This is a genomic window from Rathayibacter sp. KR2-224 (assembly GCF_049446075.1).
Taxonomy (GTDB): Bacteria; Actinomycetota; Actinomycetes; order Actinomycetales; family Microbacteriaceae; genus Humibacter.
Window position 1 is genome coordinate 1,080,392 of the sequence record NZ_JBMSEB010000001.1, and the last position, 115,343, is coordinate 1,195,734.

The following is a 115,343-nucleotide window of genomic DNA, read 5'->3' on the forward strand; positions in this document are numbered from 1 at the left end:
CTTGAACCCGATGGGCATGGAGAGACCGCTCGCGAGCTGGCGGTGGATCTGGCTCTCGGTGGTGCGGGCGCCGATGGCTCCCCAGCTGACGGCATCCGCGATGTACTGCGGACTCGTCGGCTCGAGGAACTCGCAGCCGACCGGCAGGCCAAGCTCGAGGATGTCGACGAGCAGCCGACGGGCCATGCGAAGCCCCTCCGCGACGCGGTGCGTGCCGTCGAGGTACGGGTCGTTGATGAGTCCTTTCCAGCCGCCGGTCGAACGCGGCTTCTCGAAGTAGACCCGCATCACGACGAGCAGGTCGTCGCGGTGCTCATGCGCGACGACGGCGAGCCGGCGCGCGTAGTCGAGAGCGGCATCCGGGTCGTGAACCGAGCACGGTCCGACCACGACGAGCAGCCGAGGGTCGTCACCGCGCAGCACTGCCTCGATCTCGCCCCTGCTTCGCGCCACCAACTCTGCAGCCGCCTGCCCCAGCGGCAGCTCGGCCCGGATCTCGGCGGGCGTCGGCAAGGCCTCGAGGCCCGCGACTCGGGTGTTGGACGTGTTCGGCGTGGACGACGTGCTAGGTGCCGAGGTCGGTGCCGATGCCGTACTCGGAGTGGATGCGGTGTTCATGGTGGTCCTCTCGCTTTCGGCGAGAGGCCTTGGCGCATCCAGTGCCAACCCGCCGGTTAATGACGAAAGGCAGGATCGCAATGATCCTGCCCGTTGGCTCTGGAGAAGGTGCTGGTCAGCGCTTGACGACCGTCGGCTCCTCCAGAGCCAACGCGAAATACGCATACCAGCGGGTTCTCATGGGTGAGACGGTATCACCCGCGTCGGCCGGATACCAATCGCGCTATCGGCTGACGCAGCACGAGGCCGAGCACAGCGACCACGAGGCAGAGGATGACCGGCGGGATGCTCTCCCCCGAGACCGTCGCCGCGCGGAAAACGGTGGCGGCGTACGCGATCATCTCGTCTGGCTGCCTCGCGAGCACGCGGGTGCCGACGGCTGCCGTGACGGCGGTGATCAGCACGGGAAGGATCCACAGCAATAGGAGGCTCACGAGGCCGGCGACGATGCGCCCGATCGTACCGATGCCGCACCATGCGATCGCCGCCCCCACCAGCAGAGCAGGCAGCCACCGCGTCGCATCGGCCGCGGCGCCGCCGACGAGGATCCCCGAGCTATGCGGTGCGATGAGCAAGGCCAGCCACTGTGCGGCCAGCGGCGCGGCGAGCACGAAGGCGATGAGCACTCCCGCCCGCGGGGCGCGGGAGATCAGAACGAGCTCGACCGCTCCGAACAGGATGCCGACGAGCGCGACAAGCGCAAGCGCAACGCTGTACAGCGCTGACTCGAGGCGAACCTGGAGCCCACCGTAGACCACCACGACAGCCTGAACCGTGGCGATCAGCTGCACGAGGAGCGCGCCCGCGACAAGCGCCCAGAGCGAAGGCTCGGTCCAGCGTCGGCGCGTTGCCCGCACGACGATGCCGGCGGCAGCAGGCCCTATCGCCAGGAGCGCAAGGATGGCGGTCACGGCGTATTGGCTCAGCGGAAGAAGGGCCACCGGCATCCGGTCCGGCATGGTGTCTGTCGTCCACAGATTCTGCAGGGGCAGGCGCATGCCGCTGACCATCCACGGCAGCAGGCCGACGACGCCAGCCGCGATGCCGACGAGAAGTCCCGCCCACCAGGGGAAGAGCCGAGGTGTCGGCGAACGGGCGTCCGGTGGTGTGGCGCCGCCCGCGTTTGAAACCTGCGTCTGCTCCTCGCTGATCCGCACCTTCCACCCCTCTCGTTCCGTCGGTCACCCTGCCAGGCATTCGTTGCCTGTGCAACGCGGCGACGTCGGCCGCTAACGTGTTCGGATGCCGCCACGTCAGACATCCGACCCGCTCGTCTCGGCCGACTACGCCGCGCTCGCCGACGCCGGATGGCCGGCTCTACAGCGTCACGCCATGGGTGGCGACGGAGATACGAGCGGATGGATCGCGCGATACTCGCACGGGGTGACGCAACGGGCGAACTCGGTGTATCCGTCCGGCCCTGTCATGCGGGCGCAGGAGACGGTCTCCGAGGTCGAGCGCTGGTACGCGGAACGTGGGCTGCCAGCGCTGTTCCAGCTGGCAGACGACGATGAGGAGCTCCTCACCATGCTCCTCGCTCGGAGGTACCAGGCGAGAAACGAGACCCTCGTCCTGGCCGCCGAGGCGAGCGCCGTCGCAGGCGCTCTGACGGCCGCGCAGGATCGCGACTCGGGGGACGGGCGCCCAGACTCCGTCTCCGCGGTGGTGCGAGAGACGCCGGACGAAGAGTGGCTCGACCTGTGGTGGTCCGTCGACGGGCGCGGCGGCGAGGCGGAGCTCGAGGTGGCCAGTCGCATCCTCACCGGTGGGCCCGCGCTGTACGCGACGGTGCGGGATGACCGCGGCACGGCATCCGTTGGACGCCTCGCGCTCGTCGAGCAGAACGGCGTGACGTGGGGCGGCCTCTACACGCTCGCCACCCGTGCGGACGTGCGCGGCCGCGGCCACGCACGTGCCGTCATCGCGTCCCTGCTCGGGCACGGGGCGGAGCGCGGCGTGACCGCGGTCTGGCTGCAGGTGCTGTCGTCTAACGTCGTCGCCACCCGCCTGTACGACCGGCTGGGGTTCAGGCCGGCGGCGACCTATCGCTACCTGATAGGACCGACCGACTGAGGCTACGCGGCGTCGGGGTTGGCGTGCGGGTCGAGCTGATTGACCGTGGCGACCACCGAGTCGTAGTCGCCTCGCACCTCCGCATATCGCAGGAACTTGACCTGCTGCACCTGGATCTCCCTGGCATCCGGCTCGTCCTCGATGAGCTGCACGACCTCGGACACGAACTCCTCGAGCGGCATGGCGAACTCGCTCGCCTCCTGCCCTGGCATGAGAGAGGTGCGCACGGCTGGCGGCACGAGTTCGATGAGCTGCACGCCGGTGTCGGCCAGCTGCAGACGAAGGGTCTCAGTCAGCTGATGGATGGCGGCCTTGGTCGCGTTGTAGCTAGGCGTGACCTTGAGCGGCACGAACGCGAGCCCGGACGACACGGTCATGATGACGGCATCCTTCCTGGTCTGCAGGTGCTCGATGAACGCGCCGATCAGACGGATCGGGCCGAGCAGGTTGGTCGTAACGGTGGCCTCGGCGCTGGCGAGGAAGCCGCCGGGCGTGTGCCAGTCCTCGGCACGCATGATTCCGGCCATGGCGATGAGCACGTTCAGGTCGGGGTGCGCTGCGAGCACCTTCTCGGCCGCAACGGCGATGCTCTGCGGGTCCGCCGTGTCGATCTCGACCGTGTCGATGCCCGCGTGCTCGGAGCGGATGCGCTCGAGCAGCTCGACTCTGCGCCCGCCGACGATGACGTTGTTGCCCCGCTCGTGGAGAGCGATGGCGAGGGCGAGGCCGATGCCGCTGGTGGCGCCTGGGATGAAGACGGTGTTTCCGGTGATCTGCATGCATTCAGTTTTTGCGCGGTGCACGACCGGCGGAAGGGATCGCTCATCGGGGGATCGCGAATCCCTGGTTGCAGAAGCGACCTGCCGTCAAGATGGAGACATGGATGCCGCAGCCCTCGCCGAGTTCCTGCGGAGCAGACGGGCGAGGCTGCAACCTCGCGACGTGGGTCTGCCCGAGGGTCAACGCCGCCGCACGCCGGGGCTACGCCGCGAGGAAGTGGCCCAGCTCGCCGCGATGTCGACGGACTACTACACGAGGCTCGAGCAGGAGCGCGGGCCGCAGCCGAGCGAACAACTGCTCGCATCCCTCGCCAGGGCCTTGCGGCTCAGCCGCGACGAACGCGACTATCTCTACCGCATGGCCGGCCACGGCATCCCCGATCAGCTCTCCTCTGCCGCGCACGTTGCACCCGCGCTGCTTCGCGTGCTGGACCGTCTCGACGATTCCCCGGCCCTCGTCATCTCGAACCTGGGCGAGACGCTGGTGCAGAACCGCATGGCGGATGCCCTGTTCGGCGACCGCACAAGCCTGGCCGGCTGGGAGCGCAGCGACGTGTACCGCTGGTTCAAGCATCCGGAGACCGAACGGATGCTCTACCCGGCAGACGACAGAGACAGGCAGAGCCGAGCACTGGTCGCCAACCTGCGCGTCGCGTACGGCGCAATGGGTGCGAAGTCGCGGGCCGGAGAGCTCGTGCGGGAGCTGCAGCGGGTGAGCCCCGAGTTCACGCGGCTGTGGGACAGGCACGAGGTTGCGACACGGTTCCAGGACCACAAGGTGCTCGTGCATCGGGAGGTCGGTCCCGTCGAGCTGGACTGCCAGGTGCTCTTCACGGAAGACCAGGGTCAAGCGCTGCTTGTGCTGACCGCGGCGCCTGGCAGCGAGGCCGAACAGAAGCTTCGCCTGCTCTCGGTTCTCGGCACTGAGGCGTTCTCGCGCAGGTAGATCGGCCACAGGCGGCGCCGACCGTTGCCGGGTTTGCGCGCGGTTAGAGTGAGCGGATGCCGGACAGCACCGATCCAGCCGCAGGGGACGGCGTCGCAGCCGAGGAGGCCGCACCCGCGACGGACGCGTCCGCCCGTGCGACCTCTGTCTGGCGCAATCGGTCGTTCTTGCGGCTGTGGATGGGCGAGACGCTCAGCCAGGCGGGTGAGCAGGTCGGAACGTTCGCCATTCCCGTGCTCGCCGTTCTGGTGCTGGATGCCACGGCGCAGGAGGTCGGTCTGCTCAGTGCTGCCGAGACGCTCGCGTTCCTCGTGATCGGTCTCCCGGTCGGCGCCTGGGTGGATCGGATGCGCAAGCGCCGCGTCATGATGACGGCCGACGTCGTGCGCGCGCTCGTGCTGGCATCCATTCCGCTTCTGTGGTGGCTCGGAGTGCTGCAGATCTGGTACCTCTACGTCGTCGGTGCCGTCGTCGGCGGCGCGACGGTGTTCTTCGATGTCACCTACCAGAGCTACGTGCCGAGGCTGGTCGAGTCACGGCATGTGACGGCCGCGAATTCCGGTCTGGAGACGAGTGCGCAGGTGGCTCGCGTAGGTGGCCCGGCGGCATCCGGTGGCCTGCTCGCGCTCATGCCCGCGCCGCTCGTCGTGCTTGCCACCTCGATCGGGTACCTGTTCTCATTCGCGTTCGTCGCCTCCATCAGGGATGCCGAACCCAAGCACGACAAGACGGAGCACTCGTCACTCGTGCGCGACATCGCGGAGGGCGTTCGGTTCGTCTTCGGCAATCCGCTGCTGCGACGGATCACGATGATGACGGCGGCGTCGAACCTGTTCGAGGGCTTCGTCACCACGCTCCTGTCGCTCTTCGTGCTACGCGAGCTCGGACTGTCGCCCGCCGTCTACGGTGCGATGGCGGCGGTCGGCGCGGTCGGAGGCATCCTCGGCGCAGTGAGTTCAGCATCGTTTTCCCGCTGGATCGGCGAGGGCCGCATCATCGTGGTCGCGGCGCTCACGATCGCAGTGGCCTCGTTCCTCGTACCTCTTGCGGCCGTGCTACGCGCCGCTGCCATTCCACTGCTCGTCGGCGGCGACTTCTTCTTCGTGTTCGCCGTGGTCGTGTACAACGTGGCGCAGCTGTCGTTCAGGCAACGCATCTGCCCTCCTCCCCTGCTCGGCCGCATGAACGCGTCGATTCGTTTCGTGGTGTGGGGCGTCATCCCGATCAGCGGTGTCGTGACCGGCCTGCTCGGCGGCTGGATCGGCGTGGTTCCGACCATGTGGCTCGGTTGCGCGCTCGGCTTGCTCGCCACCGCCATCGTGCTGTTCTCGCCGCTCACGCGCATGCGGCGGCTGCCGGAGGGAATTGCCGCCTGATCGGCCCCTCGCTCCCTTCGCCGGATCTGCCGCCGCTCGCTTGGGGCGTCACGTCGTTACCATGAATTGCATAGCTCCCAATCGCCGACACCAGGAAGGGGTACGCATGTCGGACCGGTCAGCGTGCCACCTGGCGGACCCGGCCGAGGAGGCGTTGGCGTGAGCGGGACGAACGCGACGGACGCAGGTTCGGCGGGCGCGGGCATCCGCACCATAGGCATCCTCGGCGCAGGCAAGCTCGGCACCGTTCTCGCCCGCCTGGCCGTGACCGCCGGTTTCGACGTGCTGATCGCGGGCTCCGGCGATCCGTCGAAGATCGCGCTGATCGTCGAGGTACTCGTGCCAGGGGCACGCGCTGTGACCGCAGCGGAGGCGGCGAGCGAAGCCGACGCGGTCATCCTCGCCCTGCCTCTCGGCCGTCACGAGACGCTGCCGGTCGAAGCTCTGCGCAGCAAGCTCGTGATCGATGCCATGAACTACTGGTGGGAGGTCGACGGCATCAGGGACGACCTGAACGATCCGCGCACGTCGACGAGCGAGATCGTTCAGCGCTTCCTGCCGGAGTCGCGCGTCGTCAAGGCGTTCAACCACATGGGCTACCACGACCTCGAGGAGGAGACCCGGCCGCGCGGAGCGCAAGGCCGCAAGGCCATCGCGGTCGCCGGGGATCGCGACGATGACGTCGCTGCCGTCGCATCGATCGTCGACGCGCTCGGGTTCGATACCGTCGTCGCAGGACCGCTCGCCGAGGGCATCCGCATGGAACCGAACACCGAGCTGTTCGGAGCGGATGTCGACGCCGACCAGGTGCGGCACCTGCTGTCGACCTTCCCCGAGTCCGCGCGAGGGCGAGTGGTGGCACGGGCGAGGGCGGAGCGCGCCGCCTGATCCCGACCGCAGCGGGCTGGGCGCGTCACAGTGGATGCTGCTCGCGCTGGACACAGCCGGCTCGAAGTCCCAGCCGCGTTGCCTAGGCTTGATCGCGACATGGCGCATCTTCTCGGGGCCGAGGCCCTTCATCTCGAGTACCCCACCAAGGTCGTCTTCGACTCCGTCTCGCTCGGCGTGAACGAGGGCGACCGCATCGGCATCGTCGGCCGCAACGGCGACGGCAAGTCCAGCCTGCTCGCGATGCTCTCCGGCCGCAGGCGACCGGATGCCGGAAGGGTGACCGTGCGCGGCGGCGTGAGCATCGGCGTGCTCGATCAGGGCGATGTGCTCGACGAGACCCACACGGTGTCCCAGGTCTTCGTTGGCGACACTGCCGAGCACGAGTGGGCGGGCGACGCGCGCATCCGAGACGTGATCGACGGTCTGCTTCGCGACCTGCCGTGGGATGCCCTCATCGGCTCCCTGAGCGGAGGTCAGCGCCGCCGCGTCGCGCTCGCGGCACTGCTGACCGGCGACTGGGACGTGCTGGCGCTCGACGAGCCCACCAACCACCTCGACGTCGAGGCGATCACCTGGCTCGCCGAGCACCTGAAACGTCGCTGGCCGGCCAGCGCAGGCGGCCTGCTCGTCGTCACGCACGATCGCTGGTTCCTCGACGAGGTCTGCACAGTCACGTGGGAGGTGCACGATCGCATCGTCGAGCCGTTCGACGGCGGATACGCGGCGTATATCCTGCAGCGCGTCGAACGCGATCGCATGGCCGCCGCATCCGAGGCGAAGCGGCAGAACCTGGCGCGCAAGGAGCTCGCATGGTTGCGTCGCGGTGCGCCTGCGCGCACCTCGAAGCCGAAGTTCCGCATCGACGCGGCGAACGTGCTCATCTCCGATGAGCCGCCCATCCGCGACTCCGTCTCGCTCAAGGCTCTCGCAGTGTCACGTCTCGGCAAGGAGGTCGTCGACCTGGTCGATGCCTCGATGACGTATCCGGCGGCGGACGCAGAGGCGAGCGGCAAGTCGAGCGGCGACTCGACCGCGACCGGAAGCGACGGGCACAGCGTCGAGGTGCTGCGCGACGTCGAGTGGCGCATCGCGCCCGGCGAGCGCACGGGCATCCTCGGCGTGAACGGCGCCGGCAAGTCCACACTGCTCGGCCTGATCGCCGGCACTGTCGAACCCACGAGCGGCCGCGTGAAGCGCGGCAAGACGGTCAAGGTCGCCTCGCTCAGCCAACGGATGGACGAACTCGACGAACACCTCGACGACCCCGTGCGCGTGGTGCTCGGTGGGCTGCGCACCACGTACACGGTCGGCAGCGGATCGAAGGCGCAGGAACTGACGCCGAGCCAGATGCTGGAGCGGCTGGGCTTCTCGTCTGCGCAGCTGTCCACGCCCGTCAAGGATCTCTCCGGCGGGCAGAAGCGCAGGCTGCAACTGCTGCTCATCCTGCTTGGGCAGCCGAACGTGCTCATCCTCGACGAGCCGACCAACGATCTCGACACCGACATGCTCGCGGCCATCGAGGACCTGCTCGACTCCTGGCCTGGAACGCTCATCGTGGTGTCGCACGACAGGTACTTCATCGAGCGGGTCACCGACCAGCAGTACGCCATCCTCGACCACCGGCTGCGGCACCTGCCCGGCGGCGTCGACGAGTACCTGCGGCTGCGCACCCTGCAGGAGAAGGCGGAAGCGGGCAGACGCGACGCTCCGCGCGGCTCGAGCGGGGCATCCGAGGAGCCGTCGGGGTTGCAGGGGGCGGCACTGCGGGACGCGCAGAAGGAGGTTGCCTCGATCGAGCGGCGTCTGGCGAAGCTGACCGAACGCATCGACGCCGAGCGCACGGCTCTCGCCGATCACGACCAATCGGACTACGAGGGGCTGACCGCCAAAACGGATGCGATCGCCGAGCTCGAGCACGAGGCCGAGGCACTCGAGACGCGCTGGTTCGAGCTCACGGAAGCGATCGGCTGACCGCATCCATCCCGACGGGCCGCGCGTCGGCGGCCTCGGCCTGCTCGGGCCGGCGTGCGGTGGCGGGCACGCGAGCGAGTGCCACGAAGGCCACCCCGCTGAGCGCGACCGCCACGACCATGACGATGCCGAGTGGCAAGATGCTCAAGGATCCGGCGACGCCCACCAGGGGCGCAGAGATGCCGCCGAAGCCGAAGCGCACCGCTCCGAGCAGCGACGATGCCGTACCGGCCATCCGCGGGTACTCGGCAAGTGCCAGAGCCGTCGCCGGCGGTGAGGAGATCGCCACGCCTGCGGCGAGCGCGAACAACGAGACGATCACGACCCAGAGCGGCGTGGCCACGATGCTGGAGGCGAGCAGCCCCAACGCGCCGAGACCCGCGACGAGGATGCCTGCGGCGAGCGTGCCGCGAACACTCCATCGCTCGCTGGCGCGTGCGGCGAGGAAGCCGAAGGTCATGAAGCCCGCGGAGTTGAGACCGAACGCCACGGCATATCCCTGCGGCGACAGACCGTAGATGTCTTGCAGCACGAAGGTGGCGCCGGAGAGATAGGCGAACAGGGCGGCATAGAGAAAACCCTGGTTGAGAATCGCGCCGAGGAAGACCCGGTCGGAGAACAGCGTGCGGTACGAGCGCATGGCCTCGGTGAGTCCGCCCCGGTTCCGCAGTCCCACCGGGAGGGTCTCGCCGAAGACGACCAGTGTGACGGCGAGGATCGCGACACCGATCGCCGCCAGAAGCACGAACAGCCCGCGCCAGTCGGTGACGGCGGTGAGCACGCCGCCGAGAACCGGACCGACGATGGCGGCCAGGCCGCCGATGACGGTGAGTCTGCCGTAGAACCTGAGCAGCTCGCCGCCGACATACACGTCACGACCGGCGGCCTGCGCAATCACGATGCCCACACCCCCTGCGATGCCCTGAACGAGGCGCGTCACGATCAAGAGCTCGATCGTCGGACTGATCGCGCACAGTGCAGAGGTGACGACGTATGCCGCGATGCCGATGAGCAGGATGCCGCGGCGACCGTATCGATCGGAGAGCGGCCCGGCGATCAGCTGGCCGAGCGCTAGCCCCGCGAGGCACGCGGTCACGGTGAGCTGTGCCACGGACGTCGCCGCGCCGAGATCGGCGGTGAGCGCAGGGAGCGCGGGAAGGTAGAGGTCCATCGAGATCGGACCGAACACCGTCAGCAGTAGCAGCAGGGTCGGCAGCAGACGACTCATGGCGGTGCGGAATGGTTGGCTCATGCATCAAGCGTGACGGGCGCAGGGCGGCGCGGGGAGCCTCTGGCGAAGGGTGTACCGGCAGGGCACCCGTTCGATCAGCCGCCGAGCGACATCACGCGGGCGCCGTGCACCGGCGCGGAGACCCGTAGTGCCCGCAGCTGCGCCGCGCTGAGCGCGATCTGCAGGTCGATCGCCGATTCGCGGTCCTCCGCGAGGAAGGCAACGGTCGGACCCGATCCGGAGACCAGGCCGGCCAACGCTCCGCTGCGCTCCCCCAGCTCGAGAACGTCGGCGAGCTCGTCCGAGAGATGGATGGCCGGCGCCTGCAGATCGTTCGCCAGGTTCTCGGCGAGCAGGGCCGGGTCGCCCGCGCGCAACGCCTGCAGCAACGCCGTGCTCACCGACGGATGCTCGACCACGGGCCCGAGTTCACCCGCATGCCGTTCGCGGTGGGCATCCAGCTCCCGATACACCGCGGGCGTCGACAGTTCGCCGCGCGGCAGCACCAACACCCAGTCGAACCGGCCCTGGCTCAGCACGGGGCTCAGCTCGTCGCCTCGCCCGAGCCCGATCGCCGTCCCGCCGGCGAGCGCGAACGGAACGTCGGCACCCAGCTGCGCGGCCAGTTCGTGCAGGCGGTCACGGGAGAGCCCGACGTTCCACAGCGCATCGCACGCGACGAGGGTGGCAGCGGCATCCGCTGAACCGCCGCCCATGCCGCCCGCTATCGGCACGTTCTTCTCGATCTCGATACGCACGCCGCCGCTCACGCCCGCGGCGTCGGCCACGAGCTGCGCCGCCCGCACCGCGATGTTGCGTTCATCGGTGGCCAGGCCGGAGCAGTCGATGGGTCCGCTGAAGCTGAGGGTGATGTCGTCGGCGGCCCACACCCGCACGTCTTCGTAGAGCGACACGGCCTGGTAGACCGTGGCTACCTCGTGATAGCCGTCGTCGCCTGGCGCGCCGACACCGAGATAGAGGTTGACCTTGCCGGGAGCGCGGGCGTGCACGGGCAGACCCTGGCTGGCGGACATCATGCCTACAAACCTACGGGGTGAGCGCGCTGCCCCGGGCCAGCCCGGCGAACTGCGCGGGAGTGAGCTCCTCGCCCCTTGCGGTCGGGGCGAGACCCGCCGCCTCCAGCGCGGCGGATGCCGCAGCCGAGTCCCCGTACACGCTCGCGAGTGACTGCCGCAGCATCTTGCGGCGCTGGCCGAACGCGGCGTCCACTACCTCGAACACCCTGCGGCGCAGCGCCTCGTCTCCCGGATGCTCGTGCCGCTGAAACGCCACCAGGATCGAGTCCACGTTCGGCACTGGCCAGAACACCTGCCGTGAAACCTGCCCGACCGTTCGCCACTGCCCGTACCAGGCGGCCTTGACGCTTGGGGATCCATACACCTTCGAGCCAGGATGCGCGGCCAGCCGCTGCCCCACCTCCGCCTGCACCATGACGACGCCGGACTCCAGTGTCGGGACCGTTTGCAGCAGGTGCAGCAGAACGGGCACCGAGACGTTGTACGGCAGGTTCGCCACGAGCCGCACTGGCGCGGCCGGCGGGTCTTGGATTGTCAAGGCATCCTGATGCACCACGGTGAGCCGCTCGACCGCCTCGGGAGCGAGCTGCTCGACGGTCACGGGGAGCTGTCGAGCAAGCCGGCCGTCGATTTCGACGGCGATGACGGATGCCCCTGCCTCCAGCAGCCCCAGCGTCAAGGATCCGAGCCCGGGCCCGACCTCGAGCACGACGTCGCCCTCCCCCACCTCCGCCAGTCGCACGATGCGCCGCACCGTGTTGGCGTCGATCACGAAGTTCTGCCCCAGCTTCTTCGTCGGCGTCAGCTCGAGCAGCTCGGCGAGATCGCGGATGTGTGATGGTCCCAGGAGTTGCATGTCGAGCCTTCCGCGGGTCACGCGATGATGCCGGTCGGCTCCGTGGGCGGGGCCTGTACCGGCTCCGAGTCCCACTTTCCGTAGACGAGTTCCGTGTTCGAGACGAGCTGCGCTGCCAGCACCGAGGCGTCGGTGCCGATCGCCTCGGCCATTGCGCGCACGGTGTGCGGTATGAGGTATGGCGCGTTCGGGCGGCCGCGGAACGGGGTGGGCGTGAGGTAGGGCGCGTCCGTCTCAACGAGCAGCAGCGAACGCGGCGCGGTCTGCAGTGCGTCGCGGAGGTTCTGCGCGTTCTTGAACGTGACGGTTCCCGCGAACGACATGTACCAGCCGTTGTCTGCGCAGACCTCTGCCAGATCGGGGCCGCCGGAGAAGCAGTGGAACACGACGGTATCTGGCGCGCCCACCCGCGTGAGCGTGGAGATGACGTCGCCGTGGGCGTCCCTGTCGTGGATCTGCAGGGCGAGCGAGTGCCGCTTGGCCATCTCGATGTGCGCCTCGAACGAGCGGAACTGAGCGGCACGTCCGTTCTCGTCGGTGCGGTAGAAATCGAGCCCGGTCTCACCGATCGCCCGCACCCGAGGGCGAGCGGCGAGACCGTCGATCACGGCGAGCGCGTCGTCGAGCTCGCCGGCGGCATCCAGCTCCGGCGCATCGTTCGGATGGATGGCGACGGCCGCCAGCATTCGGGGCTCCACTGCAGCGGTCTCCGCCGCCCAGATCGACGAACCGACGTCGGTGCCTACCTGCACGACGCCGCGCACACCGACGGACGACGCCCTGTCGAGGTGCTCGCGATAGTCCAGCGCGAAGCCCTCTTCGATCCGCCCCGGGCGCGATGAGGGATCGATGTGCGTGTGGTTGTCGTACACCGGCACCACGAGCGGCGTCGGCAGCGGCGGGTACGTCGGGTCGCTGGGCATGGGCGGCTCAGGCGACGGCGACCTGGTCGATTCGCGGGAAGAGCGCTGTGAGCGGCGAAACGCGGATGCCCGCAGGCAGCTGCCCCCACCGTCCAGCGTCGCGAAGCGGCTGCGCCGACAACTGGCCGAGTGCCTGCGCGGCGCCCAGCGCCTCCCACAGCTCGGCGGTCGCCTTCGGGATGACCGGCGAGAGCAGCACGGCAAGCGCGCGCAGCCCCTCGGCCGCCGTGTAGAGCACGGTCTGCAGCCGCTCCCGGCTGGTCTCGTCTTTCGCCAGCACCCACGGCTCTTGCTCCGTGATGTAGCCGTTGAGTTCGTCGACGATCGTCCACACCGCGGCGAGTGCATCGTGGATTGCGAAACGCTCGACGGCGGCGTCGGCGTTCGCCGCGGCATCCGCGACCGTCGAGCAGATGGCGAGGTCGGCATCCGTCGGCGTGCCAGAGGAGGGTACCTCGCCGTCGAAGTAGCGCTGCAGCATGGCGATGACCCGGGACGCGAGGTTGCCGAAACCGTTCGCCAGCTCGGCCTGGTATCTCGCGGAGAGGTCCTCCCAGCTGAACGAGCCGTCCTGCCCGAAGCTGATGGCGCGCATGAAGTAGTAGCGGAAGGCATCCGAACCGAACGTGTCGGTGATCTGCGAAGGGGCGATGCCCGTGAGCTTCGACTTGCTCATCTTCTCGCCGCCGACGAGCAGCCATCCGTGGCCGAACACACGGTGCGGCACCTCGAGGCCGGCGGCCATGAGCATGGCCGGCCAGATGACGGCGTGGAACCTGGCGATGTCTTTGCCGACGAGGTGGTAGGCGGGCCAGCGACGGTCGAAGAGCTCCTGGTCGCTCCCGTAACCCACCGCTGTCGTGTAGTTGAGCAGCGCGTCGAACCACACGTAGACGACGTGCGACGGATCCCACGGCACCTTGATGCCCCAGTCGAAGCTCGACCGCGAGATGGAGAGGTCCGAGAGTCCTTGCCGCACGAACTGCACGATCTCGTTGCGCACGCTCTCCGGCTGCACGAAGTCGGGACGCGACTCGTACAGGTCGAGCAGCCGCTCGGCGAACGCGCTCATGCGGAAGAAGTAGTTCTTCTCCTTGAGGATCTCGATGGGCCGCGAGTGGATCTTGCAGACCAGTTGGCCCTGGTACTCGCCCGTCAGCGGTTCGTCGAGCTCATCGCGCTGCTTGTACTCCTCGCACCCGACGCAGTAGTAGCCCTCGTACTCGCCGGCATAGATGTGGCCGTCGTCGTACAGCTTCTGCAGAAAGCGGGTGACCGCCTCCTCGTGCCGCTCGTCGGTCGTGCGGATGAAGTCGTCGTTCGCGATGTCGACGGTCTCCAGCAGTGGCTTCCACGCGGATGCCACGAGCCGGTCGGCCCATTCTCGTGGCTCGAGACCGTTGGCCGTGGCGGTGCGCAGGATCTTCTGGCCATGCTCGTCGGTGCCCGTCAGGAGCCACGTGTCGTCGCCCGCCTGCCGATGCCAGCGGGCCAGCACATCCGCCGCGACCTCCGTGTAGGCGTGCCCGATGTGCGGAACATCATTCACGTAAAAAATGGGCGTGGTGATGTAGAAGGAAGCACCGTCGGACATGCGTTCCATCCTAAATGGAGCGGATGCGCCGCCTCCGCCGCGTTACGCCTGCTCGAGAGCGGGCATCGAGAAGGCGTGGCGGGCGAATGCCAGCACGTGTCCCCAGTCTTCGGCTGTGAGGTCGTGGCCCCCGGCTCGCACGTGGTAGCCGATCCCTTCTCCGGTCGAGACGCCCAGTTCGGGTAGCGGATCCGCGACCAGCGGGCCGCTCATCCCGTGCAGTTCGAAGGCGGGTGTGGCTGCCAGCGTCGCGAGGTACTCCCCGGCCGGGTCGGCCCAGTCGTCGTCGATCGCGCTCGCAACGTAGACGTGGCGGGGCGCGATGCAGGCGAGAAGTTCGTGCTGGTCTACGGGCAGGCGCTGCTCGGCTCCGGCGAACGACGCGAACGACGGTGTGAACCAATGCGGGAACACGGTGGTGATCGTGGCCAGATCCTCACCTCCGGCATGACGGAACAACGACGCACCACCGCAGCCGGAGTCATTCGAGGCCACGACCGCGAATCGCGCGTCCTGCGCGCCCGCCCAGAGGGCCGCTTTGCCCAACCGGGAGTGGCCGAGCACGACCGCGCGCGACGCGTCGATGCCTTCGATCGTCTCGGCAGCGTCGAGCAGACGCGACAGGCCCCACGCCCATGCGCCCAACGCGCCCCACGGTGCCTCGACACACCCGGTCGAGGGAAAGAGCGCACGCACCCCGGGCACCTCGGAGTGCGGATCGTCCGGCTCGATCTGGCGGTAGTCGGCGGTCAGCACGGCGAATCCAGCCTCGGCGGCGATGTCATATGGCCAGCGGTCGGCCTGGTCGCCATCGATCGTCTCGTCGTTTCCGTCGAAGTTCAGCCCAACGACGACGGGAACCGGATGCTCCGCGCTCGCCGCCGACGGAAGGTGCAGCAGGGTGTCGATCACGAGGGCGCCAAGCGGACCTTCGACCGTGACGCTGTGTCGCAGGCGGTCGACGGGGCTCGTGTGGGCGTCGCTTTGCAGCCTCAGAGCCCCGGGCTCAGTCGAGCGGAGAGCAACGTCGGCGAGCCTCCCTCCCGAGGGAGTCCTGCCGTACATGGTCGACGCGAACAGCTCTACGCGCGACGCGGCCCAGTCGGGCCAGGCATCCGGTGCAGACGGAACGACTCGTGGGAGGTCGAGGCCTTCGGCGGAAAGACGTTGTTCGAGCGTCTTCGGGGCGGGCGGGTTCGGCACGGGCGAGATCGGCACGGCGCTACCCTAAACCCGACGCGGCCAGCAAGTGCTCGCGCAGGGCGTCCCGCACTGCGGCCATGCCCTCGTACGTCTCCTGGAACGACGTCGACAGCGGCGAGAGTCCGATGCGCAGCCCTCCTGGTTCGCGGTAGTCGGGGATGACTCCCCGCTCCCACAGCCTTGCGGTGACGTCGCGCATTGCGGGATGCTGCACCGTCACGTGCCCGCCTCGGTGAGCGGCGTCCCGCGGTGATGCCAGGGTCGCACCGAGCGGCACGAGCCATTCGTCGGTCAGCTCGATCGCGAACTGCGTGAGTGCGAGTGATTTGGCGCGCACCGCTTCGATCCCGCGGTCCTCGATCATCTCGAGGGTGTCCTGCATGGCGAGCATGCCGAGGATGGGCGGAGTCCCGCTGAGGAAACGGCGCATCCCGTCGGCCGCACGGTACTCGGGGCCCATGGTGAAGACATCCGAGGAGCCCATCCAGCCCTGGATCGGCTGGCGCAGCACGTCGTGCAGGTCGGCGCGCACGTATGCGAAGGCCGGCGAGCCGGGGCCGCCGTTCAGGTACTTGTACGTGCAGCCGACGGCGAGGTCGACCTCCCACGCGTCGAGTTCGATCGGCACTGAGCCCACGGAGTGGCAGAGATCCCACAGCACGAGCGCGCCCGCGTCGTGAGCGATGCGTGTGATGCGCTGGGCGTCGGCCAGGAACCCCGAGCGATAGGCAACGTGGCTCAGCACGACGAGCGCCGTCTGCTTCCCCACGGCTGCCGCGACCTGCTCCGCCGTCACTCCGGACGCCGTATCGGCCTCGATCCAGCGCAGCGTGAGCCCGCGTTCGGCCGCGACCCCGTCGAGCACGTATCGGTCGGTCGGGAAGTTGTCGGTGTCGAGCACGATCTCGGTGCGTCGGCCCGCGCCGCGAGGGGCGTCGACCGCTGCCCTGGCGAGCTTGTACAGCAGAACGGTCGTCGAGTCGCCGACGACGGTCTGACCGGATGCCGCACCGAGCGCGGCCCTGCCGATGCGGTCTCCGATGGCGAAGGGCAGCTCCATCCATTGCTCGTCCCAGCCGCGGATGAGCCTGCCCGCCCAGTCCTGCGTCAGGAATCGGTGGACGCGCTCCACGCTCGCTTCGGTGGGCCTGCCGAGGGAGTTTCCGTCGAAGTAGGCGACAAGGCCCTCTGAGTCGACGAACCTCGAGCGGAAGTGCGCGAGCCCGTCGCTGCGATCTGCCCTGCGCGCGTAGGCGAGGAAGGGATCGGGTGCCGTCATCGCGCTGCCCTTCCTGAGCGTCTCGTCATTCCAGCGTCTCCTCCAGGTAGTCGATGGTGGTGGCACGCGCCCTCGAAAGCCAGTGAGCCGTCTCGGAGGCGCCCTCGGGTGGCGCACCAGGCACCCAGGCGAGTCGCGGCCCCACCGTGTCGCCGTGCGAGGCGCCCGCGATGCCGGCGACGAGGGACTCCCTGTCGAGGCCCGCAGAGGCGAGCGCAGCGAGCTCGCGCGCGTTGACGCCCGACGGCAGCGGACCGTTGCCGAGGTCTGTTCCGTAGAGCACGCGAACGCCCGCCGCGGCGAGGTGCCGGACATTGTCGAGAGCCGTCTCGAACTCGGGTGTGGCTTCGCCCCAGCCGTGGATATCGAGGGTGGAGATGACGGCCGTGCCCGCTCTGGACATGCGGGCGACGAGGTCGGCGTCGAGGTGCTCGGTGAACGGCGCGTGCGTGATCACGTTGACGCCGGCATCCAGCGCTCTCGACGTCATACCCTCCCCCTCAACGTGCGCGGCAACCGGTACGCCTTCACCGCGGCTTGCCGTGACGATGGCGGCGAGCAGTTCGGGCGAGGGCACGGGTCCGGCCGCGCCGTTGAGCGTGACCTTGATCACGGATGCTCCGGCTGCCGCCTGTGCGCGCACGACGGTCTCGGCCTCCTCCGGATCGCTCAACTCGACCACTGCGGCATCGGATGCCCACTGCCTGCCGCTCGGGTAGCCGCCATTGCAAGTGAGGAAGGCGCCTGCGATATGGATGTCGGGCAGCGTCGAGCCGGGGAATGCGGCATCCCTGCGCAGTCTCCCCGTCATGGCCGGGTCTCCCCCGAGGTCGACGACGTGGGTGATGCCGCCGTCGAGCAGAGGCTCGGGGTCGATGAGTTCGAGGTGTACGTGGTGGTCGGTCAGTCGCGGGAACAGCGTGCCTGGCACGGCGAGGTCGGGATCGGCGTCGATGGGAGCCGGGTGCAGCAGGCCATCACGCAGCATGTACGAGCTTCGACCGCGGAACGACCCGGTCCATGCACCCTCGAACGCGACGATCTGGCCTTCCTCTAGCATCGGGCTCCGTCTCTCACGCCGTTGCTCCGATCTGGGTGCGCACCGCGTACAGCTCAGGGAAGAACACGATGTCGAGCGCCTTCTGCAGGAACGGGGCTCCGCTCGAACCCCCGGTGCCGGTCTTCATGCCGATCGTGCGCTGCACGGTCTTCAAGTGCCTGAACCGCCACAACTGGAAGTTCTCCTCCAGGTCGACAAGCTCTTCGCACGCTTCGTACGCCGACCAGTGCTCGTCGGCCTTCTCGTAGATCTCGCGAATGACGGGCATGAGTTCATCATGCATGCGGTATGCCTTCGTCACATCTCGCTCGAGCACCGACTCGGGCACCGCGAAGCCGGCACGTGCGAGATGGCGCAGGAACTCGTCGTAGAGCGTCGGGGCGGCCAGGATGCCCGCGAGCAGCTCGTGCGCGGCATGGTCGCTCTCGAAGACCTGCAGCATGCGGGCATCCTTGTTGCCGAGCGTGAACTCGACAGCACGGTACTGCCAGGACTGGAAGCCAGACGAGTTGCCGAGGAACCCGCGGAATTGGGCGTACTCCGTCGGCGTCAGCGTGGCGAGAACCGACCACTGGTCGGTCAGCGTGCGCTGGATGTGCTTCACGCGAGCGATGCGCTTGAGCGCAGGCTGCAGCTGATCGTCACGAAGCAGCCTGCACGCATCGGTGAGCTCGTGCAGAACGAGCTTCAGCCACAGCTCGGTGGTCTGATGCTGAACGATGAACAGCAGTTCGTCGTGGTGCTCAGGGCGGCTCACCGGATGCTGTGCGGCGAGCAGCATGTCGAGGCCCAGGTATGACGAATAGCTCATCCTGGTGCTGAAATCGGTGACGATGCCGTCTTCGTACCGGTCAGCCACTTCGTCGTGCGGAACCTTCTCGTCGTCGGTCATCACGCCTCCTCGCGTCCGCGCTCCATTGTCGTCTGCGGCGACGACAGGGTCGAATCAGCGTGCGCGCAGCAGCGTGCGCGCAGCAGCGTGCGGCGCGTGCGGCAGCGCGCGGCAGCGAGCGGCGACCCTGGCAGCATGCGGCAGCGCTCGCCGGCGCAGCGCTCGCTCGGCACCTAGAAGTGGCCCTGCCTGTTAGAAGGGTGGTGGGTCGGTGTCGTGGCCGGTGGGTGTTCGCACTCGGATGCCGCCGTCGGGTTTGGGGTCGATGCGGATCCGGGTGACGGTTTTGAGTCGGTGCAGTCGTGGTTTCAGTGGGACCAGGTTGGTCACCTCGGTGGTGCCACCGTGTTGCCATTCGATGACGTGGTCGATCTCACCCCCGCTGGTGACCCCGGTAGCCAGGTAGGGTGCGGCGTCGTCGTCGAGCCCGTACCTGATCGTCAGCCACCGTTTCTGGTCAGGGGTTGGCCGGTATCGTCTGGCATCCAGGTTCAACCCGGCCGGGGAGCCCGGATCAGCGACCACTTTGCGGAACGCGGGAGCATCCCGTAACACGCGACCCGCGGTCTGGGCTGGGATCGGCCCGTAGCCGAGGAGTTCCGCGAACCGGCCGTCAGCATCCATCAACACCACCGGCTGCACACCGTTACCGGCAGACCCGCCCGTGCCGCTCCGGCCGCTGACACCAGCGCTGCTGCCCGTGCCGCCCGTGCTACCGGCACCTGCGCTGCCGTTGGCGGTGAGGAAGTGCAGGGCGAGGTCGGCCCGCAACTGATCAAGGGTGCGCGACTCACCCTCCCTCGTGTGGAGGCGGCGTGCTGCGGCGGTGAGTGCGGCTTCGGCTTGCGCGATCTGCACGATCGGCCCGTACAGGTGCAGCCAGGCCATGGCATCCTCGGCCGGCTCCACCACCACCCGGCGGCAGCGCAGCGCTTCCTGATGCCGTTCCTGCACCGTGTCAGCACACAACCGTTCCCGCAACAACCGGCAGCGACGGGCGAACTCACCTGCCCTTACCCGTTCCGCGATCCCGGTCAGCTTCGCGTCAAACGCCTCAAACGCCGCCTGATCCGGAAGCCCGACCGAGGCTTCCACCGCAGCCCTGGCATGCTGCGGCGAGATGAGACCAGCCATGAACAGCCCGCACAGACCGGGCAAAGAGGCCGACAGCACCTCGCCCTGGAACGCCATCGAACGCACCACGTTCTCACTCACCTGCAACCGTTGCGCCAGATCGAACGCGACCGACCGTTGCGCGAAATCCACCTCATCCACCCGCGGATCCCGATCCCTCATGCCGACCGGTACATAAATGCGCGGATTCTGCCGGGCGATCCGAAACGCGTCCCGGATCGCGAACACCTGCCTGGCCGCCTGCTGATACACCACCGTCTGCGACCCCACCGCATCACCCAACACGAACCCCAACACCACCTCCGCAGACACAAGCGCAGCAGAACACGCCATCTCCGCGGCCGAAGACGGCAACTCCGGATCCTCCCACCACGGCACGTCCTCAACCTCCGCGGAAACAATCACATCGGGTTCGTACATACCTTCGAACCTACGCCCCACCACCGACACTCCGGCGCCCCTATGCACAACCCTGACCGCGAAGAAACGCAGCAGCGGAAGAACCGAGCGGAAGACGAGAGGCAACGGAGAAGTGACACGTGGAGAACCGTGGATCACGATGGGCGTAATGAGACGGAAGCGGTGCAGAACTGACGCACCCATCACCGCCAGCCGTAGAGGCGCCGCATGGCACGATCACGTTCGCACTCGAGCTGTCTCTGCAGTTCAAAGCGACGGATCCGCTCGTCGCGAGCGAGCGACGAGGCATCCGATCCGCGCAACAGCACTCTCCACGAGCGAGCGACACGCCACCAAGAGCCCGTGCTCGGCTGGCCACCGCGGACCCGGAGGGCCTCGCCGCTCATCGCAGGAGTCCTGACAAGAGATCGGAGCCCAGTCGCTGGAGGACCACGGCGTCTGCGCGGTAGCGCACGAACCGCCCGTCGCGGCGCGAAGTGACGAGGCCCGCGTCGCGGAGCAGCGCCAGATGCCGGGATACCTCTGGCGCCGACACATCCCAGCTCTGTGCAAGCTCGGCGGTCGTGCGAGTGCCCCGCACGAGGCTTCGCAGAAGACGGAGGCGCAACGGATGATCCAGAGCGGCAAGCATGTCCTGCACGCGATCCAGGGATGCCTCAGGTGAACCGACGCCGCGATGAACCGGATACTGCACGACAGGCCGGCGGCCGGGCGCGTACGCCACGAGTATGTGTGGGTCTCCCATCACCGTGGGAAGGAACGTGAGCCCCGAGGCGCCGCTTGCGCGAGCATCCTGCAACTTGTCCACCACCACGGCGTCGCCTACCAGGGTGAGCGCCATGGACATGCCGGCCAGTGTCGGTGCAGGGCCGACAACGCCGAGTACGTCGCGCCTCCCCCGCGCCTCGGCGTTGATGGCCGCACCGAGCGTCGACCACTCCTGCGCGAAGATCTCCTGGTCGAACCCGGTGACCACCTCGCGCATTCGACGGCGGGCCCCTTCCGGGTCGGCAATGACCGACTCGACGAATCCAAGCGCTTGCGGACCCCTCGCAGCCGCCCGCTCTCGGGCTTCGCTGCCTGCACGGTGGTCGGTCAGCGGTGATCCGAGGTCCGCGCGCATGCGGAGGGTTCCACAGCTGAACGTGATGAGAACGCTCTTTACCCAGTCCTCGTTCGAAAGCCGGTCTATCGCATCCAGTTCATCGGACAGGCTCGATCCGTCAGAGGCTGGCAGGAAAATGTCGGGGCGCGACACCCTCCAGAGATAGTCGCTGGCCGCGATCTGCTCCGACAGCTCGGGGCTGAGGATGTCGCGGACGCGCTCGGCCCATGCCCGTCGTTCGGGATGGTGACCGGACTCCGAATAGACGTGCAACGCCGCAACGAGCTCTGCCACGTGGGATACCGCGAAGTCGAACTCGGACTTCCCCACAGGAATCGTGATGGACATACCTCGAGCGTGAGGCTTGCATCACGCTTTGTCGCGAGGATTGACCGGAATCGTCAATCGGCGAGCCGTCGCTTCTACTCGGCCGCCACCTCGAGCACGATCGCGTGTTCAGGGTGAAGCCCGGGCATGGCGAGCCCGACGACCTCGAGCGCACGACCGCTCATGGTGACGCCGTCAGCCTTGACCCAGGCCGGAAGGGAACGGTGCGCCACACCGTGCCTGTCGACAGGAAGCCCGGGCGACACACGATAGACGCGCCCCGGGTCGAGCCCGGGGATACGCAGCCGCGACGGCGCCTCGTCGGCCGAGGTGGCCAGTGCCCCGTACACGACGAGTGCGCGAGAACGGTCCTGCGCCACCACGCCGTACGCCGTATCCGTGTCGTCCGGCCGGTCGATGCGGACTGCCCGTCCGCTGTGGATCAGGCCGCGCTGCGCCTTGTAGAACTCGATCGCGCCACCGAGCTCGGCCCGCTCCGAATCCGTGAGCCGACGCACGTCCCACTCCACACCGAAGTGGCCGAACAGGGCCGTGATCGCACGAAACGACAGTGCGTGCGTACGCCGGGTGGTGTGAGAGGTGCCCGGGCCGACGTGCGAGCCGACGAGCTCCGGCGGCAGAACGAGGCCGGTCCACCTCTGGATCGTCTGACGCTCGAGCGCGTCGTTGGTGTCGGATGCCCACACCCGGTCGGTGCGCTGCAGAATGCCCAGGTCCACGCGGGCGCCACCCGAGGAACAGCTCTCGATCTCCACGTCAGGATGCGCGGCACGAAGCGCGTCGAACATGCGATACGCGGCGAGTGTCTGCTCATGCGTCGACGACGTGCCGTCGTGTCCGAGCTCGAGCTGGTCACGGTTCTGGTCCCACTTCAGGTAGTCGATCGGGTACTCGGTGAGCAGGGCGTCGAGGCGCTCGTAGATGTAGTCCCAGGCATCCGGGTTCACGAGGTCGAGCACCTGCTGGTGCCGCCAGCGCAACGAGAGACGGTCGCCGGGCCCTGAGATCCAGTCAGGATGCGCGCGCGCCAGGTCGGAGTCCTCGTTGATCATCTCGGGCTCGACCCACAGACCGAACTGCATGCCGCGAGACTTCACGTGGTCGGTCAGGGGCGTGAGGCCCTGCGGCCACACATCGGGGTCGACGAACCAGTCGCCGAGTCCTGCGGTGTCGTCCCTGCGGCCCACGAACCAACCGTCGTCGAGCACGAACCGCTCGACGCCGAGCTCGGCCGCCGAGTCGGCCAGCTGCTTCAGCACGTTCAGGTCGTGGTTGAAGTACACCGCCTCCCACGTGTTGAGAACGACGGGCCGCGGCGACGAGGGATGCTGCGGCCTGGCTCGCATCCATTCGTGGAAGCTCGCGCTGATCCCGTCGAGCCCGTGGGCGGAGTACGAAGCGAACGCACGCGGTGCACGGTAGACCTCGCCAGGCGTGAGCACGAGCTCGCCCGAATGCAGCAGCTCGCCGACCGCGACCACCTTCTGCCCGTCACCTGAGCGCTCGACTCGACTGGTGTGATCGCCGCTCCAGCCCAGGTGCAGCGCCCAGACCTCGCCCGAGCGCCAACCGAAACCGGGAGTCCCTGCGGCGATGACCAGCGTCGAATCGTGCCCGGTGCGGCCATGCCTGCCGTCGCGAACCCACGTTCCCTGGTCGATGTGCCTGCGCTGCGGGTGCTTCTCCCTGGCCCAGCGCCCCGTGAGATCGAGCGCCTCCGTCGCCTGCGACGGCACGGGGAGCGTCGTGTCGAGGGATGCCACCCTGAACTCGCCCTCACCGGCGTTCTCGAGTTCGTTATCGATCAGCAGCAGCCCGGACGGCTCGAGCGCGAGCGTGCTTCGCACGACGACGCCTGCCGCCTCGTCGCTCAGCGTCAGCACGGCGCGCGCATCGTCCGCCTCGACGTTCTGCAGCACGAGCCGGAGTGAGTAGGACCTCGACTCGCGGTCGCCGGAGATCCCGGGGGTTCCGCGCCATCCCCTCGAACCCTGCGGAATCAGCGAAACCGGCGACGGCTCATCCGATGCCGAGTTCGGCACAGAGGGCTCGAGCGCTACGGCATCCGGCGCGTGCTCCCCCAGATCGGCTCCCCAGTGCGCCACGCGGGCGTCGCCGTCGCGCAGGTCGAGCAGGATGCTCACCCCTGCAGAACGCAGGTACAGACGGTCGATCATGATGCGGCCTCCGATCGCGTACGAGTCGATTCCTCGGTGACGACGCGCAACTCACCGGCACGCGCGGAGAGCACCTCACGCGCGTGGCGGCTCAGGCCGTCGTCACTGATCACCACAGCGGCCTCGTCGAGCTCGGCGATGGTGGACATTCCTACTGTTCCCCATTTCGTATGGTCGGCCAGCACCACCACGCGGCGTGCCGCTGCGACGAAGGCTCGATCGGTTTCCGCCTCGAGCAGGTTGGGCGTGGTGAACCCCTCGCGCTCGTCCATGCCGTGCACGCCGAGGAAGAGGAAGTCGAGGTGCAACTGCCGAAGGGCGGAGATCGCGATCGGGCCGACCAGGGCATCAGAGGGCGTCCGTTCGCCGCCGGTCAGGATGACGTGCCCCTGTCCACTTGCGGCTCGCGGGTAGAGCGCGCTCGCCACCTGCACCGAGTTCGTCACCACAGTGCACTCCAGCGGACCGTTCGCAAGCAGCGACGCGAGACGCCAGGTAGTGGTTCCCGCGCTGATGCCTATGGCGCTCCCCGGGCGCACCAGGGATGCCGCCTCCCGCGCTATCGCAAGCTTCTCCTGCTCCTCGCGCACGATCTTCGACTCGAAGCCGGGCTCGTCGGTGCTCAGTCCTCCCCCCGGCAGGGTCGCACCGCCGTGCACGCGCTCCAGCAGGCCGCTGGAGACGAGCACGTCGATGTCACGGCGCACCGTCATCTCGCTCACCTCGAACTGGGCGGCGAGCTCCGTGACTCGCACTGTGCCCCGTTCGCGGGCGCGCGTGACGATCGCGCTTTGACGCGCGGCAGCGAGCATCATGGGGCTATCCCTTGCTCGCGCCCAGGGTGAGGCCGGCCACGAACTGCCGTTGCAGCACCAGATAGATGACGAGCGTGGGGATGACGGTGATCATCGCGCCCGCCGCCAGCAGGTTGTAGTTCGAGAGGAACTGGCCCTGCAGATTGTTGATGGCGGTGGTCACCGGCAGCCGGTCGCCTGACTGGATGAAGATCAACGGCCAGAAGTAGTCGTTGTAGATGAAGATGACCTCGAGCGTGCCAAGGGCCGCGAGAGCGGGCCTGGTCAGGGGCAGGATGATGTTCCAGTACTGCCGCCAGACGCTCGCACCGTCGACCCTCGCAGCCTCGGTGAGCTCATGCGGTATGGCCTTCATGAAGTTGGACAGCACGAACGTGCAGAAACCGATCTGGAATGCCGTGTTCACCGCGATGACGCTGACGTAGGTGTTCAGCAGCGAGCCGGAGTCGCTTATGAAGTACGGCAGCGTGGTGTGCTTGAACAGCTCGAACAGTGGCGCCGCGAGCACCTGCGGAGGCAACAGGTTGCCAGCAGTGAACATGATCAGCAGGGTGACGTTGAACCGCCAACTGAAGCGCGAGACCGCGAACGCCATCATCGAGGCGAAGAACAGGATCAGCAGCACCGAGGGAACGGTGATGATGACCGAGTTGCCGAAGTAGGTCGGAAAGCCGCCCTGGTTCCACGCGTCGATGTAGTTCTGGAAGTTGAACGTGCCCCCGATCGAGAAGTAGCCGAATTTGTCGGTGTCGGCCTTGGGCCGAAGCGACGTGTACAGCGCCCACACCAGTGGGAGCAACCACATGATCACCATCACGAGGATGAAGACGAGGGTGCCCCAGTGGTGATTCTTCTTCCGGCGGGCGGATGCCGGCGCGTGCGGCGGGATACGGACCGACGTGGTCGTGGCGGTCATTCTTTCTCCCTCCGGAAGGTGCGGGCCAGGTAGAACACGATGGGCACGAGCGAGATGACCAGGAGAACGACGGCGAGCGCCGATCCGACCCCGATCACCTGCCCTTCACCTACCAGGTTCTGGATGACGAGCACGCTGAGCAGCTCGAGGCCGTTCGTGCCCTTGTTGATGACGTAGACGATGTCGAACGCACGAAGCGACTCGATGATCGTGATGACGACGATGATGATGTTGGTGGGCTTCATCGCCGGGAAGACGACGCGGAAGAACGCCTGCCAGCCGTTGGCGCCGTCGAGCGAAGCCGCTTCGCGCAGACCGGGGTCGACGCTCTTCAGCCCGGCCAGATACAGGATCATGACGTAGCCGGCATGTCGCCAGGTGGCGGCCACCATGGCCGCCCAGAGGTTGACGCTCGGATTACCCAGCCAGTCCACCGCATGCGGTGTGCCTGCCGTGCCGAGCAGGAAGTTCAGCAGGCCGTTGTCTTGCGAGTAGAACAGCTGCCAGATGATGCCGATCAGCGCGAGCGAGAGCATCACTGGAACGAAGAAGATGCTCTGGTAGACGCGGCTGCCGCGGATGGCCTGGTCGAGCAGCACCGCGAGCAGCAGACCCAGCGGCGTTCCAATGACGCCGAGGAAGAGCAGCCAGATTATGTTGTGCAGCACCGCAGGCCAGAACGGCGTGTAGTCCTGGAAGATGTACTGGTAATTGCTCAGTCCGGCCCACTTCATGTCGCTGAAGTCGAGGCCGTTCCATCGAACTAACGACAAGCCGACGGAGAACAGGGTGGGCAACCAGACGAGGACAAGCTGGATCAGGGTGGGGATGCCCACCATGATCGACAGCGTGACCAGGTCTCGGCGCGTGAACTGACGCAGGCGACCTCGCTTCCGGGCGGGGGCCTTACCCCGCCCGGAAGCGACGGTCTTCTGCGTGTCTGCAGACGTGACCGCCATGACGAACGCTTCGCTTTCGGCTATTCAGCCGCGTACAGCGTCTTCGCCTGCGACTCGATGTTGCTCAGGTCGATGCTGCCGTTCTTGATGAACGTCTGCATCGCAGGCTCGAGAACATTGGATGCCATCGCGGGCAACGCGTCGCGGTCGAAGAACTGGCTGATGAACTTCGCGTCGGCGATGATGCCGCCCAGCTTCTTGGTGAAGGCGCTGTACCCGGAGGTGTCGGCATCCTTCGCGGTCATGATGTTGGACTTGTCCACCGAGTAGTAGGCCTCCTGGCCGGCGCCCGTGCCCATGTACTGCAGCATGTCGCGCGCGGCCTGGTTCTGGCCGCCCTTCTTGGAGAGCATGAGCCCGTCGATGGGTGCCTCGACGGCATCCTGTCCCTCGACCGCGATCGACGGGAACGGGAAGAAGTCGATGTCGGCGAGCACCGTCGGGTCGGTGAACTGCTGCGTGATGAACGAGCCGAGCAGCATCATGCCCGACTTGTTCTGCGCGAGCTTCTGCGCGGCATCCTGCCAGGTCAGGCCGAGCGCGTCGGGGTCCTGGTAGGGCAGCAGGATCTTCCAGTTGTCGAAGACGTCCTGCACCTTCTTCTGGTTCCAGGACTCCTTGTGCGCGCAGAGGTCGACGTGGAACTGGTAGCCGTTGGTGCGCATGTTGATGTAGTCGAACGTGCCGCAGGCGGGCCATGCGTCTTTGTCGGCGAACTGGATCGGGATGATGCCGTCGGCCTGCATCTGCTTGCACAGCGTCTCGAGCTGGTCGAAGGTCGTCGGAACCTGGTAGCCCTTCGACTGCCAGAACGACTTGCGGTAGAAGAAGCCCCATGGGTAGTTGTAGTTCGGCACGAAGTACTGCTTGCCGTCCTCGCCCGTCGACGCCTTCTTCAGTGCGGAGGAGAAGTTGCTGCCGATCTTGTCCCAGACGTCGGTGACGTCGGCGACGAGGCCCTTCTTCGCGTAGTACTGCATGCGGTAACCGGCGAACCACGTGAATGCGTCGTCGGGGCTGCCCTGCAGGTAGTTGTTGATCTTGTTCTGGAATCCGTTGTGGTCGACCGTGTTGACGGTGACCTTGTCGCCGGACTTCTTCTCGAAGGCGCTGACGAACGAGGCGTAAGCCTTCTTCGGGACCGGGTCGGAGGCGTTGGATCCGAACGAGAGCGTCTTTCCACCGCCCGAGGAGCCCCCTCCGGACGTGGTGCCTGTACAGGCTGCCAGCAGCGGAACCGCGCCCAGTCCGAGCGCTCCGACTCCGGCGCCCTTCAGCAGGGTGCGGCGGGCGATCCCATGATCCCCGTTGAGCTCTTGCATGTTGACTCCTTTGTAACGTGCAGGGGGTGTGCAAAACCGCACAATCCCGATCATATTCGCCCATCGGGCTTGCGCAAGTAACGAATGAGCCACAGGAACGTCGAGAACGGCACCGCGTCAGGACTGGGAAAGCGCCTACCACCATGGCCTCCTTGGCACTCAGTGCGATCCGGGCCGTGCGCGAGCCCACGAAATCGCATAAATTCGCACATGGCCGGTCCGCCCGATCGGCGCAGCCTCGACCGAAGGAGCTCCGATGTCCGCGTCACTCGAGGGATCCGCGGCCGCGCTGTGGCGGCATCCGCAGGTCACATCCGTCGGCCGGGAGCAGACGCACGCCGTGCCGCGCACGGCGGGTTTCGATGGTGCGCAGCTCGCCGACGTTCTCGACCTGGACGGCACGTGGGCGTTTCAGCTTCTGCCCAGCCCCGAGGCGCAGCCGGGTGACGAGTGGCGCGACATCGTCGTGCCTGGCACCTGGACCATGCAGGACAGCGGTGACCTGCCGCAGTACCTGAACATCCGGATGCCCTTCCCCGACTCTCCCCCGCGGGCGCCCGAGCACAACCCGACGGGTGTGTACCGTCGCACGTTCACGCTGCCAGACGACTGGGCCGACCGCCGCGTCGTACTCAGCGTGGGAGCGGCAGAGAGCGTGCTGCTCGTTCGCGTGAACGGCGTGCAGGCGGGGGCGAGCAAGGGCAGCCGGTTGGCGGCCGAGTTCGACGTCAGCGACCTGGTGGTGTCAGGAGAGAACGATGTCGAACTGACCGTCGTGAAGTGGTCGGACGCAAGCTACATCGAAGACCAGGACCAGTGGTGGCTGGGCGGCATCACCCGCGGCGTTCGGCTCTACGCGACGCCCCGCGTGTTCCTGCGCGACGTGCGCGTCGTCGCGGACTTCGATGCGGCATCCGGTGACGGACGGCTCGACCTGGATGCCGAGGTGGGCGCGCCGGACGACGTGACGCCGAACGGGCTGAGCGTTCGGACCCGTCTCGGCATGGAATCCGTACCGGCGCCCGTCTCGGCGCCCGTGTCGACCCGACTCGTCGTCGACCCGGAGGACGGCCACACGCAGGAACTGCTCTCGCAGGTTCCGCTCGACGAGAACGTGTTCTCACTGCACGCCAAGAACGCGGCACGTGTGCCCCTGCCCGAGCCGGTGCGCACGCTCGCTGCGACGGCCACGGCCCTCAACTTTCCCGCACCGGACGGGCACGCCGGTCTCTCGATCGTCGTTCCCGGTGTCTCGCCCTGGACGGCCGAGACGCCCGCGCTGTATCCGCTGACCGTCGAGCTGGTGGATGCCGACGGTGCCGTCCTCGACACCGCGGAGCTTCGCGTGGGCTTCCGCCGAGTCGAGATCTCCGGGCGGGATCTGCTTGTGAACGGCCAGCGCATCATGCTGCAGGGCGTCAACAGGCACGAGTTCGATCCGCACACCGGGCGAACGGTCACGCGGGAGCAGATCGCGACGGAGCTGCGCAGCCTCAAGCGGTGGGGCTTCAATGCGATCCGAACCTCGCACTATCCGAACGATCCCGCGTTCTACGACCTCACCGACGAATACGGCTTCTATGTGATCGACGAGGCCGACGTCGAGGCCCACGACTGGGCGTGGTCGCTGTGCGACGACCCGAGGTATCTCGGCCAGTTCGTCGACCGGGTGTCGCGCATGGTGCTGCGCGACAAGAACCACGCGAGCATCATCATCTGGTCGCTCGGCAACGAGAGCGGGTCAGGGGTCAACCAGGATGCCGCGGCCGGCTGGGTGCGCGGCTACGACGCGACGAGGCCCGTGCACTACGAGGGCGCGATCGCAAAGGACTGGTACGGCGGGCACTCGCAGACCGACATCGTGTGTCCCATGTACCCGCCCATCGACGCGATCGTCGGGTATGCGACGAGCGAGCGCGCCGACCGGCCGCTCATCATGTGCGAGTACAGCCACGCGATGGGCAACTCGAACGGCTCGTTCGACGACTACTGGAACGCGATCCGCACGACCCCCGGGCTGCAGGGCGGGTTCATCTGGGAGTTGAAGGACCACGGCCTCGACCCGGACGGAGACGGCCACTACCGCTATGGCGGCGACTTCGGCGACGAGCCGAACGACGGCAACTTCTGCATCGACGGGCTGCTGTTCCCCGACGGCTCACCGCACCCGGTGATGTACGAGGTGCGCAGGGTGTTCTCACCTGTCGAGGTGGTCTCGGATGCCGACGCCGCGCTCGCGGGATCGTTTCGTCTGTTGAACCGGCAGACGTTCGCGTCGTTCGATGGCCTGGTCGTCGAGGCAGCGGTGGCACGCGTGGACGGCGTGACGGAAGCCGTGCGGCTGGATGCCTCCGCAGAGGTGGGCGAGACCGCGGAGGTCTCGTTGCCCGAGGCGCTGGTGAGCGGGCTGACGAAGACCGGCGCGCTCGCGCTGCGCATCACCGTGCGTACCGCGGCCGACACGCTGTGGGCCGCGGCGGGCACCGAGCTCGCTGTGCTGGAGGTGCGTACCGGAGCGGACACGGATCCGGTCCTCGCGTCTGCGTCGGTGTCGGCTCGATCGATCGAAGCGGACGGCGACACTCCCTCGGTCGACGTCGTCGAACTCGACGACGCCGGGGTTGTGCGGCATCCGCTGCTCGCCGGCGGTCCCGTGCTGCAGTTCTGGCGCGCGCTCACCGACAACGACAAGGCGATCCCGCTCGGCCAGCGGCTGGAGGCCACGGGGCTCCGGGACGCCGAGCGCAGTGTCGAGGCCGTTGAGCGCGATGGCGACGCGACGGTCATCACGTCGCGCTACACCACCCCGACCGGGCACGTGGTCGAGCACATCCAGCGGGTGCGGGCATCCGGTGGCGCGCTGGAGTTCCACGAAAGGGTCGTCGTGCCCGAATCGCTGCCCGATGTTCCCCGCGTGGGTGTCGAGTTCGCGCTCGCGCCCGGCTTCGAGCACGTGACCTGGCTCGGCGACGGACCGCACGAGACCTATCCGGACCGGAGGTCGTCGGGGCTGCTGGGCAGGTGGGAGTCAACGGTCGACGATCTGCAGACGCCGTACGTGCGGCCGCAGGAGAACGGCGGGCGCACCGGGGTGACGGCCGCTTCGCTCGGCGACGGCACGCGCGAGGTGCTGCTGCGGTTCTCCGAGCCCGTGCTGTTCTCGGCGTCGCATCAGAGCGTTCGCGACCTGGAGACCACGGGGCACTCATGGGAGCTTCCGCGACGCGACGAGACCATCGTGCGGGCCGACATCGCCCACCGCGGTCTCGGCAGCGCCTCCGTCGGACCGGATGCCCTGCCCGAGTTCATCGTGCGGCCCGGCGTTTACGAGTGGAGCTGGTCGCTGACATCGGCGTAGGTCACGTCGCTCCACGACGGCGCCGAGAGTGAACCATCACCGGTAACGGCGGTGCACGCTCTCGTTCGCCGTGCCCGTCGGCTCACTTTCATCTGAAGAGGTGTCGGCGATCCACGGACCGGTTCCCTCGGACGCGTCGATCACGCCTTCTTCCAGCCACGTGAAGTCGCCGTTCATCACCCGGGCGGTCAGCTTGCGGTCCACGTCGTCGGTGTTGTCCCACAGCTCGCGGAACAACACGTCGATGCGGTGCCTCGCCTGACCGCAGAACGCGCCGGCGAGTTGGTATGCCGACCGGCCGCGCTGCGGGTCCCCGGACTTGATCATCTCCGCGCGCGTGCACGATGCTGCCATCGCGAACAACTCGGCACCGATGTCGACGACGCGGCCGAGGAACGCCTCCTTGTGTTCGAGCGCGGCCTGCCACCTGCCCATTCCATAGAACGTGGAGCGGGCGAGCTTGCGAGATGAGCGTTCGATGTAGCGCAGATGGGCCGCGAGCGGTCCGAACTCTCCGTAGGCGCCCGGTTCGTTGCCCTTGCCCGCGACGAGCGACGGCAACCACTTCGCATAGAAGCCGCTCGCCTTCGCTGCAGCCATCGCTTTGGCGCGCAGATCGGCATCCGGCGACGCGAGGTCGCCCGCTGCCTTGAGGTGCGCATCCACGGCTTCACGCGCGATCACCAGGTGCATGATCTCCGTGGATCCCTCGAAGATGCGGTTGATGCGCAGATCACGAGTCAGCTGCTCGGCGGCCACGGCGCGCTCGCCTCGGGCCCGCAAGGAGTCGGCGGTCTCGTAGCCGCGACCTCCGCGGATCTGCACGAGCTCGTCGGCGACGAGATAGCCCATCTCGCTCGACCAGAGCTTGGCAAGCGCCGCCTCGATGCGCACATCCTTCATGCCCGAGTCCGCGAGCTCGGCCGACAGCTCGAAAACCGCCTCGAGCGCGAACGCGGTGGCGGCGATGAAGGCGATCTTCTTGCCGACGGCCTCGTGCTGCGCAACCGGACGACCCCACTGCACGCGTGCGGCCGACCATTCGCGAGAGATCTTCAGCGACCACTTTCCGGCGCCGGCGCACAGTGCGGGAATGGAGAGGCGACCGGTGTTCAGCGTGGTCAGCGCGATCTTGAGCCCTTGGCCCTCGCGGCCTAGCCGGTTCTCGGCCGGCACCCGCACGCGGTGGAAGCGGGTGACGCCGTTCTCGATGCCCTTCAAGCCCATGAAAACGTTGCGGTGCTCGACCGTGATGCCCGGTGAGTCCGCCTCCACGACGAACGCCGTGATGCCCCCAGGCTGGCCATCGTGCTCGGGCACGCGTGCCATGACGACGAGGAGTTCGGCGATGACGCCGTTGGTCGTCCAGAGCTTCACACCGTCGAGGAGGTATGCCGTGCCGTCGTCGGTCGGCGTCGCGGTCGCGGTCATTCTCGCCGGATCGGAACCGACGTCCGGCTCGGTCAGCAGGAACGCGGAGATGGCGCCCGCGGCGCAGCGTGGCAGGTACGCCTTCTTCTGCGCTTCCGACCCGAAGAGCTTCACCGGCTCGGGAACACCGATGGACTGGTGTGCAGACACGAGCGCGCCGATGCTCGGATGCACCGATCCGATCAGCATCAGCGCGCGCCCGTAGTACAGCAGGCTCAGCCCGAGGCCGCCGTAGCCTTGCGGGATCTTCATGCCGAAGACGCCCAGCTCAGACAGAGCGGCTATGTACTCGTCGGGGATGCGTGCCTCACGTTCGATCCGCGCGCCGTCGAACGTCTCGCACACCGCCCTCAGCCGGGACAGGAACTCCTCACCGCGGGCGATGTCGTCGGCATCGCCGCGTGGATGCGGATGGATCAACGACAGGTCGAAGTCGCCCAGATAGATGCCCTTGGCGAAACTCGGCCGCGCCCACTCGGTCTCGCGTGCCGCCTCAGCCGTCTCGCGCGCTGCGCGTTCATCGACCTCGGTTCCGTTGTGCGGTTCCGCGTCCGTGCGCATTTCGGACCCGCCTGCGGCACCCGCGTCCGGCCGCGTCTCGGCGCCTGTCGTCGATTGTGCCTCTGTACTCATGTGCCGCCTCCCCCTCGAAGCCCCGCACTGGTCCGCACTCCCATGCTAGGCACGACACCCCAGGGGGACGAGACTGATTGAAACCGGTGCCGGCGTTGCGACGGGAACATCACGTATCCCGCGCCTGTCGTACCGCCGGCCGACGTCTGAGGACAGCAGACGTCGCCCGGAACAGCCGAAATCCTGCTGTTGTCGGCGTGAAGAGCGAATACCTGCTGTTTTCGCCGCGGCACGGACGGCCAGCGCGGATGGAGGGGCGATGAGGCCGCGGGCCGCTTAGCCTCTGGCGCGGAGCGCAGCCTCGTAGAGAGCCCGCTTCGAGAGTCCGGTCGCGGCCGCCACGGATGCCGAGGCATCCTTCAAGCTCTCGCCCGTGCCGGTGAGCAGGAGCACCTCTTGAACGCCGGTGCCCAGGTCGACGGTGCGCGCGATTGCGCCCGCGACCACCACCACGATCTCGCCCCGCACGCCATCGGCCGCCCACGCGGCCAGCTCCTGAACCGTGCCGCGCCGCACCTCCTCGTGAAGCTTCGTCAGCTCACGGCACACGACCGCGCGTCTGGATGCCCCGAACGCGTGCACCATGGCGGCGAGCGAGTCGGCGAGACGGTTTGGCGACTCGAAGAACACCATGGTGCGCAGCTCGTCGGCGAGTGCTCCGAGCAGGGATGCGCGCTCCCCCGCCTTGCGGGGCAGGAACCCCTCGAACGTGAACCGGTCGGTGGGCAGGCCGGAGACGGCAAGCGCGGTGAGCACGGCGCTGGGCCCAGGGATGACCGTGACAGGCACGTCGGCGGCAGCGGCTGCCACGACAAGGTGGAAGCCGGGATCGGAGACCGTCGGCATGCCGGCATCCGAGAGCACAAGCACGTCGGTGTCGCGCGCTTGCAGAACAAGGTCGCTCGACCGGTCGCGCTCGTTGTAGTCGTGCAGCGCCACGAGCTTCGGCCGGTTGGCGACCCCCAGCCCGTGCAGCAGACGCTGCGCGACTCGCGTGTCTTCGGCGGCGACCACCTGCACGCGTTCGAGCGTCTCCACGAGCCGACGCGAGGCGTCGCCGAGGTTGCCGATGGGCGTCGCCGCGAGGATGATCACGTGTCCAGTCATAGCATTGCGCCCTAGCATTGCCGTCGTGACTGCCGCGCCTTCGACAACCGCCGAGCGCTGGGCGGTGGCCGAACCGACAGGCTCGCGACTGGACCGTTGGTTCGCGCGAACGGTGGACACGCCGGCCAAGCTGCGGCTCTACTCCTGGGGCCTTCCCGCCCTCGTCACGCTCATCGCCACCGTGGCACGCCTGTGGTCGCTCGGCGATCCGCACGCCCTGGTGTTCGACGAGACCTTCTACGTGAAGGACGCCTGGACCCTCATGCACAAGGGCTGGGAGGCCGCCTGGCCCGCGAACATCGACCCGAAGTTCGCCGATGGCGACGTGAACGCCTACACGAGCGATCCGGAGTTCGTGGCGCATCCGCCGTTCGGCAAATGGATGATCGCAGCAGGCCTCGCGATCTTCGGTGCCCAGAACACGGTCGGCTGGCGCATCTCGACCGCGGTCGTCGGAATCCTCGCCGTGGTCGTGCTCATGCTCATCGCCAAGCGCATGTTCCGCTCGACGCTGATCGCGTCGCTCGCGGGTCTCATCATGGCGATCGACGGCAACGCGATCGTGATGAGCCGGGTGGCCATCCTCGACAACTCCGTGATGTTCCTCGCGTTGCTGGCCTTCGGATGCCTGCTCCTCGACCGGTCGTGGCACGAGAGACGGTTGGCCGCCCGGGTGGCGCGGAACACGGCGGAGGGGCGCGACCCGGGGTGGGGTCCGTGGTTGTGGTGGCGTCCGTGGCTTCTCGTGGCGGGCATCCTGTTGGGTCTGGATGCCGGCGTGAAGTGGTCGGGCTTCTACTTTCTCGCCTTCTTCGCCGTGTACGTCGTTGTGGTCGACGTTCTGGCCAGACGCCGGTCGGGAGTGCGGTACTGGTCGGAGTCGGGCATCGTCAAGGGCGGCGTCGTCTCGTTCGTGCTCATGGTGCCGATTGCGGTCGCGACCTACGTCGCCACCTGGTCGGGTTGGCTGCTCAACCCGGGCGGCTATTACCGCAACTGGGTGCAGACCACCGCGGACGCCAAGTGGACCGGCCTGCTGTCATGGGTTCCGAACTGGGCGCAGAACCTCTGGCATTACCAGGCGGAGATGTACGGCTACTCGATCAACCTGCACACGCCGCATCCGTATCAGTCGAACCCGTTGACCTGGCTCCTCATGCTGCGGCCCACCAGCATGTACTACGTCGGCACCAAGTACGGGGTCGACGGATGCACCTCCCCCGGCGGATGCTCCTCGGCCATCACAGAGCTCGGCAACCCGATCATCTGGTGGGCGGGCGCCGTGGCCGTCGTCTACCTCGCATACCGGCTCATCCGGTTCCGCGACTGGCGGCACGGGCTGATCCTCACCGGGCTCGCGGCCGGATACCTGCCCTGGATGCTCTACGCGGGCCGCACCATCTTCACCTTCTACTCGATCGCCTTCGCGCCATATGTCTACCTGGCGCTCGCCGCCGCGTTCGCCATGATCGTCGGCAGAGCGAAGGATCCCTCGTACCACCGGGTGCGCGGCCTCAGCCTGCTCGCCGTCTTCGTCTTCGTGATCGTCGTGGTCTCGGCGTTCTTCTACCCGCTCTGGTCGGGCATGCAGATTCCGTTCTGGTACTGGCAGGTGCACATGTGGCTACCCAACGTCGTGACCGGGATCGGCACCATCGGGTGGATCTAGCGTTCTGGTGAACCCGCCGATCGGCGGGTGCACGGTGACAGACTCGGAGCAGGTGGCGGGTACCCGAGTGCCGCAACGGTGGTCAGGCTTGATGCATCAGCCGCACCACGCTGCTACCCGAAACGATGGAGTTTCCGCCATGCCTGCACAAACGCTTCCCCGCCCGCCGTTCGATCCGGAGCTGGAGGCCGCGCTCACGACGATCGCCGCGCAGATTCCGCCCACCGTGACAAGCGAGATGCTCACGGCCATGAAGCAGGGGTCGACGGTTGAATGGGGGCTGTCGATCGACGAGGTCCTGGCCAGCAACGGCCTGAGCCAGCGAGATGTCGTGATCCCGGGGTTCCGCGGCGACGAGATCACCGTATCGATCATCGAACCAGAGGGCAGAACCGGCGTCGGCCCTGGCATCTTCCACATCCACGGCGGCGGGATGGTGATCGGCACCCGCTTCCTCGGGGTCACCGACTACGTCGACGCCATCCTCCGGCACAACGCCGTCTTGGTGACCGTCGAATACCGGCTGGCTCCCGAGTTCCCCGATCCGTATCCCGTGGAGGACTGCTACGCCGGGCTGGTGTGGACGGCGGAACACGCATCCGAACTGGGTATCGATCCGGCGAGCCTCCTCATCGCGGGGGCCAGCGCGGGAGGAGGCCTGACGGCCGGCACCGCGCTTCTCGCCAGAGATCGCGGTGGCCCCGTTCTTCTCGGGCAGATCCTGCAATGCCCGATGCTGGACGACCGCGACCGCACCGTGTCCACCAGGCAGATCGACGGAGTGGGTGTGTGGGACCGCACCTCGAACATCACCGGGTGGACCGCCCTTCTCGGCGAGCGCAGGAGCACGGACGACGTCTCGATCTACGCCGCGCCGTCGCGCGCCATCGATCTTTCCGGGCTTCCGACGACCTACATCGAATGCGGGAGCGCCGAGGTGTTCCGCGACGAGGACGTCGAGTACGCGAACCTGCTCTGGCAGGCGGGAGTGCAGGCAGAGTTGCACGTCTGGGCCGGGGGCTTCCACGGCTTCGAGATGGTGGAGCACGCCGCAGTGAGCCGTGCCCAACGAGCGGCGCGCGAAAGCTGGATCGACAGGACTCTGCGCAGCTGAACTCGGGTGGGAGCCGACCTCCTTGGCGGCTGGCAGGCTCCCTCCCGGCCCGCTCGGTTATGGTCGACTACACGCGAGCAGTGGAGCCGGGTATGAAAGAACTCGTCGGACGGATCACAGCGCTCGATCCCGAAGCCAGCGAGACACTCAAGGTGGTCTCATACTTCGACACGCTGATCGCGAAGGATGTCGGGAGGGAGAGCCTCCTGCGTGGCGCGGCGGCCATGGCCGGGGCGCCCGTCGGATACCGGGATCGCGCACGCACGACCCGCATCGCCCCGACCGGACAGCCGCTCGCCGGGCCGCAGACCTCGCTGGGCCAGGCGTCATGGCCGACGACGGCGGTGACATCGGATGCCGTCGTCTGGATCGAGCGCGAGGGCGCGCCGCACGCAAACGACGCCATGGTGCTCGAACGCGTCTCGATCGCGCTCGCCATTACGGCCGCGAGGCGGGCAAGGGATTCGACCGGCTCCGTCGAACTCGCATTGAGCGAGCATGCAACCGACGAGGAACGTGGCCTTGCACTCACCCGCCTCCATCTGGATTCGAAGCCCCGGCTACGGGCCGTCGCGCTCCTGCCTGACGGTCCGGCGCCGCATGGGGCCCCGTCCGCGACCGTCTTCACGTCCCGCGGCCTGGCGCGTGCCGCCGTCATTCCCGAGGGTGCAGCACCCGTCGTCTCCGGACCAATGGGCATTGGAACCACCGTCGAAAGGCACGCCCTGCCAGAGTCGTGGAGCGCTGCCCTGATCGCACTCCGGCTCACCGACGAGGCGAACCAGGTGGTCGACGCAGACGCGCTCGGCGGGCTCCTCATCCTTGCCGAGGGCGCGGACAGGCAGACGTCACTGCACCCGGACGCGATCGTGCTGAGCGGCCTCGATCAGAGCTCGCTGACGTTGCTGGATGCCATCGCCGGCAGCGACAGCATCAGGTCGGCAGCAGTGCGCCTCGGCAGGCATCACTCCACCGTGCAGGAACGGGCATCCGCTCTCGCCGGCGTGCTCGGCTACGACCCGCGAACGCGAGAGGGCCGCATCCGCTACGACATCGCCCGAATCCTTCTGAAGCTGAGCCGTCCCGGTCTCTGAGACGATCCACGTCATCGTCGATTCATCGGCGCAAGCCGTATCCGGATGTCACCCGCGGGTGGTAATCCGGAGGATATGAGCGAACAACCGAACTCCTCCCACGAACTCCCGGGCAGCGACCGCGCACCCCTGAACGCGGCCGGCACGAGCGGCCCGATCCCCGATGACGAGCAGATCGAAGCGACGCTCATACTGCGACGCAGGCAGCCGGTCCCCGATGAGGTGCTGCTCAACCCGATCCCGCGCAACGAGTTCGTGGAGCGGTACGGTGCAGACCCTGCGGACATCGACGCCGTCGTGGCCGAAGCGAAGGCCGCAGGCGCCGAGGTGACGGGTGTCGACGCCGGTGAGCGGCGCGTGCGCATCAGGGCGAAGGCCAGCGTCGTACGGGAGCTGTTCGGCACGACCCTGGAGATCTCGACGCACGAGCCACGCGAGGGCGAGACGGTGAGATTCCGCCAGCGCACGGGTCCGCTCACGCTCCCGGAGCCCATGCACGACCGCGTCGTTGCCGTGCTGGGCCTCGACGACCGGCCCCAGGCCACGGCGCATTTCGTCTCCGTACCCGCAACCGCGGCGGCCGTCAGCTACTCCCCCGACGAACTGGGCACGGTCTACCGGTTTCCGGAGGGCACGGACGGCTCCGGCCGAACCGTTGCGATCGTCGAACTCGGCGGCGGCTTCGACCAGGCCGACCTCGACGCGTACTTCTCCGAACTCGGGCTGCCGACGCCGAAGGTGACAGCCGTCGGAGTCGACGGGGCGTCCAATCAGCCGGGCGGCGACCCGAACGGCGCGGACGGCGAGGTGCTGCTCGACATCGAAGTGATCGGCGCGCTGGCACCGAAGGCGAACATCCTGGTGTACTTCGCACCCAACACCGACGCCGGCTTCGTGGATGCCGTGACGCGCGCCGCGCACGCGGAGCCCACGCCCGATGCCATCAGCATCAGCTGGGGCGAGAGCGAAGACGCGTGGACCACCCAGGCCCGTTCGGCGTTCGACGACGCACTCGTCGACGCCGCGGCTCTCGGTGTCACCGTGACCGCCGCCGCAGGCGACGACGGCAGCGCCGACCGCGTGAACGACGGCAAGGCTCACGTCGATTTCCCGGCGTCGAGTCCGCACATCCTGGCCTGCGGGGGAACCAGCCTCAATGCCGATCCGACGACCGGCAAGGTGACGTCGGAAGTCGTGTGGAACGACGGGGCTGGCAGGGGCGCGACAGGGGGCGGCGTCAGCGACGCGTTCGGCGAGCCGTCCTGGCAGGCGAACGTGGGCGTGCCGAAGTCGTCGAGCGGCCGCACAGGGCGCGGCGTGCCAGACGTCGCAGGCAACGCGGACCCTCAGACCGGCTACAAGGTGCGCGTCGACGGCACAGACACGGTCATCGGCGGCACGAGCGCCGTCGCACCGCTCTGGGCCGCGCTCACCACCAGGCTCGTTCAGGCGAAGGGCGCTCGCCTCGGCCTCCTTCCGCTCCGGATCTACCAGCAGGCGACGTCGGGGTCGACGGCACCCGGGTTCCGCGACGTCGTCACAGGCAACAACGGCGCATACTCGGCACGGCCCGGCTGGGACGCCTGCACGGGCCTCGGCGTACCCGACGGCGCGGCGCTGCTCAAGGCGCTCGAGGCATCCTGAGCACTCGTTGACGCCGTGTTACGACGCCGGCCGATGACCGGATGCGCCGCTCGGCTACGGTAGCCGGGTGGCAGACCGCGAATTCGGCTTTCGCACGCGTGCGATCCATGCCGGCAACATCCCCGATCAGGTGACCGGAGCGCGTGCGCTCCCCATCTACCAGTCAAGTGCCTTCGTGTTCGACGACACGGCGGATGCCGCCGCGCGCTTTGCACTGCAGAAGTACGGCAACATCTACTCCAGGTTGGCGAACCCCACGGTCGCCAGCTTCGAGGAGCGCGTGGCCAGCCTGGAGGGCGGGCTCGGTGCGGTTGCGACCGCGTCGGGGCTCTCGGCCCAGTACGTGACGTTCGCGTCGCTCGCCGGCGCGGGCGACCACATCGTCGCCTCCGCGAACCTGTACGGCGGCTCGATCACGCAGCTGGACGTGACGCTGCGGCGATTCGGCGTGGAGACCACGTTCGTTCAGAGCTCCGACCCCGCAGACTACGCGGCGGCCATCACGGACAAGACGAAGCTGGTGTTCGCCGAGACGATCGCAAACCCTTCTGGCGAGATCGCCGACATCCAGGGGCTCGCGGACGTCGCCCACGCCGCGGGTCTGCCGCTCATCATCGACTCCACGATCGCCACGCCCTACCTCAACCGCCCGATCGAGTGGGGTGCCGATGTGGTCGTGCACTCGGCGACCAAGTTTCTCGGCGGCCACGGCACCACTCTCGGCGGTGTCGTCGTCGAGTCCGGCCGATTCGAGTGGCACAGCGAGAAGTTCCCGCTGTTCGGCCAGCCCGTTCCGTCATACGGCGGCCTGCAGTGGTCGGGGAACTTCGGCGAGTACGCCTTCCTCACCAGGCTGCGCGCCGAGCAGCTGCGCGACATCGGCCCGGTGCTCGCACCGCACTCGGCCTTCCTGCTGGCGCAGGGCGTGGAAACCCTCCCGTTCCGCATGCAGGCGCACGTCGACAACGCCCGGAAGGTGGCGGAGTGGCTCGAGGCCGACCCGCGCATCGAGGCCGTGCGCTGGGCGGGTCTTGCGTCGCATCCGCACCACGAACGGGCACTCAAGTACCTGCCGAAGGGGCCCAGCTCGGTCTTCACGTTCGAGGTGAAGGGCGGTCGGCCGGTCGGCCGGAAGCTCATCGAGTCGGTGAACCTGGCCAGCCACCTCGCCAACATCGGCGATGCGAAGACGCTCATCATCCACCCGGCGTCCACCACGCACGCCCAGCTCACGGAGCAGCAGCTTCTCGACGCCGGCGTTCTGCCGGGCTCGGTGCGCCTTTCGGTCGGCATCGAAGACCCGGAGGACATCATCTACGATCTCGACCAGGCGCTCGACGCGGCGACCAAGGAGGACTGATGACCACGGTGACGGATGCCCCGGCGCACGACGAGACGCTCGTGCAGCTCGCCAACGGGCTGAGCTGTGAACTGCCCGCCGATTCCCCGCTCGCGAAGCTGCTGAGGTCGCAGCGCACGTGGGTCGGCCCGGATGCCAAGCAGCGTCTGAAGCTGCTGCGCAACGCGAAATCCGTCGCGATCGTGGGGGCGTCCCCCAACCCGGCGCGCTCCAGCTACTTCGTGGGCACGTACCTGCAGCAGTCCAGCGACTACCGGGTGTACTTCGTCAACCCGAACGCGGACACCATCCTCGGTCAGCCTGCATACAAGTCGCTCGCCGACCTGCCTGAGGTGCCCGACATCGTCGACGTATTCCGGCGTGGCAGCGACATCCCCCAGGTGATCGACGAGGTCGTCGCCATCGGTGCACCGACCATCTGGGTGCAGCTCGGCATCTGGAACCAGGATGCCGCCTACTACGGCGAGGAGAAGGGCCTCAACGTCGTGATGGACCGCTGCATCAAGATCGAGCACGCCCGCTTCCACGGCGGGCTGCACCTGCTCGGCTTCGACACCGGCGTCATCTCCGCGCGCAAAACCGTGCGCTGAGGCCCGCAGCCGGTGGAGTAGCGGCGCCGAGGCCGAAGGCATCGAAACCGGGCGTCAGCCCCACGGCAACGCGACGGGCGCGGCAGGGTCGACCGTGCGCAGCTCGGGCGGCATCGGGAACGGCAGCGTGTATTCCACCAGCGGTATGTTGATGGCTCCCCAGTCGTCGCGCTTCACTCGGATCTCATCGGTCGACACCTCGGTGATCCGCACGCGTAGCCAGCGACCGTCGGGCAGCAGCATCTCGTAGGGGTCGGCCAGGTAGCCGATGCCGATGCCCTCCAGCGTTTCCTCCGCGGTCAGCCAGTCGACGGAGCCCGTGCGCTCCCTGCCAAGAAGGTCGACGGCGACGAAGTCGTCGCCTTCCGGGCGGATCCATCCCACAAGCTCACGATCGTGACGGCGGTGTTCTATCCAGTCGCTGGGAACGGGCATTCCTCGAACCTAGCGGCTGCGAGCTCGAGGCCGCTCACGGGTGGCTGGCGATGATATGGAAGACGTGCCAGTGCTTCGGACCGGCGAACGACGTGCCGTCCTTGTCCTCCTCCTCGAGCCGCAGAACCGCGAGACCGGCGAGCAGGCGGTCGACGTCGGCGCGGTCGTGCGTGTTCACCTCTGGCGAGGCCGCGAAGTCGTCGTGCGGGCCGAACAGCTGTCCGGCGAAGAGGCCGCCGGGAGCCATGGAGCGGCGGATGGCCGCCCACAGGCGCTCGAACACGTCGCCCGAGCAGAACGGGAGCGCGAATCCGGCATAGACGAGGTCGGCGGCGGACAGACCCGCGTTCGCCTCGGATGCCAGCTCTTCGAAGCTCGCGCGTCTCACCGTGAGCCGCTCTCGCTCGGTCTGCGGCACGCCGGCTGTCACGCGCTCGACGACGCGCGGGTCGGTGTCGATGGCGAGCACGCGCCATCCGGCCGCCAGGAGCGCGCGCGACTCCACGCCGTCGCCGCATCCAAGGTCGATGGCCGTGCCGGGAACGTCACCACGCCTGTCCTGCCATTCCTCCATGGCAGCGGCGAAGGTGGGTCGGACGAGCCGGCCCGCCTGGTGGGCATAGAAGTCGGACCAGTCCATCAGCACATCATGGCGCGCGACAGGCGAGGCGGGAACGGGCATCCGTTGTAACAGCATGCGCCGAGCTCGAACGGTTACGAGGCGAGCCGGAGAAGGTCCCGCTCACGAACCAGTTCCAGCGACAGGGTTCGATAGCCTCGGTCACCGAAGAACACCGTGACGGTGTCGCCGCTGAGTTCCATGACCGTGCCTGCACCCCACTCGGCGTGCACGACCTCGGCCCCGACCGGGAAGTCCGAGGATTCAGGCGGAGCGCTCTCGGATTCCTGCTGGGCGACCTCGTACGCGGCTCCCGACAGGCAGTTGTCACAGTTGCCGCACGGGGTCTCGAGCGTCTCGCCGAAGTATCCGAGCAGATGGATGCGGCGGCATCCCCTCGTCTCGGCGTAGGAGCGAAGCATCTCGACGCGGGAGCGTTCGATTCGCCTCTGCGCCGCCTCTTCCTCGTCGTCGTCCTCGTCGGGAGATCCCGCGAAGTACTTCTGAAGTCCGAGGTCGGCGGCTCGATAGTGCAGCGTTGCGGCGGCGGGCTCGCCGTCACGTCCCGCCCGCCCGATCTCCTGGTAGTAGGAGTCGAGCGAGTCGGGTGCATCCGCGTGCACGACGAAACGCACGTCGGCCTTGTCGATGCCCATGCCGAAGGCGTTCGTCGCAACGACCACGTCCGAATCGTCGGACTGGAAGCGCTCGTGCACTGCTTCGCGTTCGCGGGCCGGCATCGCGCCGTGGTAGTGGTCGGCACGGATGCCTCGCTCGTGCAGCTGGTCCCGGTAGCGTTCCGTGGCCTTGCGCGTCGCGACGTAGAGGAGGCCGGGCTTGTCCAGCCGCGCCACTTCGTCGACGACAGCCGCGCTCTTGTCCTTCTTGCGCTCGTGGCGCACCACGCTCAGCCGCAGGTTGGGCCGGTCGAACCCCTCGAAGACCGTCACCGGGCGACGCATGTGCAGCCGCTCGACGATGTCGTCTCGCACCGGGGGCGCGGCGGTCGCCGTCATGGCGAGGATGGGTGGACGCCCCAGCTCCTCGGCGAACTCACCGAGCCTGAGGTAGTCGGGCCGGAAGTCGTGACCCCACTTCGACACGCAGTGCGCCTCGTCCACCACGAACAACCGCACATCGGCGTCGCGGATGTGCTCGAGCGTCTCCCGGTTCGCCAACTGCTCGGGCGCCAGAAGCAGGTAGACGGGATCGCCGGAGGCGACGGCATCCATCGCCTCCCGGTTGCGCCGAACGCCCTGCCCAGAGTTGAGGGCGTATGCCCGCGGTGTTCCTCGATGCTCGTTCATGCTCTCGAGCTGATCGGCCTGCAACGCGATGAGCGGAGACACCACTATCGTGACACCGCCGAGCACCGCTCCGGCCACCTGGTAGATGGCGGACTTGCCGTATCCGGTGGGCATCAGGGCCAGCGCGTCGCGCCCGTCGACGACGGCTTGCATCGCCCGGCGCTGCCCGGGCCGGAGCCGTTGCCATCCGAACACGTCCTCCGCGACGTGCTCGACGTCTGTCGTCTTTCCGTTTGCGCTTTTCACACTTTTCGCGTCGGCCCGGCCGGCGTTTGTCCTGTTCCCTGCTGTCACCAGTCCATCCAGCCTTCCCCGTGACGGCGTCGCAACCCCTTGAGATGGTGTCCGTCGCCCGGTCGCCCGTGCTCACTAGACTTGGCCCGGTGAGTCAGGCGAGCGTGCGCACGGCGGCCCGCCGGGTGGGCGTGCTCGGGCCCGTCGTCGTCGAGTCCTCGTCGGGGGCCGAAGTCGAACCGGGTGGTGCGACCGCCAAGGCGCTCGTCGTCGCCCTGCTGCTCGCTCGAGGCGCCTTGTCGGTGCAGGGCATCGTCGACGACCTCTGGCAGGACGAGCCGCCGCGCAATCAGAAGGCCGCACTGCAGACTCTGGTCTCGCGCGTGCGATCCGTCGCAGGACCCGCACTCATCGTCTCCACTCCGGGCGGCTATGCGCTCGATGTCGATGCCGCACAGAGCGATCTCGGCGCCGCGGCGTTGCACCGGGATGCGGCGCGCGCCGCCTGCGATCGGGGCGAATGGCAGGAGGCGGAGGCGCAGGCATCCGCAGGGCTCGACCTGTGGCGGGGACAGCCAGGTGTCGACCTGGGCGACACCGAGCTGGCAGAGCGTCTCGCGGCCGCGGCCGCGGCACTGCACTGCGAACTCGCGCTATCGCGAGCGCATGCGCGCGTGGAACTCGGCGACGCTCGAGGAGCCCTCGATGACCTCGCCGGTCTCTCGGAGGCCGCGCCGTTCGACGAGCGCGTCCAGCTGCTGAAGCTCGAAGCCATCGTGGCGAGCGGTCGGCCCAATGATGCCATTCGCGAGTTCGCCGAGTTCAAGCAACGGCTGGGCGACCAGCTGGGCACGGATCCTTCGGCCGCCCTCGTCGCGTTCAATGCCGAGCTCCTGAGGGCTCCGCAACGGCCGGCCGAGCCCTCTCGAACGCTGCACGCCGGCATCCGGACCGCTCCCAACGAGCTGGTGGGACGCGATCACGACATCGCGGCCGTAGAGCAACTCATGGAGTCGGGCAGACTCATCACGATCCTGGGGCCAGGCGGGATGGGCAAGACGCGACTCGTCCAGGCGCTGGCGGCGCTGGCGGCCGAGCGCACACCAGGGGTGGTCGTCGTCGAACTGGCCAGCGTACGCACGGGCGACGACGTGCCGCTCGCGCTCGCCTCGACCCTCGGCATCCGAGAGTACGCCGGCACCCGGCTCTCGCTGAGCGATCCGGCCGTGCGCGTCGACGTGCGGGCACGCATCCTGAGCACCCTCGGGGAACGGCAGACCCTGCTCGTCGTGGACAACTGCGAGCACCTGATCGATGCGGCCGCCGAGTGGATAGCCGACATCCTCGCGTCGACGAGATCGGTGCGGGTGCTGGCCACGAGTCGCGCTCCCCTGATGATCGCTGCCGAGCAGGTGTACCAGCTGGAGCCGCTTCCCGCGACGACCGGCGGCCGCCTAGCTGATGGGGCCCAGGAGCGCGAGGCGGGGCCAGCCGTCACGCTGTTCATGGAACGAGCCAGGGCCGCCAGGCCGTCGGTCGTGCTCCCCGTGGAGGTCATCGAGCGGCTGTGCGAGCGGCTCGACGGGCTGCCGCTGGCCATCGAGCTCGCAGCCGCCAGGGTTCGCACCATGTCGGTCGAGGAGATCGAGCGACGCATCGGCAACAGGTTCGCACTGTTGCGCGGCGGCGACCGTTCGGCCCCCGAGCGTCACCGCACGCTGCTCGCGGTGATCGACTGGAGCTGGAACCTGCTGAGCAGGTCGGAACAGCACACGCTGCGCAGGCTCTCACCCTTCGTGGACGGGTTCAGCGCAGCTGCGGCGATCGCGGTCGGGGGCTCCGAGGAGGTCGAGGCAGACCTCGAGGGGCTCGTGAACCAGTCCCTGGTCTCGGCCGTGGACAGCACCCTCACCGGCCAGGTGCGCTACCGCATGCTGGAGACGGTGCGCGAGTTCGGGGACCAGCGACTCGCCGAGGCGGGCGAGAGCGAGCTCGCCGCCGCGAGCATCCGCGAATGGGCCGACGCGTTCTCACTCGCCGCGCTGCGCACGACATACGGTCCCGACCAGATCGCCACGTTCCGGCAGGTCGAGCAGGAGCAGGACAACCTCGTCTCCGCGCTGAGGGACGCGATCGCCGTCGGGGACGCAGCCACCGTGTGCGCGGTATATGCCGCTCTCGGCATGCACTGGACGCTCCGCGGCGCCCACTCCGAAGTGCTGGGCTTGGCGCAGCCTGTGCTGGAAGTGCTGCGACGGTACGACGCCGACACAGAGCATCGCGATGCCGCCATGGTGTCACTGGCAGTCATCGGTGCGACCTCCTTGGTCAACGACGCGAAGCAGGGCATGCGGAGCATTCTGCGTGTTCGTAAGATGCACGCGCGAGGGCCGGCCACCGATCCGCAGCTCGAGGCGATGCTCAGCCTTCTGCTCGTCATGCCGGACCTGGGCAAGGCTGTGCGCGTGATCGAGCGGCTGCGCACGAGCGGCGACCCGACGGTCTCGGCCTTCGCACTCCTCATCTCGTCCCAGCTCGCGGAGAACGCCGGACGCCTCGACGACGGGATCGCCGACAGTTCACAGGCCTACGCCAGCGCCGAGCTGGGCCAGGATCTCTGGATGCGCGGCATGGCCGCACACAACCTCGCCCAGCTGCACAGTGAGCGCGGCGACCATGCGGAGGTTCTCGACTGGGCTGAGCGAGCCCGCACGAGCCTCGAGCTGCTGCACGCCGGGGAGGATCTGATGCAGCTCGAGTGGCTCGTGGCCATCAATCGGCTCGCGCTGGGCGAGCCGGATGCCGCGCGAGCCGCTTTCCGACAGCTGGCAGACATGCAGGGCGGCGACGACAGCTTCGACTGGAGGGATCTGAAGGCCATCGGGTTCGCGGGGCTGGCGGAGGTCGCTGCAGCAGAGGGAGACGTGGCCGGATCCTTGAGGCTGTACTGCGAGGCTGAGCAGATGTGGGGCGACCCGCCTCGCGGCTTCGCGCCGTGGTACTACGGCGCCGCGGCCGGAGTCCTCGCTGCGTCCGCGAGAGCCGGCGACCCCCTGAATCCCAGGGCGCGGGCCGTCGCCAAGCGGGTCCGCATCCGCATGCTGCGCGACGCGCGCGTGCGGGCGGGAATGATCGACCGGCCCATCACGGGAGTGGCGGCCGTCGGACTCGGCGTGTGGCTGCTCGCGCTCGGGCGTGAGGGTGCCGACGGCGCGCAGCCGGGGTCTGAACAACAGGCGGGGTTGGAGCTGCTGCTGCTTGCGCGGGGCATCCGGGCACGACGGGACTTTCCGTCGTTGGATCCCGAGCGCGCGATCGAGAATGCTCGACGCGAGCATCCCGCACTTGACGCGGATGCGCCGTGGGCACGCATCGAGGCCATGACGCTCGAGGAGCGCACCACACGCCTGAATGATGTGGTGCGCTTGCTGCGTCCGTTGTTCTCCTAGGGGCGGTCCGCAAGCAGTGTCACGCGGAGACACGGTGTCCGCGTCAGATCGTCGCGGCCTGGTAGCGGCGCACCAGCACCTCGTCCGCGATGCGCCACGCCTCCTCGACCGGAACGTCGGGAATCGAGTACCTGTGCCTGCCTGCCGCGGTCGTCGCGATCAGCGTCGCGAGCCCCGCCCTGCGCTGGAAGAACGACCTGCGCACGGTGAAACCGATGACGCCGGCGGTGTCGAGCACGACACGCTTGCGCGCGAGCGACCCGTGCCTGGTGACGAGGCGCCCGGGAAGCAGCGCGTGGCCGAGGCCGCGCCAGCGATCGGCCGCGAGCAGGGCGGCCGCCGGCACGACGAATGCGAACACGGTCCAGGCCAGCGAGTCGACGTAGCCGAGCAGCTGGGCGGCGAGCACTGCGACCGCGATGAGCGCAACGCCAGTGGCGGCGCGTGTGTAGCGGCGCCGGTGTGCGCGAGCGCCGTGCCCCGCGAGCTCGCAGGTCAGCGGGTCCGTGTCGCCCAGCACGGCAGCAGCCACCCGCATGCTGTCGTCTCGCGGGCCGGCGGGCTCGACCACCATGAGGCCGGCGCGGTCGCGCCCGAGCCCGGTCATGATCGCGTGCACGGATGCCCCGTTCACCGCCCGAAGCGACAGCGGCTCGTTGAGGCTCACCCCGCGCAGCCGCCGTTCGTCCAGCGTGACCTGCCTGGTGCGGAGCAGGCCGTGGCGCACGTGCAACGTCGTGGCATCCGATCGCCAGATCGCGAACCCGCTGTAGGCCAGTACGTAGCGCACGAGCGCGATCAAGGATGCCGCGAGGACGAGCGCGAGCGCGCCGCCCGAGACCAGTTCGACGGGTGGAATGCGGCCGATCGCCGCGATGGCGGCGCGCACCGGCGGCAGCTTCACGAGCAGTCCGCCGTCGAAGAACTGCAACTGCAATGCGAAGAACCCGGCAGCGAACAGCGCGGCTACCCCGGTGAGCGTGAACGGGGCGAATCGCGCCCACGACCAGCGCCAGCCGCTGAAGTCGCGCCCAGAGCGCTCGGCCTCGGCCATCGATGCCGCGTCTGCCTCGGTCGGAGAAGGCAGGCGCTGCGAGCCGACATTGTCCCCTTGGCCGCCCCGCAGCAGTTCGGCGCGCAACACCGCCACGTCTGCGGCTGCGATGCCATCGAAGTCGAGGCCGTCCTGACCGTGCGAGGCGCCGGTGCCCACCTTCACAACGGCCAGGCCGACGAGACGGTGCAGCAGCGTGGCGTCGACGTCGACCGAGCGGATGCGCTCCCGCGGCACCGAGAGCATCCTGCGGTTCACGAACCCGCGCCGCACCTGCACGTGCGTCGGCGTGATGCGATAACTCGTCGTCACCCAGCGGAGGATGCCGACCACGACTCCGAGACCGGACAGGACGTATGTCCACCACGGCTCACCGCCCACCGACCCGGCCACCACGGCGAGCAGCAGCACGGGGAGGTATCTGATCAGCTCGCGCACCGGGTGCACGAGCAACATGCGCGGGTTCAGGCGCCGCCATCGGGTCTCGTTCACGTGGCATCGCCTGGCGTCTGCTGGGCCACAACGGTGAGCGCGGCGACGACGTCGCGAGCGACCGCGTCGTCAAGCGCGTGGATGCTCAGCGCACCAGCAGACGACGCGGTCGTCACCGTCACGGTGGTGAGTCCGTAGATGCGGTGCAGAAAGCCGCGACGGGAGTCGACGGTCTGCAGCCGGGCGATCGGGGCCACGCGGGTCTCCTGGGTGAGCCATCCGCTGCGCACGAACACGGCGTCCTCGGTGATCTCCCAGCGATGCACTCGGTAGCGCCACCTCGGCATGATCGAGACGTGCACGAGGGCGAAGACCACGGTGAGCGCGAGGCCGGCGAGGTGCAGCGGCGAGGTCCAGGCATCCGCCACCAGCATCCACGCCAGCTGCAGGCACGCGAACACGCACCAGCCGACGACGGCGTTCCACGCCCAGAACGCGACCGCGCGAACGCTCGGCCGACCCACCGGCTCGCGCACGAGCCGCGTGATGCGGCCGGCCGGCTCCGAAATGCTCATCAGCTGCTCCTCGAGTCGTCGCAGATCTTTCGCAGCCGGTTCGCGCATCCACAGCCACCTGGAGTGGCTGTTGCACGAGCCGGCTGCGAAGGGGACATCGAAAGGTCTAGGCCTTGCGCATGTAGGCACGCACCGTGAGCGGCGCGAAGACCGCGACGATCACGGCTGCGCCGAGCAGCGAGATCCAGAGGTCAACGCCGACGGTTCCGCTGTTGGCGAGGTCGCGAACGGCGGTGACCAGGTGCGAGATCGGGTTCGCGTTGGCGAACCACTTCAGCCAGTCCGGCAGGGAGTTCACAGGCACGTACGCGTTCGAGAGGAATGTCAGCGGGAAGAGCACCAGGAACGAGATGCCCTGCACGCTGCCAGCGCTACGGGCGACGACACCGAGGAACGCGAAGATCCAGCTGATCGCCCATGCGCACAGCACGACGAGCAGTCCGGCCACGACGACCGCCCAGAATCCTCCGTGCGGCCGGTATCCCATGATGTCGCCCATCACGAACGTGAGAGTCGTCGCGATCGCGTACCGCACGGTGTCCGCGAGCAAGGCGCCGGAAAGCGGCGCGATGCGGGCGATGGGCAGCGAGCGGAACCTGTCGAACACTCCCTTGTCCATGTCCTCGCGCAGTTGCACGCCGGTGACGACGGAGGTCGTGATGACAGTCTGCACGAGGATTCCGGGAATGAGCAGCGGTAGATAGCTCTGCACGTTGCCCGCTATGGCGCCGCCGAACAGGTACCCGAACATCAGCGTGAAGATGATCGGCTGCACCGTGACGTCGACGAGCTGCTCCGGCGTACGGCGCACCTTGACGAGCCCCCGGTAGGCCATGGTGAGCGTGTTCCGAACGGACTGACCGAAGCTGGTGTGGTTCTTGAGCTTGCGCTCGGACGGAGGGACGATCCGCCCTGGCGACACGGGTGATGGGGCGATGGCGCTCATGCGTTCACCTTCTCCTTCTCGCCGGCGCCGTCTTCTGGCGCCGACACGTTCTGATCGGCCGCATCGTGGCCTGTGATGGTGAGGAATACCTCGTCGAGGCTCGGCTTCTGCACGCTCATCTCGGTGAGATGGATGCCCGCCTCGCGCAGCATGACGAGCAGGTCGGTGACACGGTCGGGATCGGCCATCGGGGCCGTGATGCGTGCGGCCTCCGGCGTGAGCGAGCCGGGCACGCCGAGCACCTGTTCGATCGCGCGAAGCGTGTCGTCGGTGTCGGCCGGGTCCTCGATGCGCAGCTGCAACGACGCCGTGCCGACGGATGCCTTCAGCTCGTCTGCCGTGCCCTCTGCGACCACGCGTCCCCGGTCGATGACCGCGATGCGGTCGGCCAGCTGGTCGGCCTCGTCGAGGTACTGCGTCGTGAGGAGCACGGTGGAACCCGTCGAGACCAACTCCCTGATCGTGTCCCACATCTGCCCGCGGGTGCGCGGGTCGAGACCTGTCGTCGGTTCGTCGAGGAAGATGAGCGGCGGCTGCGCGATGAGCGACGCCGCCAGGTCGAGGCGCCTGCGCATGCCGCCGGAGAACTTCTTCAGCGGCCGCTTGGCGGCATCCGTCAGCCCGAATCGCTCGAGCAGCTCAGCGGCCTTCTGCCTCGACTCCGCACGGCCGAGGCCGAGCAGTCGGGAGAAGATCACGAGGTTCTCGGTGGCCGACAGCGTCTCGTCGACCGAAGCGTACTGACCGGTCACGCCGATGAGCTGGCGCACGATCTGCGCCTCCCGTATGACGTCGTGTCCGAAAACGGTAGCGGTGCCCGCGTCGGGCTTCAGCAGCGTCGCCAGCATGCTGATGGTGGTGGTCTTGCCTGCGCCGTTGGGTCCGAGCACACCGTAGACGGTGCCCGGCCGCACGAGCAGGTCGACGCCGTCTACCGCCCGGTTGTCGCCGAACGTCTTGACGAGGCCGTGCGCTTCGATGGCCCACTCTGCGGCCGTGGTGTCGTGCTTCGCGTTCACGCTGTCCCTCCTGTTCTCTGTCGTGTTCGCCCCTGTGGGGGTCGAAGTCGTTCCTCAGCATGAGCGGGGCCGCTTTCGCTGCGCTTACATGGCGCTTACACGCGCTCACATGCCGGCGTCGCCGCGCCGTTCCGGCCGCCCAGCCTGGGCCCCGTTGGCCGCATCACGCCGCTCGCGCCGCTCCGTTCCGGCCGCTTCACGGCGCTGTGCCTGCCGCTCCTGGGCCGAGGGTGCCTGGTGCACCGAACGCTGCTGACCGTCTTCGAGACCCGCCAGCCGCTCGCGCTCGACACGGCCGATCAACGCGTCGCGGTCGATGCCTGCGTATTCGAGTACGCGCGCGACGGTGCCGACATTGGCGGTCACGATGCCATAGAGAACATCGAGCTCGGACACCCGGTGCCTGCGGCCGCGGCCGGCAGCCTGCGCACGCCTGAACGCCTCGCGAGTTGTGGATCCCCACACCGGGCGGGTCAGCCGCACGGTCGCCCCCAGCAGAGCGGGGTCGAGATCGTGGATGCCCACCACGCCGAGTGAGCGCGACCTCTCCTCGTCGAGACCCGCCACGAGGGCGTCGTACGTCAGCCCGGCATCCGCGAGGATGCCTGCTGCGAGCGAGTCGGTCTGCGCTGCGAGGGAGAGCAGCAGGTGCTCGGGAGCGACCGTGGAGGATCTGCGCTGCTGCGCCTGTTCGATGCCGCCGACGACGACGGAGCGGATCTGCTGGGGAACCGGATACTCATCCACGACGTCTCCTCAGTGCGATGTCGGCCTTCTCGAGCCGCTTCAGATGCTTCTTGTGCACTGCCTGGCGGGTGACGCCGAGCGCCTCTGCGACCAGGCCCCAACTCCAGCCTTCGCGAAGCGCATGCTCGACGGCGGCGTCTTCAAGCCGGTCGGCCAGGTCGCGCAGCGCCACCACTGCGGCGAGTTCGTCTGCTGCCCCGCCGGTGGGCGGAGGGATTCTCACGGGGTTCACAATGAGCAACCTAGGTTGCTTGCTGGATGTTGGCAACCTGAGTTGCTCATCTCCCAGCCATATCTCAGATACGCAACCTGTGTTGCTTAAGACGCATCGTGGGTCCCGCGTTACCGAATGTTGCGGCGGAACAGGGGGCGCGCGTGAGGGCCGCCCTAGCGTGTAGGAGTGAACAGCACCTCGTCGTGGACGTCCGAAGGTCGCTCGCCCGTGCCGCTTGATGGGGCGCGGCGTCATCTTCTGACCACGGCCGAGCTCGCGGCACTACTCGATGACCCAGACGCCTCGACAGGGGCGCGGCGGGTGCTCGTACTCGATGCGACAGTGCTCACGGTTTCGGGCTTCGACGGGCATCCGTCGTACGTCACGGGGCACGAGCAGTACCTCATCAACGGTCATATCCCTGGAGCCGTCTTCGCGGATCTGCTGGACGAGTTCAGCGACCCTGATGGCCGGTTCCCATTCACGCGACCCTCCGCTGAGCAGTTCTCGCGTGCCGCCGGTACCCTCGGGGCCGGCGCCGACACGTTCGTCGTCGTGTACGACGACGCCGTCGGCCAGTGGGCCGCGCGGCTGTGGTGGTTGTTCCGCGCTTTCGGGCACGAGCAGATCGCGGTTCTCGACGGCGGACTGCGCAAATGGGCCGCCGAGGAACGACCGCTCGAGCTCGGGCACGTCACGCCGACGCCGTCGGAGGCGTATCCGGCAATCGAGCGCGATGGGTTCTGGGCCGACAAGCAGCGCGTGCTCCAGGCGGTTACTGGCGAGCGGCCGGCCGCGCTCGTGTGCGGACTGCCCCATCGGGAATTCACCGGAGAGGCGGGTCGCCGACCACGACTCGGGCACATCCCTGGCAGTCTCAGCGCTCCTGCTGCACGCCTCGTTGACCGCCAGACGAATGCCTTCCTTCCTGACGACGCACTGCGCGAAGTGCTCGCCGACGCGTTCGCATCGCCCGATCCGGTCGTGACCTACTGTGCAGGTGGCGTTGCCGCTGCCTCGGATGCTCTTGCTCTTGCCCTGCTCGGTCGCGACGACGTCGTGGTCTACGACGGGTCGCTCAACGAGTGGGCAGCGGACGAGACGACGCCGCTGACGACCACGGCCTGAAGCGCCGTCGGCACGGTTACAGCTCCTTCAATTCGTCTGCTCCCCCGCCCATATCGGAGCGGGCGATGGCGCGAGTCCGAGCCCGTCCCTAGAACCGGTCGACGCCCGTCACCCGCAGCACCGCAGCTCCCACCTCATCGGAGGCCGCAAGATCGACGTCGGCGGCGATGCCCCAGTCATGATCGCCGGCGGGGTCGGCGAGGATCTGCCGCACGTGCCAGACGCGGCGGGTTGCGGCATCCGTCTCGTCAACGATGAGCATGCCTGCACTGCGCGCGTCGGCGTCGGTGCCGATGGAGTCGTGTTCGGAGTAGTAGGCGTCGAGGGCGCGCGTCCAGGCATCCTCGCCGAAGTCCGGGTCGAGTTCGGCGAGCCTGTCCGGCCGGTCCAGCGCGGCGAACTGCACCCTGCGGAACAGCTCGTTGCGCACCAGCACCAGGAACGCCCGGCGGTTGGATGTCAGCGTGCGCGGCGCAGGCGGCACGATGGCGCTCTCGTCGCCGCGGCGGGCATCCGGATGCACCAGGCCGTGCTCGGCCGCCTGCAAGGTTGCCCACTCGTCGAGCAGGCTGGAGTCCACCTGCCGCACGAGTTCGCCCAGCCACTCGATGATGTCGTGCAGCTCGTCGGTCTTCGCCTCGTCGGGCACGGTCTGACGCAACGCCCGGAACGCGTCGGAGAGATAGCGGAGCACGACCCCCTCGCTCCGTGCGAGGTTGTAGAACGACACGTACTCCGCGAAGGTCATGGCGCGCTCGAACATGTCACGCACCACGGACTTCGGGCTGAGCTCGAAGTCCCGCACCCATGGCTGACTGGCGCTGTAGGTCTCGAACGCCTGGCTCAGGATGCCCTCGAGCGGCTTGGGCCACGACACCTCCTCGAGCAGCTCCATGCGCTCGTCGTACTCGATGCCGTCCGCCTTCATGGCTGCGATCGCCTCACCGCGGGCGAGGTGCTGCTGCGCGAACAGCACGGGCCGCGGATCGTCGAGAGTCGCCTCCACGACCGAGACGATGTCGAGCGCGTAGTCGCCAGTGCCGACACCGGACCCACCGCCCTCTGAGCGAGCATCAGAAGCCCCATCGCCCCCTGAGCGGACATCAGAAGACCCACCGCCCCCTGAGCGAGCGACGCGAGTCGAAGAGTGCGGAGTGCCATCCATGCCGAACAACTCGAACGCGGCGAGGGCGAACGGCGACAGCGGCTGGTTGAGCGCGAAGTTCGGCTGCAGGTCGACGGTGAGGCGCGGGATGCCGCCCGCCCCCTTCTCCACGACGCCAGCCGTCACGAGCGTGCGGTAGATCCCCAGCGCACGCCGCGCCAACTCGAGCTGCCGTTTCCACGGCTCGTGGTTGTCGAACACCAGCGACCGCACGTTGCCGAACACGTCGCCGCCGCGCGCGATGACGTTCACGATCATGGCGCTCGTGATCTGCATGTGCGGGGTCAGCGTCTCGGGCTCGGCCGCGATCAGGCGATGGAACGACGGCTCGCCCCACGACACGAAGCCCTCAGGAGCCCGCTTGCGCACGATCTTGCGCTTCTTCTTGGGGTCGTCACCCGCCTTGGCGACGGCTCGGGCGTTCTCGATGTCGTGCTCGGGAGCCTGGGCGACCACCGTTCCCGCCGTGTCATAACCGGCGCGGCCCGCACGGCCTGCGATCTGGTGGAACTCACGTGCCGTGAGCTGGCGCATGCGGGTGCCGTCGAACTTGGTGAGCGCCGTGAGCAGCACGCTCCTGATGGGAACGTTGATGCCCACGCCGAGCGTGTCCGTTCCGCAGACCACGCGGAGCAGGCCGCGCTGGGCCAGCTGCTCGACGAGCCTTCGGTACTTCGGCAGCATGCCTGCGTGATGCACGCCGATACCGAGGCGGAGCAGTCGGGAGAGGGACTGGCCGAAGCCCGCGGCGAAGCGGAAGCCGCCGATCGCCGCGGCGATGGCATCCCTCTGCTCCCTGGATGCCACGGATGCCCCCGCGAGCGCCTGGGCACGCTCGAGCGCGTCCTTCTGCGAGAAGTGCACGACGTAGACGGGCGCTTTGCCTGCGTGCAGCAGCTCGTCGATCGTCTCGTGCACGGGCGTGAGCACGTACTCGTAGTCGAGCGGAACGGGCCTCTCCACACCCGTCACGGCGACGGTCTCTCGATGCGTGCGACGGGACAGATCGTCCGCGATGCCGCTCACGTCGCCCAGCGTGGCGCTCATCAGCACGAACTGTGCGCGCTCGAGGATGAGCAGCGGCACCTGCCACGCCCACCCGCGGTCGGGGTCGGCGTAGAAGTGGAACTCGTCCATCACGACCTGGTCGACCCGGGCATCCGGGCCGTTACGAAGCGCCAGATTGGCCAGGATCTCCGCGGTGCAGCAGATGATGGGCGCGTCGGCGTTCACCTGCGAGTCGCCGGTCATCATGCCTACGTTCTCGGCACCGAACGTGTCGGCGAGCGCGAAGAACTTCTCCGAGACGAGCGCCTTGATGGGTGCGGTGTAGAACGATCGGCGGCCATCCGCGATGGCCGCCGCGTGTGCGCCGACGGCGATCAGGGATTTGCCCGTTCCGGTCGGCGTTGACACGATCACGTTGGCCCCGGAGACGATGCCGATGAGCGATTCCTCTTGAGCCGGATACAGCTCGATGCCGCCGTCGAGTGCCCACTCGGCGAAAACGTCGTACACCGCATCCGGCGAATCGAGCCCCTTCACCCGCTCATCGAGACGGATGCTCTCTGCCGGACTCATCCGATCAGGCTAGCGGTGCGCGACGCCGCCCCGGCGCGACCAGACCTGGCGTACGCGACGAGGCTTGCAGTTCTGCACCGAGTGTCGTTGCGTACGCCAAGGCCCGGTGAGAAGCGGGCACGCGCGTGCTGTGGCCGGGCGCAGGCATCCTTCAGCGACGCGAGCTGTTGGCCGTGCGACCGCGCACGATGCCGATGAACGTGTCGATGCGATGCTGCTCCGAATCGCTTCTGGGCGGCACCGGATCGCTCATCCAGGCAAGCGCGATGCGCGTGGGTGCCGCATCGGTCACCGGCCGCGCGACGAGATCGCGGCGAGAGTGCAGCCTGGCGACGGACTGCGGCAGCACCATGCTTCCCACGCCTGCCGCGACCAGGGCAAGCGTGTCCTCCACTGCGGCGTCGAACGGATGCACCGGCCGACCCAACTCCGCCACCTCGGCAAGGGTCACCTCGTCGGCCGCGGCGACCGCGTGATCCCTGGGAACGACGACCACGGCCCGCTCCTCGTACAACGGGATGCTGTGCAAGCCGTCGCCGGCGACGGGCAGCCGCACCAATGCCATGTCGGCGAGGCCGTCGATGAGCACCGAAACCTGGTCGGGCTCATCCGTGCGCACGAGTTGCAGCGGAACGCGGCGCATCCGTTCCTCCCAGGTGCGCACCCATTTCGCGGGCGTGACGCCGCGTACGTACGCCAGGCGGAAGGGGGCGGGTGCAGCCATGAGTGCCTCCTTCGGCCGGATCGCAGGTATGCACATCACGCTACCCGCGGCCTGGCAGACCGGGCGCACGCCTGCCGTGCCGTCGTTGGCCGGAATCGCCATACGCTTGAGGGATGAGTGATGCCCTGCACCCCGGTCCTGGAGCCATGAAGCCGGAGACGGCAGCCAAGAAGCTGGGCGTCTATCTGCCTGCGACGCCCGATTCGTTCCGCGGGTCGGCGATCACACGGGAGCAGTTCGCGTCGCTGCAGGCGGATCCCCCGCAGTGGCTTGCCGACCTACGTCGCGACGGACCGCACCCGCGTGAGGTGGTTGCACGCAAGCTCGGGGTCTCCACCAGCGGCCTTTCCAGAGCCGGCGTGAAGGATGCCCTCACCACCGAACAGATCCGCGAACTGTTGGCAGCTCCCCCCGAGTGGCTCGTGAAGGAACGCGCCACGCAGGCTGCGGTGCGCGCGGAGAACGCACGGGTCAAGCAGGAACGAGCACAACGGAGCACGCGCGAACGGTGAGCGCGCACGGCCGGTTCGACCGCCAGCCACGCACCGGCCGCTCTAGCGCTGAGCGGGCACGGCACGGTTCGACTGCTGGGCGCGCACCGTCCGCTCCAGGCTGAGCGCCCCCGGCCCGCTCGAGCTCGCTACGCCGACGCGGGTTCCACCCTGGCGAGGTAGGCCGCCTCCGTGCGACTCGTGGCGCCGAGCTTGCGAAGGATCGCGGAGACGTGCACGCTCGCGGTCTTCGTGCTGATGTAGAGACGTTCGCCGATCTGCTTGTTGCTCAGGCCCTGGGCTATGAGGTCGAGCACCTGGCGCTCGCGCTCGGTCAGATGAATCTCCGGCGTCGACTCCTGCGCTCGGCTCGAGACCGGCGCGGGCTCCAGACCAGCGCGCCGCGCGAACTCGTCGACCCAGCCGACGAGAAGTCCTGAACCGAGCTGCTCGGCCAGCCGTCTGGACTCCGCAGCCTCATGCTGCGCCGTCTCCCTGGCCCCTGCTGCCCTGGCTCCTGCTTCCCTGTTCGGGGAAGCGACGAGCGCCTTGGCGAGCCGGAAGCGCGCATACGGCTCAAGATGCGCGGGCGCCTCGGGGAGCAGCGACGCGTCGAGCGCGGCGCGCCATGCCGCGGCATCCATTCCGTCGTTCGCGAGCTCGGCTTCGAAGAACGGAGCCCACACCGGTTCGGTCGGCCACCCTGCGGCCGACGCTAGGACCTCGCGAAGACCGGACTCCGCCGAAGCGAGATCGATGTGGTCGAGCGTGCTCCTTGCCGGATCGCCCGCAGCGGCACGGCAACGGAGCACCGTGAGCGTCCGCGCGGCCACGGCCAGCAGGGGCAGGTCGTACCCGCTCATTGTGCGATGCCCGCGCAGCAGCACGCTGACCGCGCGCCAGGCGCGCTCGACGTCGTCAAGCGCCAAAGCGAGCTCCGCCTCGACACGAGCCGCGCCCAGCCTGGACTGCACCTCGATCTCCCCCTGCACGTTGATCATGGGAGCCCACGATCGCCAGAGCTCATCGGCCGCCTGCAGTTCGCCCTTCCAGGTGAGTAACCAGAGCTTCATGCGCTGCAGGTGCACGCGGAACCCCGGTGACGGCTGCAGCGCCAGGGCGGGTTCGAGCAACGCGACCGCCTCGTCCCAACGCCCGAGAGCCGCAAGCGGCTCGACTGTGTTGGATGCCAGCATCACGCCGCTCGTGCGCTGTACGCCGAGCTGACGCGCGCGCTCCACGCCCGCGTTCCCGACCTCGACGGCATCCGTGTACCTGCCGATCAGGTGCAGCACGTCTGACGTGTTGACGCGATAACGAAGCATGGCGCCGTCGCGACTGGCGGCGAGCTGGCCGGCGATCTGCAGCTCGGCGAGGCCCTCTCCCACCCTGCCAAGCCCGACGAGGGACACGCCGCGGATGTTGTGCGCGACCGAGCGACGCGACAACGACTCGGCGGCCTCGGCTTGCGCGAGCGCCTTCGTCGCAGCCTCCACGGCCTCGTCGAAGCGCGCCTCGAGCATGAGTCGCCCAGCCAGGTCGCTGAAGATCTGGGCGATGGTCTCAGAGCAGGAGTCGGTGTCGAGACCCGCCAGCGCCTCTTCGAGAAGGGCGGTCGATCCCGGGCGAGAGAGCGCAGCTAGGTAGCGCGCCTTGTCGGCGAGGAGCTCGGCATGCTGTTCGACGTCACCCTGATCGCTCTCCGCGAGCGCCGCGTCGATCACGGTGAGCGCCCGCTCGGTGTCGCCAGCATTACGCAGCGCTTCGGCGGTGAGCTCCATGAGCGCGACGTGCGTCATGCCTGCCACAGTCTCCGGATCGGTCAACTGTTCCCAGAGCTCGAGCGCCCGCTCGCCCATGCGCGCAGCCCGCGCGAAGGCGTACACCCTGCGCGCCTCGCGCATGGCGTCGAGCGTTGCCGGGAAGGCGCGAACGAGGTCGTGCGCATCCATGCGGTGCTGGGAGATCTCGTGCGCGACCGGTCGGCCTGCGCCGGCGACGGACTCGAGGGCATCCGCGTACGCCGTGTGATATCTCACCCGCTCGCCAGGCAGCACCTCGCCGAGGACCGCCGCCCGCACGAGCGCGTGCCGGAAGTCGTAACAGGTCTCCGCGATCACGAGAAGGCCGCCGTCGACGGCAGCGCGCACTGCAGCCTCGAGCCCGGCTGGCGTTCCGGGATAGACGTGGTCGAGCAGGTCGTGGCGAACGCACGCGCCGCCGATCGCGAGCATGCGCAGCAGGTGCTGCGTGCGTTCGTCGAGGCGCTCGTAGCGCGCGAGCAGGAGCTCACGGAGCGTGTCGGGAAGCCCGGCGGCACCGTCGTCGACGTGCCGATCGGCTCCGGCGAGTTCTTCGACGAAGAACGGCACGCCCTCGCTGCGTTCGAAGAGCTCGTCGATCTCGCCGTCGTCGATGCGAGCATCCGGACCCGCGATGGCTGCGACCTGCTCGGCGACCTGGTCGCGCGTGAGCCTGGACAGTTCCCACCTGGTCAAGCGCCTGGTTCGCTCGAGCTCGGGCAGCACGGGGCGCAGCGGGTGCCCCCTGACGATCTCATCGCTGCGGTAGGTGACGACCATGAGGATGCCCGGCGCCGCGAGCATTCCGACGAGAAAGCGGAACAGCTCAAGCGTCGATCGGTCGGCCCAATGAATGTCTTCGATCACGAGAACGAGCCTGCGATCGCGTGCCACGTTCTCGAACAGCACGGCGACGAGCTCGTACAGCCGCTCGGTTCCAGCACGTCGCCGCCCGCTGTCGGCCGACGCGAGTTCGGGGAGCAGGACCGTGAGCACCGGCCGCGCGGGGCCGGCCGCGTCCAGCAGCACGTCCATGCCGATCTCGGCGGCCAGTTCCCGCACGATGGCCGAGAACGGCGCGTATGGGGCGCTCTCGGTTCCGATGTCGACGCACTTGCCCGTGAGCACGAGGGCGGCCTCGCCGACCTCGCGCTCGAACTCGGCGACGAGCCGCGTCTTGCCGATCCCCGCCTCACCTCCGATGGCGACGGCACGAGGCTCTTCTGCACTGCGCCGGAACTCCGATCGCAGGGCCTCCAGGTCGGCCGCACGGCCGATCATCCGGGGGCTGCTGATCGGTGATCTCACCTGGCCCATGCTGCCACGCACCACCGACATCCGAGCATCGTTCTGCGCGCGGCCGAACTCACCTCGTCGCGACGCGACCGAAAGCCGCCGAGCGGTGGTGCCGACGTGCCGGCCTGCCGGAGGAACCGTCGCCGGCAGCACCGCTCTCCTGCACCCGCTGGGCCAGGATCTCCCGCTGACGGCGGATGCGCTCCAACTCGTCGTATGCGCGCTGCTTGTCGGCGTTGAGTGCGTTCACCAGGGCTTCGTTGTACATCGTCTTGTCCTCTTCTTCTGTGTCTATAGACGATGCTCGCGGCTAAGGTAGGGGCCCCGGATCGGGCGGATGCCTTATCTTTTCGAGGCGGGCAGGCTCCCCCTCCTGAGGTGGTGCGGCGGGGCCTTAGATGCACGATGAGGAGGCGACCGGATGGCCGGAACGAGCCGAGTGCACGTCATCGTGCATGGACGCGTGCACGGCGTCGGCTACCGCTACTCGTGCGCCGAGATGGCGCGTGCGGCAGGCATCGCCGGCTGGGTGCGAAACCGGCCGGACGGAACGGTGGAGGCCGAGTTCGAGGGGCGACCGGCAGCCGTTCAGGCCGCGGTCGCGTGGTGCAGGCACGGGCCGAGCTGGGCATCCGTCTCGGCGGTCGACGTCAGCCAGAAGGAGCCGGAAGGGGCGACCGGGTTCGAGATCCACTGAGCGAGGACAGGTGCGCCATCCCCTGGGCGAGGCTAGGCGCCCGCGAAGAACGCCCGGAGCGCCTCCGACAGCCATCGCGGGTCGTCGACGTGGCAGAGTTCGCGGGCCGAGTGCATCGACAGCAGCGGAACGCCGACATCGACCGTGCGGATGCCGAGACGCGTCGCCGTGAGCGGCCCGATGGTCGAGCCGCACGGCACCGAGTTGCTCGACACGAACTCCTGGTACGGAACCCCGGCGACGGCGCAGAGCCGAGCCCACAAGGCGGCCCCGTGAGCGTCTGTTGCGTACCTCTGGTTCGCGTTGATCTTCAGCAGCGGACCGCCGCCGGCGGTCGGGCGGTTCACCGGGTCGTGCTTCTCCTGATAGTTCGGATGAACGGCATGCCCTGCGTCTGCCGACACGCACCACGACGCGGCGTACGCACGACGCCGCTCGTCATCGCCTGCCCCGAGCGAGCCCGAGATGCGAGAGAGCACATCGTCGAGAATCGGGCCGCTCGCACCGGAGCGCGACTCGGAACCGAGTTCTTCGTGGTCGAACGCCGCGAGAACCGTGATGTGGCGAGTCGCCGGTTGTTCGCTGTCGGCCGCCGCGCCCAGAAGCGCGTGCAGGCCGGCGAACACGGAGCTGAGGTTGTCGAGCCGCGGCGACGCGAACAGGGTGTCGTCGAGCCCGAATGTGCGCGGCGGCTGCGTGTCGACCGTGACGAGGTCGTAGCCGGCGATCTCGGATGCTCGCACGCCGCTCCCCGAAACGACCTCCGCGAGCAGATCGTGGGCCTGCGCGTCGCCCACGCCCCACACGGGCTGGGTGTTGCGCTGCTTGTCGAGCACGAGTCCCTCGGTGTTGACACCCCTGTCGAGGTGCACCGCGAGCTGCGGGATGCGCAGCAACGCACCCGAGCGCACCAGGTGCTGGGTGCCGTCGGCAGCGACGACGCGGCCTGCGAGCTCCAGTTCGCGGTCGAGCCATGAGTTCAGCAGCGGGCCGCCGTAGATCTCGACGCCGGCCTGCAGCCACCCTGCGCCACCCGTCGTGGGCTTGGGCTTCAGCTTGAATCCGGGCGAGTCGGTGTGCGCTCCGACGATGCGGAACGGCGTGGTCGGGCCGGCGTGCGCGGGCACCGCCCAGGCGACGACAGCCCCGTCGCGCACGATGAGGCCGCGCTGAGCGACGCCGTTGGCGGGCGCGGGCCAGGCATCCCTCTCGTCCACCGCCACGAATCCGGCCCCCTGCAGGCGGCGAGCCACCTCGGCCGCCGCGTGGTACGAGGAGGGCGATGCCTGAACGAACGCCGCCAATTCATCGATGAAGCCGGATGCCATGCGTTTATGTTGCCATGCGTTCGCTGTGCGTCCGTCCGCGGGCCGTGCGACCGCCGGGCACACGCCATACGCTCACCCCATGACCACCGCCTCCGAGTCCGTATGGGACATCCCACTCACCACCATCGACGGCGAGAGCACGTCGCTGCGAGCGTTCGACGGGAAGGCGATCCTCATCGTCAACGTCGCCTCGCGGTGCGGCCTGGCTCCTCAGTACGAGAAGCTCGAGGAGCTGCAGAAGACCTACGGCGACCGCGGGCTGACGGTGCTCGGTTTCCCGAGCAACCAGTTCCTGCAGGAGCTCGGGAGCGAGGATGCCATCAAGGAGTACTGCTCGACGACGTGGGGCGTGACGTTCCCGATGTTCGAGCGCGTGAAGATCAACGGCAAGTCGGCGCATCCGCTGTACAAGGAGCTCAAGAAGACGCCGGACGAGTCGGGCAAGGCCGGGCGCGTGCAGTGGAACTTCGAGAAGTTCCTCGTCTCGCCCGACGGTGAGGTGCGTCGCTTCCGCCCCCGTACCGAGCCGGACGCACCAGAGGTGATCGACGCGATCGAGTCGGCGTTGCCCGCTGCTGCGGCCTGACGCAGCGCTCCACCTCGTAGGCTGGCAGCCGTGAAATCGCTTCTGACGATCGGCGTCATCCTCGTCGTGCTCGGCATCGCAGCAGGCTTCGGCTATCAGATCGCCGTCGCCGTGACGACCGGACTGCCCACCAGCGGAATCGGTTGGATGCAGGCCACCGGTTTCGTCGTCGCCGCCATCGGCGCCATCATGATCGGCGCTGCTATCGGCAAGCGCCGGTCGGCCCGCCGTGCAGCGCAAGAGCGGTCGGCACAGCAGCGTTAGTCCCGCTGCTGCGATGCGGCCGTCGAAGGTCTCAGTGTCCCTCGACGAGCGTGATGAACGCGCTGAGTTCGGCCACGCCCTCTGGCCGATGCGGCAGGTACTCGGTGAGCAGCGGCGAATAGATCAGGTAGGCGGCCCACTTCGCACGCGACACCGCGACGTTGAGCCGGTTCTTCATGATGAGGAAGCCCGGCCCGCGTGGTGCATATTCTGCCGATGACGCGGCGAGCGAGACGATCGCGACGACGGCCTCCCTGCCCTGGAACTTGTCCACCGTTCCGACCCGCACCTCGCCGTGCCCTGCACGCTTGAGCGCCTCGTGCACGAGCGCCTGCTGGGCGTTGTACGGGGTCACGACGATGATGTCGTCATGCTCGAGCTGCCGAGAGCCGTGCTCGTCGTTCCAGGTTCGGCCCAGGATGTCCCCCACGAGTCGAACGACCAGTTCGGCCTCCGCCGGTGATTCTGTGGAGTCTCCGGCGTGCTCGACGGGCAGCGGGTGCAGGCCCGGCTCGACGCCCTCCAAGTTACGCTGAGAGGCGTCGGGATGAGCGCGCAGCCGGCCCTCGTAGGAGAGCCGTGAGACGGGTGAGACGAGCGCCGGATGCAGGCGCCTCGTCTGGGGAAGGAAGAAGCCGAGCTCTGCGGGCAGCACGTCGTGTCCGTCGCTGATCCAGCCGAGGGCTGACTGGTCGACGGGCTCGGGATGCAGTCCCTGGCTCACCTGAGGGAGCTGCTGGGGGTCGCCGAGCATCAGCAGATTGCGTGCCGCGACCGCCGATGCCGCCGTGGACGCCAGAGAGAACTGCCCAGCCTCATCGATGACGAGCAGATCCAGGCTGCGTGACGGCACTCGTGCCGGATTGCTGAAGTCCCAAGCGGTGCCGCCGATGACGAACCCGCTGTCGAGATGAGTCTGCGCAAAGGGCAGGTGCCCGTCCTTCGGCAGCACCGTGAACGGGCAGCGGGCGTCGGCCGCGGCGCCGCTTTGGGCGACCTTGCCCACGAGCGCCCCATCGAGGCCGGCGGTGGTCACGACCGAGGCGAGCAGGTTCTCGACCACGGCGTGCGACTGCGCCACCACGCCGATCTTCCACGCGTGGTCGCGCACGAGTGAGGCGATCACGTGGGCTCCGAGGTAGGTCTTGCCCGTTCCTGGAGGTCCCTGGACGGCGAGGTACGAGTCGTCGAGATCGGCGACCGCGCTCGTCACCTCGGCGATGCGGTTCGCATCCGAAGCCAGCGCGGCGCGCTCCGCGACGGGAGTTCCCAGCGCGCGCGGCGGCATACGACGCAGCAGATCGGTCACGGGATCGCGCGGCCACCCTGGCTGTGCGTCGACGATGGAACTGCACCACGATTCGATCGCCGTCACCTGCGTGCCCGGCCGCGGCGGTGGTCCGGGCGTCACAGCGCTGGGCAGCTGGCTGTACGCGGGGGTGTCTTCTTGACGCGTCTCGTCGACGCGCACCCAGTCATCGCCCACCTCTGCCAGAGTCACGCTCTTCGCGCTGCGCGCACCCGGGTCGCCGCTCGTCGCGGAGAACGGGCCAGGGAATTCGTAGAGCAGGTAAGCCCCGGCTCCCGCCTTCGTGGTGCTGCCCGGGCCGAACTGCCCGGTCAGCCGAAGCATCCTGTGGTGCGTGCGCTGGCCCTCGTCGCGGTGCCAGTCGCGCTCCACCTCGGCGCGCTCAACCAGGAAAACGTCGCGTGTGTTGCCCCACGCCTCGACGGGGTCGACCAGTCGCGCGAAATGCGCCCACCAGAAGCTCTTCTGTTCCCGCCGGTGGTAGTCGAGCGTGGCCGCCGCGAACGCCGCAGCCGTCTCGTCGTCGGTGCGGGCGCGCGTGGCGTCTGCGCCCGATCCATGTGGAACCGACGGCTCTCCAGCCAGGGCGAGCAGGTCGTCGCGCAGCGTCGACGGCTCGAGCTCCACCACCCGGTCGTGGTCGGGCGCCGGCAGGCCCACAGGGACGCCGGCATCCGTCGCACGCGCGAGGAGCCAGTCGCGGAGCCGAAGCGTCGAGAGGCAGTCGTAGCGGTTGTATGCCGCGATCTCGTCGAGCCTCCGCTGCCCCTCCTGCACATCGCCTGCCAGCATGAGCGAGCGCGCCGTCGCGTACTCCTCGATGGAGGTGCCGGCGTCCTGCACCTCTCCGGAGCGCAGTTCGTCGCCCATGTACAGCGGCTCGAGCTTCTTGATGGAGTACGAACGCGACCCGACACGCACCGCCTTGCGCACGAGCGGGTAGAGGTCGACCAGCACGTTGTCGCGCAGCAGGCCGTCTACCGCGTCTTCGCCGACACCGTGCCGCGCGGCCAGCTGCAGCAGGTGGGTGCGTTCGTACGACGCGTAGTGGTAGATGTGCATGCGCGGATGCTCCGCCCTGCGCCGCTCGACGTCGCTCAGGAATGCGATCAGCGCCTCGCGCTCCTCGGCGAACGTGTGAGCCCAGAACGGGTGGAACGCGCCGTCGGTCTGCAGCACGCCGAACAGGTAGTCGAGGCCCCACTGCAGATCGGCACCCTCGGTGTAGAGCGGGTCGCCCTCGAAGTCGAAGAAGATGTCGCCGGGGTCGGGCTCTGGTAGCGCAGCGAGCGCCGGCGCGTTGTACACGACCACGGGCGGCGGGTCGCCCGCGACAGCGGCCAGCTGAAGCTGAGCCTGCTGCCGCAACGAGGTGACGGTGGCGGGTGCCACACGCTCGACCTCGAAGCCCTCCGGCAGCGCCGCGAGGTCGTCGATCGTGCGGATGCCCGCGGCCACGAACCGTGGACGTTGCGTCACGCGCACCCCGGCGACCAACAACACGTCTCGGTGCGCCTCCACCTCGCCCGCACACGTGTCGCACCTGCCGCACGCGGCGAACCGCTCGTCGCCCCACTCCACGGCGCGCCCGTCGCCGAGATGCTCACGCACTATCGCGCGCAGCCTCGCGATGCGCTTGCCGTAAACGGGCAGGATGTCGGCGAGCCGGTGCGTGCTGACACTCCCGTCCCCGAGCAGCAGTCGCACCTCGTCCGAAGGCTCGACGCCGATGCGCTGCAGCTGCTGCGCATAGGCGGCGACCTGGAGCAGTGCTGTCACCTTGGCACGGCGTGCGAGCTTGGTGTCTTCGACCGTGTATCTGCCATCCGGCTCGCGCACGATGAAGTCCGCATAGCCGACGAACGCGATCGGCGTGCCTTCGCCGTCGTCGACGGGATCGAAGAAGACGCCCTGGTACACGACGGGTGCGCCGGCCAGGAAGGCGCGGGCGGTCGCACGTGCAGCGGCCGTGAGACCCTCGGCGTCCGGTCGCTCTGGCCGGTCGAAGAGCGCGACGGCCTCGCCGAAACGCTCCAGGTAGCGGTCGAGCACGCGGTGCTCGTGCTCGTCACCCAGCCGCGAGGTGCGCTCCAGCATGGCATCCAGCGGCCGTTCCACGACGGGACCCCAGCCCAGCTTGCCGTCGAGTCTGCGCAGAAAGTCGAACTCGCACGTCGATGCAGTGCTGAGGTCGCTGGGGCTCAGCACCACGGTGGCCGCGTCGGATGCGCGACCGCTCAGCAGGAACATGCGGCAACGCTAGCGCGGACCACCGACGGTGCCGACGGCCTAGCGCCCGCCCTCGATGCGGCGGTGCCGCTGCTGCTCGCCCGGAACGCCGTACGGGTAGTCCTCGACCCGCGGGGTGCTCGCCTCTGCGAGTGCGCTGAGCTGGGCATCCGTCAGCTCCAGGTCGCTCGCTCCGAGGTTGTCGTCCAGCTGCTCGACGGTGCGCGCGCCGAGGATGACGCTGGTCACCGCCGGCTGCGCGAGCAGCCAGGCGAGGGACACCTGCGAGAGGGATGCCTCGTGCACGTCGGCGATCTCCTGCACGATGTCGAGGATGCGCCAGGTGCGCGGGTCGTCGTTGCGCGCCTGCCACGCCTCCATGCCCCGCTGCGGGTTCTCGCCGAGCCGCGTTGCGCCCGTGGGGGCAACGTCGCGCCGGTACTTTCCGCTCAGCCATCCCCCGGCCAGCGGCGACCACGGCAGCAGCCCGATCCCGGCATCGAGGGAGGCGGGGACGATCTCGTGCTCGATGCCCCGCACGATGAGGTTGTACTGCGGCTGCAGCGTGACGGGCTCGACCCAGCCGTGTGCCCTCGCCACGTGCACCGCTTTGGTGAGCTGCCATCCGGTGAAGTTGGAGAAGCCGTAGTAGAGGATCTTGCCTGCGGCCACGGCGTCGTTCAGGAAGCGCAGGGTCTCCTCGATCGGCGTAACGGCATCCCACGCGTGCATCTGGTACAGGTCGATGGTCTCGACACCCAGCCGCCTCAACGATGCGTCGAGAGCCCTGGACAGGTGTCGTCGCGACAGGCCGAGGTCGTTCGCGCCCTCGCCCATGGGGAAGCGGCCCTTCGTGGCGATGACGAGCTGTTCCGCCTCGGTGGGGTGCCCGGCCAGCCACCTGCCGATGATCTCTTCTGAGACGCCCGTGGTGTAGACATCCGCGGTGTCGATGAAGTTGCCTCCTGCCGACACGTAGGCGTCGAGGATGGCGTGGGACGCCTCCTCGCTCGCTTCGTGGCCGAAGGTCATGGTGCCGAGCGCGAGGTCTGTGACGGCCGTTCCGCTGCGGCCGAGTGTGCGGTACTGCATTGTTCTCCTTGTATCGATTCAGATCTGATGGATGCCCGCGGTCGCGTCGCGACGGGACGGGAACGAAGGACGGCGGGAACGACGTCAGGCGGCGTCGCGACCACGCAGCGCGCGCTCGACGCGCTCGAACTGCTCGGACGCCAGCGGCCCCTGCTCGAGCGCGCGCACCAGGTCGTCGACCTGGGCCGCGTTGCGGAAGCCGGGAATGGGCACTGCGCGGTCGGAGCGCGCCCAGATCCAGGCGAGCGCTCCCTGAACCAAGGACCGGCCGTCTGAGGTGAGTTCCGCGCGCACCGAGTCGAGCGCCGCGAGGTACTCGGAGCTCGGCGTTCCCTTGACGAACCACTTCATCCACTCGGGCTGATGCGTGCGCACGTCGTCGGCTCCTGCAACGGGCCTCTCGGCCGTGTATTTGCCGCTCAGCAGCCCCATGGCCAGCGGCGAGCGGCACAGAACACCGAGGTCGGCGCTCTCGCACAGCTCGAGCATGGTGGCGTTGTCATCGAGCACGTTGAGCTCGATCTGCATGGCCGTGCAGTGCTCGCCCGCGACGAAGGGGCGGGCCAGTTCCGGGTCGTCCGTGCTCACTCCGTACCACGCGACCTTGCCGTCGGTCACTAGTGCTTCGAGCGTCTCGAGCAGGTCATCTGCCTGTGCCTTCGAGATGTCGGGAGTGTGCAGCTGGTAGAGGTCGATGCGGTCGCGTCCGAGCCGGGAGAGGGATGCCTCCGCGGCCGAGCGAACGTACGCGGGCGAGACATCCACACCCGTCAGCTGCCTGCTCGACTCGTCGATCACATTGCCGAACTTGGTCGCGATCATGACCTCCGGATGCGCGGCGAGCAGCGGCTTCACCGCGCGCTCGGCGTGGCCGGCGCCGTACGCGTCGGCCGTGTCGATGAGCGTGACGCCGGCCTCGAGGCCGCGTTCCAACGCTTCGACGGTCTCTCGCTCATCGACGCCCGCATAGCCGAGCTTCTGGTCGCCTTTAGCCATATCGCCGCCCAGCGGCCAGGTGCCGAGCCCCAGCGCGCTGATCTGGAGACCGGAGCGGCCGAGCCGCCTGGTGGGAACACTGCTCATCTGGTGATCTCCTCGTAGTACTCGATCTTGTGCTCGATGTGCGCGAGCGCTTCCTGCCTGCGACGGATGTCGTCGAGCACACGCTCGCGATGGGCCCGGAGCATCTCCAGGCGGGCGCGTTCGGTGCCTGTCCCCTGCCTTGCGAGCTCGACGAACTCACGGACGGTGCGGATCGGCATGGCCGTCTGCCTCAGGCACTTGATGACGTCGATCGACTCGACGTCATCGTCGGTGTAGACGCGCCTGCCGCTGGCATCCCGTGCGACTGGCGAGAGAATGTCGGCGCGCTCCCAGTACCTGAGCGTCTCTGCCGGGATGCCGAGATTGGCCGCCGCTTGAGAGGGTGTCATCGTCGTCATACGACAATGGTGAGACCCGGAGTGCGCTCCAGGTCAAGTCGGGCTTCGAATCGATTCGCGCCCTCGGCCGAGCACCCGGGGTGGTCCGCTATGCAGCCACGTCTTCGTCAACCGCTCGCCGAGCAGGGGCGACCACGTCCTCGGCGGATGCGACCGTCTCGCGCCGCCAGCGCGACAAGCCGTAGACGGCGACGATGCCGCTTGCGAATGCGAGCGCCGCCGTCGGCCACGAACCGGCAGCCAGCTGAAGCGCCAGCCCTACGAGCGCGGTTCCCAGCGCGGCCCACCAGCCCACGACGATCCCGCGCGCGAGCGCCGCCACCTGGACGAAAAGCCCGGCCACGACGACGGCCGCACCCCAGGATGCGACGGTGCTCGCCGCATTGGCCGGCGCACTCTGGGCGGACACCTGCGCCGTGAGGGCGAAAGCTGCCACCACGCTGGCGATCGCGAGCAGCACGACGCCGTATGCCGCCTCGCGCGATGTCGGCCGGCGCACCCCAGGAACCCGACCGCTTCGCCTGACCCGCCATCCGTATGCACAGAGGCCGGCGAGAACGAGCCGGATGCCGGCGTCGGCGTACCTCGCCTCCGCAACAGCGAGCACGGCGAAGCCCGCGCACAGCACGGCGCATGCCGGCCACGCCCAGCGCAGGCTCCGAGCCACGGCCAGCTCGGCGACGAGGAAGAACAGGGCCCCCAGAAGTCCGTCGATCGTCACTGCCTCGGAACCGAAGGTCGCGAGGTGCGTGGTCAACCAGTCGAGAACGGCGGGCATGGCGGCCTTTCTCGATGGGGAGGCGGGTCAGGGACGTCTCCCATTCTGCCGGGCCCGAGGAGCCGGGAAGGAACCTGACGGCGAGGTCCCGGCCCGCACTGGGCCAATCGTTATGCAGCGGAGACTTGGCGGGAATGAGAGATCTGTCACGCGACATTCCCGTCGCATTCACGTTCCAGCCAGTTTGCGGTGGTCGAATGATCACGTGACCTTGCGCACAGCCGAGTACCCACGGCCCGACCATTTTCTGGTGCACATCAGCGACACGCATCTCCTCGCGGGGGGAGGCCGGCTCTACAATCGGCTGGACTCTGCCGAGCACTTGGCGCGGGTTCTCGACGAACTCTCCGCCTCGGGGGCACGGCCAGAGGCCATCGTCTTCACGGGCGATCTTGCGGACAAGGGCGAGCCGGATGCCTACGGCAGGCTCCGCGAACTCGTCGAGCCCGTCGCGGCATCCCTCGGGGCCCAGGTCATCTGGGTGATGGGCAATCACGACGACAGGGCGTCCTTCCGCTCCGAGCTGTTCGGCGAGGTGGCCACCACGCGGCCCGTCGACCGCGTCTACGACATCGGCGGACTGCGCGTGGTCACCATCGACACGACCGTCCCTGGCGCCCACCACGGCGAGCTGACCGACGACCAGCTCGACTGGCTCGCCGAGGAACTGTCGATCCCGGCTCCGCACGGCACCATCCTTGCGATGCACCACCCACCCGTGCCGAGCGTTCTCGACCTCGCCGTGAGCGTGGAGCTACGGAACCAGGGCGCACTCGCGGAGGTGCTCGAGGGTACGGATGTGCGCAGCATCCTCGGCGGGCACCTGCACTACTCGTCCACCGCGACGTTCGCAGGCATCCCCGTCTCGGTGGCCAGCGCCACGTGCTACACGCAGGACCTCAGCGTTCCCGTCGGCGGGACCCGTGGACGCGACGGCGCACAGGCGTTCAACCTCGTGCACGTCTACCCGGGCACAGTGCTGCACTCGGTGGTCCCCGCCGGGCACTACGAAGCGCTCGACTATGTGGATGCGCAGGAGAGCGCCAGGCGGCTGCGCGAGGCGGGCATCCTGATCCCCGATCGCATCAACGGCCCGGTGCGACCGGAGCCGCCACTCACCATGCCGATTCCGGTGATGGCGTAGCACTCCGCCTCACCGGCCCACGCTGAGCCGAACGCGCCGCTTACTTCTCCCAGGGCGCGGGAATCGGGAAATAGCGCTGCAGGAAGTCCCGCACGATTGTCGTGCGCTGCTCGTCCGAGACCTCCGGTGTGCTCCCGTCGTTCAGGCAGAACATGTCCTGATCTCGGCGCTTGAGCAGCCGCGCCATCTGCCCCTCCGCCCTGGCCAGCGTGGTCTCGATGTACTGCACCCTTGCCTGGGTCTGCTCGACGGCGTGGCCCTTCAGCAATGCGTAGTAGTGGTAGAGCGAGTTCGTCACCGAGATGTCAGAGGCCGAACGGAACCGGCTGCCCGCGGTGCGGGCGAACTCCTCGGCGAACTCCTGTTCGAGCTCGAACGAGACGCTCTTTCGGAACGGTGCCGCGCAGTGCTCCAGATGCCTGGTGATGATCTTGCCGAAGCGTTCGCGCAGCAGCCTTCGGTTGACGCGCGCCGCATTCTCGAATCCACTGCGCCATGCGGCGTTCTCGCCGAGGCCGATGCGAGTGGATGCCTGCACGAACTTCGTCACGCCACCCGGCGAGAAGAAGAGGGCAGGCGAGACCGCCCTGCCGAAGAACATGTCGTCGTTCGAGTACAGGAAGTGCTCGGCCAGGCCCGGGATGCGATGCAGCTGGCTCTCGACGGCCTGCGAGTTGTGCGTCGGCAGCACCGAAGTGTCGGCGAAGAACTCCTCGCTGCGCACGATCGAGACGCGCGGATGCTGCGCGAGCCACTCCGGGCGTGGGGAATCGGTCGCGATGAAGATGTGCCGCACCCACGGCGCGAACAGGTGAACACTGCGCAGCGCGTACTTGAGCTCATCGATCTGCCGATATCTGGCGGGCGAGTCGTCGCCCTCGCCCACCACGTAAGCCTTCATGCGCTCGGCGCGCGCTCGCTGATACTCCTCGCTCGATCCGTCGACCCAGGAGAAGACCATGTCGATCTCGAAGTCGACGGCGTTCACGAGCGGCGCGAACATGTTCTGCAGCGTGGGCCAGGTGCGGCCGTAGAGCTCGACCTCGTCGTCGATGGCCTCCGCGAGCGGCAGGCGCTCCCTGGTGAGCGCATTGGGACGCGGCGCCACGATCTCGTTGTCGCCGATGCGCCAGAGCTCGAGCTGGAACGCCGTCCCCGGCCCGTACCTCAGGCGCCCGATCGGCTCGATCCTCGGGCGGTAGATGCGGAAGACCGATCCGTTGTGCTTGTCGCCGAGCACGCCGTCAGCCAGCAGCGCCTGACGCCGCGCGCCCTTCTCCAGCGGCTTGGCGTAGAACGGCTCGTTCGCGAAGGCCGACGCAAGCGCGGCGTCGACCGCTTTGCGGTCCGAGCGGGCGATCGCGAGCACGGGTCGCTCGTCGTCGCTTCTGATCAGGAGGTACCTGACGCCTGCAGCATCGAGGGCGTCGCGCACGGCGAGAAGATCCTCGACCATGCTCTCGCGCGGGGTGAGGAACGTGTTCCGCAGCGCGTACTCGTTGTTGCGCAGTACGACGTCTTCACGATCGAAGCGCCGCATCCTCTCCGGGACGGAAACGATGACCGGTTCGGGCTCGCCGCTCACTGAAGGGCCCGTCACGTCCTCGAAGGTCTGCATCCGTCTCCTCTCGCTCGTCGATTGTATGGGCGGCCGGGATGCGCCGGCCGTGGGCCTGGCAAGCGCGGGCTCCAGCGAGCTGGGCGGAAGGCTGCTGGCCGTGGCGCATCGTGAACGCTACATGGCGTGCTGATTCGCACCGGCCAAGCCGTCGTCGTACCCTTGTCGATCACAGACGTGGACGATGCGGCGGCAACGCCGGCGGTCGAGGGGAGGTCGGGATGACTCCACGTGACAGGCCTCCGATGAGCCTCGAACTACTGCGGCAGGAAGCCCGCGACGAGCTGGCCGCGGTGATCGAATTCCGCTGCCGGCTGGGCGACGATCCCTGGGATTTCCTGCCCGATCTGCCCACCGTCGACGAGCAGGTTGTGCTCACACTTCGCGAAGAGACGATCGAGGCGCACGACCTTGGTGAGGCACGAGCGCGCGCCTACCATCCGTCTTCGCCCAGACACGAACGCGAGCATTTCGAGTATCAGCTCCTGCGGCGAGTCGCCCTCGACCATCCGGAATTGACGCGAGCGGTTTGGGGCATGCTCGGCAGGCTGAACGCGGCCTAGCCTGCGTGCTTCCGGTCGAACGGCGAACGTTCGGTCAGAGGGTGAACGGCCGGGGCAGTTCGCACGTGAAGGCGTGGCACAGGTACTCGGTCGGTTCCTCGTTCTGCGCCGTCCGGCCCTCGAACAGCCCGAATCCGGCCGCTGCGAGCTCGGATGCCGCGCCCTGCGTTATCGCGACCCCCACCGCACCCGGTCCGAGACTCTGAACTCGCGCCGCGGTCGCATGGCGCACACGCTCCATCGCCCCCACGGATGCCTGCTTCCCCGGCACGATGACGACGAGCTGCTGCAGCTCGACGCCGAGCGCCACGGCGGTCTGCAGCATTCCGCCGAACGCTATCGGCGAGCGCAGCGCGAGGTCGGCGACCGATGAGACGGCGGCCCGCGCCGCTCGGTCGTACCTGGTGTCGTCGGTGAGCGCGAACAGCACGCGTGCCGAGTCCGCGAGCGACGAGAGACCGCCGGGGTAGGCGCCCTCCGAAGGATCGGCGTCGGCGACGATCCCGTGTGCGGCGAGCACGGGATCACCGCCCCCAGGCACCGCGAACGGGCCTCTGGTCCCGCCACGCGCCTCCTCGTCCTCCGCGTGCTCGGCCGGCGCCATCGTCGCGTCCACCAGCTCACGAGCCGCGAGCGCGAAGCGTGGTTCTCCCGTGGCGAGGAACACGTCCAGCAGGCCGCGGGCGAAGAGGCCGTAGTCCTCAAGGGCAGGCGCGGCAGGCGACGGCCGGCCGGCGAGGGAGGCTCGCGTGAGCATCCGCCCGCCGTCTGAAACGTGTGCCTCGAGCAGGCCGCTCGCTACCGCTGACGCCTCGGCCACCCACTCCGGCAGCTCGAGCAACGAGCCGGCATGGGCGAGCGCTCCGATGGCGAGACCATTCCACGCAGTCAGCACCTTCTCGTCGAGCGACGGACGAGGCTGCCTGCTCCTGCCATCCGCGTCGAGCAGGTAGTACGCGCCTTCCCTCCGCACACCATCGACCTCGCTCTCGGAGTCCTGCGCGGACGCGAAGCCGCCCTCGACCCTCATGGTGCCGAGCAGAAACGAGCCGATGCCGCCGGCGACCTCGGCGTGCCGGCGTGCTCCCCCGGCGGCCGCCTGCGACTCAGAGTCTGCAGGCGCGAGCGACACCGCGTCTGCGTACAGTCGCAGCAGTCCGGCGTTGTCGTACAGCATCCGTTCGTAGTGCGGGTCGCTCCAGTCCCTCCTTGTGCCGTACCTGAAGAAGCCGCCGTCCACGCGGTCGCGCAGCGCGGAGTCGGCCATGCGGTCCAAGGTGTGCATCGCGGCGTGTTCACCGACGGGCGAACCGCTCGCAAGGAGGAACGCAAGCGCGGGCACAGCGGGGAACTTAGGCCCCGCGAACTGCGGCGGCGTTCCGAATCCGCCGTACTCAGGATCTTCGGCCGATCCAAGGCTTCCGGCAGCGGCAGCGATCTGCTCGGGGTTCGGGAGAGTCGCTGCGGTCACGCCGCTTCTGCCGAGCTCGCTCACCGCGGCAGCCACCCGTTTCGCTGTGTCGGCGACGTCTGCTCGCCGCGTGGTCCAGGCATCCGTCACGGCGTCGAGGATCTGCCCGAACGACGGGATTCCGCCTCGTGGGTCCGGCGGAAAGTACGTGCCCGCGAAGAAGGCGCGACCGTCGGGGGTCGCGAAAACGCTGAGCGGCCACCCGAGGTTGCGCGTGAAGGCGCTTGCCGCCGCCAGGTATGCCGCATCGACGTCTGGGTGCTCCTCCCTGTCGACCTTGACGGGAACGAACTCCGCATTCAGCCTCGCGGCGAGCTGCGGGTCGCTGAAGCTCTCCCTGGCCATCACGTGGCACCAGTGGCATGTGGCGTAACCGATCGAGACGAAGACCGGAACGTCGCGCTCCCGCGCCTCCGCGAAGGCATCCTCGCTCCACGGATGCCAGTCCACCGGGTTTTCGGCATGTGCTCGTAGGTAGGGGCTTACGGCGTCCGACAGACGATTCGGCATCTCGTCAGCCTAGGTCGTGCGGCACGCACGGGATTAGAGTCGCTGCGTGATGGTCACGCTCGTTGACGGACAGACTGCGGCGGCGATGTCGAACATCCTGCCGATCCTGTTGCTCGCCTTCACCGTCGAGTTTCGGCGCACGGCGTTGCATCGACGTGGGAGCCGCCCGGGCTGGGTGATCGCCGGACTCGCCTTCTTCTACGTGCTCTTCGGCGTCGTCGAGACCACCATGGTGCTCTCGATCGACGGCCACCTGCTGCCGTCCAAGCCGAGCGACCTGCTCCTTGGTGTGGCCATCTTCGTGCTGCTGTGCCTGCTGTTCGTTCTCGGGCTGGTGCCGTCGCGGTCGGGTGACAACCCGAACGACGAGTAGCCGGCCGGGCGTCCCGCAGCAAGGAAACCACCGGACTGCGGTTCAGAACTGTCAGACCCACCAGGGGGGTCAGTACCGGGCGTTCAGTACCCGGGGGTTCAGCGCTGCGGCTCGCGCGGCTCGAGGTAGAACCGGTCGAGGCAACGCGGAGCGGCCTCACGCAACCAGCGCACCTCGTCCGGCGTGTTGTGCGTCGTCGCCAACCGATACGCGACGGCCTCCTCGAGTCCGTCGCGCGGATCCGCGTCGCATGTCTCGAGGAATGCGTCGACGAAGAGCCCGCGGAACGGCTCGACGTGTTCGGCCACGGCCGGCTCTATGCCGAGATCGGAGCCGAGCGTCAGGATGACCGTGATCGCGGCATCCACGCTGGCCAGTCCAGCGCACGCGTTCGTCCAGTCGATCACGACCGGACCCCGTTCGCTGAGGATCACGTTCTGCGGATGCAGGTCGCGATGGATGACCGTCGGTCCGTCGCCCGGCAGCCAACCTGGAGCAGACAACCGATGCAGCCGCTCGTGCAGCTCGCCGAGCAGGCGACCGTACCTGGGGTACTGCCCGGGCTCGTGCACCAGTTCCTCGAAAAGCGTTCCCCCGTCGATGCGCTCCAGCACCAAGTCGGCGCCGTCTGCGTCGAACACGTGCGGAACCGGGTAGCCGTGCTCCTCGAGATGCAGCATGAGGCGTGCCTCGATCGCCACGTCGCCGCCCTCGCGGTAGCGCCGCAGCACGCGGCCCTCCCCCAAATCGAACACATCGGCGGCGCGGCCCTGCGCCATCAGCTCCATGCACAGAGCCTATGCGCGCATGTTCAGCGGATGTGTGCCCTTTCGCCCCTCTTCGCCTTTATCGAGCGCCACGATCGCCTGCATGTCGTCCCACGTGAGCTCGAACGAGAAGATGTCGAAATTCTCGGCCATGCGCTCGCGATGGTTCGACTTGGGGATGGCAATGTTGCCGACCTGCATGTGCCAGCGCAGGATGACCTGCGCGACCGTCTTTCCGTGAGCATCGGCGATCTGCCTGAGCGCAGGAGCGTCGCTCAGCGAACCCCCGCCGAGCGGGTACCACGCCTCGGTCGCGATGCCGTGCTCCGCATGGAAGCTGCGCAGCTCGCGCTGCTGGAACTCGACGTGCAGCTCGACCTGGTTGACGGCAGGAGTGATTCCGGTCTCGGCGATGACGCGCTCGAGGTGCTCGATCTGGAAGTTCGAGACTCCGATCGACCTGGCGCGTCCGGACTCTGCGATCGCCGTCAGCGACTTCCACACCTGCGGATAGATGCCCTTGTCGTGCAGGGGCCAGTGGATGAGGTAGAGGTCGACGTAATCGAGGCCGAGCGCGTCGAGGCTGGCCTGGAATGCGTCGTCGGGATGCTCCTGGTCGCCGTTGGCGAGCTTCGTCGTGATCCACAGGTCGCCCCTGTCGATTCCGGATGCCCGCACTGCTTCTCCGACGCCCGCCTCGTTGTGGTACCCGGCGGCAGTGTCGATGTGCCGATATCCGACCTCGAGCGCGTTCCCTGCTATCCCGGCCGTGCGCTCGGGGTCGACGCGGAAGACACCGAATCCGAGTTGCGGAATCGCAGTGCCGTTGTTCAGTTCGACGGTGGGGATGCTCGTATCGCTCATGATTTCAACGCTAGCGAAACCGTGCAGCACCCGCCCCCGGGTTGAGCCGACCGCCGCCGTGGAGTAGGCGAACTCGACCCAACCACCACCAGTCGAGCAGGCACGAACTCGACCCAACCGCCCCCGGTTGAGTAGGCGACGAAGTCGCCGTATCGAAACCCTCCGGCCACTCACCCAGCCGCCGAGACGGCGGCCTCTTCATAGATGCGCACGAGTTCGCGCTTGAGCACCTTGCCGCTCGGGCCGAGCGGCAGCGACTCGACGATCTCGACACGCCGCGGGAACTTGTACGGCGCAACCCGGCTCTTGGCGTGCTCGATGAGCTCCTCCTGGGTTGCAGTGGCGCCAGGCATCAGGGTGACGGCGGCCATGATCTCCTGGCCGTGGCTTTCATGCGAGACACCGAAGACCGCCACCATCGACACGGCAGGGTGGGCGGCGAGCACCTCTTCCACCTCACGCGGGTACACGTTGTATCCGTTGCGCACGATCATGTCCTTCTTGCGGTCGACGATCGTGATGTAGTCGTCGTCGCTCTTCGTACCGAGGTCGCCCGTGCGGAACCAGCCATCGATCACGGCCTGCGCCGTTGCTTCGGGCAGGTGCAGGTACCCCTTCATGAGGTTGTGACCCCGCACCACGATCTCACCCAGCTCGCCTCGAGGCAGCAGTTCGATCCTGTCGTCGATCTCCGGGTGCGCGATCTCCACCTCGACGCCCCAGAGCGGCTCGCCCACTGTGCCGGCGCGGGCCGGCTTGCCCACCACATTGAACGTGGCGACCGGCGAGGTCTCGGTGAGGCCGTAGCCCTCGTGGATGCTCACCCCGTACACCTCGCGGAACCGCTCGATCACCGCAAGCGGCAGTGCCGAACCGCCAGAGAGGCCGTATCTGAGCGGGGGACGTTCCTCGTTCGCCTTCGCCGCCTCGAGCAGTGCGATGTACATGGTCGGCACGCCCGTCATGATCGTGCAGGCGTGCTTGTTCAGCAGTTCGAGGGCACCGGCTCCGTCGAACTTGGGCACGAGCACGACCGTCGCGCCCGCCCTGAAGCCCACGTTCATCACGCACACCTGGCCGAACGTGTGGAAAAGCGGCAGGCATCCGAGGATGCGGTCGTCGGCCCTGAGCTCGAACGCGTCGGTGAGCAGCGAGCTGGTCTGCTCGACAATCGCGAAGTGACATCCTTCTGCGCCCTTCGGCCTGCCCGTCGTGCCGCTCGTATACAGGATGGTGGCCGTATCGAAGGGATCCATCGGCAGGTAGCCGTCCACCGGTTCGGCGACGGATGCCTCATCCTCCAGACGAGGAAACGGCAGGCCCGGCTGCGCCTCGTCAGGCACGAGCACCGTGAGCAGGTCGATGCCCGCCTGCCCGGCCGCTTTCGCGCCTTCGCCGAGCAACGGCGCTGCGCAGACGAGCACGACAGAGCCCGAATCGCGCAGCACGAACTCGATCTCGTCTGCTTTGAGCAGGGCGTGCACAGGCACGACAACCCCGCCGAGGGCGAGGATCGCGAAGTAGACCCGCGGAAAGTCGGGCACGTTGGGAATGAGCACGGCGACAGGGGTTCCGTGTCCGACGCCTCTGGCGCGCAGGGCGCCTGCATAGTGCCTGGTCTCCCACCAGAGCTCGGCGTAGCTGATCTCCTGGTCGCCGAAGATGACGGCCGTGCGCTCCGGGTTCTTCCGTGCAGCCTCGGAAAGGATCGCGGCGACGGATACCGTCGCGAACCCGGTTGGCCGTTCCGTCCCGCCTGACGCGGCCGAACCGCCCGCGCCCAGTACGTCGTCGTCTGTCATGGCTGCTCCTTGTCGTCGTTGACACGGCACCCGATCGGGATGGCTAGAAACCTACTCTCCGCACCGGTGCTTGGTGCATCCCGACGCGAATCAGGGCAGGCCGGCCAACCGCAGCAGCGCTGCGGCGACCGCCCCGGCGATGACGACGACGAGGAACGGTGCCCGCAGCAGGAGCGCGATGAACGCCGCCGAGAGAGATCCGAGGCGGGAGTCGAGCGCGAGATGCTGTCCCGAAGCGAGCGTGTTGATCACGGTGAGCGACGCGAGCAGACCGATGGTGAGCGTGCCGGCGACGCGCGTCATGCGCTTGTTCTTGAGCACTCTGGCGGGCACGAGGTAGCCGACGAGCTTGGTCAGGAAGGCGACGACGCCGGCTGCCAGGATGTAGAGCCAGGTGGTCACGGCATCCGCCCCTCGTCCTCGGCGGCGGCATCGCCGTTCAGATCGCCGACGGCCCGGCGTCGCGGCTCCACGTCCGGCTCCAGGCCTTCGTCGGAGGCTCCCACACCGAGGAGTCCCCATACCGCGGCGACGACGGCAGCGACGAGAACCGGCACGCCTGGCGGTACGAACGGAATCACCACGACGGTGACCGCGGCGCACGCCACCGCGATGGCGACCGGTTCCCTCGCCTTCAGCCGCGGCCACAGCAGCCCGAGGAATGCCGCAACCGCGGCCCCGTCGAGGCCCCACGCCTTCGGGTCGCCTATCGCATCGCCCAGCACCGCACCCAACGCGGTGAAGACATTCCACAGCAGGAATATGCCGATACCCGTGATCCAGAAAGCGCGCTTCTGCTCGGCCGGGTCGCGCTGAGCGCTCGCCGTGGCCATCGACTCGTCGATCGTGACGTGCGCGGCTGCGATGCGCAGCCATCCCCTCGGCCGAATGAGGGCGTTCAGTTGCATGCCGTATACCGCGTTGCGAATCCCGAGCAGCGCCGCCGACCCGAGCGCAGCGCCGCCTGAGCCGCCTCCGGCGATGACGCCGATGAACGCGAACTGCGATCCGCCAGAGAACAACAGCAGACTCAGGGTCTGCGTCTGCCAGAAGTCGAGGCCTGATGCCACACCGAGCGCGCCGAACGAGACTCCGTACAACCCTGTCGCCACGGCAACGGATGCCCCGGTCCGGGCCGCCTGGGACTGCCACAGTTTCACGCGTGCCAGTCTGCCAGCGTCGCGAGACGTGATCTCGGCCGGCGACCGAGCGCCGAATCGTCCGGCGGAAGCCGAAATCGCGAACACTTCACGCGTAACGGTCTGACCATCACGTCTCGTGATCGAAACGCAGCGGTGGTACTTTCACGTCAACCTCGCCCGAACGCCCGCGAGCAACGCCTACCCGAAGGACCGGCCTCGATGTCTAACAGCGCACAGACCCGGGCGGACTCGACCCCGCCGGCCGACAGCGAGCCCAGGCAGGAGCACGAGCACGCTCTGAAGGCGAACGGGGTCAGCTCGGCGGGCGCGGTCGTCATGGCGGTCGCCGGCAGTGCCCCCGCTTACTCGATAGCCGCGACGACGGCGCTGCTCATCGGCGCGGCGGGACTCGCCGCGCCGGCAGCACTGCTGTGGTGCGGCATCCCGATGCTCGGCATCGCGTGGGCGTTCGCATACCTGGGACGCAGCGACGTCAACGCGGGCGCGTCGTACTCCTGGGTCGGGCGGGCACTGCATCCGATCCTGGGCTACCTCTCCGGTTGGTCGCTCGTGATCTCGGCGACCATCTTCATGGTCGCCGGCGCTCTGCCTGCCGGTCAGTACACCGTGTCGCTGTTCAGCGAGAAGGCGGCGGGCGACGTGTGGCTCGTCACTCTCGTCGGAGCCGCATGGTTCCTCGTGATGGCCATCTGCGTGCTCGTCGGCGTGACCATCACCGCGCTCGCGCAGTGGATCATGTCGTCGATCGAGGTCGCCATCCTCGCCGTGTTCGCGGTGATCGCGATCGTCAAGGCGCTGTCCGGCCAGCACACCAACGGTGCAGCGTTCTCGTGGGACTGGTTCGGCTTCAACCATTTCGGCGGCATGGAAGGCTTCGTCGGCGCTGCTCTCATCGCTGCGTTCTACTACTGGGGCTGGGATGTCAGCTCGAACCTGAACGAGGAGACGAAGAACGGTCGCAAGACCTCCGGCAGAGGCGGCATCATCGGCGTCGTCATCGTGTTCCTGCTGTTCGAGGCGTTCACCATCGCAACACAGGTGATGCTGCCTGAGAAGACCGCGGCGAATCCCAATTCCAATCTCATCGGCGACCTCGGCCAGGCGATCATCCCAGGCATCGGGGGCAAGATCCTCATCATCGCCGTCATGCTCTCCACCATCGCGACGCTCGAGACCACGCTCATCCAGGTGACCAGATCGCTGTTCGCCATGGGCCGCGACCACACCCTGCCGAAGCTGTTCGGCACCACGCACAAGAAGTGGAAGACCCCGGCCTTCGCCACCATCGTCGTCACGGGCGTCTCGCTCGTGCTGTTCCTCGGATCGAACGCCCTCGGCAGCGTCGGCAGCATCATGAGCGCGGCCATCAGCTCCATCGGCTTCCAGATCGCCTTCTACTACGCGCTGGCCGGCATTGCGGTCGTCGTGGCCTACCGCAAGGAGATCTTCAAATCGGTGAAGAACTTCATCTTCATCGGTCTGTGGCCGGCAATCGGCGCCTTGTTCATGGTGTGGATCTTCTTCGTGTCGATTCCCGGCGCGGAGCCCTTAGTGCTCATCATCGGGATCGGCACCATCGCGCTCGGCCTGGTGCCCATGGCCCTGTACTGGAAGAAGGGCAAGAAGTACTTCAGCAGGCGTCCGCTCGAGACCGGCGACGAGATCCCCACCCCGACCGTCAACATCGCGCTGCCGGATCCGAAGATCGAGGACTGAGGCCAAGCCGCCCGCTTCGCGTCTGCGCCAGTTCGGCGTGCTTGCGCCACACTTGCGGGCGCAATTGCGCAGAACTGGCGCAATAGCCGGCCCGGACTCCGAGGGGCGGCGATCGTAAGATGGAGGGCTCATGTCCTCCGCGCACGTCGCCGGCTCGACCGCGACCGAACCAGCAGCCGGCATCCCTGCCATCCACTTCCCGCCCGAGCTCCCGGTCAGCGAGCGTCGGGATGATATCGCGCGCGCCATCCAGGAACACCAGGTCGTCATCGTGGCCGGCGAGACGGGCTCGGGCAAGACGACCCAGCTGCCCAAGATCTGCCTGCAGCTGGGCAGGGAGTCCATCGGGCACACGCAGCCGCGGCGCATCGCGGCTCGCGCCATCGCGGAACGGGTCGCGGAGGAGCTCGGGCAAGAGGTCGGAGGTCTCGTCGGCTACAAGGTGCGGTTCACCGACGAGGTGTCGAAGGCGACGCGCATCAAGGTGATGACCGACGGCATCCTCTTGAACGAGATCCACCGTGACCGCGAGCTGACCGCGTACGACACGATCATCATCGACGAGGCGCACGAGCGCAGCCTGACGATCGACTTCCTGCTCGGATACCTCAAACAGCTTCTGCCACGTCGCCCCGAGCTGAGGGTCATCGTCACGAGCGCGACGATCGACCCGGAGAGCTTCGCCAAGCACTTCGCCGACGCGGAGGGCCACCCCGCACCCGTCATCGAGGTGTCGGGCCGCACGTACCCTGTCGACGTCAGGTACCGTCCGCTCGTCGCAGACGACGAGGGCGACGACGACGTGGATGCCTCCGGCGCGCGCTCGGCCCGCTCTACGGGCTCTGCTCAGGGAGGGTCGGGTGCGGTCGACCGCGACTATTTAGTAGGCATCACCGACGCCCTCGACGAACTCGCCCGCGAGAGGGCGGGAGACGTGCTCGTATTCCTTTCGGGCGAGACCGAGATCAGGGATGCCGAAGACGCCGTGCGCGGCCACCTCACCCGTCGAGGGGAAGCGGCCTCGACCCAGGTGCTTCCGCTGTACGGACGGCTGTCCGCGGCCGACCAGCACCGCGTGTTCGGTCCGGTGCCAGCAGGCATCCGTCGGCGCATCGTGCTGTCCACCAACGTGGCCGAGACCAGCCTGACGGTGCCTGGCATCCGGTACGTGATCGACGCCGGTACAGCGCGCATCTCGCGGTACTCGACGCGGGCGAAGGTGCAGCGGCTGCCGATCGAGGCGATCTCGCAGGCATCCGCGAAGCAACGCTCGGGACGCTCCGGGCGCACGAGCGACGGTATCGCCATCCGCCTGTACTCGCAGGAGGACTTCGAGCGGCGGCCCGAGTTCACCGAACCGGAGATACTGCGCACGAACCTGGCCGCGGTCATCCTGCAGATGATCTCGCTCGGCCTTGGCGACATCGAGGCGTTCCCGTTCCTCACCCCGCCCGACTCCCGCGGCGTGAAGGACGGCCTCGATCTGCTCGCGGAGCTGGGCGCGGTAACCCACCGCGGGTCGAGTAGCGACGCCGAAGGTACCGGGCCCCACCGCAGGTTGAGTAGCGACGCCGAAGGCGCCGCGTATCGAAACCGCACGACCGGCGGCAAAGCAGGTTTCGATACGGCGGCCGCGCCGCCCACTCAACCGGCGATAGCGCTGACCAAGACCGGCCGCACGCTCGCGCGCCTTCCCATCGACCCCCGCTTCGGCAGGATGCTCGTCGAGTCCGGCAGACACGGTGTTGTTCGCGAGGTGATGGCGATCGTCGCTGGGCTGACCATCCAAGACCCGCGCGAGCGGCCGCTGGAGCGGCGCGCCCAGGCCGACCAGCAGCACGCAAGGTTCACGGATGCCTCGAGCGACTTCCTCACGCTGCTGAATCTCTGGAACCACCTGGAGCAGAAGCAGAGCGAGGTCTCCTCGAGCGCCTTCAGGCGCATGTGCAAGGCGGAGTACCTCAACTACCTGCGCATCAGGGAGTGGCAGGACCTCTATCGACAGCTTCGGCGCACCGCTAAACCGCTGGGTCTCGTGCCGAGCGATGCAAAGGCAGACGGGGATGCCATCCACAGGTCACTGCTCGCCGGACTGCTCTCGCACATCGGGCTTCGCGACGCCCAGAAGAAGGACTACGTCGGCGCGCGGAACACCCGCTTCCTCATCTTCCCCGGCTCGGCACTTGCCAAGAAGCAGCCGCAGGCGGTGATGAGCGCCGAACTCGTGGAGACCAGCCGGCTGTTCGCACGCATGAACGCCGCCATCGATCCGGAGTGGGCTGAGCCGCTTGCCGGCGACCTCGTCCGCCGCAGCTACAGTGAGCCGCACTGGGAGAAGCGCCAGGGTTCGGCGGTCGTGTTCGAGAAGGTGACGCTGTTCGGCGTGCCTATCGTGCCGAGGCGGCGAGCTCAGCTCAGTCGCATCGACGCACCACTGGCCCGCGAACTGTTCATCAGGCATGCCCTCGTCGGCGGCGAATGGCCTGGCGACACGCGCGACCACGCGTTCGACTTCCAACGTGCCAATGCCAAGCTCCGCGGGGAGCTCGAGAAGGTCGAGGAGCGCACGAGGCGGCGGGACATCCTGCTCGACGACGAGGCGATGGTGACGTTCTTCGAGCGCCGCATCCCGGCCGACGTCACCGACACACGGTCCTTCGAGTCGTGGTGGCGCCAGGAGCGCCGCACAAATGGCGGCCTGCTCACGATGCGCCGCGAGGACCTCGTAGACGACGTCGAAGAGGCGGTGATCGACGAGGATGCCTTCCCGCCGATCTGGCAGCAGGGCGACCAACGCCTCGCGTTGAGCTACCGCTTCGAGCCGGGTTCGGAGGACGACGGCGTCACGGTGCAGGTTCCGCTCGCGCTGCTGCCGCGGCTTGGCCCCAGCGGGTTCGATGCCCAGGTGCCCGGGCTGCGCACGGAGCTCATCACGGCGCTCATCCGCACGCTGCCGAAGGCGCTCCGACGATCCGTTGTACCGGCCGCCGATTGGGCTGAGCGGATCGCCGCCGAACTGCCCCACCCGGCGGGACCGGGCGGCCAAGCGGCAGCAGCCGAGGCGGAACCGTTCACGGCCGTGGTCGCAAGGACCATCCGCCGCCTCACCGGCACGCCCGTCGACCCCAACGACTTCGACGTCGAGCGGGTGCCAGCCCACCTGCGCATGACGTTTCGCGTGGTGGACGAGCGCGGCCGGGTGGTCGCCTCGGGAAAGGACCTGGTCGAGCTGCAGCGCGCACTCGCGCCCAGGGTGCGGGAGTCGGTGGCCAAGGCATCCGAGCGGCGAAGGGACCCGATCGAACGCACGGGCCTCACCGCGTGGGACTTCGACGAGCTGCCTCGCTTCGTCGACACCGAACAGGGCGGGCGCGGTACGGGCATGCCGCGCAGCGTGATCCGCGGCTACCCGACGCTCGTTCCCGAGAAGGACGGCGTCGCGATCCGGGTCGTCGGCACCGTTCAGGAGCAGGAGCGGTCACTCCCGGACGGCGTGCGGAGGCTGGTGATGAACGGCATCCCCTCGCCGACCGCCTACGTTCAGGAGCACCTGACCTCGGCCGAGAAGCTCGCGCTCGCCGCCAGCCCCTATCCATCGACCAAGGCGCTGTTCGACGACTGTCTCGCCGCGGTCGTCGACTCCGTGCTGCTCGAGACCGTGCCGGAAGGCCTCGTCTTCACCCGCACCCAGTTCGAGACGGTGCGCGACCGGGTGTCGGCGAGCGTTCTCGATGCCCTGTTCGAGGCGGTCTCGCTGGTCGCGCGCATGCTCTCCGAGGCACGAGCAGTCGAGAAGGCACTCTCGGCCACCTCTTCGATGGCTCTCCTCGGAGCGCTGACGGATGCCAGCACGCAGCTTGCCGGTCTCGTCTTCCCCGGCTTCGTCTCCCGCACCGGCCTGACCCAGCTGCGCCATCTCCCGAGGTACCTGCAGGCGCTTGCCTGGCGCATCCAGCGCCTGCCCGACAACGCGGGCAGGGACCGGGTGTGGATGACAGAGGTGCAGACCGCGACCTCACGATTCACGGATGCCGGCGGCAGCATCCCACTGCCGCCGCACGCCGCTCCCAAGCTGGTGCACGCCCGATGGATGCTCGAAGAGCTTCGAGTCGGCCTCTTCGCCCAGCACCTCGGCACGGCCGAGACCGTGTCGCTGCAGCGCATCCAGAAGGTACTGGCCGGGTAGGCCGTTTTCTCCTCGGTAACACGCGCTCTGTACCCTTGAGGGCGATGACGAACGGTGCCCCCTCGAACCATTCCCTCAGCGACCCGGCAGACCAGTCGGTCGCGGCGCGTCACCTGCGCAGCGGCGACGTGCCGGAGGCGCTGCGCGCCGACGTACGCTTCCTCGGCGAGCTGCTCGGCCGCGTGCTCGCCGAGTCCGGCGGGCAGGACCTGCTCGACGATGTCGAAAAGTTACGTGCACTCACGATCGATGCCTACGAGCGCAAGGGCGAGGCATCCATCGAAGATGCCGAGGCGCTCGTCGAGAGTTTCACGCTCGAGCGCGCGGAGCAGGTTGCTCGCGCATTCACCTGCTACTTCCACCTCGTCAACCTCGCGGAGGAGCGACACCGCGTGCGCGTGTTGCTGGCGCGCGACCCGTGGACCGCCGACGGGCATCGGCCCGCCGAGTCGTTCGCGGGCGCGTTCGCCGCCCTCAGCGCAGAGGTCGGCGATGCCGAAGCCCGGGAGCGCGTGGCGAACCTCGAGTTCCGCCCGGTGCTCACGGCCCACCCGACGGAGGCCCGCCGGCGGGCGATCGCGTATGCCATCCGTCGCATCAGCGAGCTCGTAGCCGAACACGACGACCCGCGGCTCGGCGCGCTCGCGCGCATGGAGAACGAGCGCCAGCTGCTGGCCGAGATCGACACGCTCTGGCGCACCGCTCCGCTGCGGTCCAATCGCCCGACGCCGCTCGACGAAGTGCGCACGGCGATGAACATCTTCGACCAGACCGTGTTCCAGGTGCTGCCGCGCGTCTACCGCCTCATCGACGAGCGGCTCGCCGGGCCGGATGCCTCACCGCGCGCCCCCGAGGCACGCTCGTTCGTGCGCTTCGGCAGCTGGATCGGCGCAGACCGCGACGGCAACCCGTTCGTCACGGCCAAGGTCACGCGCAAGGCCGCTGCCATCGCATCCGAGCACGTGCTGCTCGGGCTCGAGCGCGCCACCGACCGCATCGGCCGCACGCTCACACTCGACGCCGGCGACACGCCGCCCAGCCAGGAGCTGCAAGACCTGTGGCGGCGCCAGCGCGCCCTCGCGGAAGAGCTCACGGCGGATGTCGCCACGCGCTCCCCCAACGAGCCCCACCGTCGTGTGCTGCTCGTGGTGGCCGAGCGCATCGCCGCGACGCGCAGGCGCGACGCCGACCTCGCATACGAGAACCCGGATGCCTTGCTCGCCGACCTGCGCATCGTGCAGCGCTCGCTCGCGGAGGCAGGTGACCTGCGCAACGCGTACGGCGAGGTGCAGCACCTCATCTGGCAGGTCGAGACGTTCGGATTCCACCTGGCCGAGCTCGAGGTGCGTCAGCACTCCAAGGTGCACCGCCAGACGCTCGAAGCGATCGCCGCAGGCGCACGAGGTGACGACGACCTCGACGAAATGAGCGCAGAGGTGCTCGACGTCTTCCGCGTCATCGCCCAGCTGCAAAGTCGCTACGGCGTGGACGCCGCGCGCCGCTACATCATCTCGTTCACGCAGTCCGCTGACGACATCGCGAACGTGTACCGCCTCGCCGAGCACGCGCTCGGTTCGGCCGATGCGGCTCCCGTGCTCGACGTCATCCCGCTGTTCGAGACGTTCGACGACCTCAAGGCGTCCACGGACATCCTCGAGCGCATGATCGACCTGCCCGAGGTGAGCAAGCGCCTCGAGCAGACCGGTCGACGCCTTGAGGTCATGCTCGGCTACTCCGACTCGTCCAAAGACGTCGGCCCCGTCTCCGCCACGCTCGCCCTCTACGAAGCACAGGCCCGCATCGCCGAGTGGGCGAAGCGCAACGACATCGTGCTCACGCTGTTCCACGGCCGAGGCGGATCGCTCGGCCGCGGCGGTGGGCCCGCAAACGAGGCCGTGCTCGCGCAGCCGCCAGGGTCGGTCGACGGCAGATTCAAGATCACCGAGCAGGGTGAGGTGATCTTCGCGCAATACGGCGATCCCGTCATCGCGGTGCGGCACCTCGAGCAGATCGCAGCAGCGACGCTGATGGCCTCCGCGCCGTCGATCGGCGAGCGCAACGCGAGCGCCGCGACGGAGTTCACCGCCCTGGCGGCCCGGCTCGACGAGGTCAGCCGAGACAGGTTCTACCGCCTGGTGCGCTCCGATGGCTTTGCACCGTGGTTCGGGCTCGTGACGCCGCAGGAAGAGATCGGGCTGCTCGCGCTCGGCTCGCGTCCCGCCCGCCGCGGGCTGTCGCTGGAGTCTCTCGAAGACCTGCGCGCCATCCCGTGGGTCTTCGCATGGACGCAGGCGCGCATCAACCTGACCGGTTGGTTCGGGCTCGGTTCGGCACTGGCATCCGTCGGCGACGAGAGCCTGCTGCAGGATGCCTACCGCCGCTGGCCGCTCTTCCGCACGCTCATCGAGAACGTCGAGATGTCGCTCGCAAAGACCGACGAGCGTCTCGCCCGTCGCTACCTCGCCTTGGGTGACCGCGACGACCTCGCGGAACTCGTGCTGGACGAGATGGCGCTCACACGGGAGTGGGCGCTGAAGGCGAGCGGCTCGTCCGAACTACTGGCCGACCGGCCGGTTCTTCGAAGGGCCGTGCGGCTGCGCAGTCCCTATGTCGACGCGCTCTCCCTGCTGCAACTGCGGGCGCTGCGGGCGCTGCGCTCGCAGGCGGATGCCTCGAGCATCGACGAGACGCAGCAGGACGAGTTGCGCAGGCTCCTCCTCCTGTCCGTGAACGGCGTCGCCGCCGGCCTCCAGAACACGGGCTGACCCGGGTCCCGGCCCCGCGTGCCGCGTGCCGCCACGGCGGCGGTAGGCTCCCCTGGGTGAGAGGTGGGCCATGCGGGCAACTGTGAAGGATGTCGCCGCGCTCGCGGGCGTGTCGCCCAAGACCGTCTCCAACGTGATCAACGGCGTCGTGTTCGTGAGGCCGGAAACGAGGGAACGGGTCGAGAAGGCCCTCGCCGAGCTCGACTACGTGCCGAACCTCAGCGCGCGGGGGCTGCGCAATGGACGCACCGGCGTCATCGCCCTCGCGCTCCCCGATCTGGCCACGCCGTATTCGGCCGAGATGGCCCACCACTTCGTCGAGGCCGCGCACGAGCGAGGATGGGGCATCCAGATCGAGGAGACCGGCGCACGGCCCGAACGCGAGGAGGAGCTGCTCTCCCGCGCGAGGGCGCAGATGGTCGACGGGGTCGTGCTCAACCCGATCGTCTCCGACGAGTTCGCGCTGCAGGATGACTCCGCGCACCTTCCGCCTGCCGTGCTCATCGGCGAGGTCGAGCAGCAGCGGCTCGACCAGGTGCGGGTCGACCCCGACCAGGCCGCCTACGACATGACGACCATGCTCATCGCGCTCGGCCACCGCCGCATCGCGATCCTCGGCTCTCCCGTTCGCCGAAGAACCTTCACTTCGATGCTGCGCACCGTCGGCTACCGTCGGGCGTTGACAGATGCCGGCGTCCCGCTCGACCCTTCGCTCGAGATCGGCTGCGACAACTGGGAGCCGCACGGCGGCGCCGCCGCCGTCGACGGCTACCTCGACCGTTTCCCGCTTCCGGATGCCCTGTTCTGCTTCACCGATTCGCTCGCCATCGGCGCGCTCAGCACGTTGTGGCGGCGAGGCATCCGGGTCCCCCAGGACATCTCGGTCGCCGGTTTCGACGACATCGCACACGGCGAGTACGCGTCGCCGCCCCTGACCACAGTGTCGTTCGACAAACGCGCATTCACCGATACGGCCCTCGACAGGCTCGAGGCCCGTATCGGCAACCGCGCACAGGAGCCGACGCTCACGACGGTGCAGCATCGCATCATCGTGCGCGACAGCACCCGCGCTGTGTGATCCGGCTCAGTCCGGCTCAGCCCTTGAGGCCGCTGCCCGTGACGCCCTCCACGATGCGTCGCTGGAAGATCAGGTAAAGGATGATCAGCGGCAGCGCCGCGAGGATCGCCCCGGCCTGGATGTCCGCGTAGCGCTGACCGTAGCTTCCTTGCACCGTGGCGAGTCCCACCGGGATCGTCATCAGGTTGGGGTTGGAGAGCACGAACAAGGGCAGCAGCAGGTTGTTCCAAACGCCGACGAACGTGAGGATCGTCACCGCAGCGAGCACCGGACGCGACAGCGGCATGATCACCGACCAGTAGACCTTCCACGTGTTCGCACCGTCGATGCGCGCCGCCTCCTCGAGTTCACGAGGGATGCCGTCGAAGAACTGCTTGAAGATGAACACGGCGATCACGGCTGGCACCTGCGGGAAGATCACCGACCAGTACGTGTTGAGCAGGCTGAGCGCGTTGAGCTCCTGGAAGATCGGCACGATGAGCACCTGGCTCGGGATCATGATGCCGAGGATGATCAGCAACAGCACCGTGTTCGACCCCCGGAACCGCAGTCGCGAGAGCGCGAACGCCGCCATCGACGCGAAGAACACCGTGAGCACTGCTGTGACCACCGACGTGACAGCGCTGGCGATGTACCAGTTCCAGATGTCTCCGGCCTGGAAGTACGAGGCGTAGGAGGCCAGCGTCGGATTCCAGTTGCTGAGGATCGCGGAGGCGCCGAGCGCGGCCGTGCCGTTGTCGGTGAGTGACGTCTTCAGCGCGAACAGGCCGGGGATCAGCCAGATGATCGCGAAGACGATGAGCACGATCAGGGAGACGATGTTGAACGTGCGTCCGCTCACCCGCGACGACGACGTCTGGCGCGCCGGGGCGGCGCTCGAGATGGGCGACTTGAGCCGAGGGCTCGGGGTCGAGATCGCCATGTCAGGCCTCCTTCTTCGCCGCAGAGCGGTCGGTGAGCTGGCGGATGATCGCGATCGCGATGATCACGATGAACAGCAGTACGCTCGCCGCGGATGCCGCACCCAGCCTGTTGTCTGTGAACGCGGTTCCCGTGATGAGCTGGAGCGACACCTGAGTGGAGATTCCCGGGCCGCCGTTCGTCATCAGGTACACCTGGTCGAAGATCTTCAGGCTGGCGATGATCTGCAGCAGAACGACCAGCGTCGTCGTACGTCCGAGCATCGGGATCGTGATGTAACGGATCTGCGACCACGCGGACGCACCGTCGACCGCCGCGGCCTCATACAGTTCGCGCGGGATCTCCTGCAAGCCCGCGAGGTAGAGCACGAAGTTGAATCCGAGCGTCCACCACACGGTGGCGATGGCCACGCCGATCATGGCCGTGTTCGGACTGGAGAGAACGCCGGAACCCGGCGTCACACCGAACCAGGTCTCGACCAGCGCCCATAGTCCCGTGCTCGGCGTGAAGACGAACACCCAGATGAGCGAGATCGTGGCGGACGGAAGGATGAACGGCAGGAAGAAGGCCAGGCGGAAGAACCACTGACCGCGATTGAACCGGTTAGTCAGCACCGCGAAGATGAAGGCGAGGATGACCAACGGCGGGGTCGTGTAGAGCGTGAACTGCAGCGTGTGCAGCAGCGAGCTCCAGAAGTCCGGCCGGCTGAGCATCTCCGCGTAGTTCGCGAATCCCGCGAATGACCCGAGGCCGGTGCGCACCATCGACGTGTTGAAGAAGCTCATCACGAGCATGTAGATGGTGGGTCCGAGCAGGAACGCCAGGTAGAAGATGCCGAACGGGGCGAGGAAGAGCCACGCGCTGCGGCCATCCTTGCGCTGCATCGGTGAACGGTAGGTGAGGCCCGAACTCCGTGCGGCACGGGTCCGAGGCGGGGCGGCGGTTGCGGTGGTCACGACGGTGGTACCTCCGGGAGTAAGGGTGCGATCAGAGCGGGCTGGGGGTGTTCAGGTACACCCGCAACTGGGACTTGATGGCCTGCAAGGCCTCTTGAGGGGACAGCGAGAGCTGCTGCACGAGGCCGAGCTGGGCGCCGACGATGTTCTCGAACGTCGAACCGGAACCGCCGTACCATGCAGCGTCGTCGTAGACCGCACTGGATGCCACCGACGCGTAGTCCGACTGGGGCGTCAGCGCCCGGTACGCCGAGCTCTGCGCCACCCGCTGGAACGCCGGAATGTGCCCGCCCTTCGCCCACGTGAGGCTCTGGTCGAGCATCGACTTGATGAACAGCATCGCCTGCTTGCGCTGCTCCGGCGTGCGATCCTTCTTCGGCAGCACGAACGTGTGCGAGTCCGCCTGGGTTGCGGGCTTGTCGTACAGCGTCGGAACCGGCACGATGCCGAACTTCAGGCCCTTCACCGATTGGGCCGTCGTGATCTCCCACTCGCCCTCCAGGTACAGCCCCGACTTGCCGCTGAACATGTACGACTCGGCGGTGGCGTAGTCGAGACCGCTGTTGACCCACCCCTTCTTCACCCAGGACTGCAGGCGCGTCGTCACGTCGTTGAAGACGTCCTCGTTGACCGTGAGCTTCGAGCCGTTGTCGGAGAGGAACGGCGTCGCCGACGAGTGCTGGTTGTAGAACGTCCAGAACACGCGCCAGGGGGTCGCCGTCTCGCCCGCAACGTTGGCGATGGTCATTGCGGGACCCTTGGTCACCTTGCTGATCGCGGCCATCGCCGACTCGAACGAGTTCATGTCGTTGAACTTCTTCAACGTGCCGCTCGAGTCCAGCAGACCCGCCTTGCGGCAGACGTCTTCGTTGTAGAACATGACCAGCGGATGCGTGTCGAGCGGCACCGCGATGTTGTTCCCGTTGGTGCGTTGCTCGTTCCACGGCCGCTGGCTGAAGTCCGAGGCGCTCAAGCCGACCGATGCGAGATCGTTGTCGGTGATCGGCTCGAGCAGGCCGCCGTCCCAGAGGGGCTTCGCCCTCGTGAGGTGCGAGACCGCCACGTCCGGCGGCTTGTTGCCGACGGTGGCCAGTGTCACCTTCGTGTAGTACGGGTTGCCCCAGGCGAACGTCGTGGCCTGCAGCGAGTCACCGCCGTACTGCTTGCGGTAGCCGGCCTCCATCGCCTGCATCCTCGTGCCGTCGCCGCCACCGAACAGGTTCCAGTAGATGAGGGTCGACGTGGGCAGCCTCGTGCCGAAGAGGCCGGCGGCGACGGTCTTGCCTGTGTTGCTCGAGCATCCCGCAAGAAGCGGAACGGCTGCCGCGCCCAAGCCGGCTGCGAGGAATCCGCGCCTGCTGAGCGACCTGTTGCTCATCGCCATATCGTCGACGACCTCCTTGTCGTGGAACCGCGTTCTGCCGCGCGTGCTGAGACCGCTGCGGGAGCGCGGACGCTCATTTCAACGTGGTAAAGGTAGCACCCGGACGGCGTAGCGCAAGCCCTCGTTTCACGAGTGTCGACAGCAACGCATCTCGTGACGCGTCCCTCGAACGCGTCACACATCACCGGGACGGCTCACACTTTTCGGACATGACTTCGCCGATCCAATGCAACGATGTAATCTGTTCGCTGGTCATAGTCGCAGGAATAGCGCCCTCGCGCGCCCTGCGGTCTGCGCGACGCACCACAAAGACGAAGGAGTTCCATGACCCGCGCCAGCATCACCGTCGATCGCGACTTCACCGTCGGTCCCGTACCGAGGCGCATCTTCGGCTCGTTCGTCGAGCACATGGGCCGCTGTGTGTACACCGGCATCTATGAGCCCGGTCATCCCGACGCCGACGAGAACGGTTACCGCCTCGATGTGCTCGAGCTCACGAAGGAACTCGGCGTGAGCGTCGTGCGCTACCCGGGCGGCAACTTCGTCTCCGGCTACAACTGGGAGGACGGCGTCGGCCCCGTCGAGTCCCGGCCGCGCCGGCTCGACGGCGCCTGGCACACGGTGGAGACGAACGCCTTCGGCCTGCACGAGTTCGCGGGCTGGGCGAAGAAGGCCGACGTGGAGATCATGGAGGCCATCAACCTCGGCACCCGTGGCGTCGACGCCGCTCGCGCGCTCGTCGAGTATGCCAACCACCCCGGCGGCACGTATCTGAGCGACCTGCGCAAGAAGAACGGCGCGGCCGATCCGTTCAACATCAAGCTGTGGTGCCTCGGCAACGAGATGGACGGCCCGTGGCAGATCGGGCACAAGACCGCCGAGGAGTACGGCCGTCTGGCGCAGGAGGCCGGAAAGGCCATGCGCCTGGTCGATCCCTCGATCGAGCTCGTCGCCAGCGGAAGCTCCAACCGCGGGATGCCCACCTTCGGATCGTGGGAGCAGACCGTGCTCGGCCACACGTACGACGTGGTCGACTACGTCTCGCTGCACGCCTACTACGAGGAGAAGGAGGGCGACGTCGCCAGTTTCCTGGCCTCCGGCGTCGACATGGATCTCTTCATCGAGGGCGTCATCGCCACCGCCGATGCGGTGCGGGCGAAGGGGAAGCACTCCAAGCACATCAACCTCTCCTTCGACGAATGGAACGTCTGGTACCAGTCCTCTCGTGGGGGCGACGACCAGCTCTCGTCGATCGAGGCCAGCGGGGCATGGCGCGAGCATCCGCGCATCATCGAAGACGAGTACAACGTCACGGACGCCGTCGTGGTCGGCACGCTGCTCAACTCCTTGCTGCGCCACGGCGACCGCGTCACCATCGCGAACCAGGCCCAGCTCGTCAACGTGATCGCGCCCATCCGCAGCGAAGAGGGCGGACCGGCGTGGCGGCAGTCGATCTTCTGGCCGTTCGCGCGGATGTCTGCGCTCGCCAAGGGCGAGATCCTGCGGCTTGCCACCACCAGCGACAGGTTCGACACGGCCAAGTACGGCGACGCCGATGTGGTCGACGCGAGCGCGACCTGGGACGAGGAGACCGGCCGGATCGCCCTGTTCCTGGCCAACCGCGGGCTCGACGAGTCGGCCGAGGTCGCGGTCGCGCTGCGGGGATTCGACTCGGCTCGCATCGTGGGCGCCGAGGTGTTGACGGCTCCCGAGCAGGGTGACAGGTTCACCACCAACGACGAGCAGAACCAGGACCGCGTCGGCCTTCGCCAGCTGCGGGACGTGGCGGTCGACGGCGGAGTACTGCGCGCGACGCTTCCCGCCCTGTCGTGGGCAGTGGTCGAGGTCGAGGTGGCCAAGGCCTGACGCGACCGGCGCCAGCACAAGCGCAAGCGCGGACGGTGTGCGGCTAGGTTGATCCGGTGATCGCCGTGCCGCGCACCTTCCGTGCCATGCCGCGCTGGGGTTATGACGAAGCCGGCCGCGCCTGGCTGCAGCGTCTCCCTGCCCTGGTGGATGCTCAATGCCGCAATTGGGGCCTCGCACTCGACGGTTCACCCATGCACGGCAGCAACGCACTCGTCGTTCCCGTGCGTCGCGGCGTCGATCGGTTGGCGCTGCGTCTGGCGCCGCCCGGAGACGACGTGAGCGAAGAGGCGCGGGCACTGCGGGTCTGGGACGGGCGAGGCACCGTCCGGCTCATCGACGTGGACGCCGCGAACCGGGCACTCCTTCTCGAGCGGCTGGACGGGTCCCGCTCGCTTGCCTCGCTGCCCGTGCTCCAGGCGGTCGAGGTGCTCGCGCGCTTGGCGCGCACGCTCGCAGTGCCCGTTCCCGACGGTGTGACGTCCACGGCGGCGATCGCGGCCGGCTTGCTCGACGACTTCGAGCCGGACTGGCGCACGACGGGGCGGCCGACACCGCGCACCCAGTTGGATGTGGCGCTCGCGTTCGCCGCCGAACGTGCGGCGGACGAGTCGGAGCGCCGCGCCGTGAACGGAGACCTGCATTTCGAGCAGGTCCTCGCCGCGGAACGAGAGTCGTGGCTGGTCGTGGATCCCGTGCTGCTGAGCGGCGACCGCGAGTACGACATCGGACGTGTGCTCTGGACGAGACTCGACGAGTTGCCGCACGCCGGCGACGTGCGGACGGCGTTCGAGCGGTTCGTCCAGATCGCCAGGGTGCCGGAGGCGCGGGCGCGGGCGTGGGTGGTGCTGCGCTCCATGTCCTACCTGTTGTGGGGCATCCCGAGAGGCCTCACCGAAGATCCCGTGCGTTGCAGGCGCCTTCTCGAGCTCTTCTGCTGAGGTGCCGCCGCGTCACGTCCTGCCGAAGAGAACGTAAAGCAGGGGTATCGCCGACGCGCACATCAGCGCGACGGCAAGGGGTGCGGCCGTCGGGATCAACAGCACTCCCCCGATCAGGAACCCCGCGAACAGCACAGACCCGACTGCCCTGCGTGCAAGGCGTTCCAGCCGACCGAGGCGACGGTCGATGGCTGGCGTCGCGACCGTGACCACGCCTTGGTCGATTCGAGTGATGAGCTGATCGATCCGGCCCGGCAGCCGAAGTGCGATTCCAGCTGCCGACAGCACCTCTCGCGCCACGGCGGCAGCCACGTTTCCGCTCTCCTTGCGCATCAGCTGTGTGGCGTATGGTTCGATCGCGTCCCAGATGTTGAACTCCGGGTCGAGCGAGCTGCACACGCCCGACGTGAGCGACATCGAGCGGATCACGAGGAGGAAGTTCTCCGGCAGCTGGAACGGAAGCGACCGCACCACCTCGCCGAACTCGCGCCCGAATTCGCGGAACTCGCGCTGGTCCACCTTGCGCAGCTGCGCGAATCCCATGCCCCCGAACCTGTCGAACAGCCTGGTCATCGCGCGTTCGAGCTCGGCAGTGTCGGCGCTCGGCAGCAGGATGCCCACGTTCTGGATGCTCTCGATCAGGCCGCGCTCGTCGCGCGAGGCGACCGCGATGAGCAGGCGGCGCAGGCCATCCCGCAGCTCGTCGGTGACCTCGCCCATCATGCCGAAGTCCACGAACGTGAGGCGCCAGGCAGGGTCGCCGTCCCCGCGTCCCGGGCCGCTCGGCGTGACGAAGAGGTTCCCGGGATGCGGGTCGGCATGGAAGTAGCCGTTTCCGAACAGCTGCTCGAACATCACCTCCGCGAAGACCGAGGCCACCTCGTGCGGGTCGATGCCTGCGGCGCGGAGCCCATCGACGTCGTTGATCTTGATGGCCGTGACGTCAGAGAGGGTGAGCACGCGCCGGGTCGTGCGCTCCCAGACGATCTCGGGCACGCACACGCGCGGGTCGTCGGCGAAGAGCTCGCCGAAGCGTTCGGCTCCTGCCGCCTCGTGGAGGTAGTCAATCTCCTCCAGGCTCGTCTTCGCGAACTCCGAGACGAGCGCGCGCGGATCGACGTGATCGGAGACGACTCGCAGGTGGCTGAGCCAGCCGGCAACGCGACGAAGGGCCGCGAGATCGACGTCCACGATGGTCTGGATGCCTGGACGCTGCACCTTCACGACCACCTCCTCGAAGCCGCACTCGTCGGAATCCTGAGGCGCCAGCCGGGCGCGATGCGCCTGGCCGAGGGATGCAGCGGCCACCGGCGCCTCGGAGAACCACGCGTATGCGCCGGCCAAGGGCACGCCGAGTTCCGCCTCGGCGAGGGCGCGGATCGCAGTGAACGGTGCGGCCGGCACCTCATCCTGGAGCCCCGAGAGCTCCGCGGTGATCTCCGGAGGCAGCACGTCGAGCCGCGACGACAGGAACTGGCCGACCTTGATCATCAGTCCGCCGAGCTCGACGGCGAGCGAACGGAATCGCTGCGCGACGTCGACGAGCCTGTGCGCCCTGCCTCTGTCCGCGATGCGGCCGAGGCCGATGCGCGGCAGGATGACCTCGTACCACCAGGTCTGGACGAGGTAGCGCAGCGCGAATCTGAGGATGCGGCGGTAGCGCGAGCGGGCGGCTCCGTCAGGCGGCGACGTCTGCTGGACGGCCGGGGCCATCCCGTCAGTCCTGGGCGAGGATGGAGTAGAGCTTGCGACGCGCCTCGTCGAGCACGGCCACCGCCTGCTCGACCTGTTCGCGAGTACCCGTCCTTCTCACCTGGGCGGCGGCGTGAGCGAGATCCATGCCGGCCTTAGGCAACGGGCCCATGCCGAGCGGGTCGAATCCCTGCTCGCCCTCCCACGGAGCGCCTCGGCCGGACCACGCCTCCGCCTCTTCCCGTCCCGTCTCGGTGAGGGAGTAGGTCTTGCGCCCGTCCGCGACCTGTTGCTCGATCACGCCCTCGTCGACCAGCAGCTGAAGGGTGGGATACACGGAGCCTGGGCTCGGCTTCCATGCACCCCGGCTGCGCTTCTCGATCTCGGCGATGATCTGGTAGCCGTGCATGGGTTTCTCCAGCAGAAGCGCGAGTACGGCCGGGCGCACGTCGCCGCCTTCCTCACGCGGCGCTCCACGCTGCAACAGCATCGAGCGCAGCTGGTCGACGGCGTCGGCAAGCTGATGGGCCGCTCCCTGGCCGCCAAGACCTCGCGAGCCGAAGCCGCCCCTCGTGTACGAACCGCCCATCATGGACCTCCTCGGTCAGACCACCGTCGCAACCACCGTCACGATATATCGCCCACTTTATGCCGCTTGCAACCGGCAGCGAGAAGAGGTCAGAGCACTTTGGACAGGAATGCCTTCGTGCGCTCCTGCTGCGGATTGGCCAGCACCTCGCGCGGATCGCCAGACTCGACGATGACGCCGCCGTCCATGAACACGAGCGAGTCGCCGACCTCGCGGGCGAATCCCATCTCGTGCGTCACCACGACCATGGTCATTCCGGTCTCCGCAAGACCACGCATCACGTCGAGAACATCGCCCACCAGTTCGGGGTCGAGCGCGCTGGTCGGCTCGTCGAACAGCATGAGCTTCGGTTCCATGGCGAGTGCGCGCGCGATGGCCACCCGCTGCTGCTGCCCGCCAGAGAGCTGCGAAGGGTAGTGACCGCTGTGGCTCTCCAGGCCCACCCGCGCGAGCAGATCGCGGCCGCGGGCGAGGGCATCCTGCTTGCGCACTCCCTTGACGCGCATGGGCGCCTCGATCACGTTCTCGAGCGCTGTCATGTGCGGGAACAGGTTGAAGTGCTGGAACACCATGCCGATGTCTCTGCGCTGTCTGGATGCCTCCCCCGGCTTCAGTTCGTAGAGCTTGTCGCCCTTCTGCCGGTACCCGACGAGCTCGCCGTCGACGTAGAGCCGACCGGCGTCGATGCGCTCCAAGTGGTTGATGCACCGGAGGAACGTCGACTTGCCTGAGCCGCTCGGCCCGATCACGCACAGAACCTCGCCTGGCTGAACGCTGAGCGTTATCGACTTCAAAACCTTGTTGCTGCCGAAGCTCTTAGAGACGGCGATCGCGTCCACCATGGGCGCGGATGCTCCGCTGCGCGACGCCGCCGAACTCGCCCGGGTGCTTGCGGTGGAGCCGCCCACCGTGCCGCTCATCCTTTTCCTCCGATGTCGATGCCGACGCCGCCGACGGCCCCGGATGCGTTCACTCCGCCATCGGCGATCCCCACCACCGGTCTCCCTCGGCCGGTGCCGCGCGCGAACCGCTTCTCGAGGAAGTACTGGCCGACCATGAGGATCGACGTGAAGAACAGGTACCAGAGCGACGCGACGATGAGCAGCGGAATGGGCGTGAACGTCTCGGCCGAGATGTCACGCGAGCGGCCGAACAGATCGAGCGTGAACGGCACCGCCGCCACAAGGGTGGTGGTCTTCAGCATCGAGATGACCTCGTTGCCCGTCGGCGGGATGATGACGCGCATGGACTGCGGTATGACGATGCGCCGCATGGTCTGCCACCACGACATGCCCAACGCCTTCGCCGCTTCCTCCTGGCCGGGGTCGACCGAGAGCAGACCGGCGCGAACGATCTCGGCCATGTAGGCGGCCTCGTTGAGCGAGAGTCCGACCACCGAGATGAAGAACAGCGGGGGCACCCACGTGATCGGGAGGACGGCCCACGTGTGCACGAAGGGGATGCCGATCACGATCGAGTTGTAGATGAGCGTGATGAGGCCCCAGAACACCAGCTGCACGTACACCGGGGTGCCGCGGAAGATCCACAGGTAGAGCCAGGCCACAGCCTTCAGCACCGGGTTCGGCGACAGCCGCATGATGGCGAGGATGAGCCCGAGGACGATGCCGATGATCATCGAGTAGACCGTCAGCTCGAGCGTGATGAGCGCCGCCTGGCTGACGCGCACGTCGAAGAGGTACTTGCCGACATCCGCCCAGCCGAACGCCTTGCGCTGCGCCGCGTCGAGCACGAACAGCACGAGAAGCACCACGAGCACGACGGCCACGGCCACGCGCCACGGATGCCTCAGCTTGACCGCCCTGATCGCCTCGGGCTGTCCCTCCATCGAGGAGGCGGGGGGTCGTGGCGAGGCGGATCGGATGCCGTCCGCCTCACCACGGTGTTGCGTCTCGCTCATGGGATGCCTACGAGGACGACTTCGACGCCGCGTTGACCTCGATCGTCTTCACAGCACCGTCGTCGACGCCCCACTTCTTGAGGATCGTCGTGTAGGTCCCGTCGTCGACGAGCGACTGCATGGTCTTCTGCACGACCTTGGTGAGGTCGGAGCCCTTGTCGACCGCGATGCCGTACGGGGCGATGTCGAAGGTCTTGCCGGCCTTCTGGATCTTGCCGCCCTGCTTGCTGATCGCGTACTCGGTGATCGGGGAGTCGGCGCTCATGGCGTCGACCTGGCCGAGCACCAGCGCGTTGGTCGCCTGGTCTTGTCCGTCGAATTTGAGCACCTGGATGGCGGGCTTGCCCGCATCGGTGCACGCCTTCGACTTGGCCGGCACCTCGTCGGTGTCTTCGTACGTACCGGCCTCAACTGCCACCTTCAGGCCGCAGGCGTTGTCGGGGTCGACCGTCTTGCCCTTCTGCGACGCCCACAGGATGCTGGCGTTGTAGTAGTTCACGAAGTCGACCTGCTTCTCGCGCTCGGTCGTGTCGGTGAACGAGGAGACGCCGATGTCGTAGCGGCCGCCCGTGATGCTCGGGATGATGTTGTCGAACTTGGCGATGGTGTAGTTCATCTTCACGCCCAGCTTCGCGCCGAGCGCGTTGGCCAGGTCGACGTCCCACCCGATCGGCTTGCCGTTCGAGTCCTTGTACTCGTTGGGCGCGTACGTCGCGTCCATTCCGACCGTGATCTCCCCGGCCTTGGCGATCTTCGACGGAAGTGTCTTGGCGAGCGCGTCGTCCTTCTTGACCCCATATGGATTGGATGCGCCTGAACCAGAGGACCCCGAACCGGAGCCGCCCGAGTTGTCAACGCATCCGGTGAGCAGGAGCACCGTCGCCACGGCGACCGCCGGGAGCGCATATCGAATTCGCATGTGCGTATACCTTTCCTCGTCTTCGAGGCGCGACGCGTGCTGTGTTCGCGTCGACAGGGACCGTCGAATGTGACGACCGACTCACGGAAGTCTACGTAAGTCAGCGGCCTGGTCGGCGACGATCGGGTCTCAAGCGCCTCGCGGAAAGGTTAGGGTGCCGTGATTTCGCGCACGTTTCGTCCGGAGTGTCCCACTACGCGTCTACGTGTACTCGCGGCTCCGCCGCTCAACACCCTCCATCGGCTCGGCACAGCGAGCAAGCTCGCTCTGCTCTCGCCTCCCCTACCGCTACCCCACCCGCCGCTACGCGCCGCGCGGGTCCCCTCGCGATGGGGGCCCAGTCAGGTGTACAGCCTCACGGGGCGCTGCGGATCATGCGGGGCGACGTTCGTGTCGACCTGCTCGCCCTCATCGAGGGACTGACGGATCCGCCGCTTCTCCTGCACGCTCGAGGTGATGAGCGGCAGGCCACGGTGGATGGAGGTCTTGATGCGCTCGACCAGCAGCGGCGAGTCGATGCGGTAGCCGTCGAAATCCGATTCGTGCGCGTAGACGCCGACCGGGAGGGTAAGTGCCTGGAAGAACCCGAACAGCGGTCGCAACTGGTGCTCGACGATGAGCGAGTGACGCTCGCTTCCTCCCGTGGCTGCCAGCAGCACCGGGGTGTCGACGAGGGCGTACTGATCGACGAAGTCGAAGAAGTGCTTGAACAGGCCTGTGAACGATGCGCGGTAGACGGGTGAGGCGACGACAAGCAGGTCGGCGGTCTCGACGCGACGCAGCTCGTCCTCGACGGAGCGCGGCAGCTCCTTGCGGTTCAGCACACCGGCGAACTGCGGGCCGACATCCGTCATGCGGATCACGTGCGGCTCGATCGGAAGCTCCTCGCCCAACTGACGCAGGATCTCGTCGATCAGCACGTCGGTCTTCGACGGGTTGTGCAGGCTGCCGGAGACGGCGACGACGCGAAGCGGCTCGGTCATGCGGTCTGTCCTCTCACTCACGGGTGGTCGCTGGCGGGCGACCTGGGCATCCTCGGCGTCTGCGGCACCCGGATGCTCTACCGACGATAAGCGGGACCGCCTGGGCATGCAGGGGGTGGCGTCACACGACGACACGCGCCGTTTTGCTGCGTCACGGGGCGGCATCCGCACCCCCACCTCACCACGAGACCGCATCCGCCCTCCGCGGCAATGGACGATACCCGGCGCCTCGGCGCGCGACCGTGGTTTCGCGAAAGGGGCGCAGGGTGGCTGCTAGCGTGGCCCCGTCAGCCAGCAGCGCCCGTGAGACCAGTGCGGAGCGCACAGGTCCAGAGGAGAGCCAAGTGTCGCAGATCGTCGATTTCGTGAACGTGTCAACTGCGGGCCTGGAGAGCTCCCCCGTCGCTGAGGCCCTTGCCGGGCTGCGAGCGAACGAGGCGCGGTACTTCAAGAACAAGTACGACCACGTGTTCGAGGTCGAGCCGGCAGCCGAGGCCGGGCCGACGCTGGAGTTGGTGAGCCGCATCCTGTCCGAGGAGCGCGGCATCGTGATCGCCTCACCGCCGCTCGAGGCGACCGCGTTCGAGGTCGACGGCATCCGCATGGCGTACGTGTTCTACGAATCCGGGCTCTCGATCAACGTGATGTACACCATCGCCGAGGCGGGCAAGCGCGCCGTCGGGTTCAAGCTCTCGGAGGGCATGGAGGTTCCAGAGGAGCTCTCCGCCTTCAAGTTCGCCCGGCAGCGCTCGAAGCTGGCAGGGACCATCCGCGGATCCTACTTCGTCATCAAGGGCGAGTACTGAGCAGCGAGACCGTGCGCCTCACTCGGCGTTGACGATCTCCCGCAGCGCCTCGCGCCTCTTCGCCTGCTCCTCCGGGTCGGGCACGGGAAGGGATGCCAGCAGCCGCCGCGTGTAGGCATCCTGCGGCGCCCCGAGCACCTGCTCGCCCGTGCCCTCTTCCACCAGCAGGCCGTGGTGCATCACGGCGATGCGATCGGCGACCAGGTCGACGACGGCCAGGTCGTGGCTGATGAACAGGCACGCGAAGCCGAAGTCGGCCTGCAGCTGCGCGAAAACCTCGAGCACCCGCTGTTGAACTGAGACATCGAGCGCGCTCGTCGGCTCGTCGGCGATCAGGAGCGGCGGCTTGAGCGCTATCGCCCGCGCAAGGCTTGCGCGCTGGCGCTGTCCGCCGGAGAGCTCGTGCGGATACCTGTCGCCGTACGACCGCGGCAGCTGCACGGCCTCCAGCAGCTCGTCCACCCGGTCGCGCACCTCCGCGGCGCTCGACGCGTGCCCGTGCACGACGAACGGCTCGGCCACGCACTGGGCGATGGTCAGCAGCGGGTTGAAGCTCGAGGCCGGATCTTGGAACACGAAGCCGAGCCTGTCGCGCACCTGCCTGAACCGGCGCTCCGAGACGCCGTTCATCTCGTGTCCGAGCACTTTCAGCGAGCCACCGGTGACGCGCGTGAGACCGGCGATGGCTCGCCCGATGGTCGTCTTGCCTGAGCCCGACTCCCCCACCAGTCCGAGCACCTCGCCCGGCCGGATGGCGAAGCTCACTCCGTCGACCGCGACGAAGCCTTTCTGCCCGAGGCGTCCTGGGTACTGAATGCTCAGGCCGGATGCCTGCACCACCGGCTCCGACTTCGCCCACCCGGCAGGGCGCGCCGCCAGTCGCTCCCTGGCCTGCACGGTTCCCTCGCCGATGCGCGGGACGGCGCCGAGCAGCCGTTTCGTGTAGTCCTGCTGCGGATCTGCGAACAGGGTGGAGACATCCGCTTCTTCCACCAGCTGACCGTTGTACATGACGGCCACCCGGTCGGCCAGATCTGCCACCACGCCCATGTTGTGCGTGATGAGCACGATCGCCGAGCCGAACTCCACCCGACAGCGCCGCAGCAGGTCGAGGATCTCGGCCTGAACGGTGACGTCGAGCGCAGTCGTCGGCTCGTCGGCGACGATGAGCTTGGGACCGAGCACAAGGGCCATCGCGATCACGATGCGCTGCTTCTGACCGCCGGAGAACTGGTGCGGGTAGTAGTCGACTCTGGTCTCCGGATCGGGGATGCCGACCTTGCGGAGAATGTCGATGGCCTGCTCGCGGGCATCCTTCTTCGAGATGTCCCCATGGGCGCGCAGGCCCTCGGCGATCTGCCAACCGACTTTGAAGACCGGGTTGAGCGCGGTGGATGGCTCTTGGAACACCATTGAAACGTCGGGGCCTCGCACCTCGCGCAACTGCCTGTTGCTGAGTGTGACGACGTCGACGCGTCCCTGATCGGTGTTGAGGTACACCGCCCCCGACGCCGTGGCCGTTTCGGGGAGCAGCCCGAGGATCGTGCGGGCCGTGACGGTCTTACCGCTGCCCGACTCGCCGACGATGGCGAGCACCTCCCCCGGCGCGACGTGCAGGCTCACGCCGTCGACGGCCTTCACCGCACCCGCGTCGGTTGCGAACGAGACGCTGAGGTCGTCGATGACCACCGCGCTCGCCGTGTCGGATGCCTGCGCTTGCGAAGCCGGTTCCGTCGCGTTCACTCGCGCACCTCGATTCCCTCGTGCTCGATTCCGGCTCCGGGCTCCAGGCCGTCCAGGCCGCCCTCCGCCTCGTTCGGACCACCTGGCACGACGCTCAGGTCCCCGGTCTCCCCGGCGGCGGCTGCGACGGCGCGCCTACCGCGCAGCCGCGGATCGGCGAGGTCGTTGAGGCTCTCGCCGACGAGCGTGATGCCGAGCACGACGAGCACGATGGCGAGGCCCGGATAGAGGCCGGTCCACCAGATGCCGCTCGTGACGTCGGCGATGGCCTTGTTCAGGTCGTAGCCCCATTCGCTGGCGGACGACGGCTCGATTCCGAAGCCGAGGAAGCCCAAACCGGCGAGCGTGAGGATCGCCTCCGACGCGTTGAGCGTGAAGATCAGCGGCAGGGTTCGAGTCGAGTTGCGGAACACGTGCTTGAACATGATGCGGCCGGTGCTCGCGCCGATCACCTTCGCCGACTCCACATACGCCTCGGCCTTGATGCGCACGGCCTCGGCCCTGATCACCCGGAAGTACTGCGGTATGTAGACCACCGTGATCGAGATCCCGGCGGCCAGGATGCCGCCCCACAGGCTCGACTGACCGCCGGAGATGACGATCGACATGACGATCGCCAGCAGCAGCGTCGGGAACGCGTAGATCGCATCGCAGACCACGACGAGCACCCGATCGAGCCAGCCGCCGATGTAGCCCGAGATGAGGCCGAGGAGCACGCCGATGAAGATGGACAGCACGACCGCGACGATGATGACGCTCGCCGCGGTCTGCGCACCCCAGATGACCCGGGAGAACACGTCGTAACCGCCGACCGTGGTTCCCCAGATGTGCGCCGGGCTCGGCGGCTGCTGGGAGCCGAAGTCCTTGCCGTTCGCACCGTGCAGCTGGGCGAAACCGTATGGGGCGATCAGCGGGGCGCAGACCGCCACGACGACGAACAGGGCGGTGATGATGAGCCCGGCCACGAGCATCCCACGCTGCACACCCATCGACTGCTGCAGCTGGTGCACGACGGGAATGCGCGACCAGACGGGGCGTTTGCGCACAGGCGCGGCGGGCAGGGCCGAGGTGGTCGCCATGTCAGTACCTCACTCTCGGGTCGATGAGCGCGGCGATGACGTCGACCACGAAGTTCGTGATGGCCACGATGACGGCGAGCATGGCGACGATGCCCTGCACAGCCACGTAGTCGCGGGCCTGCAGATACTGGGCAAGCTGAAAACCGAGACCCTTCCACTCGAAGGTGGTCTCCGTGAGCACGGCTCCGCCGAGCAGCAGCGCGATCTGCAGCCCCATGACGGTGATGATCGGGATGAGGGCCGGGCGGTAGGCGTGCTTACGCACCAGCCGGAACTCGCTCACCCCTCGTGAGCGGCCGGATGTCACGTAGTCCGTCGACAGCGTGCTGATCACGTTCGTGCGGACGAGCCTGAGGAACACGCCGGCCGTGAGGAATCCGAGGGCTATGCCAGGAAGCACTGCGTGAGCGAGAACGTCGCCGACGATGGCGGGGTCGCCGGTCTGGAACGAGTCGATCAGGTAGATGCCGGTCGGATGGTCGAGTGACTGCATGGTCAACTCGTCTCCGGTGGTCGCGCGCCCGGAGACCGGAAGCCATCCGAGCCATACCGAGAAGATCAGTTTGAGCAGCAGTCCGGCGAAGAACACCGGGGTGGCGTAGCAGAGGATGGCGAAGATGCGCAGCAGCGCGTCCCATCCCTTGTCCCTGAAGTAGGCGGCGAGCATCCCGAGCGGTATGCCCACGATGAAGGCGACGATCAGCGCGTAGAACGCCAGCTCGAGAGTTGCGGCGCCATAGGTGACGAGCACCGTCGTGACCTGTTGATGGTCGCTGAAGGTCGTTCCGAAGTTGCCGGTGAGGATCTGGCCGAGGTACTGGAAGTACTGCACGATCAGCGGGCGGTCATAGCCTGCGGCGTGGATGCGCCTGGCGAGCTCATCCGCCGGGAGGCGGCCCCCCTGCGCCGCCGTGATGGGGTCTCCCGTGGTGCGCATCAGGAAGAACACGACCGTCACGAGGATGAAGATCGTCGGAATGATCAGCAGGAACCTGATGAGGATGTAGCGGAGCAGGCCGCCGCCAGGACGACGGCTGCCTGGCACGGATGCCGGGGCCGTCGTCTGCGACAGCGGGTCGGGTGATTCGAGCAGGGCCGTCATGACTTCCTCGTTCGCCGGATGGTGGTGCCGCACAGGTTCGGGTGGCCCGACCGCATGGGGCCGGGCCACCCTTCGCTGTGCTGTGCGAGCCGGAGCTCTAACGCGCTACTTGTGCAGCGGCGCGTAACGGAACTTGAACGAGGCGTCGAGCGTCGTGCCCTTGATGTCGGAACCGACGACGGCGACCTGGGATCCCTGCAGGTACGGCAGCGTGGAGAGGTCCTTCGCCACGGTGTCCTGGATCTGCTCGATCAGCTTGGTGCGGGTCGACTTGTCGGTCGTCCCGACCTGCTCGTTGATGAGCTTCTGCACCTCTGGGTTGTCGTAGTGGTTGCCGAGGAAGTTGTCCTTGACGAAGAACGGCGTGAGGTAGTTGTCGGCATCGGAGTAGTCCGGGAACCATCCGAGCTGGTACGCCGGGTACACGTCGGCGACGCGGTCCTTGGAGTACTGCACATACTCCGTCGAGGCGAGGTTGACCTTGAAGAGGCCGCCGTTCTCGAGCTGGTCCTTGATCATGGCGTACTCGTCCGCAGACGACGGGCCGTAGTGGTCGGGCGTGTACTGCAGGCTGAGGTTGATGGGCGTGGTGACGCCTGCTGCCTGGAGTGCCTGCTTCGCTTTGTCGAGCGAAGGTCCGCCGTTGCCGTCGCCGTACAGCGGCTTCAGCGACTCCGTCGCACCCGTGAGTCCCTGGGCGACGTAGGAGTACAGCGGCGTGTAGGTGTTCTTGTACACCTGGTTCGCGATCGCCTTGCGGTCGATCAGGTCTGCAGCCGCCTGACGCACGGCGAGCGCCTTCTTGGCGTCGGCATCCGGGGTCGTGGCACCGTACGGCATCGTGTTGAAGTTGAACACGATGTACCGGATCTCACCGCCCGGCCCGTCGACGACCTTCACCTTCTTGTCGGAGCGGAGGCTCGCGATGTCGGTTGCAGACAACGACCTGAAGGCCACGTCGATGTTGCCCTGCTGGATGTCCAGCTTCATGTTGGGCGCCGTGCTGTAGTACTTCACGTTGATCGTGCCGGTCTTGGCAGCGCCGAGCAGACCCTTGTAGTCCGGGTTCGCCTTGTACTGGATCAGGTTGTTGACCTTGTAGCTCTTGATCGTGTACTGGCCGGCGAAGGCCTCGCCCTTGACGATGGTGTTGTCTGGGGTGACCTTGTCCGCCGAGAACACCTGCTCGTCGACGATCGGGCCGGCCGGGCTGGAGAGCACCTGCGCGAAGGTCTGGTCGTTCGGCACCTTCAAGTGGAAGACGGCCGTGAGCTTGTCGGGCGTCGTGACGTCTTTGAGGTTGCCGAGCAGGGATGCCGGCCCGTTCGGGTCGTTGATCTTCAGCTGGCGCTCGAACGTGAACTTGACGTCGGACGAGGTGAGAGCGTGCCCGTTGGCGAACTTCAGGTCCTTCTTGAGCTTGACCGTGTAGTCCGTGGGCGACGTGAACTTGGCCGAGGCCGCGATGTCCGGCTTCACGTCAGGGCTGCCGTACGGCGTGTTCATGAGGAACGGGTACACCTGGTTCATCACGGCGAACGAACCGTTGTCATAAGAGCCTGCCGGGTCGATACTCGTGATCTTGTCGGTCGTGCCGATGGTGAGCGACCCACCGCTCGAGTTCGAGGAGCCGCCGGAGCCGGAGCATCCGGCTAGGGCGAGAGCCGACACGGCGAGCGCCGATGCGCCCAACAAAACCCGCGCGCGACGGGTGGATGCCGATTTCATACAGGTAGGAGCCTCTCTGCTGACCTATGCCTGCGACCGATTGGCCGCCGACGCTGATCGATCTGCGAGCGCGCACAGAACAAGGGCGCGCTTCGCGGGTTCTTATGTCCTAACACAGGGGCAGTCCATGGCTCTGCGTCGGCAACAGACTGGCCCCACGATCGTTATTCGATGGAAACGCATAGAGCGCGAATCGCGCAAGAGGATGCTCGTTCGCGCAAGAAAGCTGCGTGAGCGCCGCACTTCCCGCCCAGTCTGACAACATGGGCCACGATGAACGCGCAGTCCCTCGCTACCGTCTCCCTGCAGGAACGCGTCATGCGTTCGGGCGCGCTCGGCGATCCGAACCCTCTGCCACCCATCGCGGGAAACGGGGACCTCCACGCGAATGCTGGTGGAGAGGGGCTCGACGACGAGCTGCGCGCCGGACTTGCGTACGGCAAGGTCGAGACCGTATTGCCGTACCTCGTGCAAGACGGCTACTCGCGCGAGCTGGCCGAGGCCGGCCATCCGGTCGCCGTTCTGGAGAACGACCTTATGCGGGCGGAGTTCCTGCTCGACCTCGGCGGGCGGCTCCGGTCTCTGATCGACAAGCGCACGGGCCGCGAGCTGCTGCACAGGAACCCGGTCTTCCGGCCGGCGAACCTGGCGCTGCGCAACGCGTGGTTCGCGGGCGGGGTGGAGTGGAACCTCGGAACGACCGGGCACTGGCCCCTCACGTGTTCACCGCTGCACGCGCTGAGGGTGCGACGCGCGAACGAGTCGGGTGGCCCGGCTCCCGATGGCGGCGAGACGTTGCGCATGTACGAGTACGAGCGGATGCGCGGGCTCGTCGTTCAGGTCGACGCCTCGCTCGCCCCCGACGTGCCGCTGCTCACCGTCACGGTGACCCTGCGCAACCCTCGCAGCACCGAGGTGCCCGTGTACTGGTGGTCGAACATCGCGGTCGACGAGCGCGACGACGTGCGAGTTATCGCTCCGGCGGACTCCGCCTATCGCTTCGGCTACGAGGGGGTGCTGTCGAGGGTGCCCTTCCCCGAGGCCTATCGGGACGGCGTCGATCGCAGCTATACGACACGGTCGCGCGACGCGGCCGACTATTTCTTCGAACTGAACCGCCCGCCCATGCCATGGATCGCCGCCCTCGGTGCGGACGGCAGCGGACTGTTCCACGCGTCAACGGAACGACTGCGCGGCCGCAAGCTCTTCCTCTGGGGCACCGCCCAGGGCAGTGGGCACTGGCAACGCTGGCTGACCGACGGTGAGCATCCGTATCTGGAGATCCAGGCCGGCCTCGCCCGCACGCAGCTCGAGCATCTGCCGATGCCCGCCGCCGCCACCTGGAGCTGGACCGAGGCTTACGGTCTCGCGCAGGCCGATCCGTCCGCCGTGCACGCCTCCTGGGATGAAGCTGTCGCCGCGGCCGGCGAGGCCGTCGAACGCAGTGGCGCGCCGGCGGTGCTCCTGCGTGAAGAGGCAAGAGACCCAAGCGGCGACGAGGTGGTGGAGGTGCTGCAGCGGGCATCCGGCTGGGGCGCGCTCGAGGAGGTGCGCCGCGCACAGTCGGAGCAACCCGCCTTGTCGACGCCGGCCACCCCGTTCTTCGCAAGCGACCTCGGCCCCCAGCAGGAATGGTGGCTCGCGGCGCTGAACGGGGCCGACCTCGACGCCGATCCGTCGCAAGCGCCGCTCTCCTATCAGTCGGACCAGGCGTGGGCACCGATCGCGACGGGCCGGTCCGGCTGGATGGCGCGTCTGCAGGAGGGCGTGCTCGCCGTCGCGCGGGGAAGGTGGGATGCCGCGGTCGAGGCGTGGCGGGCATCCATCGCTGTGCGGGACAACGGCTGGGCGTGGCGCAACCTCGCCGTTGCCGCCGAGCGCGACGGCGACATGGACGGGGCGGCTGATGCGTATCGTATGGCGCGTGCCCTGCTCCCTCGACTGTTGCCCCTCAGCATCGAGGCGATGCGCCAGCTGCTCGAGGCCGGGCGGCCTCTGGAGGCGTTGGCGCTCATCGAGACGCTGGATGCGACGCAGCGGTCGGACGGGCGAGTCAGGTTCGCGGAGGCGCAGGCATCCCTCGCGCTGGGCGACCTGGAGCGCTGCGAACGTCTGCTCGACGAGGGCATCGAGATGGCCGATCTGAAAGAGGGCGAGAGCTCGCTCGACGGGCTCTGGGCCGAGTACCAGGCGGCGCGCATGGCGGCACGCGAGGGCGTGGCGGTGACGGATGCCGTGCGCGAGCGGGCGGCGCGCGAGTTCCCGCCGCCTGAGCGGTACGACTTCCGCATGCACGTCGAGGGGTAGGTGGATGCCGCGATACGATCGCGGCATGGTCCGGCGACTCGTGCTCGTTCTGCTCGCGGCGTTCGTCGCGGTAGCCGAGCTTGAGCCTGCCTCGATGACGGCGACGAGCCTCCTCGTCGCCCTGGCGGTGGTGGCGGTCGCCGCGGCGGCCGTCATCATGCTCGGCAACTCGGCAGCGATGCGACGACCGGCTCGTATCGAAGCAGCACGCGACGCGTGGCTCGCGTCGACAGCAGAACACTCTCCGACACACACGGATGTCCGCCTCCTCATGCGAGCCCGTCCGCCATCGCTCACGTCGTAGCGGCACCTTCCTGCTGAGCCTTCGGCTCGCGTCGGTGCCCGCTCACGCGTTCACCGACCAGCTTGACGACATTCGAGGACTCAGTTTTCATGGACCCCTTCTCATTCCCACCCTTTGCGGCAGTGCTCGACGGCACCGCGACTCTCATCGGAGCACTCGCGCATGTGCTCGAATCGGCTATGCCCAGCGGCGTCGCCGTGCTGATGGCCATGGCCGTGGTCACCCTGGCTCTGCGTGCCGCCCTTATTCCCGTGGGCCTTGCCAACGCGAAGGCCCAGCTCGCGCGTGCTCGCCTCGCCCCGAAGGTGCGAGCGCTTCAGCGGCGCCATGGCACCGACGCCGCGCTGCTCGCTCGAAAGACGCAAGAGCTCTACGCGGCGGAGGGAGTGTCTCCCTTCGCAGGGATGTTGCCCGCTGTCCTGCAGATTCCGGTCGTGTCGGTGCTGTACGGGGTCTTCACCCGGGCGACGGTGGCCGGGCACGCGAATGCGCTGCTCGCGCATACGGTTCTCGGCACGCCGCTCGGGGCATCCTTTGCGCAACTTCTTACGACCGGTACGCTCGCCGGACTCGCGCTTCCGACCGCCTTGCTCGTGGCGATCGTCGTTGTCGCCGTCGCCTCACGAGCGCTCGCACTGCAATCCGCCAGGCGCGCGGATCCCGACGCACCCGGGCCGACACGGCTCTCTGCGGTTCTGAGCTGGTTACCGCTGCTCAGTGCCGTGTTCGCCGCTCTTGCACCCGTTGCGGCATCCGTCTACCTCGTTGTCTCGATCAGTTGGGCGAGCGCGGAGCGCACGATCGCGATGCGCCGCTATCTGGCGGCATGACGGTGCGGGCATGCCAGGATGCCCTAGAGGTCGAGGTCACACCTCGACGCGGTAGTTCAGCTGCAGCTCGTCGGCAGGCACGCCACGGATTCCCCAGTTCGACCGCGGGGTCTCGGTGATCGTGATCTCGACGTCGGAAGGCCCGATGCCCACGCTCCCGAGTTCCGCGATCAGAGCACGGATGTAGTCCTTCTTGGTGTCGACGGAACGCCCCTCGAACATGCTGACCTCCACGATCGTGTAGTCGATCGTGCGGTCGGCAGGCGCGAAGAAGGTGCCGGCCTCGAGTGGGACGAACCGATGGAATCTCTTCTCGGCCGGAAGTCCGAGCACACGGATCGAGGCGGTGTGGATGGCATCCGACACCGCCTCGATACGTGGGCGAAGAGCCTCAGCGTGTCCGTAGACCACGATCTGCGCCATGCGTCGCTCCTCGGGGTTCTCGTAGCCTAAGACCTGCCCGGCAAATCCGATACGCCCTAGCTGCTGGCCTTCGCGTTGGACTCGTACGAGGTGTTGATCGACTCGAAGAAGTTGACCAACTCAAGCGTGTCGTTCGCCGCGGCCATCCACTTCGCGGGGTTGGTCACGTTGTACTCGGGCTCGAAGCCGAGCTCCTCGAGACGGCGGTCGGCCAAGTACCTCACATACTGGTTGATGTAGTTGGCGTTGAGGCCGAGGATGCCGTTCGGAAGCAGGTCGCGGTTGTACTGCTCCTCCATCTCCACGGCGTCCAGGATCATCTGCTTGATCTCGGCGGCGAATTCCGGCGTCTGCAGGTCGGCATTCTCCTCAAGCACCGTGAGGATGAGGTTCATGCCGAACTTGAGGTGCAGAGACTCGTCTCGCACGATCCAGTCAACCAGCGATCCGAAGTTGCGCAGCAGGTTCCGCTGCCGGAACGACAGCGCCACCATGAATCCGGAGTAGAACCAGATGCCCTCGAGGATGATGTTGTAGGCCACGAGGTTGCGGATGAAGTCCTGCTTGCCCTCGGTCGTGGTGATGTCGAGATGCTCCTCCGTCATGCGGCGGATGAACTTGACCTCGAACTCCTCCTTGCGCGCCATGGAAGGCACGTCGATGTGGGAGTTGTAGGCCTCATTGCGGTCGATCGGGAACGTCTCGAGCACGTACTCGAAGGACATGCAGTGGTTGGCCTCCTCCCACATCTGCTTGGCCAGATACAGGTGGGCCTCCGCAGCATTGAGGTATGGGTACACGCCGAACGCGAGCGCCTTGTTCACAAGCAGCTCGTTGGGGTTGAAGTAGCTCACCAGGAAGGTCACCGCGTGACGTTCCTCGTCGGTCATCTTCTTGAAGTCGGCGATGTCTTCGCCCAGCTGCACCTCATTCGGGAACCAGGTGTTGGCGACGGCCTGATCGTAGAGATCCATCGCCCACTGGTACGTCACCGGCTTGAGCAGCAGGCCCTCTTTGATGCCGGTACCCAGAATGCCCATGTTCTCGTCTTTCTCTGTCGTTCTCGTTCGGTGTCTGCGGTTTCGATGCGCGCGCCTTCGGGCGTGCTACTCAACCGGCGGTACGCAACTGCCTTCGGATGCTACTCAACTCGCGGCAAGCGGCTCACTGGCAGGAGTCGCACTGGAGGGCATCCATGGGATCCTCCGGCACGTAGTACTCGTCGTTCACTTGTCACCACCGTTCAGACCGCCGAAACCGAACCCACGACGGGCGGGAGCGGGCGAGGATGCCTGGCTGCCGGCATCCGCGGGCGCCGCACCTGCCGCTACCCCGGCCGGTACCGAGCCGAAACCCTTGCGCGCGCCGCCGATCTCCTCGGCCTTGTTCACCCGCACCGTGGTCTGCTCGGCCTGGTGCCTCGGCTTCATGTGCAGGTAGTACGTGGTCTTCACCCCGCGCTCCCATGCGGCCGAGTAGATGTCGATCATGTCGCCAAGGTCGCGCGTCTCGAGATAGATGTTGCGGCTGATCGATTGGTCGATCCACTTCTGCGCCCTGGCAGCGACCTCGACGAACGCGTACGGCGAGAGCTGGAAGCTCGTCTTGTACACCTGCTTGATCTCGTCGGGGATGTCGGCGATGTTCTGGATGTCGCCCTGGCTGCGCAGCACCTGCTCGCGCACCTTCTCCCACAGCCCGTGCTGCCGAAGCGCTTCGACCAGGTTGCGGTTCACCTCGAGGAACTTGCCGTTCGAGGTCGAACGGCTGAAGATCTGCGAGAACTGCGGGTCGAATCCGGGCGTCGTGCCCGCGACGAGACCGATGGATGCCGTCGGAGCCACAGCCATCAGGGTCGCGTTGCGCATGCCACCCTTGACGCGCTCGCGGAGCGATTCCCAGTCCATGCGGGTCTTGCGGTTGACCTTGATCTCGATGCCGCGGTCCTGCTCGGTGATCGCAAT

Annotated in this window: 94 protein-coding genes (2 of these 94 running past the window's edge); 31 read left to right on the top strand and 63 right to left on the bottom strand. The window is 67.8% G+C overall.

All coding sequences use genetic code 11. The features are described 5' to 3' along the window. Positions 1-618, bottom strand: partial view of a 3-deoxy-7-phosphoheptulonate synthase gene (locus ACO2Q7_RS05090; protein WP_423354533.1) — the 5' portion only. 528 nt of this gene lie to the left of the window's left edge; 618 of the gene's 1,146 nt are visible here — the first part of the coding sequence; the start codon lies at positions 616-618; its stop codon lies beyond the left edge, outside the window. Positions 619-812: 194 nt separating this feature from the next. Next, complete coding sequence (locus ACO2Q7_RS05095) at positions 813-1,775, bottom strand: hypothetical protein (RefSeq protein WP_423354534.1); 963 nt, start codon at positions 1,773-1,775, stop codon at positions 813-815. 85 nt (positions 1,776-1,860) lie between these two features. Here ACO2Q7_RS05095 and ACO2Q7_RS05100 point away from each other — a divergent pair, with 85 nt between their 5' ends. Then, complete coding sequence (locus ACO2Q7_RS05100; RefSeq protein ID WP_423354535.1) at positions 1,861-2,691, top strand: GNAT family N-acetyltransferase; 831 nt, start codon at positions 1,861-1,863, stop codon at positions 2,689-2,691. Between the two features lie 2 nt (positions 2,692-2,693). Here ACO2Q7_RS05100 and ACO2Q7_RS05105 read toward each other — a convergent pair whose 3' ends face one another. Next, the gene (locus ACO2Q7_RS05105; protein ID WP_423354536.1) at positions 2,694-3,470 is read right to left on the bottom strand and encodes an SDR family oxidoreductase; all 777 of its coding nucleotides are present in this window, start codon (positions 3,468-3,470) and stop codon (positions 2,694-2,696) included. A gap of 100 nt (positions 3,471-3,570) precedes the next feature. Between ACO2Q7_RS05105 and ACO2Q7_RS05110 the strand changes: the two genes are divergently transcribed. The 4 genes from ACO2Q7_RS05110 to ACO2Q7_RS05125 all read left to right on the top strand — a co-directional run bounded on the left by ACO2Q7_RS05110 (position 3,571) and on the right by ACO2Q7_RS05125 (position 8,654). Continuing rightward, positions 3,571-4,416: a helix-turn-helix transcriptional regulator gene (locus ACO2Q7_RS05110; protein ID WP_423354537.1), complete on the top strand. Its 846-nt coding sequence runs from the start codon at positions 3,571-3,573 to the stop codon at positions 4,414-4,416. A gap of 56 nt (positions 4,417-4,472) precedes the next feature. Next, on the top strand, positions 4,473-5,792 hold the full coding sequence (locus tag ACO2Q7_RS05115; RefSeq protein ID WP_423354538.1) for an MFS transporter: 1,320 nt from the start codon (positions 4,473-4,475) through the stop codon (positions 5,790-5,792). A 159-nt stretch (positions 5,793-5,951) separates the two neighbouring features. Further along, positions 5,952-6,680 (top strand): NADPH-dependent F420 reductase, encoded by a 729-nt coding sequence (locus ACO2Q7_RS05120; protein WP_423354539.1) that lies wholly within the window; start codon positions 5,952-5,954, stop codon positions 6,678-6,680. 99 nt (positions 6,681-6,779) lie between these two features. Continuing rightward, positions 6,780-8,654, top strand: coding sequence for an ABC-F family ATP-binding cassette domain-containing protein (locus ACO2Q7_RS05125; protein WP_423354540.1), 1,875 nt, complete (start codon positions 6,780-6,782; stop codon positions 8,652-8,654). Here ACO2Q7_RS05125 and ACO2Q7_RS05130 read toward each other — a convergent pair. The 16 genes from ACO2Q7_RS05130 to ACO2Q7_RS05205 form a co-directional block, all read right to left on the bottom strand. After that, the gene (locus ACO2Q7_RS05130) at positions 8,635-9,906 is read right to left on the bottom strand and encodes a multidrug effflux MFS transporter (protein WP_423354541.1); all 1,272 of its coding nucleotides are present in this window, start codon (positions 9,904-9,906) and stop codon (positions 8,635-8,637) included. The genes ACO2Q7_RS05125 and ACO2Q7_RS05130 overlap by 20 nt on opposite strands. A 74-nt stretch (positions 9,907-9,980) precedes the next feature. Beyond that, positions 9,981-10,919, bottom strand: coding sequence for a 4-(cytidine 5'-diphospho)-2-C-methyl-D-erythritol kinase (locus ACO2Q7_RS05135; protein ID WP_423355968.1), 939 nt, complete (start codon positions 10,917-10,919; stop codon positions 9,981-9,983). Between the two features lie 13 nt (positions 10,920-10,932). Next, on the bottom strand, positions 10,933-11,778 hold the full coding sequence (gene rsmA, locus ACO2Q7_RS05140; protein ID WP_423354542.1) for a 16S rRNA (adenine(1518)-N(6)/adenine(1519)-N(6))-dimethyltransferase RsmA: 846 nt from the start codon (positions 11,776-11,778) through the stop codon (positions 10,933-10,935). A 17-nt stretch (positions 11,779-11,795) separates the two neighbouring features. Beyond that, positions 11,796-12,701: a TatD family hydrolase gene (locus tag ACO2Q7_RS05145; protein WP_423354543.1), complete on the bottom strand. Its 906-nt coding sequence runs from the start codon at positions 12,699-12,701 to the stop codon at positions 11,796-11,798. A 7-nt stretch (positions 12,702-12,708) separates the two neighbouring features. Next, positions 12,709-14,295 carry a methionine--tRNA ligase gene (gene metG, locus ACO2Q7_RS05150; protein ID WP_423354544.1) on the bottom strand — a complete coding sequence of 529 codons (1,587 nt, stop codon included), beginning with the start codon at positions 14,293-14,295 and terminating at the stop codon, positions 12,709-12,711. Positions 14,296-14,337: 42 nt separating this feature from the next. Continuing rightward, positions 14,338-15,513, bottom strand: a complete 1,176-nt coding sequence (locus ACO2Q7_RS05155; RefSeq protein ID WP_423354545.1) for a hypothetical protein — start codon at positions 15,511-15,513, stop codon at positions 14,338-14,340. A gap of 4 nt (positions 15,514-15,517) precedes the next feature. Beyond that, complete coding sequence (locus ACO2Q7_RS05160; RefSeq protein WP_423354546.1) at positions 15,518-16,777, bottom strand: kynureninase; 1,260 nt, start codon at positions 16,775-16,777, stop codon at positions 15,518-15,520. 25 nt (positions 16,778-16,802) lie between these two features. Then, the gene (locus tag ACO2Q7_RS05165) at positions 16,803-17,837 is read right to left on the bottom strand and encodes an amidohydrolase family protein (protein WP_423354547.1); all 1,035 of its coding nucleotides are present in this window, start codon (positions 17,835-17,837) and stop codon (positions 16,803-16,805) included. A 13-nt stretch (positions 17,838-17,850) separates the two neighbouring features. Further along, positions 17,851-18,729: a tryptophan 2,3-dioxygenase gene (kynA, locus tag ACO2Q7_RS05170; protein ID WP_423354548.1), complete on the bottom strand. Its 879-nt coding sequence runs from the start codon at positions 18,727-18,729 to the stop codon at positions 17,851-17,853. A 192-nt stretch (positions 18,730-18,921) separates the two neighbouring features. Next, the gene (locus ACO2Q7_RS05175; protein WP_423354549.1) at positions 18,922-20,283 is read right to left on the bottom strand and encodes a DUF222 domain-containing protein; all 1,362 of its coding nucleotides are present in this window, start codon (positions 20,281-20,283) and stop codon (positions 18,922-18,924) included. 382 nt (positions 20,284-20,665) lie between these two features. After that, a complete protein-coding gene (locus ACO2Q7_RS05180) occupies positions 20,666-21,736 on the bottom strand; it encodes a DUF5937 family protein (RefSeq protein ID WP_423354550.1) in 1,071 nt (356 codons plus the stop codon). A 74-nt stretch (positions 21,737-21,810) separates the two neighbouring features. Beyond that, on the bottom strand, positions 21,811-23,913 hold the full coding sequence (locus ACO2Q7_RS05185) for an alpha-galactosidase (protein WP_423354551.1): 2,103 nt from the start codon (positions 23,911-23,913) through the stop codon (positions 21,811-21,813). After that, a complete protein-coding gene (locus ACO2Q7_RS05190) occupies positions 23,910-24,725 on the bottom strand; it encodes a DeoR/GlpR family DNA-binding transcription regulator (RefSeq protein ID WP_423355969.1) in 816 nt (271 codons plus the stop codon). Before ACO2Q7_RS05190 ends, ACO2Q7_RS05185 begins: the two co-directional genes overlap by 4 nt. 7 nt (positions 24,726-24,732) lie before the next feature. Further along, the gene (locus ACO2Q7_RS05195; RefSeq protein ID WP_423354552.1) at positions 24,733-25,644 is read right to left on the bottom strand and encodes a carbohydrate ABC transporter permease; all 912 of its coding nucleotides are present in this window, start codon (positions 25,642-25,644) and stop codon (positions 24,733-24,735) included. Beyond that, positions 25,641-26,603, bottom strand: coding sequence for a carbohydrate ABC transporter permease (locus ACO2Q7_RS05200; protein WP_423354553.1), 963 nt, complete (start codon positions 26,601-26,603; stop codon positions 25,641-25,643). The genes ACO2Q7_RS05195 and ACO2Q7_RS05200 overlap by 4 nt, the downstream gene beginning before the upstream one ends. A 20-nt stretch (positions 26,604-26,623) precedes the next feature. Continuing rightward, entirely contained in the window at positions 26,624-27,925 is a 1,302-nt protein-coding gene (locus ACO2Q7_RS05205; protein ID WP_423354554.1) for an ABC transporter substrate-binding protein, read from the bottom strand. A 256-nt stretch (positions 27,926-28,181) separates the two neighbouring features. Here ACO2Q7_RS05205 and ACO2Q7_RS05210 point away from each other — a divergent pair, with 256 nt between their 5' ends. Next, positions 28,182-31,283, top strand: coding sequence for a glycoside hydrolase family 2 TIM barrel-domain containing protein (locus tag ACO2Q7_RS05210; protein ID WP_423354555.1), 3,102 nt, complete (start codon positions 28,182-28,184; stop codon positions 31,281-31,283). Positions 31,284-31,319: 36 nt separating this feature from the next. Here ACO2Q7_RS05210 and ACO2Q7_RS05215 read toward each other — a convergent pair whose 3' ends face one another. Both ACO2Q7_RS05215 and rsmI read right to left on the bottom strand, forming a co-directional pair. Beyond that, positions 31,320-33,275: an acyl-CoA dehydrogenase family protein gene (locus ACO2Q7_RS05215; protein ID WP_423355970.1), complete on the bottom strand. Its 1,956-nt coding sequence runs from the start codon at positions 33,273-33,275 to the stop codon at positions 31,320-31,322. A 348-nt stretch (positions 33,276-33,623) separates the two neighbouring features. Then, the gene (rsmI, locus tag ACO2Q7_RS05220) at positions 33,624-34,442 is read right to left on the bottom strand and encodes a 16S rRNA (cytidine(1402)-2'-O)-methyltransferase (protein ID WP_423355971.1); all 819 of its coding nucleotides are present in this window, start codon (positions 34,440-34,442) and stop codon (positions 33,624-33,626) included. A 37-nt stretch (positions 34,443-34,479) separates the two neighbouring features. Between rsmI and ACO2Q7_RS05225 the strand changes: the two genes are divergently transcribed. The 6 genes from ACO2Q7_RS05225 to ACO2Q7_RS05250 all read left to right on the top strand — a co-directional run bounded on the left by ACO2Q7_RS05225 (position 34,480) and on the right by ACO2Q7_RS05250 (position 41,925). Then, positions 34,480-36,123 (top strand): dolichyl-phosphate-mannose--protein mannosyltransferase, encoded by a 1,644-nt coding sequence (locus tag ACO2Q7_RS05225; RefSeq protein WP_423354556.1) that lies wholly within the window; start codon positions 34,480-34,482, stop codon positions 36,121-36,123. A gap of 139 nt (positions 36,124-36,262) precedes the next feature. Then, positions 36,263-37,237, top strand: coding sequence for an alpha/beta hydrolase (locus ACO2Q7_RS05230; RefSeq protein WP_423354557.1), 975 nt, complete (start codon positions 36,263-36,265; stop codon positions 37,235-37,237). A 92-nt stretch (positions 37,238-37,329) separates the two neighbouring features. Next, positions 37,330-38,331 (top strand): hypothetical protein, encoded by a 1,002-nt coding sequence (locus ACO2Q7_RS05235; RefSeq protein ID WP_423354558.1) that lies wholly within the window; start codon positions 37,330-37,332, stop codon positions 38,329-38,331. A 75-nt stretch (positions 38,332-38,406) separates the two neighbouring features. After that, complete coding sequence (locus tag ACO2Q7_RS05240) at positions 38,407-39,975, top strand: S53 family peptidase (RefSeq protein ID WP_423354559.1); 1,569 nt, start codon at positions 38,407-38,409, stop codon at positions 39,973-39,975. 67 nt (positions 39,976-40,042) lie between these two features. After that, positions 40,043-41,335 carry an O-acetylhomoserine aminocarboxypropyltransferase/cysteine synthase family protein gene (locus tag ACO2Q7_RS05245; RefSeq protein ID WP_423354560.1) on the top strand — a complete coding sequence of 431 codons (1,293 nt, stop codon included), beginning with the start codon at positions 40,043-40,045 and terminating at the stop codon, positions 41,333-41,335. Further along, a complete protein-coding gene (locus tag ACO2Q7_RS05250) occupies positions 41,335-41,925 on the top strand; it encodes a CoA-binding protein (RefSeq protein ID WP_423354561.1) in 591 nt (196 codons plus the stop codon). Before ACO2Q7_RS05245 ends, ACO2Q7_RS05250 begins: the two co-directional genes overlap by 1 nt. A 54-nt stretch (positions 41,926-41,979) precedes the next feature. Here ACO2Q7_RS05250 and ACO2Q7_RS05255 read toward each other — a convergent pair whose 3' ends face one another. The 3 genes from ACO2Q7_RS05255 to ACO2Q7_RS05265 all read right to left on the bottom strand — a co-directional run bounded on the left by ACO2Q7_RS05255 (position 41,980) and on the right by ACO2Q7_RS05265 (position 44,532). Further along, positions 41,980-42,360 carry a hypothetical protein gene (locus tag ACO2Q7_RS05255; protein WP_423354562.1) on the bottom strand — a complete coding sequence of 127 codons (381 nt, stop codon included), beginning with the start codon at positions 42,358-42,360 and terminating at the stop codon, positions 41,980-41,982. A 34-nt stretch (positions 42,361-42,394) separates the two neighbouring features. Beyond that, positions 42,395-43,000: a class I SAM-dependent methyltransferase gene (locus ACO2Q7_RS05260; RefSeq protein WP_423354563.1), complete on the bottom strand. Its 606-nt coding sequence runs from the start codon at positions 42,998-43,000 to the stop codon at positions 42,395-42,397. Positions 43,001-43,074: 74 nt separating this feature from the next. Beyond that, entirely contained in the window at positions 43,075-44,532 is a 1,458-nt protein-coding gene (locus ACO2Q7_RS05265) for a RecQ family ATP-dependent DNA helicase (protein ID WP_423354564.1), read from the bottom strand. Between the two features lie 137 nt (positions 44,533-44,669). Between ACO2Q7_RS05265 and ACO2Q7_RS05270 the strand changes: the two genes are divergently transcribed. Further along, entirely contained in the window at positions 44,670-47,969 is a 3,300-nt protein-coding gene (locus tag ACO2Q7_RS05270) for an ATP-binding protein (protein WP_423354565.1), read from the top strand. A gap of 43 nt (positions 47,970-48,012) precedes the next feature. Here ACO2Q7_RS05270 and ACO2Q7_RS05275 read toward each other — a convergent pair whose 3' ends face one another. The 6 genes from ACO2Q7_RS05275 to ACO2Q7_RS05300 all read right to left on the bottom strand — a co-directional run bounded on the left by ACO2Q7_RS05275 (position 48,013) and on the right by ACO2Q7_RS05300 (position 52,965). Next, a complete protein-coding gene (locus ACO2Q7_RS05275; RefSeq protein ID WP_423354566.1) occupies positions 48,013-49,515 on the bottom strand; it encodes a PH domain-containing protein in 1,503 nt (500 codons plus the stop codon). After that, the gene (locus tag ACO2Q7_RS05280) at positions 49,512-50,030 is read right to left on the bottom strand and encodes a PH domain-containing protein (RefSeq protein WP_423354567.1); all 519 of its coding nucleotides are present in this window, start codon (positions 50,028-50,030) and stop codon (positions 49,512-49,514) included. Before ACO2Q7_RS05280 ends, ACO2Q7_RS05275 begins: the two co-directional genes overlap by 4 nt. Positions 50,031-50,136: 106 nt before the next feature. Further along, the gene (locus ACO2Q7_RS05285) at positions 50,137-50,976 is read right to left on the bottom strand and encodes an ABC transporter permease (protein WP_423354568.1); all 840 of its coding nucleotides are present in this window, start codon (positions 50,974-50,976) and stop codon (positions 50,137-50,139) included. Beyond that, positions 50,973-51,995: an ATP-binding cassette domain-containing protein gene (locus ACO2Q7_RS05290; RefSeq protein WP_423354569.1), complete on the bottom strand. Its 1,023-nt coding sequence runs from the start codon at positions 51,993-51,995 to the stop codon at positions 50,973-50,975. The genes ACO2Q7_RS05285 and ACO2Q7_RS05290 overlap by 4 nt, the downstream gene beginning before the upstream one ends. Before the next feature lie 105 nt (positions 51,996-52,100). Next, positions 52,101-52,742 (bottom strand): Clp protease N-terminal domain-containing protein, encoded by a 642-nt coding sequence (locus tag ACO2Q7_RS05295; RefSeq protein ID WP_423354570.1) that lies wholly within the window; start codon positions 52,740-52,742, stop codon positions 52,101-52,103. Beyond that, positions 52,735-52,965, bottom strand: a complete 231-nt coding sequence (locus tag ACO2Q7_RS05300; protein WP_423354571.1) for a hypothetical protein — start codon at positions 52,963-52,965, stop codon at positions 52,735-52,737. Before ACO2Q7_RS05300 ends, ACO2Q7_RS05295 begins: the two co-directional genes overlap by 8 nt. A gap of 177 nt (positions 52,966-53,142) precedes the next feature. Between ACO2Q7_RS05300 and ACO2Q7_RS05305 the strand changes: the two genes are divergently transcribed. Beyond that, a complete protein-coding gene (locus tag ACO2Q7_RS05305) occupies positions 53,143-54,084 on the top strand; it encodes a sulfurtransferase (protein ID WP_423354572.1) in 942 nt (313 codons plus the stop codon). Positions 54,085-54,172: 88 nt separating this feature from the next. Here the strand turns inward: ACO2Q7_RS05305 and ACO2Q7_RS05310 are convergent, their stop codons facing one another. Both ACO2Q7_RS05310 and ACO2Q7_RS05315 read right to left on the bottom strand, forming a co-directional pair. After that, complete coding sequence (locus ACO2Q7_RS05310; RefSeq protein ID WP_423354573.1) at positions 54,173-56,830, bottom strand: DEAD/DEAH box helicase; 2,658 nt, start codon at positions 56,828-56,830, stop codon at positions 54,173-54,175. 151 nt (positions 56,831-56,981) lie between these two features. Next, positions 56,982-57,554 (bottom strand): LysR family transcriptional regulator substrate-binding protein, encoded by a 573-nt coding sequence (locus tag ACO2Q7_RS05315; protein WP_423354574.1) that lies wholly within the window; start codon positions 57,552-57,554, stop codon positions 56,982-56,984. 113 nt (positions 57,555-57,667) lie between these two features. Here ACO2Q7_RS05315 and ACO2Q7_RS05320 point away from each other — a divergent pair, with 113 nt between their 5' ends. After that, a complete protein-coding gene (locus tag ACO2Q7_RS05320; RefSeq protein ID WP_423354575.1) occupies positions 57,668-58,066 on the top strand; it encodes a DUF5997 family protein in 399 nt (132 codons plus the stop codon). Between the two features lie 128 nt (positions 58,067-58,194). On the opposite strand, the gene ACO2Q7_RS05325 is transcribed toward ACO2Q7_RS05320, so the two are convergent. Next, on the bottom strand, positions 58,195-61,155 hold the full coding sequence (locus tag ACO2Q7_RS05325) for a helix-turn-helix transcriptional regulator (protein ID WP_423354576.1): 2,961 nt from the start codon (positions 61,153-61,155) through the stop codon (positions 58,195-58,197). A 58-nt stretch (positions 61,156-61,213) separates the two neighbouring features. Further along, entirely contained in the window at positions 61,214-61,411 is a 198-nt protein-coding gene (locus tag ACO2Q7_RS05330; protein ID WP_423354577.1) for a hypothetical protein, read from the bottom strand. A 153-nt stretch (positions 61,412-61,564) separates the two neighbouring features. Between ACO2Q7_RS05330 and ACO2Q7_RS05335 the strand changes: the two genes are divergently transcribed. After that, a complete protein-coding gene (locus ACO2Q7_RS05335) occupies positions 61,565-61,840 on the top strand; it encodes an acylphosphatase (protein ID WP_423354578.1) in 276 nt (91 codons plus the stop codon). A 32-nt stretch (positions 61,841-61,872) separates the two neighbouring features. Here the strand turns inward: ACO2Q7_RS05335 and ACO2Q7_RS05340 are convergent, their stop codons facing one another. Continuing rightward, positions 61,873-63,168, bottom strand: coding sequence for a M18 family aminopeptidase (locus tag ACO2Q7_RS05340; protein ID WP_423354579.1), 1,296 nt, complete (start codon positions 63,166-63,168; stop codon positions 61,873-61,875). A gap of 79 nt (positions 63,169-63,247) precedes the next feature. Here ACO2Q7_RS05340 and ACO2Q7_RS05345 point away from each other — a divergent pair, with 79 nt between their 5' ends. Both ACO2Q7_RS05345 and ACO2Q7_RS05350 read left to right on the top strand, forming a co-directional pair. Beyond that, the gene (locus ACO2Q7_RS05345) at positions 63,248-63,754 is read left to right on the top strand and encodes a glutathione peroxidase (protein ID WP_423354580.1); all 507 of its coding nucleotides are present in this window, start codon (positions 63,248-63,250) and stop codon (positions 63,752-63,754) included. A gap of 30 nt (positions 63,755-63,784) precedes the next feature. After that, on the top strand, positions 63,785-64,018 hold the full coding sequence (locus tag ACO2Q7_RS05350) for a hypothetical protein (RefSeq protein ID WP_423354581.1): 234 nt from the start codon (positions 63,785-63,787) through the stop codon (positions 64,016-64,018). A gap of 31 nt (positions 64,019-64,049) precedes the next feature. Here ACO2Q7_RS05350 and ACO2Q7_RS05355 read toward each other — a convergent pair whose 3' ends face one another. The 5 genes from ACO2Q7_RS05355 to ACO2Q7_RS05375 all read right to left on the bottom strand — a co-directional run bounded on the left by ACO2Q7_RS05355 (position 64,050) and on the right by ACO2Q7_RS05375 (position 70,868). Beyond that, on the bottom strand, positions 64,050-67,577 hold the full coding sequence (locus tag ACO2Q7_RS05355) for a TM0106 family RecB-like putative nuclease (protein WP_423354582.1): 3,528 nt from the start codon (positions 67,575-67,577) through the stop codon (positions 64,050-64,052). Positions 67,578-67,616: 39 nt separating this feature from the next. Further along, a complete protein-coding gene (locus ACO2Q7_RS05360; RefSeq protein ID WP_423354583.1) occupies positions 67,617-68,648 on the bottom strand; it encodes an aldo/keto reductase in 1,032 nt (343 codons plus the stop codon). Between the two features lie 84 nt (positions 68,649-68,732). Continuing rightward, on the bottom strand, positions 68,733-69,731 hold the full coding sequence (locus tag ACO2Q7_RS05365; protein WP_423354584.1) for an aldo/keto reductase: 999 nt from the start codon (positions 69,729-69,731) through the stop codon (positions 68,733-68,735). Beyond that, complete coding sequence (locus tag ACO2Q7_RS05370) at positions 69,728-70,090, bottom strand: MerR family transcriptional regulator (RefSeq protein WP_423354585.1); 363 nt, start codon at positions 70,088-70,090, stop codon at positions 69,728-69,730. Before ACO2Q7_RS05370 ends, ACO2Q7_RS05365 begins: the two co-directional genes overlap by 4 nt. Positions 70,091-70,178: 88 nt before the next feature. Beyond that, positions 70,179-70,868 carry a nicotinamide mononucleotide transporter family protein gene (locus ACO2Q7_RS05375; protein WP_423354586.1) on the bottom strand — a complete coding sequence of 230 codons (690 nt, stop codon included), beginning with the start codon at positions 70,866-70,868 and terminating at the stop codon, positions 70,179-70,181. 205 nt (positions 70,869-71,073) lie between these two features. Between ACO2Q7_RS05375 and ACO2Q7_RS05380 the strand changes: the two genes are divergently transcribed. Then, positions 71,074-72,012 (top strand): phosphodiesterase, encoded by a 939-nt coding sequence (locus tag ACO2Q7_RS05380; RefSeq protein WP_423354587.1) that lies wholly within the window; start codon positions 71,074-71,076, stop codon positions 72,010-72,012. 40 nt (positions 72,013-72,052) lie between these two features. On the opposite strand, the gene ACO2Q7_RS05385 is transcribed toward ACO2Q7_RS05380, so the two are convergent. After that, on the bottom strand, positions 72,053-73,630 hold the full coding sequence (locus ACO2Q7_RS05385) for a stealth family protein (protein WP_423354588.1): 1,578 nt from the start codon (positions 73,628-73,630) through the stop codon (positions 72,053-72,055). A gap of 221 nt (positions 73,631-73,851) precedes the next feature. Between ACO2Q7_RS05385 and ACO2Q7_RS05390 the strand changes: the two genes are divergently transcribed. Further along, positions 73,852-74,193, top strand: coding sequence for a hypothetical protein (locus ACO2Q7_RS05390; RefSeq protein ID WP_423354589.1), 342 nt, complete (start codon positions 73,852-73,854; stop codon positions 74,191-74,193). Between the two features lie 34 nt (positions 74,194-74,227). Here the strand turns inward: ACO2Q7_RS05390 and ACO2Q7_RS05395 are convergent, their stop codons facing one another. Then, entirely contained in the window at positions 74,228-76,174 is a 1,947-nt protein-coding gene (locus ACO2Q7_RS05395) for a thioredoxin domain-containing protein (protein WP_423354590.1), read from the bottom strand. A 49-nt stretch (positions 76,175-76,223) separates the two neighbouring features. Here ACO2Q7_RS05395 and ACO2Q7_RS05400 point away from each other — a divergent pair, with 49 nt between their 5' ends. Further along, positions 76,224-76,547, top strand: a complete 324-nt coding sequence (locus ACO2Q7_RS05400) for a hypothetical protein (RefSeq protein WP_423355972.1) — start codon at positions 76,224-76,226, stop codon at positions 76,545-76,547. A 98-nt stretch (positions 76,548-76,645) separates the two neighbouring features. On the opposite strand, the gene ACO2Q7_RS05405 is transcribed toward ACO2Q7_RS05400, so the two are convergent. The 5 genes from ACO2Q7_RS05405 to ACO2Q7_RS05425 form a co-directional block, all read right to left on the bottom strand. Continuing rightward, positions 76,646-77,335, bottom strand: a complete 690-nt coding sequence (locus ACO2Q7_RS05405) for a phosphotransferase (RefSeq protein ID WP_423354591.1) — start codon at positions 77,333-77,335, stop codon at positions 76,646-76,648. A gap of 9 nt (positions 77,336-77,344) precedes the next feature. Next, positions 77,345-78,178, bottom strand: coding sequence for an aldo/keto reductase (locus tag ACO2Q7_RS05410; protein ID WP_423354592.1), 834 nt, complete (start codon positions 78,176-78,178; stop codon positions 77,345-77,347). 170 nt (positions 78,179-78,348) lie between these two features. Then, the gene (locus ACO2Q7_RS05415; RefSeq protein ID WP_423354593.1) at positions 78,349-79,980 is read right to left on the bottom strand and encodes a long-chain-fatty-acid--CoA ligase; all 1,632 of its coding nucleotides are present in this window, start codon (positions 79,978-79,980) and stop codon (positions 78,349-78,351) included. Between the two features lie 90 nt (positions 79,981-80,070). Next, positions 80,071-80,382, bottom strand: coding sequence for an AzlD domain-containing protein (locus tag ACO2Q7_RS05420; protein ID WP_423354594.1), 312 nt, complete (start codon positions 80,380-80,382; stop codon positions 80,071-80,073). Then, the gene (locus ACO2Q7_RS05425; RefSeq protein ID WP_423354595.1) at positions 80,379-81,140 is read right to left on the bottom strand and encodes an AzlC family ABC transporter permease; all 762 of its coding nucleotides are present in this window, start codon (positions 81,138-81,140) and stop codon (positions 80,379-80,381) included. The genes ACO2Q7_RS05420 and ACO2Q7_RS05425 overlap by 4 nt, the downstream gene beginning before the upstream one ends. Before the next feature lie 201 nt (positions 81,141-81,341). On the opposite strand from ACO2Q7_RS05425, the gene ACO2Q7_RS05430 reads away from it, so the two are divergent. The 4 genes from ACO2Q7_RS05430 to ACO2Q7_RS05445 all read left to right on the top strand — a co-directional run bounded on the left by ACO2Q7_RS05430 (position 81,342) and on the right by ACO2Q7_RS05445 (position 90,888). Beyond that, the gene (locus tag ACO2Q7_RS05430; protein WP_423354596.1) at positions 81,342-82,859 is read left to right on the top strand and encodes an APC family permease; all 1,518 of its coding nucleotides are present in this window, start codon (positions 81,342-81,344) and stop codon (positions 82,857-82,859) included. Between the two features lie 130 nt (positions 82,860-82,989). Then, on the top strand, positions 82,990-87,045 hold the full coding sequence (gene hrpA, locus ACO2Q7_RS05435) for an ATP-dependent RNA helicase HrpA (protein WP_423354597.1): 4,056 nt from the start codon (positions 82,990-82,992) through the stop codon (positions 87,043-87,045). A gap of 44 nt (positions 87,046-87,089) precedes the next feature. Beyond that, positions 87,090-89,810, top strand: coding sequence for a phosphoenolpyruvate carboxylase (locus ACO2Q7_RS05440; RefSeq protein WP_423354598.1), 2,721 nt, complete (start codon positions 87,090-87,092; stop codon positions 89,808-89,810). Positions 89,811-89,880: 70 nt separating this feature from the next. Then, positions 89,881-90,888: a LacI family DNA-binding transcriptional regulator gene (locus tag ACO2Q7_RS05445; protein ID WP_423354599.1), complete on the top strand. Its 1,008-nt coding sequence runs from the start codon at positions 89,881-89,883 to the stop codon at positions 90,886-90,888. Positions 90,889-90,904: 16 nt separating this feature from the next. On the opposite strand, the gene ACO2Q7_RS05450 is transcribed toward ACO2Q7_RS05445, so the two are convergent. The 3 genes from ACO2Q7_RS05450 to ACO2Q7_RS05460 form a co-directional block, all read right to left on the bottom strand. Beyond that, positions 90,905-91,810: a carbohydrate ABC transporter permease gene (locus tag ACO2Q7_RS05450; RefSeq protein WP_423354600.1), complete on the bottom strand. Its 906-nt coding sequence runs from the start codon at positions 91,808-91,810 to the stop codon at positions 90,905-90,907. Position 91,811: 1 nt separating this feature from the next. Further along, positions 91,812-92,693, bottom strand: a complete 882-nt coding sequence (locus ACO2Q7_RS05455) for a carbohydrate ABC transporter permease (RefSeq protein ID WP_423354601.1) — start codon at positions 92,691-92,693, stop codon at positions 91,812-91,814. 103 nt (positions 92,694-92,796) lie between these two features. Then, complete coding sequence (locus ACO2Q7_RS05460) at positions 92,797-94,143, bottom strand: extracellular solute-binding protein (protein WP_423354602.1); 1,347 nt, start codon at positions 94,141-94,143, stop codon at positions 92,797-92,799. Between the two features lie 330 nt (positions 94,144-94,473). On the opposite strand from ACO2Q7_RS05460, the gene ACO2Q7_RS05465 reads away from it, so the two are divergent. Together ACO2Q7_RS05465 and ACO2Q7_RS05470 are read left to right on the top strand one after the other, a co-directional pair. Continuing rightward, on the top strand, positions 94,474-96,015 hold the full coding sequence (locus tag ACO2Q7_RS05465) for an alpha-N-arabinofuranosidase (protein ID WP_423354603.1): 1,542 nt from the start codon (positions 94,474-94,476) through the stop codon (positions 96,013-96,015). A gap of 56 nt (positions 96,016-96,071) precedes the next feature. Beyond that, on the top strand, positions 96,072-96,956 hold the full coding sequence (locus ACO2Q7_RS05470; protein WP_423354604.1) for an aminoglycoside phosphotransferase family protein: 885 nt from the start codon (positions 96,072-96,074) through the stop codon (positions 96,954-96,956). A gap of 12 nt (positions 96,957-96,968) precedes the next feature. Here ACO2Q7_RS05470 and ACO2Q7_RS05475 read toward each other — a convergent pair whose 3' ends face one another. The 6 genes from ACO2Q7_RS05475 to msuE form a co-directional block, all read right to left on the bottom strand. Beyond that, the gene (locus ACO2Q7_RS05475) at positions 96,969-98,669 is read right to left on the bottom strand and encodes an ABC1 kinase family protein (RefSeq protein WP_423354605.1); all 1,701 of its coding nucleotides are present in this window, start codon (positions 98,667-98,669) and stop codon (positions 96,969-96,971) included. A 4-nt stretch (positions 98,670-98,673) separates the two neighbouring features. Continuing rightward, on the bottom strand, positions 98,674-99,237 hold the full coding sequence (locus ACO2Q7_RS05480; protein WP_423355973.1) for a helix-turn-helix transcriptional regulator: 564 nt from the start codon (positions 99,235-99,237) through the stop codon (positions 98,674-98,676). A gap of 89 nt (positions 99,238-99,326) precedes the next feature. After that, positions 99,327-100,079: an amino acid ABC transporter ATP-binding protein gene (locus tag ACO2Q7_RS05485; RefSeq protein ID WP_423355974.1), complete on the bottom strand. Its 753-nt coding sequence runs from the start codon at positions 100,077-100,079 to the stop codon at positions 99,327-99,329. 74 nt (positions 100,080-100,153) lie between these two features. Further along, positions 100,154-101,155 (bottom strand): amino acid ABC transporter permease, encoded by a 1,002-nt coding sequence (locus ACO2Q7_RS05490; protein WP_423354606.1) that lies wholly within the window; start codon positions 101,153-101,155, stop codon positions 100,154-100,156. A 7-nt stretch (positions 101,156-101,162) separates the two neighbouring features. Beyond that, positions 101,163-102,074 carry an ABC transporter substrate-binding protein gene (locus tag ACO2Q7_RS05495; RefSeq protein ID WP_423354607.1) on the bottom strand — a complete coding sequence of 304 codons (912 nt, stop codon included), beginning with the start codon at positions 102,072-102,074 and terminating at the stop codon, positions 101,163-101,165. 341 nt (positions 102,075-102,415) lie between these two features. Then, the gene (msuE, locus tag ACO2Q7_RS05500; protein ID WP_423354608.1) at positions 102,416-103,057 is read right to left on the bottom strand and encodes an FMN reductase; all 642 of its coding nucleotides are present in this window, start codon (positions 103,055-103,057) and stop codon (positions 102,416-102,418) included. Between the two features lie 344 nt (positions 103,058-103,401). On the opposite strand from msuE, the gene ACO2Q7_RS05505 reads away from it, so the two are divergent. After that, complete coding sequence (locus ACO2Q7_RS05505; protein WP_423354609.1) at positions 103,402-103,863, top strand: phage tail protein; 462 nt, start codon at positions 103,402-103,404, stop codon at positions 103,861-103,863. Between the two features lie 18 nt (positions 103,864-103,881). On the opposite strand, the gene ACO2Q7_RS05510 is transcribed toward ACO2Q7_RS05505, so the two are convergent. From ACO2Q7_RS05510 to ACO2Q7_RS05525, 4 genes are all read right to left on the bottom strand, one after another. Then, positions 103,882-105,606, bottom strand: coding sequence for a dipeptide ABC transporter ATP-binding protein (locus ACO2Q7_RS05510; protein WP_423354610.1), 1,725 nt, complete (start codon positions 105,604-105,606; stop codon positions 103,882-103,884). Continuing rightward, positions 105,603-106,685 (bottom strand): ABC transporter permease, encoded by a 1,083-nt coding sequence (locus ACO2Q7_RS05515; protein ID WP_423354611.1) that lies wholly within the window; start codon positions 106,683-106,685, stop codon positions 105,603-105,605. The genes ACO2Q7_RS05510 and ACO2Q7_RS05515 overlap by 4 nt, the downstream gene beginning before the upstream one ends. 1 nt (position 106,686) lies before the next feature. After that, entirely contained in the window at positions 106,687-107,787 is a 1,101-nt protein-coding gene (locus ACO2Q7_RS05520; protein ID WP_423354612.1) for an ABC transporter permease, read from the bottom strand. Positions 107,788-107,892: 105 nt separating this feature from the next. Then, complete coding sequence (locus tag ACO2Q7_RS05525) at positions 107,893-109,515, bottom strand: ABC transporter substrate-binding protein (RefSeq protein ID WP_423354613.1); 1,623 nt, start codon at positions 109,513-109,515, stop codon at positions 107,893-107,895. Positions 109,516-109,788: 273 nt separating this feature from the next. Between ACO2Q7_RS05525 and ACO2Q7_RS05530 the strand changes: the two genes are divergently transcribed. The 3 genes from ACO2Q7_RS05530 (at position 109,789) to ACO2Q7_RS05540 (ending at position 112,956) form a co-directional block, all read left to right on the top strand. Further along, the gene (locus ACO2Q7_RS05530; protein WP_423354614.1) at positions 109,789-111,822 is read left to right on the top strand and encodes a DUF5107 domain-containing protein; all 2,034 of its coding nucleotides are present in this window, start codon (positions 109,789-109,791) and stop codon (positions 111,820-111,822) included. A 25-nt stretch (positions 111,823-111,847) separates the two neighbouring features. Next, positions 111,848-112,126: a hypothetical protein gene (locus tag ACO2Q7_RS05535; RefSeq protein ID WP_423354615.1), complete on the top strand. Its 279-nt coding sequence runs from the start codon at positions 111,848-111,850 to the stop codon at positions 112,124-112,126. Positions 112,127-112,215: 89 nt separating this feature from the next. Beyond that, positions 112,216-112,956, top strand: coding sequence for a YidC/Oxa1 family membrane protein insertase (locus ACO2Q7_RS05540; protein ID WP_423354616.1), 741 nt, complete (start codon positions 112,216-112,218; stop codon positions 112,954-112,956). Positions 112,957-112,992: 36 nt separating this feature from the next. Here the strand turns inward: ACO2Q7_RS05540 and ACO2Q7_RS05545 are convergent, their stop codons facing one another. From ACO2Q7_RS05545 to ACO2Q7_RS05555, 3 genes are all read right to left on the bottom strand, one after another. Then, the gene (locus ACO2Q7_RS05545; RefSeq protein WP_423354617.1) at positions 112,993-113,379 is read right to left on the bottom strand and encodes a tautomerase family protein; all 387 of its coding nucleotides are present in this window, start codon (positions 113,377-113,379) and stop codon (positions 112,993-112,995) included. A gap of 56 nt (positions 113,380-113,435) precedes the next feature. Continuing rightward, a complete protein-coding gene (locus ACO2Q7_RS05550) occupies positions 113,436-114,419 on the bottom strand; it encodes a ribonucleotide-diphosphate reductase subunit beta (protein WP_423354618.1) in 984 nt (327 codons plus the stop codon). A 186-nt stretch (positions 114,420-114,605) separates the two neighbouring features. Continuing rightward, a protein-coding gene (locus ACO2Q7_RS05555) for a ribonucleoside-diphosphate reductase subunit alpha (RefSeq protein WP_423354619.1) crosses the window boundary here: on the bottom strand, positions 114,606-115,343 show its 3' end. 1,746 nt of this gene lie beyond the right edge of the window; the window shows 738 of its 2,484 coding nt (coding positions 1,747-2,484); the start codon falls outside the window, past its right edge — the gene reads right to left on this strand; it ends in the stop codon at positions 114,606-114,608.

Excerpts from the sequence above, each read along its gene's own strand:
- ACO2Q7_RS05540 (WP_423354616.1), top strand. The coding sequence starts at position 112,216 with ATGGACCCCTTCTCATTCCCACCCTTTGCGGCAGTGCTCGACGGCACC.
- ACO2Q7_RS05135 (WP_423355968.1), bottom strand. The coding sequence starts at position 10,919 with ATGTCCGCCAGCCAGGGTCTGCCCGTGCACGCCCGCGCTCCCGGCAAG.
- ACO2Q7_RS05285 (WP_423354568.1), bottom strand. The coding sequence starts at position 50,976 with ATGAGCGCCATCGCCCCATCACCCGTGTCGCCAGGGCGGATCGTCCCT.
- ACO2Q7_RS05495 (WP_423354607.1), bottom strand. The coding sequence starts at position 102,074 with ATGCGAATTCGATATGCGCTCCCGGCGGTCGCCGTGGCGACGGTGCTC.
- ACO2Q7_RS05205 (WP_423354554.1), bottom strand. The coding sequence starts at position 27,925 with ATGCAAGAGCTCAACGGGGATCATGGGATCGCCCGCCGCACCCTGCTG.
- ACO2Q7_RS05475 (WP_423354605.1), bottom strand. The coding sequence starts at position 98,669 with ATGGCCCCGGCCGTCCAGCAGACGTCGCCGCCTGACGGAGCCGCCCGC.
- ACO2Q7_RS05180 (WP_423354550.1), bottom strand. The coding sequence starts at position 21,736 with ATGTCCATCACGATTCCTGTGGGGAAGTCCGAGTTCGACTTCGCGGTA.
- ACO2Q7_RS05195 (WP_423354552.1), bottom strand. The coding sequence starts at position 25,644 with ATGACCGCCACGACCACGTCGGTCCGTATCCCGCCGCACGCGCCGGCA.
- ACO2Q7_RS05315 (WP_423354574.1), bottom strand. The coding sequence starts at position 57,554 with ATGGCTGCACCCGCCCCCTTCCGCCTGGCGTACGTACGCGGCGTCACG.
- ACO2Q7_RS05545 (WP_423354617.1), bottom strand. The coding sequence starts at position 113,379 with ATGGCGCAGATCGTGGTCTACGGACACGCTGAGGCTCTTCGCCCACGT.
- ACO2Q7_RS05215 (WP_423355970.1), bottom strand. The coding sequence starts at position 33,275 with ATGCGCACGGACGCGGAACCGCACAACGGAACCGAGGTCGATGAACGC.
- ACO2Q7_RS05165 (WP_423354547.1), bottom strand. The coding sequence starts at position 17,837 with ATGCTAGAGGAAGGCCAGATCGTCGCGTTCGAGGGTGCATGGACCGGG.
- ACO2Q7_RS05355 (WP_423354582.1), bottom strand. The coding sequence starts at position 67,577 with ATGTTCCTGCTGAGCGGTCGCGCATCCGACGCGGCCACCGTGGTGCTG.
- rsmA (WP_423354542.1), bottom strand. The coding sequence starts at position 11,778 with ATGCAACTCCTGGGACCATCACACATCCGCGATCTCGCCGAGCTGCTC.
- ACO2Q7_RS05105 (WP_423354536.1), bottom strand. The coding sequence starts at position 3,470 with ATGCAGATCACCGGAAACACCGTCTTCATCCCAGGCGCCACCAGCGGC.
- ACO2Q7_RS05190 (WP_423355969.1), bottom strand. The coding sequence starts at position 24,725 with ATGCTCGCTGCCGCGCGTCAAAGCGCGATCGTCACGCGCGCCCGCGAA.
- ACO2Q7_RS05110 (WP_423354537.1), top strand. The coding sequence starts at position 3,571 with ATGGATGCCGCAGCCCTCGCCGAGTTCCTGCGGAGCAGACGGGCGAGG.
- ACO2Q7_RS05455 (WP_423354601.1), bottom strand. The coding sequence starts at position 92,693 with ATGCAGCGCAAGGATGGCCGCAGCGCGTGGCTCTTCCTCGCCCCGTTC.
- ACO2Q7_RS05390 (WP_423354589.1), top strand. The coding sequence starts at position 73,852 with ATGACTCCACGTGACAGGCCTCCGATGAGCCTCGAACTACTGCGGCAG.
- ACO2Q7_RS05255 (WP_423354562.1), bottom strand. The coding sequence starts at position 42,360 with ATGCCCGTTCCCAGCGACTGGATAGAACACCGCCGTCACGATCGTGAG.
- ACO2Q7_RS05185 (WP_423354551.1), bottom strand. The coding sequence starts at position 23,913 with ATGATCGACCGTCTGTACCTGCGTTCTGCAGGGGTGAGCATCCTGCTC.
- ACO2Q7_RS05335 (WP_423354578.1), top strand. The coding sequence starts at position 61,565 with ATGGCCGGAACGAGCCGAGTGCACGTCATCGTGCATGGACGCGTGCAC.
- ACO2Q7_RS05125 (WP_423354540.1), top strand. The coding sequence starts at position 6,780 with ATGGCGCATCTTCTCGGGGCCGAGGCCCTTCATCTCGAGTACCCCACC.
- ACO2Q7_RS05450 (WP_423354600.1), bottom strand. The coding sequence starts at position 91,810 with ATGGCGATCTCGACCCCGAGCCCTCGGCTCAAGTCGCCCATCTCGAGC.
- ACO2Q7_RS05330 (WP_423354577.1), bottom strand. The coding sequence starts at position 61,411 with ATGTACAACGAAGCCCTGGTGAACGCACTCAACGCCGACAAGCAGCGC.
- ACO2Q7_RS05280 (WP_423354567.1), bottom strand. The coding sequence starts at position 50,030 with ATGAGCATTTCGGAGCCGGCCGGCCGCATCACGCGGCTCGTGCGCGAG.
- ACO2Q7_RS05260 (WP_423354563.1), bottom strand. The coding sequence starts at position 43,000 with ATGGACTGGTCCGACTTCTATGCCCACCAGGCGGGCCGGCTCGTCCGA.
- ACO2Q7_RS05360 (WP_423354583.1), bottom strand. The coding sequence starts at position 68,648 with ATGCAGTACCGCACACTCGGCCGCAGCGGAACGGCCGTCACAGACCTC.
- ACO2Q7_RS05440 (WP_423354598.1), top strand. The coding sequence starts at position 87,090 with ATGACGAACGGTGCCCCCTCGAACCATTCCCTCAGCGACCCGGCAGAC.
- ACO2Q7_RS05145 (WP_423354543.1), bottom strand. The coding sequence starts at position 12,701 with ATGCCCAGCGACCCGACGTACCCGCCGCTGCCGACGCCGCTCGTGGTG.
- ACO2Q7_RS05395 (WP_423354590.1), bottom strand. The coding sequence starts at position 76,174 with ATGCCGAATCGTCTGTCGGACGCCGTAAGCCCCTACCTACGAGCACAT.
- ACO2Q7_RS05160 (WP_423354546.1), bottom strand. The coding sequence starts at position 16,777 with ATGACGGCACCCGATCCCTTCCTCGCCTACGCGCGCAGGGCAGATCGC.
- ACO2Q7_RS05400 (WP_423355972.1), top strand. The coding sequence starts at position 76,224 with ATGGTCACGCTCGTTGACGGACAGACTGCGGCGGCGATGTCGAACATC.
- ACO2Q7_RS05385 (WP_423354588.1), bottom strand. The coding sequence starts at position 73,630 with ATGCAGACCTTCGAGGACGTGACGGGCCCTTCAGTGAGCGGCGAGCCC.
- ACO2Q7_RS05480 (WP_423355973.1), bottom strand. The coding sequence starts at position 99,237 with ATGGGCGGTTCGTACACGAGGGGCGGCTTCGGCTCGCGAGGTCTTGGC.
- ACO2Q7_RS05465 (WP_423354603.1), top strand. The coding sequence starts at position 94,474 with ATGACCCGCGCCAGCATCACCGTCGATCGCGACTTCACCGTCGGTCCC.
- ACO2Q7_RS05485 (WP_423355974.1), bottom strand. The coding sequence starts at position 100,079 with ATGGTGGACGCGATCGCCGTCTCTAAGAGCTTCGGCAGCAACAAGGTT.
- ACO2Q7_RS05210 (WP_423354555.1), top strand. The coding sequence starts at position 28,182 with ATGTCCGCGTCACTCGAGGGATCCGCGGCCGCGCTGTGGCGGCATCCG.
- ACO2Q7_RS05490 (WP_423354606.1), bottom strand. The coding sequence starts at position 101,155 with ATGAGCGAGACGCAACACCGTGGTGAGGCGGACGGCATCCGATCCGCC.
- ACO2Q7_RS05310 (WP_423354573.1), bottom strand. The coding sequence starts at position 56,830 with ATGAGTCCGGCAGAGAGCATCCGTCTCGATGAGCGGGTGAAGGGGCTC.
- ACO2Q7_RS05445 (WP_423354599.1), top strand. The coding sequence starts at position 89,881 with ATGCGGGCAACTGTGAAGGATGTCGCCGCGCTCGCGGGCGTGTCGCCC.
- ACO2Q7_RS05200 (WP_423354553.1), bottom strand. The coding sequence starts at position 26,603 with ATGGCGGTCACGTCTGCAGACACGCAGAAGACCGTCGCTTCCGGGCGG.
- ACO2Q7_RS05230 (WP_423354557.1), top strand. The coding sequence starts at position 36,263 with ATGCCTGCACAAACGCTTCCCCGCCCGCCGTTCGATCCGGAGCTGGAG.
- ACO2Q7_RS05175 (WP_423354549.1), bottom strand. The coding sequence starts at position 20,283 with ATGTACGAACCCGATGTGATTGTTTCCGCGGAGGTTGAGGACGTGCCG.
- ACO2Q7_RS05520 (WP_423354612.1), bottom strand. The coding sequence starts at position 107,787 with ATGACGGCCCTGCTCGAATCACCCGACCCGCTGTCGCAGACGACGGCC.
- ACO2Q7_RS05550 (WP_423354618.1), bottom strand. The coding sequence starts at position 114,419 with ATGGGCATTCTGGGTACCGGCATCAAAGAGGGCCTGCTGCTCAAGCCG.
- ACO2Q7_RS05530 (WP_423354614.1), top strand. The coding sequence starts at position 109,789 with ATGAACGCGCAGTCCCTCGCTACCGTCTCCCTGCAGGAACGCGTCATG.
- ACO2Q7_RS05535 (WP_423354615.1), top strand. The coding sequence starts at position 111,848 with ATGGTCCGGCGACTCGTGCTCGTTCTGCTCGCGGCGTTCGTCGCGGTA.
- ACO2Q7_RS05460 (WP_423354602.1), bottom strand. The coding sequence starts at position 94,143 with ATGAGCAACAGGTCGCTCAGCAGGCGCGGATTCCTCGCAGCCGGCTTG.
- kynA (WP_423354548.1), bottom strand. The coding sequence starts at position 18,729 with ATGACCGACGACGAGAAGGTTCCGCACGACGAAGTGGCTGACCGGTAC.
- ACO2Q7_RS05240 (WP_423354559.1), top strand. The coding sequence starts at position 38,407 with ATGAGCGAACAACCGAACTCCTCCCACGAACTCCCGGGCAGCGACCGC.
- ACO2Q7_RS05250 (WP_423354561.1), top strand. The coding sequence starts at position 41,335 with ATGACCACGGTGACGGATGCCCCGGCGCACGACGAGACGCTCGTGCAG.
- ACO2Q7_RS05320 (WP_423354575.1), top strand. The coding sequence starts at position 57,668 with ATGAGTGATGCCCTGCACCCCGGTCCTGGAGCCATGAAGCCGGAGACG.
- ACO2Q7_RS05405 (WP_423354591.1), bottom strand. The coding sequence starts at position 77,335 with ATGGAGCTGATGGCGCAGGGCCGCGCCGCCGATGTGTTCGATTTGGGG.
- ACO2Q7_RS05340 (WP_423354579.1), bottom strand. The coding sequence starts at position 63,168 with ATGGCATCCGGCTTCATCGATGAATTGGCGGCGTTCGTTCAGGCATCG.
- ACO2Q7_RS05525 (WP_423354613.1), bottom strand. The coding sequence starts at position 109,515 with ATGAAATCGGCATCCACCCGTCGCGCGCGGGTTTTGTTGGGCGCATCG.
- ACO2Q7_RS05515 (WP_423354611.1), bottom strand. The coding sequence starts at position 106,685 with ATGGCGACCACCTCGGCCCTGCCCGCCGCGCCTGTGCGCAAACGCCCC.
- ACO2Q7_RS05100 (WP_423354535.1), top strand. The coding sequence starts at position 1,861 with ATGCCGCCACGTCAGACATCCGACCCGCTCGTCTCGGCCGACTACGCC.
- ACO2Q7_RS05345 (WP_423354580.1), top strand. The coding sequence starts at position 63,248 with ATGACCACCGCCTCCGAGTCCGTATGGGACATCCCACTCACCACCATC.
- ACO2Q7_RS05365 (WP_423354584.1), bottom strand. The coding sequence starts at position 69,731 with ATGAGCAGTGTTCCCACCAGGCGGCTCGGCCGCTCCGGTCTCCAGATC.
- msuE (WP_423354608.1), bottom strand. The coding sequence starts at position 103,057 with ATGACCGAGCCGCTTCGCGTCGTCGCCGTCTCCGGCAGCCTGCACAAC.
- ACO2Q7_RS05370 (WP_423354585.1), bottom strand. The coding sequence starts at position 70,090 with ATGACGACGATGACACCCTCTCAAGCGGCGGCCAATCTCGGCATCCCG.
- ACO2Q7_RS05375 (WP_423354586.1), bottom strand. The coding sequence starts at position 70,868 with ATGCCCGCCGTTCTCGACTGGTTGACCACGCACCTCGCGACCTTCGGT.
- ACO2Q7_RS05115 (WP_423354538.1), top strand. The coding sequence starts at position 4,473 with ATGCCGGACAGCACCGATCCAGCCGCAGGGGACGGCGTCGCAGCCGAG.
- metG (WP_423354544.1), bottom strand. The coding sequence starts at position 14,295 with ATGTCCGACGGTGCTTCCTTCTACATCACCACGCCCATTTTTTACGTG.
- hrpA (WP_423354597.1), top strand. The coding sequence starts at position 82,990 with ATGTCCTCCGCGCACGTCGCCGGCTCGACCGCGACCGAACCAGCAGCC.
- ACO2Q7_RS05415 (WP_423354593.1), bottom strand. The coding sequence starts at position 79,980 with ATGACAGACGACGACGTACTGGGCGCGGGCGGTTCGGCCGCGTCAGGC.
- ACO2Q7_RS05235 (WP_423354558.1), top strand. The coding sequence starts at position 37,330 with ATGAAAGAACTCGTCGGACGGATCACAGCGCTCGATCCCGAAGCCAGC.
- ACO2Q7_RS05130 (WP_423354541.1), bottom strand. The coding sequence starts at position 9,906 with ATGAGCCAACCATTCCGCACCGCCATGAGTCGTCTGCTGCCGACCCTG.
- ACO2Q7_RS05430 (WP_423354596.1), top strand. The coding sequence starts at position 81,342 with ATGTCTAACAGCGCACAGACCCGGGCGGACTCGACCCCGCCGGCCGAC.
- ACO2Q7_RS05410 (WP_423354592.1), bottom strand. The coding sequence starts at position 78,178 with ATGAGCGATACGAGCATCCCCACCGTCGAACTGAACAACGGCACTGCG.